87 protein-coding genes, 3 tRNA genes, 1 rRNA gene, 1 other RNA gene and 1 pseudogene are annotated in these 88,629 nt (G+C 71.7%); 54 read left to right on the top strand and 39 right to left on the bottom strand.

Features of this window, described 5'->3' with window-relative positions; all coding sequences use genetic code 11:
- From rrf to ABZ215_RS12390, 4 genes are all read left to right on the top strand, one after another.
- Nucleotides 1–95: ribosomal RNA gene (rrf, locus tag ABZ215_RS12375) — 5S ribosomal RNA — on the top strand; the annotation flags it as partial.
- Between the two features lie 88 nt (nt 96–183).
- Nucleotides 184–927 carry a type 1 glutamine amidotransferase gene (locus tag ABZ215_RS12380; protein ID WP_354949535.1) on the top strand — a complete coding sequence of 248 codons (744 nt, stop codon included), beginning with the start codon at nt 184–186 and terminating at the stop codon, nt 925–927.
- A gap of 39 nt (nt 928–966) precedes the next feature.
- Nucleotides 967–3,945 (top strand): bifunctional [glutamine synthetase] adenylyltransferase/[glutamine synthetase]-adenylyl-L-tyrosine phosphorylase, encoded by a 2,979-nt coding sequence (locus tag ABZ215_RS12385; protein ID WP_354949536.1) that lies wholly within the window; start codon nt 967–969, stop codon nt 3,943–3,945.
- Between the two features lie 52 nt (nt 3,946–3,997).
- Complete coding sequence (locus tag ABZ215_RS12390) at nt 3,998–4,423, top strand: acyl-CoA thioesterase (RefSeq protein ID WP_354949537.1); 426 nt, start codon at nt 3,998–4,000, stop codon at nt 4,421–4,423.
- Between the two features lie 84 nt (nt 4,424–4,507).
- On the opposite strand, the gene glnA is transcribed toward ABZ215_RS12390, so the two are convergent.
- A complete protein-coding gene (gene glnA, locus ABZ215_RS12395) occupies nt 4,508–5,932 on the bottom strand; it encodes a type I glutamate--ammonia ligase (RefSeq protein ID WP_027932281.1) in 1,425 nt (474 codons plus the stop codon).
- A gap of 173 nt (nt 5,933–6,105) precedes the next feature.
- On the opposite strand from glnA, the gene ABZ215_RS12400 reads away from it, so the two are divergent.
- Nucleotides 6,106–6,579: an RDD family protein gene (locus tag ABZ215_RS12400; protein ID WP_354949538.1), complete on the top strand. Its 474-nt coding sequence runs from the start codon at nt 6,106–6,108 to the stop codon at nt 6,577–6,579.
- A gap of 53 nt (nt 6,580–6,632) precedes the next feature.
- On the opposite strand, the gene ABZ215_RS12405 is transcribed toward ABZ215_RS12400, so the two are convergent.
- On the bottom strand, nt 6,633–7,364 hold the full coding sequence (locus ABZ215_RS12405; RefSeq protein ID WP_354949539.1) for a DUF4191 domain-containing protein: 732 nt from the start codon (nt 7,362–7,364) through the stop codon (nt 6,633–6,635).
- 80 nt (nt 7,365–7,444) lie between these two features.
- Between ABZ215_RS12405 and ABZ215_RS12410 the strand changes: the two genes are divergently transcribed.
- From ABZ215_RS12410 to ABZ215_RS12435, 6 genes are all read left to right on the top strand, one after another.
- Nucleotides 7,445–9,508: an ATP-dependent DNA helicase UvrD2 gene (locus tag ABZ215_RS12410; protein ID WP_354949588.1), complete on the top strand. Its 2,064-nt coding sequence runs from the start codon at nt 7,445–7,447 to the stop codon at nt 9,506–9,508.
- A gap of 1,052 nt (nt 9,509–10,560) precedes the next feature.
- Nucleotides 10,561–10,797, top strand: a complete 237-nt coding sequence (locus tag ABZ215_RS12415) for a hypothetical protein (RefSeq protein WP_354949540.1) — start codon at nt 10,561–10,563, stop codon at nt 10,795–10,797.
- 117 nt (nt 10,798–10,914) lie between these two features.
- On the top strand, nt 10,915–11,316 hold the full coding sequence (locus ABZ215_RS12420; protein WP_020417590.1) for a WhiB family transcriptional regulator: 402 nt from the start codon (nt 10,915–10,917) through the stop codon (nt 11,314–11,316).
- Nucleotides 11,317–11,393: 77 nt separating this feature from the next.
- The gene (locus tag ABZ215_RS12425) at nt 11,394–11,567 is read left to right on the top strand and encodes a hypothetical protein (RefSeq protein ID WP_237337538.1); all 174 of its coding nucleotides are present in this window, start codon (nt 11,394–11,396) and stop codon (nt 11,565–11,567) included.
- Nucleotides 11,568–11,842: 275 nt separating this feature from the next.
- Nucleotides 11,843–12,907, top strand: coding sequence for a class I SAM-dependent methyltransferase (locus tag ABZ215_RS12430; protein WP_354949541.1), 1,065 nt, complete (start codon nt 11,843–11,845; stop codon nt 12,905–12,907).
- Nucleotides 12,904–13,083, top strand: coding sequence for a hypothetical protein (locus ABZ215_RS12435; protein WP_084506060.1), 180 nt, complete (start codon nt 12,904–12,906; stop codon nt 13,081–13,083). The genes ABZ215_RS12430 and ABZ215_RS12435 overlap by 4 nt, the downstream gene beginning before the upstream one ends.
- 7 nt (nt 13,084–13,090) lie before the next feature.
- On the opposite strand, the gene ABZ215_RS12440 is transcribed toward ABZ215_RS12435, so the two are convergent.
- From ABZ215_RS12440 to ABZ215_RS12450, 3 genes are all read right to left on the bottom strand, one after another.
- Nucleotides 13,091–14,032: a hypothetical protein gene (locus tag ABZ215_RS12440; protein WP_354949542.1), complete on the bottom strand. Its 942-nt coding sequence runs from the start codon at nt 14,030–14,032 to the stop codon at nt 13,091–13,093.
- 474 nt (nt 14,033–14,506) lie between these two features.
- On the bottom strand, nt 14,507–15,853 hold the full coding sequence (locus ABZ215_RS12445) for an AarF/UbiB family protein (RefSeq protein ID WP_020417593.1): 1,347 nt from the start codon (nt 15,851–15,853) through the stop codon (nt 14,507–14,509).
- A complete protein-coding gene (locus tag ABZ215_RS12450; RefSeq protein ID WP_354949543.1) occupies nt 15,850–16,962 on the bottom strand; it encodes a ThiF family adenylyltransferase in 1,113 nt (370 codons plus the stop codon). The genes ABZ215_RS12445 and ABZ215_RS12450 overlap by 4 nt, the downstream gene beginning before the upstream one ends.
- Before the next feature lie 166 nt (nt 16,963–17,128).
- Here ABZ215_RS12450 and ABZ215_RS12455 point away from each other — a divergent pair, with 166 nt between their 5' ends.
- The gene (locus tag ABZ215_RS12455; RefSeq protein ID WP_027935799.1) at nt 17,129–17,698 is read left to right on the top strand and encodes a M48 family metallopeptidase; all 570 of its coding nucleotides are present in this window, start codon (nt 17,129–17,131) and stop codon (nt 17,696–17,698) included.
- Between the two features lie 744 nt (nt 17,699–18,442).
- On the opposite strand, the gene ABZ215_RS12460 is transcribed toward ABZ215_RS12455, so the two are convergent.
- Entirely contained in the window at nt 18,443–19,774 is a 1,332-nt protein-coding gene (locus ABZ215_RS12460; RefSeq protein ID WP_237337542.1) for a zinc-dependent metalloprotease, read from the bottom strand.
- A 116-nt stretch (nt 19,775–19,890) separates the two neighbouring features.
- Between ABZ215_RS12460 and ABZ215_RS12465 the strand changes: the two genes are divergently transcribed.
- Nucleotides 19,891–21,036 carry a PDZ domain-containing protein gene (locus ABZ215_RS12465; RefSeq protein ID WP_237337543.1) on the top strand — a complete coding sequence of 382 codons (1,146 nt, stop codon included), beginning with the start codon at nt 19,891–19,893 and terminating at the stop codon, nt 21,034–21,036.
- A gap of 402 nt (nt 21,037–21,438) precedes the next feature.
- Here ABZ215_RS12465 and ABZ215_RS12470 read toward each other — a convergent pair whose 3' ends face one another.
- Complete coding sequence (locus tag ABZ215_RS12470) at nt 21,439–21,987, bottom strand: PPA1309 family protein (RefSeq protein WP_237337544.1); 549 nt, start codon at nt 21,985–21,987, stop codon at nt 21,439–21,441.
- A 164-nt stretch (nt 21,988–22,151) separates the two neighbouring features.
- Here ABZ215_RS12470 and ABZ215_RS12475 point away from each other — a divergent pair, with 164 nt between their 5' ends.
- The 9 genes from ABZ215_RS12475 to ABZ215_RS12515 all read left to right on the top strand — a co-directional run bounded on the left by ABZ215_RS12475 (nt 22,152) and on the right by ABZ215_RS12515 (nt 30,706).
- Nucleotides 22,152–25,124: a UPF0182 family protein gene (locus tag ABZ215_RS12475; protein ID WP_020417599.1), complete on the top strand. Its 2,973-nt coding sequence runs from the start codon at nt 22,152–22,154 to the stop codon at nt 25,122–25,124.
- Nucleotides 25,125–25,205: 81 nt separating this feature from the next.
- Nucleotides 25,206–25,279 (top strand) — tRNA-Met (locus ABZ215_RS12480).
- Between the two features lie 423 nt (nt 25,280–25,702).
- Nucleotides 25,703–25,779: transfer RNA gene (locus ABZ215_RS12485), tRNA-Met, on the top strand.
- A gap of 147 nt (nt 25,780–25,926) precedes the next feature.
- Nucleotides 25,927–26,427 carry a PadR family transcriptional regulator gene (locus ABZ215_RS12490; RefSeq protein WP_027935800.1) on the top strand — a complete coding sequence of 167 codons (501 nt, stop codon included), beginning with the start codon at nt 25,927–25,929 and terminating at the stop codon, nt 26,425–26,427.
- A 68-nt stretch (nt 26,428–26,495) separates the two neighbouring features.
- Nucleotides 26,496–27,599 carry a peptide chain release factor 2 gene (gene prfB / locus ABZ215_RS12495; RefSeq protein WP_020417601.1) on the top strand — a complete coding sequence of 368 codons (1,104 nt, stop codon included), beginning with the start codon at nt 26,496–26,498 and terminating at the stop codon, nt 27,597–27,599.
- 64 nt (nt 27,600–27,663) lie between these two features.
- Nucleotides 27,664–28,353, top strand: a complete 690-nt coding sequence (gene ftsE, locus ABZ215_RS12500; protein ID WP_017987098.1) for a cell division ATP-binding protein FtsE — start codon at nt 27,664–27,666, stop codon at nt 28,351–28,353.
- A gap of 48 nt (nt 28,354–28,401) precedes the next feature.
- A complete protein-coding gene (gene ftsX / locus ABZ215_RS12505; RefSeq protein WP_017987099.1) occupies nt 28,402–29,298 on the top strand; it encodes a permease-like cell division protein FtsX in 897 nt (298 codons plus the stop codon).
- Nucleotides 29,299–29,338: 40 nt separating this feature from the next.
- Nucleotides 29,339–29,815 carry an SsrA-binding protein SmpB gene (gene smpB / locus ABZ215_RS12510; RefSeq protein ID WP_026153846.1) on the top strand — a complete coding sequence of 159 codons (477 nt, stop codon included), beginning with the start codon at nt 29,339–29,341 and terminating at the stop codon, nt 29,813–29,815.
- On the top strand, nt 29,816–30,706 hold the full coding sequence (locus tag ABZ215_RS12515) for an amidohydrolase family protein (RefSeq protein ID WP_354949544.1): 891 nt from the start codon (nt 29,816–29,818) through the stop codon (nt 30,704–30,706).
- Here the strand turns inward: ABZ215_RS12515 and ABZ215_RS12520 are convergent.
- From ABZ215_RS12520 to ABZ215_RS12530, 3 genes are all read right to left on the bottom strand, one after another.
- A complete protein-coding gene (locus ABZ215_RS12520; RefSeq protein ID WP_354710804.1) occupies nt 30,696–31,979 on the bottom strand; it encodes an acyltransferase in 1,284 nt (427 codons plus the stop codon). The two genes, ABZ215_RS12515 and ABZ215_RS12520, sit on opposite strands and share 11 nt — an antisense overlap.
- Nucleotides 31,980–32,076: 97 nt before the next feature.
- Nucleotides 32,077–32,295, bottom strand: coding sequence for a hypothetical protein (locus ABZ215_RS12525; RefSeq protein WP_020417604.1), 219 nt, complete (start codon nt 32,293–32,295; stop codon nt 32,077–32,079).
- Between the two features lie 94 nt (nt 32,296–32,389).
- Complete coding sequence (locus tag ABZ215_RS12530) at nt 32,390–32,845, bottom strand: MarR family transcriptional regulator (protein WP_354949545.1); 456 nt, start codon at nt 32,843–32,845, stop codon at nt 32,390–32,392.
- Nucleotides 32,846–32,923: 78 nt separating this feature from the next.
- On the opposite strand from ABZ215_RS12530, the gene ABZ215_RS12535 reads away from it, so the two are divergent.
- Nucleotides 32,924–33,295, top strand: coding sequence for a cupin domain-containing protein (locus tag ABZ215_RS12535; RefSeq protein WP_354949546.1), 372 nt, complete (start codon nt 32,924–32,926; stop codon nt 33,293–33,295).
- Between the two features lie 112 nt (nt 33,296–33,407).
- Here the strand turns inward: ABZ215_RS12535 and ABZ215_RS12540 are convergent.
- The 4 genes and pseudogenes from ABZ215_RS12540 to ABZ215_RS12555 all read right to left on the bottom strand — a co-directional run.
- Nucleotides 33,408–33,518, bottom strand: a pseudogene (locus ABZ215_RS12540) (leucine zipper domain-containing protein); the annotation flags it as partial.
- Between the two features lie 98 nt (nt 33,519–33,616).
- On the bottom strand, nt 33,617–34,261 hold the full coding sequence (locus ABZ215_RS12545) for a response regulator transcription factor (RefSeq protein ID WP_020417607.1): 645 nt from the start codon (nt 34,259–34,261) through the stop codon (nt 33,617–33,619).
- Nucleotides 34,262–34,314: 53 nt separating this feature from the next.
- Nucleotides 34,315–35,454, bottom strand: coding sequence for a sensor domain-containing protein (locus tag ABZ215_RS12550; RefSeq protein WP_354949589.1), 1,140 nt, complete (start codon nt 35,452–35,454; stop codon nt 34,315–34,317).
- Nucleotides 35,454–36,137 (bottom strand): sensor domain-containing protein, encoded by a 684-nt coding sequence (locus tag ABZ215_RS12555; RefSeq protein WP_354949590.1) that lies wholly within the window; start codon nt 36,135–36,137, stop codon nt 35,454–35,456. Before ABZ215_RS12555 ends, ABZ215_RS12550 begins: the two co-directional genes overlap by 1 nt.
- A gap of 155 nt (nt 36,138–36,292) precedes the next feature.
- On the opposite strand from ABZ215_RS12555, the gene ssrA reads away from it, so the two are divergent.
- Nucleotides 36,293–36,665: a transfer-messenger RNA gene (gene ssrA / locus ABZ215_RS12560) on the top strand.
- A 260-nt stretch (nt 36,666–36,925) separates the two neighbouring features.
- Here the strand turns inward: ssrA and ABZ215_RS12565 are convergent.
- Nucleotides 36,926–37,696 carry an IclR family transcriptional regulator gene (locus tag ABZ215_RS12565; protein ID WP_354949547.1) on the bottom strand — a complete coding sequence of 257 codons (771 nt, stop codon included), beginning with the start codon at nt 37,694–37,696 and terminating at the stop codon, nt 36,926–36,928.
- Between the two features lie 72 nt (nt 37,697–37,768).
- On the opposite strand from ABZ215_RS12565, the gene hutH reads away from it, so the two are divergent.
- The 7 genes from hutH (at nt 37,769) to ABZ215_RS12600 (ending at nt 45,935) form a co-directional block, all read left to right on the top strand.
- Nucleotides 37,769–39,280, top strand: coding sequence for a histidine ammonia-lyase (hutH, locus tag ABZ215_RS12570; RefSeq protein ID WP_354949548.1), 1,512 nt, complete (start codon nt 37,769–37,771; stop codon nt 39,278–39,280).
- Complete coding sequence (gene hutU, locus ABZ215_RS12575; protein ID WP_354949549.1) at nt 39,277–40,929, top strand: urocanate hydratase; 1,653 nt, start codon at nt 39,277–39,279, stop codon at nt 40,927–40,929. Before hutH ends, hutU begins: the two co-directional genes overlap by 4 nt.
- Nucleotides 40,926–42,086, top strand: a complete 1,161-nt coding sequence (locus ABZ215_RS12580) for an allantoate amidohydrolase (protein WP_354949550.1) — start codon at nt 40,926–40,928, stop codon at nt 42,084–42,086. The genes hutU and ABZ215_RS12580 overlap by 4 nt, the downstream gene beginning before the upstream one ends.
- Nucleotides 42,083–43,360: a formimidoylglutamate deiminase gene (locus ABZ215_RS12585; RefSeq protein ID WP_354949551.1), complete on the top strand. Its 1,278-nt coding sequence runs from the start codon at nt 42,083–42,085 to the stop codon at nt 43,358–43,360. Before ABZ215_RS12580 ends, ABZ215_RS12585 begins: the two co-directional genes overlap by 4 nt.
- The gene (hutI, locus tag ABZ215_RS12590; protein WP_354949552.1) at nt 43,348–44,493 is read left to right on the top strand and encodes an imidazolonepropionase; all 1,146 of its coding nucleotides are present in this window, start codon (nt 43,348–43,350) and stop codon (nt 44,491–44,493) included. The genes ABZ215_RS12585 and hutI overlap by 13 nt, the downstream gene beginning before the upstream one ends.
- Nucleotides 44,494–44,577: 84 nt before the next feature.
- Nucleotides 44,578–45,699, top strand: coding sequence for an inorganic phosphate transporter (locus tag ABZ215_RS12595; RefSeq protein ID WP_020417616.1), 1,122 nt, complete (start codon nt 44,578–44,580; stop codon nt 45,697–45,699).
- A gap of 11 nt (nt 45,700–45,710) precedes the next feature.
- Entirely contained in the window at nt 45,711–45,935 is a 225-nt protein-coding gene (locus tag ABZ215_RS12600) for a hypothetical protein (RefSeq protein WP_020417617.1), read from the top strand.
- Here ABZ215_RS12600 and ABZ215_RS12605 read toward each other — a convergent pair.
- Genes ABZ215_RS12605 through ABZ215_RS12615 form a run of 3 tightly spaced genes read right to left on the bottom strand, consistent with a single transcriptional unit; the run spans nt 45,914 to nt 47,135 of the window.
- Nucleotides 45,914–46,270 carry a VOC family protein gene (locus ABZ215_RS12605; RefSeq protein ID WP_354949553.1) on the bottom strand — a complete coding sequence of 119 codons (357 nt, stop codon included), beginning with the start codon at nt 46,268–46,270 and terminating at the stop codon, nt 45,914–45,916. The genes ABZ215_RS12600 and ABZ215_RS12605 overlap by 22 nt on opposite strands.
- A gap of 53 nt (nt 46,271–46,323) precedes the next feature.
- On the bottom strand, nt 46,324–46,890 hold the full coding sequence (locus ABZ215_RS12610; RefSeq protein ID WP_354949554.1) for a hypothetical protein: 567 nt from the start codon (nt 46,888–46,890) through the stop codon (nt 46,324–46,326).
- 35 nt (nt 46,891–46,925) lie between these two features.
- Nucleotides 46,926–47,135: a hypothetical protein gene (locus ABZ215_RS12615; RefSeq protein WP_027935804.1), complete on the bottom strand. Its 210-nt coding sequence runs from the start codon at nt 47,133–47,135 to the stop codon at nt 46,926–46,928.
- Nucleotides 47,136–47,162: 27 nt separating this feature from the next.
- Here ABZ215_RS12615 and ABZ215_RS12620 point away from each other — a divergent pair, with 27 nt between their 5' ends.
- The 3 genes from ABZ215_RS12620 to ABZ215_RS12630 are packed head-to-tail and all read left to right on the top strand — an operon-like array spanning nt 47,163 to nt 50,716.
- Nucleotides 47,163–47,885 carry a dienelactone hydrolase family protein gene (locus ABZ215_RS12620; protein ID WP_354949555.1) on the top strand — a complete coding sequence of 241 codons (723 nt, stop codon included), beginning with the start codon at nt 47,163–47,165 and terminating at the stop codon, nt 47,883–47,885.
- A 42-nt stretch (nt 47,886–47,927) separates the two neighbouring features.
- Nucleotides 47,928–50,069 carry a histidine kinase gene (locus ABZ215_RS12625; protein ID WP_354949556.1) on the top strand — a complete coding sequence of 714 codons (2,142 nt, stop codon included), beginning with the start codon at nt 47,928–47,930 and terminating at the stop codon, nt 50,067–50,069.
- Nucleotides 50,066–50,716: a response regulator transcription factor gene (locus ABZ215_RS12630; RefSeq protein WP_354949557.1), complete on the top strand. Its 651-nt coding sequence runs from the start codon at nt 50,066–50,068 to the stop codon at nt 50,714–50,716. Before ABZ215_RS12625 ends, ABZ215_RS12630 begins: the two co-directional genes overlap by 4 nt.
- A 2-nt stretch (nt 50,717–50,718) precedes the next feature.
- Here ABZ215_RS12630 and ABZ215_RS12635 read toward each other — a convergent pair whose 3' ends face one another.
- A complete protein-coding gene (locus ABZ215_RS12635; RefSeq protein WP_354949558.1) occupies nt 50,719–51,477 on the bottom strand; it encodes an ABC transporter permease in 759 nt (252 codons plus the stop codon).
- Nucleotides 51,474–52,388 carry an ABC transporter ATP-binding protein gene (locus ABZ215_RS12640; protein ID WP_354949559.1) on the bottom strand — a complete coding sequence of 305 codons (915 nt, stop codon included), beginning with the start codon at nt 52,386–52,388 and terminating at the stop codon, nt 51,474–51,476. Before ABZ215_RS12640 ends, ABZ215_RS12635 begins: the two co-directional genes overlap by 4 nt.
- 89 nt (nt 52,389–52,477) lie before the next feature.
- Here ABZ215_RS12640 and ABZ215_RS12645 point away from each other — a divergent pair, with 89 nt between their 5' ends.
- Entirely contained in the window at nt 52,478–53,257 is a 780-nt protein-coding gene (locus ABZ215_RS12645; RefSeq protein WP_027935805.1) for a hypothetical protein, read from the top strand.
- Here the strand turns inward: ABZ215_RS12645 and hrpB are convergent.
- Nucleotides 53,245–55,608 (bottom strand): ATP-dependent helicase HrpB, encoded by a 2,364-nt coding sequence (gene hrpB / locus ABZ215_RS12650; RefSeq protein WP_354949560.1) that lies wholly within the window; start codon nt 55,606–55,608, stop codon nt 53,245–53,247. The genes ABZ215_RS12645 and hrpB overlap by 13 nt on opposite strands.
- Before the next feature lie 119 nt (nt 55,609–55,727).
- Between hrpB and ABZ215_RS12655 the strand changes: the two genes are divergently transcribed.
- The 3 genes from ABZ215_RS12655 (at nt 55,728) to ABZ215_RS12665 (ending at nt 57,196) form a co-directional block, all read left to right on the top strand.
- Nucleotides 55,728–56,234: a MauE/DoxX family redox-associated membrane protein gene (locus ABZ215_RS12655; RefSeq protein ID WP_354949561.1), complete on the top strand. Its 507-nt coding sequence runs from the start codon at nt 55,728–55,730 to the stop codon at nt 56,232–56,234.
- A gap of 5 nt (nt 56,235–56,239) precedes the next feature.
- A complete protein-coding gene (locus ABZ215_RS12660) occupies nt 56,240–57,019 on the top strand; it encodes a thioredoxin domain-containing protein (RefSeq protein ID WP_020417630.1) in 780 nt (259 codons plus the stop codon).
- Nucleotides 57,020–57,123: 104 nt separating this feature from the next.
- Nucleotides 57,124–57,196: transfer RNA gene (locus ABZ215_RS12665), tRNA-Ala, on the top strand.
- A 133-nt stretch (nt 57,197–57,329) separates the two neighbouring features.
- On the opposite strand, the gene ABZ215_RS12670 is transcribed toward ABZ215_RS12665, so the two are convergent.
- Both ABZ215_RS12670 and ABZ215_RS12675 read right to left on the bottom strand, forming a co-directional pair.
- The gene (locus tag ABZ215_RS12670) at nt 57,330–57,728 is read right to left on the bottom strand and encodes a hypothetical protein (protein ID WP_354949562.1); all 399 of its coding nucleotides are present in this window, start codon (nt 57,726–57,728) and stop codon (nt 57,330–57,332) included.
- 206 nt (nt 57,729–57,934) lie between these two features.
- Nucleotides 57,935–58,867, bottom strand: a complete 933-nt coding sequence (locus ABZ215_RS12675) for an alpha/beta fold hydrolase (protein WP_354949563.1) — start codon at nt 58,865–58,867, stop codon at nt 57,935–57,937.
- 87 nt (nt 58,868–58,954) lie between these two features.
- On the opposite strand from ABZ215_RS12675, the gene ABZ215_RS12680 reads away from it, so the two are divergent.
- Nucleotides 58,955–59,929 carry a YafY family protein gene (locus ABZ215_RS12680; RefSeq protein ID WP_354949564.1) on the top strand — a complete coding sequence of 325 codons (975 nt, stop codon included), beginning with the start codon at nt 58,955–58,957 and terminating at the stop codon, nt 59,927–59,929.
- 62 nt (nt 59,930–59,991) lie between these two features.
- Here the strand turns inward: ABZ215_RS12680 and ABZ215_RS12685 are convergent, their stop codons facing one another.
- The 4 genes from ABZ215_RS12685 to ABZ215_RS12700 all read right to left on the bottom strand — a co-directional run bounded on the left by ABZ215_RS12685 (nt 59,992) and on the right by ABZ215_RS12700 (nt 66,647).
- Nucleotides 59,992–62,340, bottom strand: coding sequence for a hypothetical protein (locus tag ABZ215_RS12685; RefSeq protein ID WP_354949565.1), 2,349 nt, complete (start codon nt 62,338–62,340; stop codon nt 59,992–59,994).
- A gap of 155 nt (nt 62,341–62,495) precedes the next feature.
- On the bottom strand, nt 62,496–62,642 hold the full coding sequence (locus tag ABZ215_RS12690) for a hypothetical protein (RefSeq protein ID WP_354949566.1): 147 nt from the start codon (nt 62,640–62,642) through the stop codon (nt 62,496–62,498).
- Between the two features lie 440 nt (nt 62,643–63,082).
- On the bottom strand, nt 63,083–63,934 hold the full coding sequence (locus ABZ215_RS12695) for a neutral zinc metallopeptidase (RefSeq protein ID WP_354949567.1): 852 nt from the start codon (nt 63,932–63,934) through the stop codon (nt 63,083–63,085).
- Between the two features lie 70 nt (nt 63,935–64,004).
- A complete protein-coding gene (locus tag ABZ215_RS12700; RefSeq protein WP_354949568.1) occupies nt 64,005–66,647 on the bottom strand; it encodes a BTAD domain-containing putative transcriptional regulator in 2,643 nt (880 codons plus the stop codon).
- A 115-nt stretch (nt 66,648–66,762) separates the two neighbouring features.
- On the opposite strand from ABZ215_RS12700, the gene ABZ215_RS12705 reads away from it, so the two are divergent.
- Nucleotides 66,763–66,933: a hypothetical protein gene (locus ABZ215_RS12705; protein WP_020417638.1), complete on the top strand. Its 171-nt coding sequence runs from the start codon at nt 66,763–66,765 to the stop codon at nt 66,931–66,933.
- Between the two features lie 86 nt (nt 66,934–67,019).
- On the opposite strand, the gene ABZ215_RS12710 is transcribed toward ABZ215_RS12705, so the two are convergent.
- Nucleotides 67,020–67,604 carry a TetR family transcriptional regulator gene (locus tag ABZ215_RS12710; RefSeq protein ID WP_354949569.1) on the bottom strand — a complete coding sequence of 195 codons (585 nt, stop codon included), beginning with the start codon at nt 67,602–67,604 and terminating at the stop codon, nt 67,020–67,022.
- A gap of 107 nt (nt 67,605–67,711) precedes the next feature.
- On the opposite strand from ABZ215_RS12710, the gene ABZ215_RS12715 reads away from it, so the two are divergent.
- Nucleotides 67,712–68,671: an SDR family oxidoreductase gene (locus ABZ215_RS12715; RefSeq protein WP_354949570.1), complete on the top strand. Its 960-nt coding sequence runs from the start codon at nt 67,712–67,714 to the stop codon at nt 68,669–68,671.
- A gap of 192 nt (nt 68,672–68,863) precedes the next feature.
- Here ABZ215_RS12715 and ABZ215_RS12720 read toward each other — a convergent pair whose 3' ends face one another.
- Both ABZ215_RS12720 and ABZ215_RS12725 read right to left on the bottom strand, forming a co-directional pair.
- On the bottom strand, nt 68,864–69,034 hold the full coding sequence (locus tag ABZ215_RS12720; RefSeq protein WP_354949571.1) for a hypothetical protein: 171 nt from the start codon (nt 69,032–69,034) through the stop codon (nt 68,864–68,866).
- A complete protein-coding gene (locus ABZ215_RS12725; protein WP_354949572.1) occupies nt 69,031–69,543 on the bottom strand; it encodes an alpha/beta fold hydrolase in 513 nt (170 codons plus the stop codon). Before ABZ215_RS12725 ends, ABZ215_RS12720 begins: the two co-directional genes overlap by 4 nt.
- A 48-nt stretch (nt 69,544–69,591) precedes the next feature.
- Here ABZ215_RS12725 and ABZ215_RS12730 point away from each other — a divergent pair, with 48 nt between their 5' ends.
- Both ABZ215_RS12730 and ABZ215_RS12735 read left to right on the top strand, forming a co-directional pair.
- Nucleotides 69,592–70,152 carry a TetR/AcrR family transcriptional regulator gene (locus ABZ215_RS12730; protein WP_354949573.1) on the top strand — a complete coding sequence of 187 codons (561 nt, stop codon included), beginning with the start codon at nt 69,592–69,594 and terminating at the stop codon, nt 70,150–70,152.
- Nucleotides 70,153–70,186: 34 nt separating this feature from the next.
- Entirely contained in the window at nt 70,187–71,272 is a 1,086-nt protein-coding gene (locus ABZ215_RS12735; RefSeq protein ID WP_354949574.1) for a winged helix DNA-binding domain-containing protein, read from the top strand.
- 139 nt (nt 71,273–71,411) lie between these two features.
- On the opposite strand, the gene ABZ215_RS12740 is transcribed toward ABZ215_RS12735, so the two are convergent.
- Nucleotides 71,412–72,998, bottom strand: a complete 1,587-nt coding sequence (locus tag ABZ215_RS12740; RefSeq protein ID WP_354949575.1) for a LuxR C-terminal-related transcriptional regulator — start codon at nt 72,996–72,998, stop codon at nt 71,412–71,414.
- Nucleotides 72,999–73,141: 143 nt separating this feature from the next.
- On the opposite strand from ABZ215_RS12740, the gene ABZ215_RS12745 reads away from it, so the two are divergent.
- From ABZ215_RS12745 to ABZ215_RS12755, 3 genes are read left to right on the top strand one after another with little or no spacing between them, the layout of a single operon-like run.
- On the top strand, nt 73,142–73,720 hold the full coding sequence (locus ABZ215_RS12745; protein ID WP_354949576.1) for a LuxR C-terminal-related transcriptional regulator: 579 nt from the start codon (nt 73,142–73,144) through the stop codon (nt 73,718–73,720).
- 56 nt (nt 73,721–73,776) lie between these two features.
- The gene (locus ABZ215_RS12750; protein ID WP_354949577.1) at nt 73,777–74,745 is read left to right on the top strand and encodes a C40 family peptidase; all 969 of its coding nucleotides are present in this window, start codon (nt 73,777–73,779) and stop codon (nt 74,743–74,745) included.
- Between the two features lie 26 nt (nt 74,746–74,771).
- Complete coding sequence (locus ABZ215_RS12755) at nt 74,772–75,482, top strand: response regulator transcription factor (protein ID WP_237337759.1); 711 nt, start codon at nt 74,772–74,774, stop codon at nt 75,480–75,482.
- 5 nt (nt 75,483–75,487) lie between these two features.
- Here the strand turns inward: ABZ215_RS12755 and ABZ215_RS12760 are convergent, their stop codons facing one another.
- The 3 genes from ABZ215_RS12760 to ABZ215_RS12770 form a co-directional block, all read right to left on the bottom strand.
- Nucleotides 75,488–76,138, bottom strand: a complete 651-nt coding sequence (locus ABZ215_RS12760; protein ID WP_020417646.1) for an NAD(P)-binding domain-containing protein — start codon at nt 76,136–76,138, stop codon at nt 75,488–75,490.
- A 113-nt stretch (nt 76,139–76,251) separates the two neighbouring features.
- On the bottom strand, nt 76,252–76,824 hold the full coding sequence (locus tag ABZ215_RS12765) for a sigma-70 family RNA polymerase sigma factor (protein ID WP_020417647.1): 573 nt from the start codon (nt 76,822–76,824) through the stop codon (nt 76,252–76,254).
- Between the two features lie 240 nt (nt 76,825–77,064).
- A complete protein-coding gene (locus tag ABZ215_RS12770; RefSeq protein ID WP_354713552.1) occupies nt 77,065–77,778 on the bottom strand; it encodes a hypothetical protein in 714 nt (237 codons plus the stop codon).
- Between the two features lie 297 nt (nt 77,779–78,075).
- Here ABZ215_RS12770 and ABZ215_RS12775 point away from each other — a divergent pair, with 297 nt between their 5' ends.
- Together ABZ215_RS12775 and ABZ215_RS12780 are read left to right on the top strand one after the other, a co-directional pair.
- Nucleotides 78,076–78,252 carry a hypothetical protein gene (locus ABZ215_RS12775; protein ID WP_020417649.1) on the top strand — a complete coding sequence of 59 codons (177 nt, stop codon included), beginning with the start codon at nt 78,076–78,078 and terminating at the stop codon, nt 78,250–78,252.
- Between the two features lie 459 nt (nt 78,253–78,711).
- Complete coding sequence (locus tag ABZ215_RS12780) at nt 78,712–79,101, top strand: hypothetical protein (RefSeq protein ID WP_354949578.1); 390 nt, start codon at nt 78,712–78,714, stop codon at nt 79,099–79,101.
- Here the strand turns inward: ABZ215_RS12780 and ABZ215_RS12785 are convergent.
- Complete coding sequence (locus ABZ215_RS12785; protein WP_354949579.1) at nt 79,098–79,925, bottom strand: helix-turn-helix transcriptional regulator; 828 nt, start codon at nt 79,923–79,925, stop codon at nt 79,098–79,100. The genes ABZ215_RS12780 and ABZ215_RS12785 overlap by 4 nt on opposite strands.
- A gap of 86 nt (nt 79,926–80,011) precedes the next feature.
- Here ABZ215_RS12785 and ABZ215_RS12790 point away from each other — a divergent pair, with 86 nt between their 5' ends.
- Together ABZ215_RS12790 and ABZ215_RS12795 are read left to right on the top strand one after the other, a co-directional pair.
- Nucleotides 80,012–80,893 (top strand): SDR family NAD(P)-dependent oxidoreductase, encoded by an 882-nt coding sequence (locus ABZ215_RS12790; protein ID WP_354949580.1) that lies wholly within the window; start codon nt 80,012–80,014, stop codon nt 80,891–80,893.
- Between the two features lie 48 nt (nt 80,894–80,941).
- Complete coding sequence (locus ABZ215_RS12795; protein WP_354949581.1) at nt 80,942–81,433, top strand: hypothetical protein; 492 nt, start codon at nt 80,942–80,944, stop codon at nt 81,431–81,433.
- 96 nt (nt 81,434–81,529) lie between these two features.
- Here ABZ215_RS12795 and ABZ215_RS12800 read toward each other — a convergent pair whose 3' ends face one another.
- The gene (locus tag ABZ215_RS12800) at nt 81,530–82,201 is read right to left on the bottom strand and encodes a class I SAM-dependent methyltransferase (protein WP_354949582.1); all 672 of its coding nucleotides are present in this window, start codon (nt 82,199–82,201) and stop codon (nt 81,530–81,532) included.
- A 141-nt stretch (nt 82,202–82,342) separates the two neighbouring features.
- Here ABZ215_RS12800 and ABZ215_RS12805 point away from each other — a divergent pair, with 141 nt between their 5' ends.
- Nucleotides 82,343–82,699, top strand: a complete 357-nt coding sequence (locus ABZ215_RS12805; protein WP_020417656.1) for a peptidase inhibitor family I36 protein — start codon at nt 82,343–82,345, stop codon at nt 82,697–82,699.
- Nucleotides 82,700–82,803: 104 nt separating this feature from the next.
- Entirely contained in the window at nt 82,804–84,348 is a 1,545-nt protein-coding gene (locus tag ABZ215_RS12810) for a substrate-binding domain-containing protein (RefSeq protein ID WP_354713565.1), read from the top strand.
- A 33-nt stretch (nt 84,349–84,381) separates the two neighbouring features.
- Here ABZ215_RS12810 and ABZ215_RS12815 read toward each other — a convergent pair whose 3' ends face one another.
- Both ABZ215_RS12815 and ABZ215_RS12820 read right to left on the bottom strand, forming a co-directional pair.
- Nucleotides 84,382–84,723 (bottom strand): DUF1801 domain-containing protein, encoded by a 342-nt coding sequence (locus tag ABZ215_RS12815; protein ID WP_354949583.1) that lies wholly within the window; start codon nt 84,721–84,723, stop codon nt 84,382–84,384.
- 14 nt (nt 84,724–84,737) lie between these two features.
- Complete coding sequence (locus ABZ215_RS12820) at nt 84,738–85,292, bottom strand: DUF998 domain-containing protein (protein WP_354949584.1); 555 nt, start codon at nt 85,290–85,292, stop codon at nt 84,738–84,740.
- A 79-nt stretch (nt 85,293–85,371) separates the two neighbouring features.
- Here ABZ215_RS12820 and ABZ215_RS12825 point away from each other — a divergent pair, with 79 nt between their 5' ends.
- Both ABZ215_RS12825 and ABZ215_RS12830 read left to right on the top strand, forming a co-directional pair.
- A complete protein-coding gene (locus ABZ215_RS12825) occupies nt 85,372–85,692 on the top strand; it encodes a YciI family protein (protein WP_354949585.1) in 321 nt (106 codons plus the stop codon).
- Nucleotides 85,689–87,635 carry a sigma-70 family RNA polymerase sigma factor gene (locus tag ABZ215_RS12830; protein WP_354949586.1) on the top strand — a complete coding sequence of 649 codons (1,947 nt, stop codon included), beginning with the start codon at nt 85,689–85,691 and terminating at the stop codon, nt 87,633–87,635. The genes ABZ215_RS12825 and ABZ215_RS12830 overlap by 4 nt, the downstream gene beginning before the upstream one ends.
- Nucleotides 87,636–87,665: 30 nt before the next feature.
- Here the strand turns inward: ABZ215_RS12830 and ABZ215_RS12835 are convergent.
- Nucleotides 87,666–88,629, bottom strand: a 964-nt coding sequence (locus ABZ215_RS12835; RefSeq protein ID WP_354949587.1) for a lanthionine synthetase LanC family protein, incomplete at its 5' end; no start/stop codon positions are given.

The raw sequence follows: 88,629 nt of genomic DNA on the forward strand, positions 1-88,629 counted from the left end.
AAACGCCCGGTCCCATTCCGAACCCGGAAGCTAAGCCTGCCAGCGCCGATGGTACTGCACCCCCGCGGGTGTGGGAGAGTAGGACACCGCCGAACACAACTTCACAAATAAGCCCAGGGGCTCGGTCGAGAACAGTACGTTCTCCCGAGCCCCTGGGTGTTTTTGTGCCCTTATCCTGGACGCATGACGCGCCTCCTGGTCCTGCAGCCCGACCCGTCCGATCCGATCGGGCCCCTCGGCGACTGGCTCACCGCCGCCGGCGCGGAACTCGACCTCCGGCGTCTGCCCGAGGACCCGCTCCCCGGCACGCTCGACGGGTACCAGGGCCTCGTTTGCCTCGGCGGCGGCATGAACGCCGAAGACGACACCAAGCACCCCTGGCTCGCCGACGTCCGGGCGCTCCTCGCGACCGCGGCCCGCACGAATCTGCCGACGCTCGCGATCTGCCTCGGCGCTCAGCTTCTCGCGGTCGCCACCGGTGGGCGCGTCCAGCCCGGCGATTCCGGTCCCGAGGTCGGGGCGGCTCTCGTCGCCAAGAAGGACGCGGCCTGGACCGATCCGCTCTTCGCCGACCTCCCGCTCATGCAGGACGTCATGCACTTCCACGAGGACGTCATCACCCAGCTGCCCCACGGCGCCGTCCTGCTCGCATCCGCTCCCAAGTACCCCAACCAGGCCTTCCGGCTGCACCGCAGCGCCTACGGCATCCAATTCCACATCGAGACCACCACCCAGGTCGTCCAGGCCTGGGCCGGCGAGGCGCCCCCGATGGCGGCGACCCGCCCGGCGAGTGCGTTCGACACCGAAACCCTGGATCGCAACCACGCCGACATCGCCGAGACCTGGCAGCCCTTTGCCACCAGGTTCGTCCGGCTGGCTGAAGGTGCCCTCGAGAGCGCCCCACCGGCATCCCTTCCGCTCACTTGATCGACAACGACCGGCCCGACACGGTTACGGTGGACCCTGATGGCAGAGCAGTCACGAGGGGCTGGATCCCCTGCGCGCTACGGCTTCACCGACGACCGCGCCGAGGAGCACCTCCGCGCCGCCGGCTGGTGGACCGACACCGGGCCCGCCCCGGACGCGCTGGACATCCTCGTCGCCCTGTCCCGCAGCGCCGATCCCGACCTGGCGCTGCGCAGCCTCGACCGCATCCGGGAGACCGACGAGCAGGGCTGGCCCGAGCTGACCGCCGCCCTGCGCGACAACCCCACGCTGCGCGGCCGGCTGGTCGGCGTCCTCGGCACGTCGAGCGCGCTCGGTGACTTCCTCGTCGGCCACCCCGGTGAGTGGACGCGTCTCGCCGCCGACAAGTGCACCGACGCCGACTGCTACGCCGACACCATGCTCGATGCCGTCCGTGAGGACGGCGAGATCCGGACGGGCGCCCCGGCGGAGAACGCCCTGCGCACCGCCTACCGCGGCCTGCTCCTCGAAATCGCCGGCACCGACCTCGGACACCTCGTCGAGGGCAAGCTCGACCGGCCCCGCTACGCGGAAGTCGCCCAGCAGCTCACACTCCTCGCCGAAGCGGCGCTGATCACCGGTCTCGAAATCGCGCAGGCCGAGCAGGCGCCCAAGGGACTCGGCGACACCCGCCTGGCGGTCATCGCCATGGGCAAGTGCGGCGGCCGCGAACTCAACTACGTCAGCGACGTCGACGTCATCTTCGTCGGCGAAGGCGACCTGCAGCTCGCCACCCGTCTGGCCAGCACGATGATGCGGATCGTCGGCAAGGCGTGCTTCGAGGTCGACGCCGCTCTCCGCCCCGAGGGCAAGCAGGGCGCCCTCGTCCGCACGCTCGACGGTCACACCGCCTACTACGCGAAGTGGGCACGCACCTGGGAGTTCCAGGCCCTCCTCAAGGCACGCCCGGTGGCCGGCGACGCCGAACTCGGCAACCAGTACGCCGAGATGGTCACCTCCATGGTGTGGTCGGCCGCCGAGCGGGAGAACTTCGTCGCCGACGTCCAGCAGATGCGCAGGCGGGTCGAGGGGCACGTGCCGTCCGAGCTGGCCGAGCGTGAGCTGAAGCTCGGCCGCGGAGGCCTGCGGGACGTCGAGTTCGCGGTCCAGCTGCTCCAGCTCGTCCACGGCCGGGCCGATCCGAGCCTGCGGTCGCCGTCGACCGTCGAGGCACTGACGGCGCTCGGCTCGGGCGGTTACGTCGGCCGCAGCGACGCGGCCGAGCTGGAGATGTCGTACGAGTTCCTACGGACGGTCGAGCACCGGCTGCAGCTGCGCCGCCTGCGCCGCACCCACCTGTTCCCGGACTTCAACGACTCGGACGAACTGCGCGTGCTCGGCCGGGCGATCGGTATCCGTCCCGAGATGGCCCGCGGCGAGGGTGAGATCCTGCTCGTCGAGTTCCGCCGCCACAATCAGCGGATCCGTCGTCTGCACGAGAAGCTGTTCTACCGCCCGCTGCTGCAGTCCGTGGCCAGCGTGTCCACTGAGGACCTCCGCCTCACCACGAAGCAAGCCGCGCAACGTCTCGCGGCTCTCGGCTACGCGGCGCCCGACGGCGCGCTGCAGCACATCCGCGCACTCACCTCCGGCGTTTCACGCCGGGCCGCCATCCAGAAGGCGCTGCTCCCCGTCCTGCTCGACCTGCTCGCCGACACCCCGGACCCGGACGGCGGGCTGCTCGCGTACCGGAAGGTGTCCGAGGCGCTGGAGGACACCCCGTGGTACCTGCGGGTGCTGCGAGACGAGGGCGCGGTCGTCGAACGGCTGGCGTCCCTGCTCGGCACCTCGAAGCTGGTACCGGACCTGCTGGTGCGCGCGCCCGAGGTCCTGCAACTGCTCGGCGACCCCGCCCGGCTGACCGGACGGACGCCCGCCGAGGTGGCGAAGTCGCTGCGGGCGACCGTGCGCCGGCAGCCCGGGCTCAACGCGGCGGTCGCGGCGGCCCGGTCGTTGCGGCGCCACGAGATCCTGCGCGTCGCCGCGGCCGACCTGCTCGGCCTGCTGGACGTGCGCGAGGTGTGCGAGGCGCTGTCCTCGGTGTGGGTCGCCGTGCTGCAGAGCGCGCTGTCCGCGGCGATCCGCAAGCGCTGCGCCGAACTGGGTGGCGAGGCGGCGAAGATCGCCGTGATCGGCATGGGCCGGCTGGGTGGCGCCGAGCTGGGCTACGGCTCGGACGCCGACGTCCTCTTCGTCTGCGAGCCCGCCGAGGGCGTGTCCGACGGCGACGCCGTGCGCTACGCGTCCTCGGTCGCCGAGACGGTGCGCAAGATGCTCGGTGCCCCGAGCGCGGACCCGCCCCTGCAGGTCGACGCCGACCTGCGGCCGGAGGGTCGTGGCGGTCCGCTGGTGCGCACGCTCGACTCGTACCGGGCGTACTACGCGCGCTGGGGCGAGGTCTGGGAGACGCAGGCGCTGCTGCGCGCCCGGTTCGTCGCCGGTGACGCGGAACTGGGGGAGCGGTTCATCGAGATGATCGACCCGATCCGCTATCCCGACGGCGGGCTGGACGCGTCCCGCGCCCGCGAGGTGCGGCGGATGAAGGCGCGGGTGGACACTGAGCGGATGCCGCGCGGAGCCGATCCGACCCTGCACACCAAGCTGGGCCGGGGCGGGCTGGCCGACGTCGAGTGGACGGTGCAGCTCTTCCAGTTGCGGCACGCGTTCGAGGTCCCGGACCTGCGGACCACCTCGACACCGCGAGCGCTGGCCGCGCTGGCCGAGGCGGGCCTGGCCGAACCGGAGGACACCGCCTCCCTCACTGAGGCCTGGCTGCTCGCGACCCGGGTGCGCAACGCGGCGATGCTGGTCCGCGGCAAGGCCGTCGACCAGGTGCCGAGCTCGGGCCGCGACCTGGCCGCGGTCGCGCGCATCCTCGGGCAGAGCGCCGACGACGACCCGGGCGAGTTCCTCGACTCCTATCGCCGCACCACGCGGCGGGCGCACGCCGTCGTCGAGAGGCTCTTCTACGAGGCTTGACGTGGCGAACGTCCCAGCCCGCCGCAGCTTGGTCCCGCTTTACAGTGGATCCGTGACTGAGCGCGAACCGTTCCGGGTGGAGATCAAGGTCAGGCACTACGAGCTGGACACGCTCGGCCACCTCAACCACGCCGTGTACCACTCGTACGGCGAGGTCGCCCGCACCGAAGCGTTCGAGCAGGCCGGGGGCGCGGCGCTGCGCGAGCAGAACCTGGCGCCGGTGCTGCTGGAGTCGCACATCGTCTTCCGCAGGGAGATCCGCGCGGGTGAGACCGTGCACGTGGGCTGCGAGGGTAAGTTCGGCACCGGCAAGACGTTCCAGATGATCAACAACATCCACAAGGCGGACGGCACCCTGTCCGCCGAGATCACCTGCACGCTCGGGCTGATGGACCTGGGGCGCCGCAAGCTGGTCGAGGACCCGCGCGGCCACTGCGAACGCGCCGGCCTGGACATGTCGGTCCTCACCGCCGAATAACCCCGCCCAAAACGAACGCCGACGGCGAGGGCGTTTTCCGCTCCTCGCCGCCGGCGCGCTCAGGGTGTTTCTACCCGGTACGAATCACACGTCGTAGTACAGCGCGAACTCGTACGGGTGCGGACGCAGCCGCAGCGGGTCGATCTCGGTCTCGCGCTTCAGCGAGATCCACGTCTCGATGACGTCGGGGGTGAACACGCCGCCCTCGGTGAGGAAGTCGTGGTCGGCCTCGAGGTTGTTCAGCACCTCGTCGAGGGTCGCCGGGACCTGCTTGACGTCCTTGGCCTCCTCCGGCGGAAGCTCGTACAGGTCCTTGTCGATCGGCTCCGGCGGCTCGATCTTGTTCTTGATGCCGTCCAGGCCGGCCATCATCATCGCGGCGAACGCGAGGTACGGGTTGCCGGACGAGTCCGGGCACCGGAACTCGATGCGCTTGGCCTTGGCGTTGGACCCGGTGATCGGGATCCGGACGCAGGCCGAGCGGTTGCGCTGCGAGTACACCAGGCTGACCGGCGCCTCGAAGCCCGGCACCAGGCGGTGGTAGGAGTTCACCGTCGGGTTGGTGAAGGCCAGCAGCGACGGGGCGTGGGCCAGGATGCCGCCGATGTAGTGGCGTGCCATGTCCGACAGGCCGGCGTAACCGGACTCGTCGTAGAACAGCGGCTGGCCGTCCTTCCACAGCGACTGGTGGCAGTGCATGCCCGAACCGTTGTCACCGAACAGCGGCTTCGGCATGAACGTCGCGGTCTTGCCTGCGTTCCACGCGGTGTTCTTCACGATGTACTTGAACAGCTGCAGGTCGTCCGCAGCGTGCAGCAGCGTGTTGAACTTGTAGTTGATCTCGGCCTGGCCCGCGGTGCCCACCTCGTGGTGCGCGCGCTCGAGAGTGAAGCCGGAGTTGATCAGCTTCTGGCTGATCTCGTCACGCAGGTCGGCGAAGTGGTCAACCGGCGGGACGGGGAAGTAGCCGCCCTTGAAGCGGGTCTTGTAACCGCGGTTGCCGCCCTCTTCGTCGCGGCCGGTGTTCCACCAGCCCTCGACCGAGTCGATCTCGTGGAAGGAGCCGTTCTCACGCGAGTCGAAACGCACCGAGTCGAACACGTAGAACTCGGCCTCGGGGCCGAAGAACACGGTGTCGGCGACGCCGGACTCGGCGATGTACTGCTCGGCCTTGCGCGCGATGTTGCGCGGGTCGCGGCTGTACGCCTCGCGGGTGAACGGGTCGTGCACGAAGAAGTTGATGGAGAGGGTCTTCTCCTTGCGGAACGGGTCGATCCGCGCGGTCTCCGGGTCCGGCAGCAGCAGCATGTCGGACTCGTGGATCGACTGGAAGCCGCGCACCGAGGAGCCGTCGAAGGCCAGGCCCTCTTCGAACGCGTCCGCGTCGAACGCCTTCGCAGGGACGGTGAAGTGCTGCATCACACCCGGCAGATCACAGAACCTGACGTCAACGAACTGCACGTCCTCATCTGCGATGAGACGCTGGATATCGTCTGGAGTAGTGGACACCCTCTGTAACTCCTTCATACGCATTGCCGGGGGCAGTACTCTCTTCGGCTCACGCTAAGAGCGCGGTGTTGCCCGACCGTCACCCGTATGTTTCGCGGAGGTTAACGGGCTGGGCGATATCCCCCAGCAGACCAGGGCGGACGTGGCGCACGCCACCGGCATACCCTGGTCGGGTGGCGAGATGGACCGGTGAGTGGTTGTCCGCACCTCGGCTCGGCGCCGAGGAGCCCCCGCGCTGGCGAGGGGAACGGCTGGGCCTCCCCGAACAGGGGGTCGGCGCCGTGGCCGGCGGCGGCGCGCGCCTGCTCGGCCTGGTCGTCGACCTGGTCGCCGCGTCCCTGCTGACCTCCCTCTTCATGCGCCCCGACCTGCAGGACACCGCCGCGATGCAGTCCTACAACCTGTGGGCGATCGCCGTGTGGGCGATCATCACGATCATCCCGGTCTCGTTCTTCGGGTTCACCCCGGGCATGTTCGTGACCGGCATCCGCGTCGCCCGTCTGGACGGCGCCGGGATGGTCGGGGTGCCCAGGGCGATCGTCCGTGCGGCGCTCACCTTCGTGATCATCCCGGCCGCGATCCGCAACGCCGACGGCCGCAGCTGGCTCGACCGCCTCACCGGGACCGTCGTCATCCGGATGCGCTGACAAAGAGAGAAGGCCCCGACCTGCGTGGTCGGGGCCTTCGTCGTCTCCGGGGGTCAGCGGCGCTTGATGACGCGCTGCACGCTGCGCATCTTCGCGCCCTGCGGCATCGGGCCCTTCGGCATCGCGGCGCCACCGCGGTTGCCGAGCGCGGCGAGCTTCGCCTCCAGCGCGTCGACCTGCGCCGGGCGGAGGTTGCGCGGCAGCTTCATCATGTGGCTCGACAGGCGGCGCAGCGGGACCTGGCCCTCCTCGTTGCCGACGACGACCTCGTAGATCGGGGTGTCGCCGACCAGGCGGGCCACGCGCTTCTTCTCCTGCGTGATCAGGTTCCGCACGCGGTGCGGCGCGCCCTCGCCGACCAGCACGACACCCGGGCCGCCGAGCACGCGGTGCACGGCGTCGAGCTGCGTGGTCGCGGCGACCGTCTGGGTGACCTTCCAGCGGCCGCGCAGGTTGTCCAGCGCCCAGCCCGCGGCTCCGGGCTGGCCCTCGGCCTTCGCGAACACGTTGCGCTGCACCCGGCGGCCGAAGATGATCACCGCGGCGAGCACGCCGAGGACGATGCCCAGCGGCAACAGGACCCACAGCATGTCGAGCAGCAGCCCGACCACGACGAAGACGCCGGCCACGACCAGGAACGCGCCGAGCATCCACGGGATGAGCGCCTTGTCCTCCCGGCGCTGCATCTTGAACGCTTCCCAGATCTGACCGCGCCGGGCCTTGCTCGCGGCGCGCCGTTCCCGCTTGGCCTGCTTGGCAGCCTCTTTGTCCTGCTTTCCCGCCATATGAACCAGGATACGGCCGGGCAGGGCGACGCGATCCTGTCGGTCCCCTCTGCGAGGATGCCGGGGTGGCTAGCGCACCTGTGACCAAGTCCCCGACGGGCCTGTTGGACGGGCTGGACCCCGAGCAGCGTGCCGCCGCGGCAGCCCCGCGCGGGCCGGTCTGCGTCCTGGCCGGCGCGGGCACCGGCAAGACGCGCACCATCACCCACCGCATCGCGCACCTGATCGCGTCCGGGCACGTTTCCGCAGGTCAGGTGCTCGCGGTCACGTTCACCGCACGCGCGGCGGGGGAGATGCGGACGAGGCTGCGCGCGCTGGGCGTCGACGGCGCCCAGGCGCTGACGTTCCACGCGGCGGCGCGGCGGCAGCTGCGGTACTTCTGGCCGCGCGTGGTGGGCGACCGGATGTGGGACCTGCTCGACGGCAAGCTGCGGCTGGTCGCCCAGGCGGCGCAGCGCTCGCGGGTCAGCACCGACACGGAGATCCTGCGGGACATCGCGAGCGAGATCGAGTGGGCGAAGGCGTCGCTGATCAGCCCGGAGGACTACCCGGCGCAGGCCGCGCGGCTGCAGCGGGACACGCCGATGCAGGCCGCGCAGGTGGCCGAGGTGTACCGCAAGTACGAAGAGGTCAAGAACGCCGCGCGGATGCTCGACTTCGACGACCTCCTGCTGCACACGACGGCCGCGCTGGAGGACAACGCGGACGTCGCGCGCGAGTTCCGCGACCGGTACCGGTGCTTCGTCGTCGACGAGTACCAGGACGTCACCCCGTTGCAGCAGCGGCTGCTGGACGCGTGGCTCGGTGGGCGTGACGACATCACGGTGGTCGGGGACGCGAACCAGACCATCTACTCGTTCGGCGGGGCGTCGCCGCGGCCGCTGCTGGACTTCACGCGGCGGTTCCCGGAGGCGACGGTGGTGCGGCTGGAGCGGGACTACCGGTCCACGCCGCAGGTGGTCGAGCTCGCGAACAAGGTGATCGGCGCCGCGCGGGGGCGGCCGGCGGGGTCGCGGCTCAAGCTGATCGGGCAGCGGCCGGATGGCCCGGAGCCGCGGTTCGCGGAGTTCGACGACGAGCCGACAGAGGCGGGCGCGGTCGCCGGGCGGGTGCGGCAGCTGCTGGACGCGGGTGTGCCGGCGAGCGAGATCGCGATCCTGTACCGGGTCAACGCGCAGTCGGAGGTGTACGAGCAGGCGCTGACGGACCTGGAGATCCCATACCTGGTGCGTGGCGGTGAGCGGTTCTTCGAGCGGCGGGAGATCCGGCAGGCGATGGTCTCGCTCCGGACGGCCGCGGCGGATCCGCCCGCGGGTGATCTGGTGACGGCGGTCCGTTCGGTGCTGGCTCGCGTCGGCCTGACGGAGCAGCCGCCGTCGGGCGGGGCGGCGAAGGAGCGGTGGGACGCGCTGCTGGCGCTGGTGGAGCTGGCCGAGGAGCTGGCGGCGTCGGTGGAGGGCGCGTCGATGGGCCGGTACGTCGCGGAGCTGGAGCAGCGCGCGGCCGCGCAGCACCCGCCGACGGTCGAGGGGGTGACGCTGGCGTCGTTGCACGCGGCGAAGGGCCTGGAGTGGGACGCGGTGTTCCTGGTGGGGCTCGCCGAGGGCACGATGCCGATCCAGCGCGCCGACGGCGACGAGGCGGCGATCGAGGAGGAGCGCAGGCTCTTTTATGTCGGGGTGACGCGGGCGCGGGAGCACCTGTGGTTGTCGTGGTCGCTGTCGCGCCACCCGGGCGGGCGACGGCACCGCCGCCGCAGCCGGTTCCTGTACGGCCTGATCCCGGAGGAACACCCGACGGCGCGGGTGCCCCGCCGCGCGGCGACCACGAGGACGAAGCCGACCTGCCGCATGTGCGGCGAGCAGCTGGCGAACACGCTGGAGGTGAAGCTGGGACGCTGCGCCCGCTGCCCGAGCGACCTCGACGAGGGCTTGCTGACGCGGCTGAAGGAGTGGCGAGCCGAGCGAGCGCGCGAGCTGAAGGTGCCGCCGTTCGTCGTCTTCACGGACGCCACGCTGGTCGCGATAGCCGAACAACGCCCCGACGACCAGCGCGGCCTGGTCTCGATCTCCGGCATCGGCCCGACAAAGGTGCAACGCTTCGGCGACGAGGTCCTGTCCCTCCTCCGCGGCGAGCACGCCTGATCGGTTGTCCCGGTGGGCCACCGCTTCTGGTCGGTTGTCTGGTGGGGTGGCTGTTGCCGGTCGGTTGTGAGGTGGGGGACCGCTTCCGGTCGGTTGTCTGGTGGGCTGGCGGTTGCCAGTCGGTTGTCAGGTGGGCCACCGCTTCTGGTCGGTTGTCTGGTGGGGTGGCTGTTGCCGGTCGGTTGTGAGGTGGGGGACCGCATCTGGTGGGCTGGCTGTTGCCAGTCGGTTGTCAGGTGGGCCACCGCTTCTGGTCGGTTGTGCGGCGGCGTTGCCGCTCCTGCCGAACGCGCTCGCCAAGGCGCGACTCCTGCCCCTCGCCTGCTGAGACGGCTCCGTATGGCACTTGCCATGCCGGGCGCCAGTTGCGTGCCGGGCGCCAGTTGCATGCCGGGCGGGAGTTGCGTGTCGCGCGGCGGTTGCGTGTCGGGCGGCGGTTGCGTGTCGGGCGGCGGTTGCGTGCCGGGGCGGCCGGTCGTGCTCGGTTGCCCGGCGGGCGACCCCCGTGCCGGTCTGGCCGAATCCACAGCGGTCACGGGCCGCCACCAGCCCTGTTGATCGCCTCAGCGATCGGCCCGTTAGGGACGTCTAGACCACCGGGTAGCGGATTTCGCTGTTCCGGCCGGTTCCTCGCGGAGCGCGCCGGTTCGTCGCGTCGCCTGGGTTCGCCGGGCAACTGTGGCCTGCCGTTCCGCCGGGCGGCCGTGAGCTCGGTCAGCAGCCTGTGCCGCGCAAAGACCTCGCGCACTCGCCCCGAACTGGCTAACCTGACTCGCCGGAACGATCGCACTGAGTGGTGCTCTCGTCACAGTGATCATCGGTGGTGGTGAGGGCAGACAGGGGCAGGACCGCTTGACCGCGTCGAAGGGCCGCTTCGCGCGGCGGAACCGCTGCTCAGGGACGATCTTCGTCGTCCGGGAAAGTTCTGCGAAAAATGAGTTGCCCCACCTCGGGCAGGGGCAATAGCCTGCATGAGCGGGTGAAGAGCGCCCGCGAAGCGAACGCCCGTCGCCGGCCGGCGATGAGCGAAGGACGAGAGGAGGTGCTGGGACGTGAACATTTCGACGACGGTCACGCAGCCTGGCATCGCTCTGCCCTTCGCCCGTTCGGCGATGGCTTGCGCGAACGGCTGGGGCGTCGGCACTGCCGACGTCGCTCTGCCGATCCTCGCCCGGCTGCGTGACCGCTTCGACGGGACCCGTGTGTCCGCCGCCAAGCCGGCGTACGTCCCGACCGACAAGCAGACCCGACTCCACGTTCCGCTGGCTCCACCGGAGCTCAGACTCTGACCCCAGTCAGGGAGACAGGCTCACGAGGGCCGCGGAACCGAGTTTCGGATCCGCGGCCCTCGTGTTTTTGTACCACCTCACAACCGAAGAACCGTTACTACACAAAGGAGAACGGGAATGTCATCGGCAATCGCCTTCGCGTCAGAGAAGGCGTTACCCGACGAACTCGCCCTTTCGGGATCCGGAATCGGTGAGCTTTTCGATGCCGTGGCCTCGCCGGATGCCGACCTGCCCTGCAGGTCCGGCGACGCCGATCTGTGGTTCGCGGAGTCACCGGCGGATCTGGAGCTGGCCAAGAGCCGGTGCGCCGAATGTCCGATCCGGAGTGCGTGCCTGTCCGGCGCGCTCGCCCGGCGGGAGCCCTGGGGGGTCTGGGGAGGCGAGATCTTCGAGCGCGGTGCCGTGGTCGCGCGCAAGCGGCCGCGGGGACGTCCTCGTAAGAATCCGGTGGAAACGCCCGTCGCGGAGAAGCGCATCGAGCGCCGCAACCGCACTGACCAGCAGAGTGCAGCCGCATGAGTACTGAAGCCCCCTTCGTTCCCGTGTCGTGGACGAAGCATCCGAGCACGCCGCGCCCCCGCGCCGGGGTCGCGCCCATGACCAAGGAGATCACCCGAATGTTGCTCAACGAAGAACTGGCGAGAGCACGAATACAGGACCTGCACGACGACGTCCGCCCGCGATCGGCGCGCACCAACGCGCGCGCCGCCCGCCGGTGGGACCGGGTGGCGCGCTGGGCTTCCCGCCGCGCAGGCCGGTATCGCGCCTAGCCGATCACCGACACCGCTCCTAGCGGTTCGTCACGCCCATCGGCTCCTTGGCCCGGTGGTGTTCGAGGAAGGCTCTCGAACACCACCGGGCCTGACGCCGTTGGGCATCCATCTCAATGACTGCCCAGCGGTGGCTGGAGCTTCGCCGCATCCAGCCACCACTGCGGCGGTGTGCTCCATGCCGCGTCGATGTGCCTCGAAACGCACCAACCATCCGGCAGGCGGCCGATCCGAAACGGCGGCGAGCGACGGTACGCCGGTGTTGAATGACCGGTATGGCCGCACACACGCACGATCACATCGACTGGGCCGAGCGGATCCCGGCGTTGCGCCGTGCCGACGAGCTTCATGCAGCAACCCACGCGGGAATCGCCGCCGGCCTGGTCGATCGCGTCGGCGCGCAGCCGGTGATCGTCGACGTAGGTAGTGGCGCTGGCGGGATGAGTGCGGCCTTTGCCGTGGAGTTGGCCCGCCGCGGCGGAGGCACCCTCGTTCTCGTCGACGCCGTTCCCGAGCTGCTCGAGGTGGCCGAGGCCACCGCCAGGGCGGCCATCGAGCGGGCGAATGCGGAACACCCTGGTCGGGTGGACCTGGAGAGCCCTGCAGCCGGTACGCGACGCGAGCCCTCAGCTGCACAGCAACAGGTCGAACTCGAGCAGGCGCAAGCCGAGCTGGCGGGGAGTGCCGTGGCTGCGACTGTGGGTCGCGCCCACCCCGGACCCGAGGCTGTTTCCAACGCCGCGTTCGCCGGGCATGTCTCGATCGAGAGCATCCGAGCGGACGTCGCGTCGGTGGACCTCGCTCAGCTCCTCCAGCCTGCGGACCTGGTCTGGGCCGCCTCGATGGTGCATCACCTCCCTGATCAGCAAGCCGGAATCGCCGGCCTGGTCACTGCTCTCAAGCCGGGCGGAACGCTCGCCCTGGCTGAGGGGAGCCCGCCCACCTACTGTCTGCCCTGGGATCTGGGCATCGGCGAACCGGGTTTGGAACGCCGTCTGCTGGCAGCCCGCGACCATTCGTTCGGAGAAATGCGTGCCGGAATGCCGGGCTCGGTCCGGATGCCCTACGGCTGGTACACCGCCCTCCGGAAAGCGGGATTGGAGCAAGTCGGCTCTTTCAGTCGTCTTGTCGACCTGCCTGCCCCTCCCAGCGAGGTCGTTCGCAATTACGTGATCGAACACATCGCCTGGCTCGCCTCGGACGGCGACGAGCTGGTGACGCAGGAAGATCGGGACGTCCTGCGCCGTCTCCTGGATCCAGCGGATCCCGAGTTCCTGGGCAACCGCGAGGACATCTACGTGCTCGGAACGCAGACAGTCCACTTCGGATCGCGCCGATGACCGAGCCGGTTTCCTGTTCCCGCTGCGGCACTCGACGGAAGCCCGACGAGGATCCGCTGGAAACACTGGCGTGGGTCAGCGACCGTGAGGGCGGTGCTCTGCGCTGGCTGTGTCCCCGATGTGCTCGTGAGCACGTCCGTGACATCGAGGGGAAGCTTCCACCCGAATACTGGTGACTGCTCGTCATACCGCCACCTCCTTCAGCGCCTGGACCCTCGGCCGCCTGCGGCGAGCTGCTGCGGCGAACGCGCTCGTGAGTTCCCGCGCGACTGCCATCGCGTCACCGCGCAGACGGCTGGGGGTGGTGTGGACCAGCATCACCCCGGCACCGGTGAGCGGCAGGTGACTCGTTGCCGGACGGTCCGGGCAGGTGGCGGCGGGATCAAGGACCCAGCCCAGGGCGACTTCATCCCACCAGGCGTCGACCACGCCAAGGCGGCGTCCGGCCGAGTCGCAGATGGTCACGTTCCAGATCGGCGGCGGTACTGGGACACCGCCCAGCAGTTCCCGTGCCACACCCTGCTGATAGGTGTCGCGGAGAGAACCCAGACTGCGCAGGGTTTGGCGCACCGCGGATGTTCCGCGTTGGTTGCCTGCGTCGACCTCGTCACGCAACTGTTCGGCGCTGCAGAGCCCGTAGTAGACCGGCAGCGTGAGCAGGCGCCTGAGCCTGTCCGGATCGGTCTCGTGCCTGGCGAGATCGACGGTGGCGCGGGCGGGCGGAGCGAACGGCAGCCCGTCCACCATGACCGGCTCGGGGACGCGGGACGTGCGGTCGAGCCAGGTGAACTCGTGCGAGGCGATCCGGCGTCCGATCGGGATCAGGACGTGGACGCGCCGGGACGGTGACAGCGGAATGCCCTGAGCCTGCAACGCATCCGTGCCGCTGATCACCGCGTCCGGACCGGCGTGGTAGATCGCCGCGCGGAGTTGTTGATCCCGGCTGGGTTCTCGGTTGCTCAACAGGATCACACCTGGTAGGAGCCTGCGCCACGGGCCCCCCGGACGGCACCGGGACGAGATGACGTGCTGGCTCAGGCCCGCTCGGCGCAGGCGCAGGCTGGTGGTGACGTCCTCGCCCGGCGCCGACTCACACGCTGGTGTTGCGCTGATGGTTTCGGTCATGGGATCAGCGTCGCGCTGGAAATGAGGCAGGGGAAGACGTTGCGGGGAACTGTGGACAACTCGGTGGTGCGACTGGTCATCTCATGCAGTTATCGAAGAAATTGTGGATAACTGGCACTCCTGACGGCCCACGGAACCCACGTCGGCAGAAGTTTGCGGCATGGTGGGTGTTGTGGCGGGACAAGCAGGACAGGGGACAGGCTGCGCGGAAGCTCGGTCCGCGTGGCGACGGAAACTGCGCCCACTGGCAGGTACACGAAGACGGGGAGGTGACAGCTGACAAAGCGATGTGCGGGCCGAACTAGCGCGCATACCTTGCGCGAGGCACAAAATTGGCAAGAGAGGGCTTGTGTTGTGAGGAAAACACGAGGGCTCAGCGCAATGGACGGGGCGCCGATGTCCGCGACGTCAGGGGCCCGCGCGAGAGCGCTGCACCCCTGACGTCCGAACGAGGAACGAAAGAGGAGGTGGGGCTCAGTCGGCGAAGCCGGGCTGCCAGCGCTCCACGATCGCCCGGGCTGGGATCTCCGCGTCGAGCTGGCACAGGATCCCCGTCGAACCTGCTGTGACGCGGTGAATCAGCAGGTACTCCGGCGGGAGGTTCAGTGACCGGCCGGTGCGGAAATCGCGGCCACGGGTGTCGCCGACCCGCATCGCCTGGCGTTGCATCCAGCGGCGCGTGAAGTGGAAGCGCTCGTTGGCGAGCGGCTCGGTGAACGGGGCCAGGTAGGCGAGAACGTCGTCGGCGCTGAGGTCCGTGCCAGGCCGGATGAAGCCGGCGGAACGCAGCAACTCCATGAGTTCGGTGGAGCGGTGATCGAGGGCAAGACGGGTCATCTCGCCCAACTGGCGAGGGATGCCGTGCGGTAGACGGGCCACTGCGCCGAAGTCGATCACGGCGAGGCGGCCGTCGTCCAGCAACATGAAGTTGCCCGGATGCGGGTCGGAATGCAGCAGCTTCGTCCGGGCCGGTGACGAGAAGTGGAACTCGGCCAGGAGCGCGCCGACGTGGTTGCGGGTTTCCGCGTCCGCGCCGGCGATGATCTTGGCGAGAGGGGTGCCGGTTACCCACTCCGTCACGAGCACCTTCGGCGCGCTCGCGACCACCTTCGGCACCAGCACCTTGTCGTCGCCGTCGAAGGCCTTCGCGAACTCGCGCTGGCTGTCGGCTTCGCCGCGGTAGTCAAGCTCCTCGTCCATCCGCGCGGACAGTTCGGCAAGCAGCGGCTTGACCTCGGTGCCCGGCAGGAGCGCCTGGAAGAGCCTGCTGAACCGCTGCAGCTGCCGCAGGTCGCTGCGCAGCGCCTCGTCGGCGCCGGGGTACTGGACCTTGACCGCCACCTCGCGACCGTCGTGCCACACCCCCCGGTGCACCTGACCGATGCTGGCCGACGCGGTGGGGGCGTCGTCGAACTCCCGGAACCGCGTCTCCCACGACCGGCCCAGTTGCTCGGCCAGGACACGCCGGGTCTGGCGGGCCGGCATCGGCGGCGCGGCGGCCTGGAGGCGGGTCAGCGCGTCCCGGTATGGGGCGGCGAGCTCGTCAGGCACGGCCGCCTCGAAGACGCTCAAGGTCTGGCCGAACTTCATCGCGCCGCCCTTGAGCGTGCCGAGCACCTCGAACAGCTGCTCGGCAGCCTTCGCCGACAGGTTCGCGTTGACTTCTTCCGCGCTCTGACCGGTCAGCCGACGTCCCCAGCCGCCGACCGCCCGCCCCGCGATTCCGAGCGGCAGGCTCGCGAGCTTCGCGGCGCGGGCGGCGGTGCGGCGGGGAATCCCGGGATCGGCACGGTCGTCGGTCTCTTCGGGAAAGTCGGTCACTCCTGCGATTGTGCCTTGTCGACCATGTCTTCCGCAGCCATCGGCGCTTGCGCGTTGCTGACCAGCGGTTCCGGGCGTGCCCCGCAGGTGCAGGCCGGGTTCGGCGGCCACGGGCGGTGGTAGACCGTGCAGTCGTAGGGGTCGATTTCCATCGTCGTGTTCCAGCCGGGCGGAACCCCGTCGGCCGGTCCGAGAGCCCGGAGCACCTGACCGGTCGCCAGGGCGGCGGTCGCCTGCACCGTGGTCAGGTCGGCCTGCTGGGTGCGGCCGGCGAGCTGCCCCGCGACCGTGGGCCAGCGGTCGTCCATCGAGCGGCGGATGAGGTCCGCACACGCCAGGCAGCTGCTCCGCCCGGGTTCGACGAGCGGCCCCACGATCCCGATTCCTTCCCGCACACGCACCGCCAAGTGCGGCACCCGCTCGTGCATCAGCTGCCGGACCAGTTCGGGCGCGGGGACGATGGCGTCGGCGAGCACGGCGAGTTCCGGAAGCCGCCCGTCGCGCAGACGCCGGGTCACGGTCGCGGGGTTCGCCCGCCGCACGGCGTCAGCCGCCGCGGCGGACCGGGACCTGCCGATGTCGGCGTCGGTGTAGCCGCTGCCGGTGTCGTGCTCGGTGACGTTGCCCGCGGCCTCGACGCACACCTGCCCCACTCCCGCCGTGGCGAGCAGCACCGCGATAGCCACCGTCAGCCGCCCCGAGCCGAACAGCACGACCGCGCTGTGACGGCGCCGGGCGACGGTCTCGCTGTGACGGTGCCCGGTCGACAGGGACCACAGGCCGGCCTCGCTGGCGGCGCGGTTGTAGGCGGACGGCGGCCACGCTTCCTCGACGAGTCCGAGCCGGGTCAGGTTCGCGACGATGTCGCGGAGGATTTCGACGTGTTCGCTCTTGGCGAGCGCGAGCAGGCTCTCCAGGCGGAGACTGCCGTCGAGGCGGTGCAGAGCGTCCACCAGGTCGGGCGGCAGGTCCTTGGCGACCATGGCGTGCCTGGGGTCGAGACCGAACTGGACCTCGCCCGGACCGCGGTCGAAGACTTCGAGGCCCGGCCGCAGCCAGGGACGTTCGGGCAGGAAGACCGTGTGCTGACTTGTGCTTGTGTCCGTCATGAAGCACAGAGTGACGGAAGGTGGCTAAGAATCCGCTAACCAAGATCGCGAGTTATCCACAGGTGGGCCATGATGTGGATAACTCGGGCCTTCTCGAAGTCGGCTCTCCCGAGTTGTCGGCCCCTGGCTTTACCGTGGACGGGTGGCGAACGCACGGGTGCCCTCTTTGAGGAACCGGGACAACACCGGGCAGTCATCGAACCCGCAGCTCAAGGTCGAAGTACGGCGTAGTGCACGACGAAGGCGGACGGTCAGCGCGTACCGGGACGGCGACACCCTCGTGGTGCTCATCCCGGCGAGCATGAGCCGAGCCGAGGAAAAACACTGGGTGGCCGAGATGGAGCGCAAGCTCCAGCGCACGGAGACCAAGCGGGCGTCTCCGGCGCGCGAATCGGATGCCGCACTGCTCGCGCGGTGCGCGCAGCTGTCAGCGCGATACCTCGACCGGCAGGCGTTGCCGGCGAGCGTCCGCTGGGTCCCGCCGATGCGCACCAGGTGGGCTTCATGCACGCCGGCGGACCGGACGATCCGAGTGAGTGACAGGTTGCAGAACGTGCCCGCGTGGGTGCTGGATTACGTGCTGGTGCACGAGCTGGCGCACCTGCGGGTGGCGGCGCACAACGCCGAGTTCTGGGAGCTGGTCCGGCGCTACCCGAAGACCGAGCGGGCGATCGGCTACCTCGAGGGCCTGTCCGCGGCGGCCGGCTGGGGGATCAGCGAGCTGGACGAGGACTGAGGAACGCCGCTCGGGGCCCCGCGACTTCGGCGGGGCCCCGAGCCGGCGAGGGAGGTTGGCACGACGGCCTGGTCCCGTCGCCAGCGGTGCCGGGGTGTGGCGTCGAGCTGGGCTCGCGGCGATGGCGGTCTCCACCGCAGTGGGGTTGAAGCTCGCGAGGCCCAACGTGGGGAACACCGGGGCACGAGCGGGATCGTGCCGGGTGCGGCTCAGAGCTTGGCTGGTGGCGGTGGCGGCGCCAGGGTCGTGAGGTTGATGCGCAAGGCGCAAGGTGTGGAAGACCGGCTACGAGCGGGAGGGGGCCGGGTGCGCGCTGAGCTGGGTGGGCGGCGCCCACCGCCGTGGGGTTGAAGCTGGTGAGGCACCAGGTGGGGAAGACCGGGCATGAGCGGGACGGTGCTGGGTGTGGCGCTGAGCTGGGTGGGCGGCGCCCACCGCCGTGGGGTTGAAGCTCGCGAGGCGCAAGGCGGTGAACGCCAGGGCGCGAGCAGACCGTCAGCGGGATTTGAAACGGGGCCAGTGCGGCCGGTTCCGCGATGGTGGCGGCGTCGTGCCTGTGGTCCGGCTGCGGCGTGAATGCGACGGGCCCTGGGCGTTGATCAGCGCGGATGGGCTGCATGGCGACGGTGGCAACGGCAGCCTCGATCGGCGGCGGCCGTGAGCGCCAAGGGGCGCAGCAGGTCGCTCGGCTGGGGCGGGGCTTGCCGCCGCGCCCCAGCCGGCTCGGTTGTGTGACCGCGGGGGTCAGTTGCCGGGCTCGTCGTCCTTGCCGGGGTCGCCCTTGTCCTCCGGCTTGGTGCGCTCCAGCTCCGCCATCGGGTCGTCCAGCTCGCCCGGCTTGCCCAGCCGCTCGGCGAACTCCAACGGGTCGTCCAGGTCCTCAGCCGACGGCATCAGGTCCGGGTGCGACCACAGGCCGTCCCGCTTCTCGGCGCCGTGCCGGTCGCCCACGAGCTTCCACAGCGCGGACGCCGCCCGCATCCGCCGGGGCCGCAGCTCGAGCCCGACCAGCGTCGCGAACGTCTGCTCGGCCGGGCCGCCCGTCGCGCGGCGGCGGCGCAGCGTCTCACGCAGGGCGTCGGCCCCCGGGAGCCTGTCGCCGACCGCGTCGGCGACCACCACGTCCACCCAGCCCTCCACCAGGGCGAGCAGCGTCTCCAACCGGTTCAGCGCCGCCTGCTGCTCGGGCGTCGTCTGGGGCTCCAGCAGCCCCGAAGACAACGCCTCCTCGATGCTCGCCGGGTTCGACGGGTCGACCTGGCCGGCCAGCTGCTCCAGCGCCGAAGTGTCGACCTTGATGCCGTGCGCGAACTCCTCGACCGTCGCAAGCAGGCGCTGCCGCAGCCACGGCACGTGCGAGAACAGGCGCTGGTGCGCCGCCTCCCGCGCGGCCAGGAACACCAGGACCTCGCTGCTCGGCAGCTCCAGCCCCTCGGTGAACTTCTCGATGTTCGCGGGCAGCAGCGCCGACGTCCCCTCCGGACCCAGCGGCAGACCCACCTCGGTCGAGGTCAGCACCTCCGACGCGAGCTGCGCGAGCGCGTTGCCCAGCTGCGAGCCGAACGCCATCCCGCCCATCTGGCCGACCATCGACAGCAGCGGACCGGCGGCCTGCTTCGCCTCGGCGGGGAGCGCCTCCACCCACGCGCCCGACACCTGCTGGGCCACCGGGTCGCACAGGCGCTGCCACGTCGGCAGCGTCTTCTGCACCCAGTCGCGCGGGGACCACGCCGCGGTCACCGACGCGCCCGCGGGCAGGATCGTCGCCGCGTCGAGCCACAGCTCCGCGAGGTGCCCGGCGTCCCGCACGGCGCTGTCGGCGTCGCCGCTCGAGGCGAAACCCATCGTGCCGCCGGCGCTTCCACTGAGCTTCTGCAGTGCGATCTGTTTGGCGAGGTCGTAGTTCACCGGGCCCGACGAACTGCCGGCCTGGCTCAGCATCTGCCCGAGCTGGCTCAGCATCTGGCCGAGCTGGTTGAACGCGTCGGCGCCGGGCTGCTGGCCGCCCTCCGACGGCCCGTTGTCACCGGGCTTGTCGGGATCCGGGGGCCCGAAGCCGAACGGGAGATTGCTCATACCCCCACCGTACGCGGCCGGAGCAGCCGTGACCCCGCCAGAGGTGTCCGATTTCGCTCGGCGCGATCAAGGCCTGGTGATCGAGCGTGCGGGCCGGTCACCGTACGCTGTGGACCGTGAGCGAGTCCCGCGACGACAGCACTGCTCCCGGCGCCGCGACCGGCACCAAACCCGACGACGGCGACCAGGCCCGCAACGGGCACCGCGCGACGCGGCCCCGCGAGCGCGCCGGCATGACCCGGCGCGGCTGGACCGTCGTGACCAGCGGTGTCCTCATCGTGGTGTTCGGGCTCATCGGCGCGTTCGTCCAGGTGCCCTACGTGGCGATCGGCCCCGGCCCGACCTACGACACGCTCGGCCAGGTCAACGGCGTCCAGGTGGTCGAGATCGACGGGCAGCAGACCTACCCGACCGCGGGCGAGCTGCGCATGACCACCGTCTCGCTCAACGACGAGATCAGCCTGTTCGGCGCGCTCGGCCTGTGGGTCAGCGGCCGGTACGCGCTCGCGCCGCGCGAAGAGTACTTCCGCCCCGGCGAGAGCGACGAGCAGGTCCAGCAGGAGAACGTCCAGCAGTTCCAGGACTCGCAGAGCAACGCCGAGGTCGCCGCGCTGCGCCACCTCGGCTTCCCGGTCAAGGTGCTCGCGCAGACGATCGTCGACAACACCCCGGCCAGCCGGGTCCTCGCCGCGGGCGACCGGCTGCTGTCGGTCAACGGCCGCACCATCACCAACGAGGACGACGTCACCGCGGCGCTCGCCGACACCACCCCGGGCCAGACCGTGCCGATCACGTTCCAGCACGGCACCGAGCCTCCCCGCACCGAGCAGATCACGCTCGCCGCGAACCCGGACCCGTCCAAGAAGCAGGGGTTCATGGGCCTGCAGCCCATCGACCGGGCCGACGTGCCCTTCGACGTGAAGATCTCGCTGCAGGACGTCGGCGGCCCCTCGGCCGGCCTGATGTTCGCGCTGGCGATCGTCGACCGGCTCACCCCGGGCGAGATGGTGGCGGGTGAGCACATCGCAGGCACGGGGGAGATCACCGAGAAGGGGCAGGTCGGGCCGATCGGCGGGATCTCGTTCAAGGTCGTCGCCGCGCGCGAGGCAGGCGCCACCGTGTTCCTCACGCCCGAGGCCAACTGCGCGGAGGCCTCCGCCGCGGCGCCGGACGGGCTGAAGCTGGTCAAGGTGACCGACCTGAACAGCGCGCTCTCGGCGCTGGACGCGCTCAAGGCGGGGCAGCCCACGCCGTCCTGCTGACCCGCGCCGGGTGCGTGACGGCCGCGGCTCCGAGTGGGAGTGCCGGGACGCGTGCTTGGGCGTCGAGCGTGGAGACGCGGCGCCGAGCTGAGGGCGCTTGACGGTGGATGTGCGGCTCGGGTGGCGCTCGGTGTGGGCCGCGGCGTGGCCGTGGGTGCGGCCCTGACGCCAGCCATGGGGCACGGCGTGGGCATGTGGCGCTGAGTGGGGAGCGCCCGGACCCGGGCGGTTGTCCGTGGGCACCGAGTGGTGGGACCCGGTACGGGACCGCCCGGATTCACGCGGTTGTCCGTGGGCGCCGCGCGTGGGGACACGGTGCGGGAGCGAGGGGCTCGTCGGACCGGGTGGAGGGACTCAAGACACCCGGCGTGGAGCGCGGCCCCACGCGGCCGGGCGCCGAGGTCAGGGGGCCAGCGTGGCTCGAAGCGCTTCCAGCAGGTTGGGCGCCAGGTCGGGGTGCTCGACGATCTCGTCGGTGGGCTCGGCGTCCTCCGCCTTCGTGTAGCCCCGCAGCCGCATGACGCAGGCTCCTGGGCCGTCCCTCAGCACGGCCGCCACCAGGCGCGCCTCCGTCCGGTCGGGGTGGTCCGCCGCGGCCTGCCGCAGCCGCTCCGCGTCGCCGGAGTCGGACAGCTCCGACTCGGCGCTCGGGGGCAGCACGATGATCTCCTGGGCCAGCGCGCAACCGAGCACGACGTCCGGCCAGGCGATCCGCCCCAGCGCCTCCGCCAGGTCACCCTCGGGCAGCGGCTCCTGCGCCACCGGGGTCAGCGCGCTCGACGGGTCGAGCTGCCCGGCCAGCTCCGGCTGCTCGCGGAGCAGCGACGCGGTCGGGACCAGCGCGAACAGCTGAGGAGCCTGGTCCCACCCGGCGGCGGCCACGAACTCCTCCACCTCACGGGCCAGCGCCGCGATGGCCGGACCGGTGGCGGGGTTGACTTCCGATGCCATCTCCTCATCGTGTCAGGTGCCCGCCGGACGTGTCCGATTCGGGCCGGTCGGGGAACCCGCGGCGGCCCTCCTACAGTTAGGGGTTCAGGGGTGTCCTGCATTACGGGTCGCCCCGCCAGCGGACCAAGACAACAGGAGCGTGCGCAGTGGCCAGTCGGCCCCCAGTGAGCCTGCCGAAACTGTCCCGTCGCAGCCGGGTACTGCTGATCATCGCCGCGGTGATCGTCCTGGCGCTGCTACTCGGCGCGCGCCTGTTGGACACCTACGTCGACTGGTTGTGGTTCGGCGAGGTCGAAGCCCGCCAGGTCTTCAACACGATGGTCGTCACCCGCATCGTGTTGTTCTTCGCGATCGGGCTGCTGGTCGGCGGCTCGCTCGCGCTCAGCCTGTGGATCGCCTACCGCACGCGGCCGGTGTTCGTCCCGGTCTCCGGCGCCGACGACCCGCTGGCCCGCTACCGCTCGGCCGTGGTCGGCCGCATCCGGCTGTTCGGCATCGGCATCCCGCTGGTCACCGGCCTCATCGCGGGCGCGACCGGCGAGGGCGACTGGCAGCGCATCCAGCTGTTCCTGCACGGCACGAGCTTCGGCCAGACCGACCCCGAGTTCGGCAACGACATCGGCTTCTACGCCTTCACGCTGCCCTTCTACCAGTGGCTGCTCGGCTGGCTGTTCGTCGCGGTGACGATCTCGTTCATCGGCGCGCTCATCGCGCAGTACCTGTTCGGCGGCATCCGGCTCGCCGGCCGCGGCGGCCAGCTCGCCGGCTCGGCCCGCGTCCAGCTCGCCGTCACCGCGGGCCTGTTCGTGCTGCTGAAGGCCGTCGAGTACTACTTCGACCGCTACAACCTGCTGTTCTCCGACCGCAACGCCCCGCTGTTCTACGGCGCCACCTACACCGACCTGAACGCGGTGCTGCCCGCGAAGCTGATCCTGCTGTGCATCTCCGCGATCTGCGCCGTGGCATTCTTCGCCGGCGCCTTCCTGCGCAACATCCAGCTGCCCGCGATCGCGCTGGTGCTGCTGATCCTGTCCGGCGTGCTGGTCGGCGTCGCCTGGCCGGCGATCCTCGAGCAGTTCTCGGTCAAGCCGAACGCCAACCAGAAGGAAGCGCTTTCCATCAGTCGCAACATGGAGGCGACGAAGTCCGCGTTCGGGCTCAACAACGTCCAGTACGAGGACTACACCGGCACCGGGCAGGCCACCGCGTCAGAGATCAGCGCGGACACCACGACGGTGCCGAACATCCGCCTGCTCGACCCGAACGTACTGGCGCCCACCTTCACCCAGCGGGTCGGCCGCGAGAACTTCTACGGCTTCCCGCAGAAGCTCGACATCGACCGCTACGAGATCGACGGCAGGCTGCAGGACTACGTGGTCGCTGCCCGTGAGATCAACACCGCCAACCTCACCGGCAACCAGACCAACTGGATCAACAAGCACATGGTCTACACGCACGGCAACGGGTTCGTGGCGGCTCCGGCCAACACGATCGACCGTGCGGTGAGCAGCGCCAACAGCGACGGCGGTTACCCGATCGCGGTCACCAGCGACACGCAGAACCCGACCGGCGCCGGCATCAACCCGGCCAACCCCACCGCGCCGGGCATCGCGGTCACCGAGCCGCGGATCTACTACGGCGAGCTCACCAACGACTACGCCATCGTCGGCGGCCAGGAAGGCCGGGCGCCCGGCGAGTACGACAGCGCCAGCAGCAGCAACTACCGCTACGACGGCACCGGCGGCGTGAACCTCGGCAACTGGTTCAACCGCCTCGCCTTCGCGGCCAAGTACGGCGAGCGGAACATCCTCTTCTCCGACGCCATCAGCGACGGCTCGAAGATCATGTACAACCGCGACCCGCGCCAGCGCGTCAGCAAGGTCGCGCCGTGGCTCACCGTCGACGGCGACCCGTACCCGGCGGTGGTCGACGGCAAGATCGTCTGGATCGTCGACGGCTACACCACGCTGAACAACTACCCGTACTCCCAGCAGACGCCGCTCGGCGCCGCCACCGAGGACACCCTCGCCGGCGTCGCCCGCCAGGCCAACAACAACATCAACTACATCCGCAACTCGGTGAAGGCGACCGTCGACGCGTTCAACGGCACCGTCACCCTCTACTCGGTCGACGACAAGGACCCGGTCCTCAAGGCCTGGGAGCAGGTCTTCCCCGGCCTGGTCAAGCCGGGCAGCGAGGTCAGCCCCGAACTGCGGTCGCACTTCCGGTACCCGGAGGACCTGTTCAAGGTCCAGCGCGAACTCCTGACGAAGTACCACGTCACCGACCCGCAGGAGTTCTACACGACCAACACCTTCTGGAACGTGCCCCAGGACCCGACCCAGGAGGGCGGCACCAACCTGGACGCCTCCGGCCTGGCCAACCAGCCCGGCTACTACGTGCTGGCGCAGGCGCCGGGGCAGAGCGGCACGACGTTCCAGCTGACCAGCCCGCTCACCGCCCTGCAACGGCAGTACCTCGCGGCCTGGATGACCGTGTCCTCCGACCCGGACGACTACGGCGCCATCAAGGTCCTGCGGCTACCCACCACAGCGGCGGGCAACAGCCAGGTCGACGGCCCGGTGCAGGTCCAGAACAGGTTCCAGAGCGACTCCCGGTTCGCCCAGGAACGGACCCTGTTCAGCAACCAGAGCGTCACGGTGATCTTCGGCAATCTGATCACCCTGCCGGTCGGTGGCGGGTTCCTCTACGTCGAACCCGTCTACATCCAGCAACGCAACCAGAACAGCTACCCGCAGCTCGCCCGCGTGCTGGTGTCCTACGGGTCCAAGGTCGGGTTCGCGTCCACGCTGGCCGACGCGCTGAAACAGGTCTTCGGCGACCAGGCAGGCCAGGCGGCGACCTCCCCGACCCAGCAACAACCGACGACCAACACGCCGACACCGAGCACCACGCCGACGAACCCGCCTGCCACCGGCGGCACCGGCAGCAGCCCGGCCCTCGACCAGGCCGTCGCCGACATCCAGTCGGCGCTCGAACGGCTCCGGCAGGCCCAGCAGAGCGGCAACTTCGCCGCACAGGGCGAGGCCCTCGCCGCGCTCGACGCCGCCGCCCGCGCCTACGAGAACGCCAAGGCCGCCCAGACGACCTCGGCGCCTCCCCAGCCGGGCGGATGACCCACCCCACCGGGTGCCGGAGCTGCTTCCGGCACCCGGTGCGCACACCCCCGCAACCGAGGCGTAAACTCATTCTCACAACGCGGGGTGGAGCAGCTCGGTAGCTCGCTGGGCTCATAACCCAGAGGTCGCAGGTTCAAATCCTGTCCCCGCTACGAGAGGCAGGGGCCCCTGTATCCGCGGAAAGCGCGGATCGGGGGCCTCTCTTCGTTGTGTCTTCTGGGGGTCGGACCCCCAGGCCCCCGGCAGGGGGCGAGCCCCCTGCACCCCCGCGCGGTGCCGGATCTGTGGGGACGTCCCGGTGAGTGGGGCGAGTCCCCTGCACCCCCTGCGGTGCCGGATTGGGTGGAGACGTCCCGGTGAGTGGGGCGAGCCCCCTGCACCCCCCGCGCGGTGCCGGATCTGTGGGGACGTTCGGTTGGGTGGGGCGGGGCCGGGTTTGCCCTTCGCGCCTGGCGGCGCTGGGGCAATGGGTCAGCTGGGGTTGGGCGCGGACGCCAGGGGGCTGGGGGTGTCTCGTGTGGACTGGGGGGCCAGGTTTGGGGGTTAGGGTGGGGTGTGTATAGTGGGTCTTACAGCGCGGGGTGGAGCAGCTCGGTAGCTCGCTGGGCTCATAACCCAGAGGTCGCAGGTTCAAATCCTGTCCCCGCTACCAGGGAAAAGGCCCGGTCTTCACGGACCGGGCCTTTTTCGTGCGCTTGGGGCACCCCCGATTGGGCCGGACGGGGGAAGGTAATGACCTTTGTGGACATTGATCGTGACCACTGTGGACAGATCGGCGGAAAAGTGGCACCTTGTAGGGGTGTCTGAACTCAATGCAACAGCAGCGGCATTGCTCGGCCTGCTCCAGGACGGCCCGGCCACCGGGGGGCAGCTGGTTGCGGCGGCGGAGGAGCGGTTCGGGACGTTCTTCAGCGTCACCCGCAGCCAGGTCTACCGTGAGCTGCCCGCCCTCGCCAAGGAAGGGCTCGTCCGGCTCGGCAAGCAAGGTCCGCGCTCCAGCCAGCAGTACGTGATCACCGCCGCCGGGAAGAAGGCCTTCAAGGCCTGGCTGACCTCCGACGCCGGCCCCGACCACCTCCGCAGCCCCCTGATCCTGCGCCTCGTGCACGCCGCCTCGCTCACCGCGAAGCAGCGCGCCGGCCTCATCGAGACGGCCAGGGCCAGCTACCAGGAGGACCTGGACGAGGCCAGGGCCGCCGTCAAGGCAGCGGGCGACCCCTACACCAAGGCCATCGCCGAATTCGGCCAGGCGCACGCCCGCGCGGCGCTGAAGCTGATCGACGCGATCCCGGACGCCTGAGCGGCCACGGGGCCCCAAGCGGCCGGTTCCCGTAACCGGCCGCGCCCCGTGCCGTAACCTTGAAGGTTGTGAGTGGTGACTTCGCAGCCGACCTGAAGGATCTCGCCGGCAAGCTGACGCAGGTCGAGTCCGTCATGGACCTCGACGCCCTGCGTGCCCAGGTGGCTGACCTGGAAGAGCAGGCGTCCAACCCCAACCTGTGGGACGACCCGGAGGCCGCGCAGAAGGTCACCAGTCAGCTGTCCCACCGGCAGGCCGAGCTGCGCCGGGTCACCGACCTGCGCCAGCGGCTCGACGACCTCGAGGTGCTCCACGAGCTCGCCGAGGCCGAGGGCGACAACGCCAGCAAGGCCGAGGCCGAAGGCGAGCTGACCCGCCTCGCGAAGGAAGTGGACGCCCTCGAGGTCCGCACCCTGCTCTCCGGCGAGTACGACGACCGCAACGCGGTGGTCACCATCCGCGCGGAAGCCGGCGGCGTCGACGCGGCCGACTGGGCCGAGATGCTCCTGCGCATGTACCTGCGCTGGGCCGAGCGCCACGGCTACCCGACCGACGTCTACGACATCTCCTACGCCGAAGAGGCCGGCATCAAGTCGGCCACCTTCAAGGTCGCCGCGCCCTACATCTACGGCACCCTGTCCGTCGAACAGGGCACCCACCGGCTCGTCCGGATCTCCCCGTTCGACAACCAGGGCCGCCGCCAGACGTCGTTCGCCCACGTCGAGGTGCTGCCCGAGGTCGAGGAGGTCGACCACGTCGAGATCCCGGAGAAGGACATCCGGGTCGACGTGTTCCGCTCCTCGGGCCCCGGCGGGCAGAGCGTCAACACCACCGACTCCGCGGTGCGCATCACCCACCTGCCCACCGGCATCGTCGTCTCCTGCCAGAACGAGAAGTCGCAGCTGCAGAACAAGGCCGCCGCGCTCAAGGTCCTCCAGGCCAAGCTCCTCCTCAAGAAGAAGGAGGAGGAACGGGCCGAGCTCGACGCGCTCAAGGACTCCGGCAGCAGCTGGGGCAACCAGATGCGCAACTACGTTCTGCACCCGTACCAGATGGTCAAGGACCTCCGCACCGAGCACGAGGTGGGTAACCCCAGCTCCGTGCTCGACGGGGAGATCGACGACTTCCTGGAGGCCGGTATCCGCTGGCGCAAGCAGGCCAACGCTGCGTAACCGCCGCGCCGGACGCAATAGGCCAACCCGGGCTTAACGACGCCCATGGGTAGGATTGCCCACCGTGATTCGGCTCGACAGTGTCTCCAAGGTCTACAAGACGTCGACGCGTCCCGCACTCGAGAACGTGTCGGTCGACGTGGACAAGGGCGAGTTCGTCTTCCTGATCGGGCCCTCCGGGTCCGGCAAGTCGACGTTCCTGCGCCTCCTCCTGCGCGAGGAGGTCCCCACCAAGGGCCGGGTCTTCGTGTCCAACTTCGACGTGGCCAAGATGGCCCGCCGCAGGGTCCCCCGCCTGCGGCAGACCATCGGGTGCGTCTTCCAGGACTTCCGCCTGCTCGGCAACAAGACCGTCGCGGAGAACGTCGCGTTCGCGCTCGAGGTCATCGGCAAGCCGAAGCACACCATCAAGAAGGTGGTGCCGGAGGTCCTCGAGCTGGTCGGGCTGGAAGGGAAGGCCGACCGCATGCCCCACGAGCTCTCCGGTGGTGAGCAGCAGCGGGTGGCGATCGCCCGCGCGTTCGTGAACCGGCCGCTCGTGCTGCTGGCCGACGAGCCCACCGGGAACCTCGACCCCGACACCAGCCAGGACATCATGCTGCTGCTGGAGCGGATCAACCGCACCGGCACCACCGTCCTGATGGCCACCCACGACCACTCCATCGTGGACTCCATGCGACGCCGGGTCGTCGAGCTCCAGCTCGGCAAGGTGATCCGCGACGACGCCCGGGGCGTGTACGGCGTCGGCCGCTGAGTCACCCCGAACCCCCCGCCTGCCCCCGACCTGAGGAACCACCCCCCGATGCGTGCCAGTTTCGTGTTCAGCGAGGTCTTCACCGGCCTGCGCCGCAACATCACGATGACCATCGCGATGATCATCACCACGGCCATCTCGCTCGGCATGCTCGGCGGCGGCCTGCTGATCGTGCGGACCATCGACAAAATGCAGGTCAACTACATGGCCGACGTCGAGGTCTCGCTCTACCTGACCCAGGACGTCAGCGCCAACGACAAGACCTGCACCCAGGACCCGTGCCGCGGGCTGCTGGCCGACCTGAACAGCAACCCGGCCGTCGACTCCGTCGTGTTCGAAAACCGCGACCAGGCCTACGAGCGGTTCAAGAAGCTCTTCCAGGACAACCCGATCCTGGTCCAGTCCGCCCGCCCCGAGGCGCTGCCCGCATCGCTGCAGGTCAAGCTCAAGGACCCGAGCCGCAGCGACGTCATCACCCAGGAGTACGGCACCCGGCCCGGCGTGTCCCGCGTCGACGACCAGAAGCAGTTCCTCGACCGGTTCTTCGGCGTGCTCGGCGGCGTCCGCGACGGCACCTTCGTCATCGCGCTCATCCAGGCACTCGCCGCGCTGCTGCTGATCTCCAACACGGTGCAGATCTCCGCGTTCACGCGGCGCACCGAGGTCGGCATCATGCGGCTCGTCGGCGCCACCCGCTGGTACACACAGCTGCCGTTCCTCCTGGAAGCGGTGGTCACCGGCGTCATCGGCTGGGCGATCGCGGTCGGCGGCCTGATCGCGGCGAAGTTCGCGTTCATCGACCGCATCCTGTCCGTCACCGGCGGCATCATCCCGAACATCCAGGTGCTCGACGTGATCGTGGTGGCGCCGTGGCTGCTGCTCGCGTCGATCATCATCTCGGCCACCACCGGGTACCTGACGCTGCGGCTCTACGTGCGGCATTAACGCCGTGCTCCAGCCGGGACGTGTGGGATAACCTGGAACTATGCCCAAAGAACGAGGCTCCAAGGTGATCGCGTCGAACCGCCGCGCGCGGCACGACTACGCGGTGCTGGACACCTATGAGGCCGGGATCGCGCTGGTGGGCACCGAGGTGAAGAGCCTGCGCGCGGGCCGCGCCTCGCTGGTCGACGCGTTCGCCACGGTCGACGACGGTGAGGTGTGGCTGCGCAACCTCCACATCCCCGAGTACGAGCACGGCACGTGGACCAACCACGAGTCGCGGCGCAAGCGGAAGCTGCTGCTGCACCGCGGCGAGATCGAGAAGCTGATCGGCAAGACCAAGGAGGGCGGGCTCTCGCTCGTCCCGCTGTCCATGTACTTCAAGGACGGCAAGGTCAAGGTCGAGCTCGCCCTCGCCAAGGGCAAGAAGGCCTACGACAAGCGCCAGGACCTGGCCAAGCGCGACGCCCAGCGCGAGATCAGCCGCGCCGTGGGCAGGGCGTTGAAGGGCCGCCGCTAGGTGGGGCCGGAGCGCGACGAGGACATCCGGGACTGGGTGCGCGGCCTCGGCCTGGACGGTCTCGTCGACCTGCACCTGCACTTCCTGCCGGCACGGATGCTGGTCAAGGTCTGGGCCTACTTCGACCGGATCGGTGAGCGCACGGGCTACGAGTGGCCCATCCAGTACCGGGTGGCCGAGGACGAGCGGGTCGCGCTGCTCGAATCGTTCGGTGTGCTGAGGTACGCGCCGCTGGCCTACCCGCACAAGCCCGGCATGGCCGAGTGGCTCAACGGCTGGCTGCGCGAGTTCGCCGAACGCGTCCCGGCCGCGGTGCCCACGGCGACGCTCTACCCGGAACCGTCGGCGGCCACTTACGTCGTCGAAGCGCTGCAGGCCGGCGCCCGCTGCTTCAAGGCGCACGTCCAGGTCGGCGCCTACGACCCGAGGGACGAGCTGCTCGACCCCGCGTGGGGTGCGCTCGCCGAGGCCGGGGTGCCCGTCGTCGTGCACGCCGGGCACGGGCCCGAGCGCGGCCCGCACACCGGGCTCGACGTGTTCGGCGAGGTGCTCGCCCGGCACCCGCGGCTGACCGCGGTGCTCGCGCACGCGGGGATGCCCGAGTACGCCGAGGCGCTCGCGCTGGTCGAGCGGTACCCGCGCGTGCACCTGGACACCACGATGGTCGGCGTCCCGTTCACCGAGGCGCTGATGCCGCTGCCGCCGGACTGGACGAGCCGGCTCGCGGACATCGCCGACCGGGTCGTGCTCGGCACCGACTTCCCGAACATCCCCTACTCCTACGCCACACAGCTGCGGGCGGTCGCCGGCTGGGCTGCCGACGACCGCCTCGGGGACGACTTCCTGCGGGCCGTCCTGCACGACACCCCGGCGAAGCTGCTCAACCTCTGACGGCGACCCGCACCGGCTTCCCCGCCAGCAGCAGCCCGGCCAGCACCAGCGCCACCCACGGCACGGGACCGGCGAGCATCCCGGCGTCCAGCGGCGTGGTGAACCCCTTCGCGGCCAGGCCGAGCAGCCCGGCGGACGCGAGCACGGCAGCGGCGGCGAGCTGTCCGGCCGGGACGCCGCCCGCGGGGCTGGGCCGGGTTTCGAAGCGCCCGAACGCCTTCAGCAGACCGGCCAGCACGACTCCCGCCGCGCCGACCCACAGCGGGGCGACGGCGAACCAGTCCACGCTGCCGGGTTCCGGTGTGGCGTAACCGAAGCCCAGCACGGCGATTCCGGCGACGACGACCAGCGCGGGCATGTGCCACAGGTACATGCTCATGAACCGCGGCCCGCTCCAGCGCAGCACGGCGGCGACGGCGGGGCGCTCGGCGAGCGTGGCCAGCGTGGGCTTGAGCGCCAGCCAGAACCCGGCCTGCCCGACGGCGAGGCTCATCAGCACCGCGGTCGGCGGGCTCATGTTGGACACCGGCGCGCCCGGCATGCCGATCATGCTCGCCGGGTACGGGCCGAACGCGACGGCCAGCGCGGTGACCCCGAACCCGGCCACGGCGAGCGCGGCCGCGCCACGACGGGTCAGCGTGCCGAGCCTGCCCTCGGCGTAGGAGAAGCCGAGCTGGTGCACCGCGAGCCAGACGAACACCGCGTTGGCGTAACCGAGCGGCCCGAACACCTCGAACCGTCCGAAGTCGACGATCACCGCGAGCCCGGTGAGCACCAGCGGCACGCGCAGTCCCCAGCGGCGGTGTGCCGCCAGCATGAGCGGAGTCGCGGCCACGGTGATCAGGTAGACGGCGAGGAACCACAGCAACTGCCCGGCGATCGCGCCGGCGATCTGCACCGGCTGCTCCGGCGCGCCGAGGTCGCGCAGCAGGTCCGGCGCCAGCAGCCACACCGCGAACAGCGGCAGGACCGGGACCAGCAGGCGCTTGAGCCGCGTGGACAGCCAGTCGCGCGTGGACGCGGCGCGGCGCAGCGACATCAGGTTGGCCGCGCCACCGGCGAAGAAGACCATCGGCATGACCTGGGACAGCCAGGTCAGCGCCCACCAGCCCGGGGTGGTCAAGGCGTTGCCGGTCGCGAGACGGCCGTGGTCGTAGCTGAGCACGGGCATCAGCCAGTGCTGCCCGATGACGGCGAGGATCGCGGTCGCGCGGACCACGTCGAGGAAGGTGTCGCGGGCTCCCGCCGGGGCCTGCCGCAGGCTTGTTCGCATGCGTTCAGCCTGGTCGGAACGGGTGCCGGGCACAGCCGGGCAGACCGCCGTCTTCGGGCGGGGGACAGGTGCAGGACCGTGGTGGGGTCCGCCCTACCTACAGCTCGCGAGCCTCGTCGACCTCGGAGGCGGGCAGGCCGCAGAGCCGGTACTCCCAGCCGGCCTCCGGGGAGAACCCGAGCTGGTAGAAGGTCTCGATCTTGGGGCCCTCGTGCAGGTGGACGTGCCGCATGACCGTGCCGCTCACCGGGTCGTCTAGCGTCTGGACCCGGCCGTCGAGTGGGCCACCGAAGAACCGGACGTTCTCTTCGGTCATGGGGCCCTCCTCGTGCGGGGAAACGATGTCAACGTCCGCCCATGGTAGGTGAGCGGCGGACCGGGCGCCGCCGTCAGAACGGGTGAGGAGCGATTCACCACACCGGACGGACGGTGACCCTCCGGTGTCGCGCCATATCGTCCGCGAACGCCGACAACCCTTGGTGCATCCGGGCGAAATCGCCGGCGCCGATCAGGTGCACCCACCGTTCTTCGGCTGCCCGCGAGTGCGCCACCAGCCGGTCGACGCACTGACGGCCGCGCGGCGTCAGGACGACCAGCCTGCTGCGCCGGTCGGTCGGGTGCGGCCGGCGTTCGACGTACCCGCGGGTGATCAGTTCGTCGACGAGCTGCACGGCGGCCTGCTTGGTGATGCCGAGGTGCTCGCCGAGCTCGACGGCCGTGGCGGGGCGGTGCGACAGGAAGTGGAACACGAAGCCGTGCGCCGGGCGGACGTCGTCGAACCCCTCGGCGGCGAGGTGCTCGTGGATCTCGTCCATCAGCGCGCGGAAGGTCAGCGCGAGCAGTCCCGGCATGTCGCCAGCGGTCATGGTCAAGCTCCTTGACTAGATGGTCAAGCTTCTTTACCTTAAAACTGGTAAACCTGCTTGACTACTTGGAGGTCGGAAATGCCTGTCGCGACGTTGGCGGATGCGCCCCGGTTCGAGCGCGGCGGTGCGGTGTTCCGCCCGCTGGCCGTGCCCAGCCGCGGGTCCGCCGAGCTGGCGGTCTGGCTGCTGGAGCTCGAGCCGGAGCTGACCGGCGAGGAGCACTCGGTGAGCCGCGAGGAGGTGTTCGTGCTGCAGTCCGGGGTGCTCGAACTGACGCTCGGCGGCGAAGTCCACCGGCTCGCCCCCGGCGACGCGGTGATCGTGCCCCCGGACACCCTGTTCCGGCTGGACAACCCCGGCACGGAGCCGGCGCGGGCCACGGTGTGCACGTCGGCCGGGATGGTCGGCACGGTGGGCGGCGCGACGATCGTGCCGCCCTGGACGCGCTAGGTGTTGTGACCTGACAGGTTGTGGAGGGTCAGGGCAGTCGGGTGATGGGTGGGTGGCCTGCTAGGGCGGAGTGTGCGCGTCCAGTGTTGTAGTGCTGGACCCACGGGCTGTGATGTGGACGGGAGGAACGGTCAGCCAATCCGGCGTCGCCCTCCTCCCGGTGCCGCGTCAGCCACTTGTAGACCGTGGAACGGGCCACTCCGAGCTGTTCAGCGATCCGCGCCAGGGCTGGTAGTGGATGCGTCGCAACACCCACTCCGCCCGGAGGCCCTCCCCACAATCAACCCGACACGCCGTCCACGACCTCACGAGTCACAACAGCTAGGGGCGGCCGAGGTAGGTGAGGACCGCGCGGACCCGGCGGTGCTCCTCCGCGCTGGCCTCCAGCCCGAGCTTGGCGAAGATGTTGCCGATGTGCTTCTCCACGGCACCGTGCGAGACGACCAGCGACGCGGCGATCGCGGAGTTGGACAGGCCCTGCGCCATCAGCCCGAGCACCTCGGACTCCCGCGCCGTGAGCGCGTCCAGCGGGTTCTTCCGTCCACGGGCCATGACCTGCGCGATCACCTCCGGATCGATGGCCGTGCCGCCCCGTGCGACACGGCGTACCGCGTCGAGGAAGTCGGCCACGTCGGCCACGCGTTCCTTCAGCAGGTAGCCGACGCCGCCTGCCCCGCCGGACAGCAGCTCGACCGCGTAGCTCTCCTCGACGTACTGCGAAAGCACCAGCACCGGCAGGCCCGGCACCGCCTCGCGCGCCGCCAGCGCGGCGCGCAAGCCCTCGTCGGTGAACGTCGGCGGCATCCGGACGTCGACGATCGCCAGGTCCGGCCGGTGCTCGGTGACCGCGCCGACCAGCTCGTCGCCGCGGTCGACCGCGGCGACCGTCTCGATTCCCTCGTCGGCGAGCAACCGCTCGACCCCGGCCCGCAGCAGGACCGCGTCCTCGGCGATCACCACACGCATTCCGCCAACCCCCAGTTCGTGAGTGAATTCGCCCTATTCACTCACGAACCGGGTCACCAGGTACACGGCAGGTCGGCTCGCACCACCGTCGGCCCGCCCTTGGGGCTCACCACCGTCATCACGCCGTCGATGGTGGCGGCCCGGTCGGCCAGCCCGGCCAGCCCGCCGCCGGGGCGCACCTCGGCGCCGCCGTGCCCGTTGTCGGTGATCTCGATGATCACCTTGTCGTCCGTGCGCCAGGCCTTGACCTGCGCTTCCGTCGCGCCGGAGTGCTTGGCGACGTTGGTGAGCGTCTCACCGGCGATGAAGTACGCAGTGGTCTCGACGGCGGCCGGCGGGCGCGGCTCGATGTCGACCGAGACCTCCACCGGGATCGGCGTCTTGGCCGCCAGCGCGGACAACGCCGCGTCGAGGCCGCGGTCGCCGAGCACCGCCGGGTAGATGCCGCGCGCGAGGTCCCGCAGCTCCGACACCGCGAGCTTGGCGTCGGTGTGCGCCTCTTCGATCAGCGCGCGGACCGCGTCCGGTTCCTTGTCCAGCTTGTTCTTGACCCGGCCCAGGTTCAGCGCCACCGCGACGAGCCGCTGCTGCGCGCCGTCGTGCAGGTCCCGCTCGATCCGGCGGCGCTCGGCCTCGGCGGCGTCCACCCCGCGCGCCCGCGACGCCTGCAGTTGCTGCGCCTTCACGCGCAGCCGTTCCGCGCGGTTCGGTCCCAGCAGCGCGATGGCCAGCGAACCGTGCACCCAGCCGATCCACGGCGCGACCCAGATCGCCATCGGCACCAGCACGATCGACGCGAGGCCGACCGCGAACTCGACCACGCTCAGCGGGAACGCGATCAGCAGGTAGGCGAGGTCCCGCCACGTCGTGCTGTCCACCAGGCGCATCCGCCACCGGCGCAGCACCCCGCCCTCGACCGGCGCGCGGTCGGCGGGCGGCAGGGGAGTGCCCAGCATCCGGCGCACCCAGCGGCGCTCCAGGTCACCGAAACCACGCACCATGCTCGTGGTCCACAGAAGGATCGGGATGCCGACCCAGATCACCGTCGTCGCGATCCCCACCAGGCTGAGCGTCACGACCAGCACGAACTGGACCAGGCGCAACGCGATGGAGGAGATCATGTACGCGATCGACTTGGCGGCCCCCGGACGCGGCTGCTCGATCGGCCCGTGCTCACCGGCCACGACGCTCATCATGCCACCGCACCAGGGCGCTCGGTGTCCGATTCGACGAGCCTGCGGGCCCGGGGCCCCGGACCGAGCACGGCCCGGGCGAACAGCGCGTGAGCCGTGCCCATGCCGCGGGTCAGCGCGATCGCGCACGCCAGGACGATCAACCCCAGCGCGGCCCACGGCAGCGCGTCGACCGCCGAGTCGACCGCGATCCACCGCAGGTCACCCGACGGGAAGAAGTACGCGCCCCCGGGCAGGTACTGGCAGTAGAACGGCAGTGCCGTCGCGGCCAGCCCGACCGACCAGAAGATGACCACGATCGTGAACTCGGCGATCCCGAGCGGCAGCAGCAGCACCAGGTAGAGGACGTCCCGCCAGGTCGCGCCGTCGGTCAGCCGCGCTCGCCAGCGGGCCTTCACGCCGAACTCGGGCAGCGGCTTGTAGGGCGTCGCGATGTAGGCGCCCAGCATCCGGTACACCCTGGCACGCTCGAACCGGCCGGCCGCGCGGGCGATCAGCACCCCGACGGCCAGCACCGGCAGCCCCACCCACACGATCGCGGTGCCCAGGCCGACCGTGAACAACGTCACCATCAACGCGAACCCGGCCACACCCAGCGGCAGGTTGCACAGCAGGTACCCCAGCGCGCCGAGCACCGGAGGGCGCGGCCGCGTGCCGTCCAGCGCGGAATACGTCGGCCCCATGATCCGTTCCTCTCTCTGCAACACGGGACCAGCATCGCGAGGTTCCCGCTGGTGAGCCATGGGGCGCGCGGGCGTCACCGGGGTAGGGACAACCCCACCGGTGCGGAACAAACCCGGTTGCCGGGGGCGTTATGCTGGTAACGGAACACCATCAAGGGGGTGAACGGTTTCGACTCTGGACGTTGAGTCAAGGGAAGCGTGCCGGTGCAGGCGAGAGACCACCGTTAAGCGTCGTCGTAACCAAATAAGCGCCAAGACTAATAGTCAGCGCGACTTCGCCCTCGCTGCCTGAGCGAGTGCGAGTCTGTCGGCCCGGGAGCGCCTCCGTCCCGGTAGCCGGCATCAGCTAGGAGGCTCACCTTCCGGACCCGGCCGCGGGGACCGGAAGGGAAAACCACAGCGGCTGGGCCCGTCACACCGGCTTGTTCGCGTGACCGGTGGGGCCGAGTAGAGGCACAGCGAACTGCGCACGGAGAAGCCTAGGCAAGGCGCCAGAGGACCCGGGTTCAATTCCCGGCACCTCCACTCGGCCGAAGGCCGGGGTCTGCTCGCGGAGAACGCTCGCAGGCCTCGGCCTTCGTCGTTTTCTCTGGGGGTCGAACCCCCAGGCCCCCGCCAGGAGGGCTTCGCCCCCTGGACCCCCATCTGCCGCTGGTTGCGTCGGGTGGGTGAGTTCCGGTGGTGCTTCGCTGCTGGCTTCGCCAGGGGCGCTTCGCTGTGGGTGCGTTGGGCGTTCCGAAATTGGGATTGGGTCTGATGAGAAGCGTCGCCTGTTTGGGCGCGCGGTGTCAGGTGGGTGGGGGTTTGCCGCCTACCTGGCGTGTCAGTGCGGCTGCTGTCGCGGCGGCTTCCTGGGCCAGGTCGGGCCAGGTTCGCGTGCACCCGGTTTCACAGACGTGCCGGAACGTCACCGCCACCGACGCCAGTGGGCGCCCGTTGTGGTCGAACACCGCGTGCGCCACCGAGGCGAAATCGGCCGTCACCTGGCCGTCCTCCACCGCCCAGCCGCGTGACCGCACCGCGGCCAGCGCCTGCCGCAGTTCGGCGGGCGACGCCGGGCCCCGGCCGGTCCGCGTGACGAACGAGCGCGGGTACAGCGCCCGGACGTGCGCGTGCGGCAGGTGAGCCAGCAACACCAGGCCGCTCGCCGGCAGGTGCGCCGGCAACCGGACACCCACATCGGTCACCAGCGTCTCCGGCGCGGACGGCCTTTCCTTCACCAGGTACAGCAGCTCGTTCCCGTGCAGCACCCCCAGCTGCGCGGTGTGCCCCACCCGATCGGCCAGCTTCCGCAACAACGGCGCCGCCAGCCGCTCCAGCGGGTCGTGCCGCAGGTACGCCGAACCCAGCTCGAACGCGGCGATCCCCAGCCCGTACCGGCGCTCGGCCGCCAGGTGCACCACGAAACCCGCGGCCTCCAGCTCCGCCAGCAGGTGGTACGTCGTCGACCGCGGCAGGTCCAGCTCCCGCGCGATCGCGGCGGCCGAGATCGGCCCCGGCCGCGCCGCCAGGACCCGCAACACCGCCAGACCACGGCGCAGAGCGGGGACATCCGTCATCTGTCTGGGATACCAGACACAACCACCCCGCGGGGACCACCGGCCACCCCCGCGGCGGAGTGCAATGACGGCATGAGCACAGTGCGGTTGGACTCCGGACCACTCGACCGGCAGCAGGTCGTCGCCGTCGCGCGGCACGGCGGGAAGGTCGAGCTCACCGACGAGGTCCGCAAGACCCTCGGCGAGACCCGCCGCCACATCGACGCCCTCGCCGACGCCGACCAGCCGACCTACGGCATCTCCACCGGCTTCGGCGCACTCGCGATCCGGCACATCCCGCCCGACCGCCGCACCGCCCTGCAACGCTCCCTGATCCGCTCGCACGCCGCCGGCACCGGCCCCGCCGTCGAGGCGGAGGTCGTGCGCGCCCTCATGCTGCTGCGCCTGCGCACCCTCGCCTCCGGGCACACCGGCGTCCGCCCGGCGACCGCGGACGCGCTGGCCGCGATGCTCAACGCCGGCATCGTCCCGGTCGTCCACGAGTACGGCTCGCTCGGCTGCTCGGGCGACCTCGCGCCGCTCGCGGCCGTCGCACTGGCGATGATGGGCGAGGGCGAGGTGCTCGACGGCCGTCCCGCCGCGCAGGCCCTCGCCGAGGCCGGGATCGCGCCCGTGACCCTCGCCGAGAAGGAGGGACTGGCCCTCACCAACGGCACCGACGGGATGCTCGGCATGCTCGTCCTCGCCCTGGACGACCTGAACCGCCTGCTCGACACCGCCGACCTCACGGCCGCGATGAGCGTCGAGGCACTCCTCGGCACCGACCGGGCGTTCGCGGCCGACCTGCAGGAGCTGCGCCCGCACCCCGGGCAGGCCCGCTCCGCGCGCCGGATGTTCGCCGCGCTCGCGGATTCGGAGATCGTCGCCAGCCATCGCGGACCGGAGTGCACCCGCGTGCAGGACGCCTACTCGCTGCGCTGCGCGCCCCAGGTTCACGGAGCGGCCAGGGACACCGTCGCGCACGCCGAACTGGTCGCCGACCGGGAACTCGCCGCCGCCATCGACAACCCGGTCGTCCTCGCCGACGGCCGGGTCGAGTCGAACGGCAACTTCCACGGCGCGCCGCTGGCCTACGTGCTGGACTTCCTCGCCATCCCGCTCGCCGACGTCGCGAGCATCGCCGAGCGCCGCACCGACCGGATGCTCGACGTGTCGCGCTCGCACGGTCTGCCCGCGTTCCTCGCCGACGACCCGGGTGTCGATTCCGGCCACATGATCGCCCAGTACACGCAGGCCGCGATCGTGAGCGAGCTGAAGCGGCTGGCCGTCCCGGCGTCGGTCGACTCGATCCCCAGCAGCGCCATGCAGGAGGACCACGTCTCGATGGGCTGGTCCGCGGCGCGGAAACTGTGCCGCGCGGTCGACGGGCTGACCTCGGTGCTGGCGATCGAACTGCTGACCGCCGCCCGCGCGCTCGACTTCCGCGCGCCCCTGCGCCCCGCGCCGGTCACCGCCGCGGTCCGCGACCTGCTCCGGGAACGCGTCGCCCCGTCGGGACCGGACCGCCACCTCGCCCCGGAAATCGCGGCAGCCGAGGAACTCGTCCGTTCGGGAGCCGCCCTCACCGCACTGGAGGAAGCATGAGCCGCACCGTCCGGGCCGCCCGCGGAACCACGCTGACGGCCAAGAACTGGCAGACCGAAGCCGCGCTGCGGATGCTGCACAACAACCTCGACCCCGAGGTCGCCGAGCGCCCGCAGGACCTGGTCGTCTACGGCGGCACCGGCAAGGCCGCACGCGACTGGGCGAGCTTCGACGCGATCACCCGCTGCCTCACCGGGCTCGAGCAGGACGAGACGCTGCTGGTGCAGTCCGGCAAGCCGGTGGGCGTGTTCCGCACGCACGAGTGGGCGCCCCGCGTGCTGATCGCGAACTCGAACCTGGTCGGGGACTGGGCGACCTGGCCCGAGTTCCGGCGGCTGGAGAAGCTCGGCCTGACGATGTACGGGCAGATGACCGCCGGGTCCTGGATCTACATCGGCACGCAGGGCATCCTGCAGGGCACCTACGAAACATTCGCCGCCGTGGCGGAGAAACGGTTCGGCGGCACGCTGCGCGGCACGCTCACCGTGACCGCCGGGCTGGGCGGCATGGGCGGCGCGCAACCGCTCGCGATCACCATGAACGGTGGCACCGCGCTGGTCGTCGAATGCGACGCGGCCCGAGCCCGCCGCCGCCTGGAGACCCGGTACCTCGACGAGCTCGCGTCCGATGTGGACGCCGCCGTGCGCCGGGTTACCGAGGCGAAGAAGGCCGGGGAGGCCGTGTCGGTCGGCGTGATCGGCAACGCCGCCGAGGTGCTGCCCGAGCTGCTGCGCCGCGGGCTCGAGGTGGACATCGTGACCGACCAGACCTCCGCGCACGACCCCCTCGCCTACCTGCCGAGGGGCGTCGACGTCGCCGACTGGCACGACTACGCGTCCGCGAAGCCCGACGAGTTCACCGACCGCTCCCGCGAGTCGATGGCCGAGCACGTGGGCGCGATGCTCGGTTTCCTGGACGCCGGTGCTGAAGTGTTCGACTACGGCAACTCCTTACGTGGTGAGGCGAAACTCGGCGGTTGTGAGCGGGCCTTCGACTACCCGGGTTTCGTGCCCGCCTACATCCGTCCGTTGTTCTGTGAGGGCAAGGGACCGTTCCGCTGGGCCGCGCTCTCCGGCGACCCGGCCGACATCGCCGCGACCGACCGCGCCGTCCTCGACCTGTTCGGGGACAACGAGACCCTCACGCGGTGGATCCGGCTGGCCGGGGAACGCGTGGCGTACCAAGGGCTTCCGTCGCGCATCTGCTGGCTCGGCTACGGCGAACGGCACCTCGCCGGGCTGCGGTTCAACGAGATGGTGGCCTCCGGTGAGCTGAGCGCGCCGGTGGTGATCGGCCGCGACCACCTCGACGCCGGCAGCGTGGCATCCCCGTACCGCGAGACCGAGGCGATGGCCGACGGCTCGGACGCCATCGCCGACTGGCCACTGCTCAACGCGTTGGTCAACACCGCCTCCGGCGCCAGCTGGGTGTCGTTGCACCACGGCGGGGGCGTCGGCATGGGCCGTTCGATCCACGCGGGGCAGGTGTGCGTGGCCGACGGCACTCCGCTGGCCGCGCAGAAGATCGAACGGGTGCTGACCAACGACCCCGGCATGGGCGTGATCCGGCATGTCGACGCCGGGTACGAGAGGGCAACCGAGGTGGCGCGGGACCGTGGCGTGCGCGTGCCGATGCGGGAGGAGGCGTGAGCCTGCTCGACGATCTCGCGGATGTCGGCCGCGCCCCCGGCGGCGGATACGCCCGCCACGGGTTCGACCGCGCCGAGACCGAGATGCGGGAGTGGTTCCGGGAGCAGGCCGGGCGGCGCGGCCTGGACGTCGAGACCGACCGCAACGGGAACCTGTGGGCGTGGTGGGGTGCGCCGGGACCGGACGCGCTGGTGACCGGCAGCCACCTCGACTCGGTGCCCGGCGGCGGCGCCTTCGACGGACCGCTCGGCGTGGCCAGTGCGCTGGCGGCCGTCTCCCGGTTGCAGGACAACGGTTTTCGCCCCGCACGCCCCTTCGCGGTGGTCGTCTTCGCCGAGGAGGAGGGCGGCCGGTTCGGCGTGCCCTGCCTCGGTTCACGACTGCTGACCGGCGCCCTCGACCCGGATCGCGCACGGGCCCTGCGCGATCCGGACGGGACGACACTCGCCGACGCTGCCGCGAGCGCGGGCGTGGATCCGCGGCACTTCGGGCGTGACGACATCGCACTCGGGCGCATCGGCACGTTCGTCGAACTGCACGTCGAGCAGGGGCGGGCGCTGGACGTGCCGGTGGGCGTCGGCAGCACGGTCCTGGAACACGGGCGGTGGCGGTTCTCGTTCACCGGACAAGGGAACCACGCGGGTACGACAATTCTGCGCGATCGCCGGGACCCGATGTTGCCGGCGGCGGAAACCGTGCTCACCGCCCGTAAACTTGCGTCCACAATGGGCGCAAGGGCCACGGTCGGCCGACTCGTGCCGCACCCGGGCGGGACGAACGTCATCCCGTCCACTGTGGACCTGTGGCTGGACGCACGGGGGAACAGCCGCGATGTGGTGGCGGAGCTGACCGAGGCGGCGCAGCGGGCCGCGGCCGCGGAAGGGTGCGCGGTCACCGTCATCGAAGAGTCCTACGGCGGCACCGTCACGTTCGACACCGCGCTGCGCGACCGCCTGACCGGCCTGCTGAACGCGCCCGAACTGCCCACCGGCGCCGGGCACGACGCCGCGATTCTCGCCGCGCACGCGCCGACAGCCATGCTCTACGTGCGCAACCCGACCGGGATCAGCCACGCGCCGGAGGAGTTCGCCGAGGACGCGGACGTCGAGGAGGGCGTGGTCGCGCTCACCCGGGTACTGGAGGCCTTGTCGACATGACGACCTTGTGGGCCGAGCATGCGTGGCTGCCGGACGGCCTAGCGTCCGCGGTGCGCCTGCAGATCGCCGACGGTGTCTTCACCGAGGTCAGCCCGGGCGCGCCACGCGAGGGAAGCACCCTGCCCGGACTCGTGCTGCCCGGTTTCGCCAACGGGCACTCGCACGCGTTCCACCGGGCGTTGCGTGGCCGGACGCACCACGACCGCGGCACGTTCTGGACCTGGCGTGAGCGGATGTACGCCCTGGCCGAGCGGCTCGACCCGGACTCCTACTACCGGCTCGCCCGCGGCGTCTACGCCGAGATGGCGCTTGCCGGGTACACGGCCGTCGGCGAATTCCACTACCTGCACCACGCGCCGGGCGGGCGGCGCTACGCCGACCCGAACGCGATGGGCCACGCCCTGGTCCAGGCGGCCGAGGACGCGGGCATCCGGCTCACCTTGCTGGACGCCTGCTACCTCACCGGCGGCTTCGGGCGCGAGCTGTCGAGCGTGCAACTGCGGTTCGGTGATGGGGACGTCGACGGCTGGGCAACCCGCGTGGCCGCCCTGAAACCGGACTCGGCGCTGGTGGGGGCGGCCGTGCACTCCGTGCGGGCCGTCCCAGCCGAGCAGCTCCCGTTCTTCGCGGACTGGGACGGCCCGTTGCACGTCCACCTGTCGGAGCAACGCGCGGAGAACGCGGACTGCCGCGCGCACCACGGCTGCACGCCGGCCGAACTGCTCGACCGCGCCGGCGTCCTGGGCCCGCACACCGTCGCGGTGCACGGCACCCACCTGACGGACGCGGACATCGGACTGCTGTCGCAGGTCTGCTTCTGCCCGACCACCGAACGCGACCTCGGCGACGGCATCGGCGAGGCGCGGCGCTTGGCGAACGCGGGCGTGCGGCTGAGCCTGGGCAGCGACAGCCAGGCCGTGATCGACCCGTTCGAGGAGCTGCGGGCACTCGAACTGCACGAACGGCTCGCTTCGGAGGAGCGGGGGCGCTTCGACGTCGCGGAACTGGTGGCCGCGGGCACCCGCCGCTCCGCCCTCGGGCGTGACGGCGGACGGCTGGCCGTGGGGGAGCCCGCCGACCTGGTCGTGGTCGCGCTGGACTCGGTCCGCACGGCGGGAACCGAGCCGGCGGGCGCGGTGTTCGCCGCCTCGGCCGCCGACGTGACGGACGTCCTGGTCGGGGGCCGGTGGATCGTGCGGGACCGGGCGCACCAGCTGGTCGACCGCCCGGCGGCGGTGCTCGCCGAGGAGGTGGCGGCGCTGTGGCAGTCCTGATCACCGGCATCGGCGAGCTGACCACGAATGACGACGAACTCGGCACGCTCACCGGCGCCGCGATCGTCTTCGACGGGCCCGTGATCGCCTGGGTCGGCCCCGCCGCGGCCGCGCCGGATGCCGACGAGCGGATCGACGTCGAGGGCCGCGCCGCGTTGCCCGGCTGGGTCGACAGCCACACGCACCTCGTGTTCGCCGGCGACCGCACCGCCGAGTTCGAGGCCAGGATGGCCGGTCAGCCGTACTCCGCGGGCGGCATCGCGGTCACGGTGGACGCGACCCGCGCGGCGACCGACGCGGAACTGACCGCCAACCTGCGGCGGCACGTGTCCGAGGCCGTGCGCCAGGGCACGACCTGCCTGGAGACCAAGACCGGCTACGGGCTGACCGTGGCCGACGAGGTCCGCGCCGCCCGCATCGCCGCCGCGGTCGCCGACGAGGTCACCTTCCTCGGCGCCCACCTGGTGCCGCCCGGCGCCGACGCGGAGTCCTATGTGGATCTTGTCTGCGGGGAGATGCTGGACGCCGTAGCGGGCTCGGTGCGCTGGGCGGACGTGTTCTGCGAGACGGGCGCGTTCGACGAGGCCCAGTCGGAGCGGGTCCTGCGTGCCGCCGCGCGGCACGGCCTCGGCCTGCGGGTGCACGGCAACCAGCTCGGCCCTGGGCCGGGCGTGCGGCTCGCGGTTCGGATGGGGGCGGCCAGCGTCGACCATTGCTCCCATTTGTCCGACTCAGACGTCGAGGCGCTCGCGTCGTCGGACACCGTCGCGACCCTGCTGCCCGCCTGCGACCTGTCCACCCGTCAACCGCTCGCGCCTGCCCGCAGGCTGCTCGACGCGGGAGTGACGGTGGCGTTGGCCACCAACGCGAATCCGGGCAGTTCGTACACCACGTCGATGGGCTTCTGCGTGGCGACCGCTGTCCTGCAGATGGGCATGTCTGTCGAGGAGGCAGTGCGCGCGGCGACCCTCGGCGGCGCGAAGGCCCTGCGCCGGACCGATGTCGGCGTGCTCCGCCCGGGCGCGCGGGCGGATCTGCACGTGCTCGACGCGCCATCCCGGACACACCTCGCATATCGCCCAGGGGTGCCCTTGACGTGGCGTGTGTGGCACCAGGGAACGCCTGCGCCGTAAGGAGAATCACGTCGTGAACCGTGTTCACCACAAGTTCATCGGCCGAGCGGAGTAGCCCGTCACCCGAAAGGTACCGTGGGAGGTGTGGACCTCTCGCTGATCGTCCTGGTGGTCATCGTCGCCGCACTGGCCTTCGACTTCACCAACGGTTTCCACGACACCGCCAACGCCATGGCCACCTCCATCGCGACCGGCGCCTTGAAACCCAAGGTCGCGGTCACGATCTCCGCCATCCTCAACCTGATCGGCGCGTTCCTCTCCGTCGAGGTGGCCAAGACCATCTCCGGTGGGATCGTCGACGACACGAAGGTCACCCCCGTGGTCGTCTTCGCCGGACTCGTCGGCGCGATCCTGTGGAACCTCGTGACCTGGCTGGTCGGCCTGCCGTCCAGCTCCTCGCACGCCCTGTTCGGCGGCCTGATCGGCGCCACCTGGGTCGCTTCCGGGGCCGACGCGGTGCACTTCGCCCAGGTCGTGCAGAAGGTCCTGATCCCCGCGGTGGCCTCGCCGCTGGTGGCCGGGCTGGTCGCGGTCGTCGGCACCTACCTCGTCTACCGGATCACCGCGAAGGTGCGGCAGGACGTGGTGGGCAAGTCGTTCAAGCGCGCGCAGGTGCTGTCGGCGTCGCTGGTCTCGCTCGCGCACGGCACGAACGACGCGCAGAAGACGATGGGTGTCATCACGCTCACCCTGATCTCCTCCGGCGCGCTGGCCGCCGGGTCCGGGCCGCCGTTGTGGGTCGTGCTCAGCGCCGGGCTGGCGATCGCGCTGGGCACCTACATGGGCGGCTGGCGGATCATCCACACGATGGGCCGCAAGATCACCGACGTGCAGACACCGCAGGGGTTCGCCGCCGAGACCAGCGCGGCCGCCACCATCCTGGCGTCCTCGCACCTCGGGTTCGCGCTGTCCACCACCCACGTCTGCTCGGGCGGCATCATCGGGTCCGGCGTCGGACGACGGCTGGCCGAGGTGCGCTGGAGCGTCGCGGGCCGGATGGCGCTGGCGTGGCTGCTGACCCTGCCCGCCGCGGCCGCGGTCGGCGCGGTCGCGGCGAAGGTCGCGACCCTGGGCACCGTCGGCACGGTGGTCGTCGGCCTGGTGCTGGTCGCCGCGGCGCTGGGCATCTGGCTCTGGTCGCGGCGCAACCCGGTGACGCCGCAGTCCGTGGCCGAGCCCGAGCAAGCCGTTCCCGTGGCCGTCTGAGGAGGCATTCCGTGCACATCGACTGGGCTGCCCTCGGCAGCGTGTTCGTGACGGCGCTGGCGGCGGTGGCCGTGGTGACCGGGCTGTTCGCGGTCGGCGTCCGCGGTGTCGCCGCCCGCGCCGACGCCAGGGAGACGGGGGAGAGCGGCACGGCGGGCGCGGTGACGGCGGGCGTGTGCTTCGCCGCGTGCGCGGCCGTCGTGCTCTACGGCATCTACCTCATCGTCGCGGCGTGAGCGAGCACGTTCACCACTGAGCCGCTCGGATCGGCCACGAAGAAGCGCCGCACGCCCCACGCCTCGTCCGTGAGCGGGTAGACGACGCGCAGGCCCCGGGCGACGGCTTCGGCGTGGGCCGCGTCGACGGCGTCCGGAGATCCCACGTCTACGCCGAACCGCGGTTCGGGTGACCCGGGCCGCTGGACGATGATCTGCGCCGCCGGGTTGCCGGGCGAGCGCAGGTTGAGCACCGGGTCCGCCATGGCCACTTCGAGGCCGAGGACGCCGACGTAGAAGTCCCGCACTCCAGCGGGGTCCGTGGTGGTCAGGTAAGGCACTATTCGCTGGATCATGCCGTCCATGGTGGCGCCCGCGGCGGGCCGCCGGCTTGGACGAATGGGAACGGTCAGCGCAGGTGTTCCGGCAGCGCGGCCAGCCGCTCCGGCGGCAGCAGGTCGCGCACCTTGGCGATCCTCGCCGGGTCGTCGAGCAGCGCGGCGACCTCGGGCAGCGCGGCGTCCGGGATGAACTCCAGGCTGGTCACGATCGTCGCGTCCGGCAGGTGGTCGACGAACCGCGCGATGGTGATCCAGTCCCGCCGCCTGCTCAGCTCGCGCGCGACCGCGACGACCACCCCCGCCGGCAGCTTCGCGATGATCCCGCGCGCCCGCCGCGGGTCCAGCTCGGCGGCCACGTCGGCGAGGAACGCCGGGGACAGCCGCCCGGCGATCTCCGCCCCGCGAGAGGCTTCGACCAGGCCCGCGATGCGCGCGGCGAGCAACGGCCCGAACACCCGCTCGGCCATCTTCGCCAGCACCGGGATGGGCAGCAGCTTGCTCGCGCCTGCCATCCGCTCCAGCACGCCCAGGTTCGCGTCGAACAACACCGTGGTGGCGCGTTCCCGCAGCTCACGGAGGTCCTCGACGGGCACGTCGGCGAGGTAGCCGAGGCGTTCCGCGCTTACTCCGAGCACGCGGGCGAGCTTGCGGATCTCTGCTTCCTGGGGCGTCACAGGCCGACGGCCTTCCGAACGGCGGGCCGCAGCAGGGCGGGCACGAACTTCAGCGCGTCGTTGCCCGCCTTGGCCAGCGCCGCCGCCTGACGGCGTCGGGCGGAGCGCACGGCGTCGGCTAGGTCCTGCTGGTGGGCCGGGTCCAGCGCGGCGACGCCCGCGGGCGGTTCGGCGCCGAGCTGCTCGGCCAGGGTGCGTTCGGCCATGCCGATCATCATGCCTAATGTCGCGGCATGACACAGGACATCGAAACGTCACGGCTCACCGTCAACGGCCTGAACGCCTACCTCGCGCGGCCCGCGGGCGGCAGCGAGTCCGGGATGCTGCTGCTGCCGATGGTCACCGGCATCGGCGAGCAGTTGCGCGAGTGGGCCGACGCGATCGCCGCGATCGGCGTCACGGCGCTGGTGTGGGACCCGTTCCACGGCCCGAGCAGCGACGACACGTCGATGCCGGACCTGCTGGCGAAGATGCCCGAACTCGACGACGCGGTCGCGCTGGACGAGCAGACGCAGCTGCTGGACCACCTCCTCGGCGAGCTGGGCTGCGCCAAGGCGGGCGTCATCGGGTGGTGTCTCGGCGGGCGGTTCGCGTTGATCCTGGGTGGCCGGGATCACCGCGTGGCGAACGTGGTGGCCTACCACCCGACGGTGCCGGGGGAGACGCCGCCGAACCACACGATGGACGCGATCGCGCACGCCGGGCTGATCAAGGCGCCGGTGATGACGATGTACCCGACGGCCGACGAACTGGTCCCGCGGTCGCGCTTCGACGAGCTGCAGTCGGCGTTGCAGGCGCGGGAAACCGGTCCGAGCCTGATACACGTGTACCCGGCCGCCGAGCACGGCTTCGCCAACAAGACGCGGCACGGGGAGCCGGTCAACGCGGAGGCGTTCGCGATCTCGTGGCCGCAGGTCCTCGAATTCATCCGTGTGACGACAAAAACCTGTCTTTAGACAGATACCGTCCCTCCACCTTGGTCGGTACCGTTCCCTCTCGTGGGGAGATTCTGGGGAAGAACAGCGGAAGTACTGGCCGGGGCGCCGGTCGTCGCCTTGCTGCTGTACGAGAGCAGGCACAACGCCCAGCCGTGGGAGCTGATCGGCGGGTTGGTGGCGATCGTGGTCGCGGTCGCCGCCACCCGGCGCAGCCCATGGCTGTCGCTGACCGCCGCGGTGGCGTCGAGTCTCGCCATGATGTTCAGCTTCGGCGGGCGGGTTCCGGTGTGGCCGGTGCTGCTCATGGTGCCGTTCGCCTGCCTCGCCGGGCGGCGGATGGAATCGGTGCGCCCCGCGCTGGCGACGTTCCTGACGATCGGGGGCATCGGCGTCCCGCTGTCGCTGGCCATCGGCAGGCACGCCATGGCCGACTGGGGCGCGGTGATCGGGGTGATGCTGTTCGCCGCGGTGTTGCCCTGGCAGCTCGGCCGGTACATGCGCACACGGGACGACCTGGTGCGGTCCGGGTGGCAGCGCGCGGAGGAACTGGAGCTGCGGCAACGGATCGTCGCGGAGGAGGCCCGGCTGCGCGAGCGGGCCCGCATCGCCAGCGACATGCACGACTCGCTGGGCCACGAACTGAGCCTGATCGCCCTGCGCGCGGCGGCGCTGGAGATGTCGGGAAGCGCGGAAGCCAAGGCACTGCGCGAAAGCGCCGCCGCGGCCACCGAGCGGCTGCGCGAGATAATCGGCCTGCTGCGCGAAGACGCCCCACCGGTCGACCCGGTCCATGGAGGCGTCCCTGCGCTGGTCGAGCGCGCACGAGCGTCCGGAGTGGACATCGAGTTTTCGGAAGAGCCGGCGGTTGCTGGGGTTGCAGGGAAAAACACGGAAGCCCCAGCGCAGGCCGCCGCCCTACCGCAGGCTGTGGCGCGACCGCAGACTGCCGGTCCACGGCCGATTGATGCCACCTTGCCGCGGGCTGTGGCTCCACCATCGGCTGATGCCGCGTCGCGGCGGGCTGTGGCTCCGGGGTCGGCTGATGCCGCTTCGCGGCGGGCTGTCGATCCAGGGTCGGCTGAAGCCACCTCGCGGCGGGCTGTCGATCAACCGTCGGCCGAAGTCACCCCATCGCAGGCTGTCGCTCTACGGCCGATTGATGCCACCTCGCCGCGAGCGGTCACCCCACCGCAGGCTGTCGCTCCACGGCCGGCTGATGCTGCCACCCCATCGCAGACCGGCGCCCCAGCCCGGGCGGTTGCCCCTCCGCACGCCGATGTCGCTTCGATCGCCGACCCGACTCCGGGCACCGGTTCTGTTCCTCCGGCCGCCCCGGGCCAGGCCGGCTCCGGAAACGGTTCTGTTCCGTTCGCCGACCCGATGCCGGATGCCTCGGGTGCGGATGCTCCTCCACCACTCGCACCGGACACCGACAACCCATCACCGGCTCCCAGCGAGCCGTCCTCTTCGGACGGACCAACCTCGGAACCGCCGATGGTCGAACGCGCCGCCTACCGCGTGGTCCAGGAGGCGCTCACCAACGTGACCAAGCACGCCCCCGGCGCCCGGGTCGCCGTCACCATCTCCCGCGGCCACCAGGAGACCGTCGTCCGGGTGTGCAACGGGCCGCCGCCCGCCGGGCCGTTGCCGGGCACCGTGTCCGGGCGCCAGGGGCTCGAAGGGTTGCGGGAGCGCGTCCGGTTGCTCGGCGGCACCCTCCGGGCCGGGCCGCTCGACGGCGGCTTCGACGTGGTGGCCAGGCTCCCGCACGCCGCCGCTCCCGCGCCCGTCCAGCCCGTGCAGTCCGAGTCCGCCCGCCGGCACGTCCAGGCCCGGCGTGAGGTGCGCCGACGGCTGCTCGCCGCGTTGATCGTGCCGCCCTCGATCATGGCGGGGCTGCTCGGTGTGGTGGGCACGGTCTACCTGTACGAGTGGCAGACCTCCGTGCTGGACCCCGCCGACTACGAGCAGCTGCGCCCCGGCCAGGTCCGCGCCGAGATCGCTGCCGTCCTGCCGCAACGGCAACGCGGCCCGCACGTCCGCGCGCCCGAGCCGCCCGGCCTGACGTGTGAGTACTACGGCACCGGCCGCAGCATCACCCAGCTCCGCCTGGACGCCTACCGGCTCTGCTTCGCGGGCGACCGGCTCGTGAGCAAAGAACTCCTGACCGACGACAGTGACCGAGGAGAGGTTCCGACGTGATCCGTGTGCTGCTGGCCGACGACGAGGCCATGATCAGGGCCGGCGTCGCCGCCATCCTGTCCGCGGACGACGACATCGAGGTCGTCGCCGAGGCGGGGGACGGCCGCGAGGCCGTCGAGCAGGCCCGGCGCACCCGGCCGGACGTCGCGCTCGTCGACATCCGCATGCCTCGCCTCGACGGCCTCGCCGCGGCCGAGGAGATCCGCGGCCTGCTGCCCGGCACCGGCGTCATCATGCTGACCACCTTCGGCGAGGACGCCTACATCGAGCGCGCCCTCGCCGGCGGCGCCAGCGGGTTCCTGCTGAAGTCCGGCGACCCCCGCGAGCTGATCGCCGGAGTCCGCGCCGTCGCCGACGGTGCGGCCTTCCTGTCTCCGAAGGTCGCGCAGCGGGTGATCGCCCAGCTGTCCGGCGACCGCATGTCCCGGGCCGCGGTGGCCCGGGACCGCATCACCGTCCTGACCGCACGCGAGCGCGAGGTGCTCGCGCTCGTCGGCGCGGGACTGTCCAATGCGGGCATCGCCGAGCGGCTGTTCGTGGTCGAGGGCACCGTGAAGGCCTACGTCAGCACGATCCTCGGCAGGCTCGACGTCCGCAACCGGGTCCAGGCGGCGATCATCGCCTACGAAGCGGGGCTGGTGACATGAGCTCAGGCATCCCGGCGCCGCAGCACCTCGTGCCCCACGACGAGCGCGGCGGCAGCCCACGCGGCGAGGATCAGCAGACCGGCCCACGACGGGTACGGCGGGACCAGCCCGGAGACCGGGTTCGGCTGCCCGGACGGCACGAGCGCCGCAGCGCCCGCGACACCGGGCATGTAGTTCACGACCCCGAGCCCGAGCGAACCGGCCACCATCGCGGTCATCAGCATCACCAGGAACGCCACCGTGACGCTGCCCGCCACGCTGCGCAGCGCCGTCCCGATCCCGAGGCTGAGCAAACCGGTGAGCGCGAAGAAAGCCCCGTTCGCCACGCACGCCTGGATGATCTCGCCGGTCGACGCGGCACGCCCGAAACCGTCCATCAACGGCGTCGCCACCGCGATCGCCACCGCCGCGACCACCACGCCGAGCACGAACAACACCGGAGCCAGCACCGCGCCCTTCGCGGCGAGGAACCGGCTCCGGACCGGCACCCACTGCAATGTCCCGCGGATGCTGCCCGTCGCGTACTCGCCTGCGATGAACAGGCTCGCCAGCGCGATCACCGCGAACTCGGCGAGGTAGAAACTCCCGCCCGCCACCAGATCCGGCGCCGACTCCTGCGTGCTGCGGTTGTAGGCCACGGAAGTGGCCGACGGCAGCACGAACACCAGCATCAGCACCACCGCACCGGCCAGACCCCAGAAGGTCGAGCGCACGGACCAGAACTTGACCCACTCCGAGCGGATCGCCGCGGTCGTCGTCATCGCACACCAGCCTTCCGCGCGGAGTCCGCGCCGTACTCGACCGCGTCCGCGGTCAGTTCCATGTACGCCTGCTCCAGCGACGCCCGCTCCTCGCTCAACCCGTGCAGCCGGACGCCCAGCTCGAAGGCCAGGTTGCCGATCGACTCCACCGTCACGCCGGTCACGAGCACCGAGTCGCCCTCGACCCGCGCGCCGGGCAGCTGGGCGGCCAGCCGTGCACCGTCGGCCGGTTCCGCACAGCGGGCGCGCACCACCGAACCGCCGGCGAGCAGCTCACCCAGCGGCGCGTCGGCCAGCAGGCGTCCCTTGCCGATGACGAGGAGGTGGTCGGCGGTCAGCTGCATCTCGCTCATCAGGTGGCTGGAGACCAGGATCGTCCGGCCCTCCGCGGCGAGCGAGCGCATCAGCTGCCGCACCCAGCGCACCCCGTCCGGGTCGAGACCGTTCACCGGCTCGTCGAACAACAGCACTCCCGGGTCGCCGAGCAGTGCCCCGGCGATGCCGAGCCGCTGCCCCATGCCGAGCGAGAACTGGCCGGCCCGCTTCCCTGCGACGTCCGACAACCCGACGGTGGCCAGCACCTCCTCGACGCGGCGGTCCGGGATGTCGTTGCTGCGGGCCATGGCCAGCAGGTGCTTGGCCGCCGAGCGGCCCGGGTGGAGTGCTTTGGCGTCCAGCAGCGCGCCCACCGTGCGCAGTGGCCACCGCAGGTCCCCGTACCGCTTGCCGTCCACCAGTGCCTCGCCGGAGGTCGGGCGGTCCAGCCCCAGCACCATGCGCATCGTGGTCGACTTGCCTGCGCCGTTCGGACCGAGGAACCCGGTCACCTTGCCCGGCCGCACCGCGAAGGTGAGCTGGTCGACGGCGGTTTTCCCGCCGAAGCGCTTCGTCAGCGCGCGTACCGTGATCATGGGCTCGACGGTAGGAACCGGACACGCCGGGGCGCATCGGCCGAAGGGCATCCACGCACCTGCACTTTCGGCAGGGCAGAATGCGCCCCATGATTTCCCGGCGCAGGGTGAGCCCGCTCGACGTGGCGATGCTGGCGCTGGCCGTCGTCTCCGTCGGCCTGGTCGTCTACGTCACGTTCTTCCCGCACTCGCCCGAAACGGCGCACCGCATCTTCGTCATCGACACCTCGATCTGCGGGGTGTTCCTGATCGAGTTCCTCTGGCGGTGGTCACGCGCCGGGTGGGACAAGCGCTTTCCGCTGCGCAACTGGTACGAGATCCTCGGCATGATCCCGATCGCGCACCCCGCGCTGCGCAGTTTCCGGCTGCTGCGGATCGTGATCGTGATCGTGCGGCTGGCGCGCACGGCCGACCGCGCGTTCGGCGAACTGTTCACCCAGCGCCTGGTCGAGCGCATGTCCCGGCCGATCGTGCTGGCCATCAAGAAACCGATCACCATCGCGGTGCTCGACGAGGTCGTCAAGGTCATCGAGACCGGCAACTACCCGGAAAACCTGGCCAGGTCACTGGGCGAGAACCGGGAGACGTTGCGCGCCATCATCACCGAGAAGATCAAAGACGACCCGCAGGCGGGCAGACTGTCCAAGCTCCCGTTCCACGACGAGATCCTCCGGTCCCTTGTGGACACGACGATGCGGGTCATGCTCGAGGTGCTGATCGACCCGCGGACGGAAGCGTTCTTCGCCCACGTCGTGCGGGAGAACCGGGAGCAGATCCGGCAAGCGGTGGTGCTCGGCCTGCACGAGGAGGAGAACGAGGAGCTCGAGCGCGATCTGCCTGCCCGGCCGGAGCGGTTCTACGGCGCCTGAGGGTCCGCAGGCCAGGCGTGTTTGGGGTAGCGCCCGCGCAGTTCCGCCCGCACAGCCGGATACCCGTTCGCCCAGAACGACTCGAGATCGCCGGTGACCGCCGCGGGGCGGCCGGCGGGGGAGAGCAGGTGCAGCACGACCGGCACGCGCCCACCGGCGACCTTCGGGGTTTCCCGCCACCCGAACGCGAGCTGCAGCTTCACCGCGAGCACCGGCCGCCCGGACGCGTAGTCGAGCCGCAACCGCGACCCGGAGGGCACCTCGATCCGGTCCGGCGCCAGTTCGTCCAGCCGGCCGGCCTCCCGCCAGGGCAGCAGACGTCGCAACGCCGAGGCGGTGTCGATCCGCGCGAGGTCGGCGCGACGGCGAGCGCGGGACAGCTCCGGCTCCAGCCACTCGTCCACTCTGGACAACAGTGCGGCGTCGTCCACGGCGGGCCACGGGTCGCCGAGGACGTCGTGCAGGAAGGCGATCCGCGCCCGCAGGCGCTCGGCCTCGGTCGACCACGTCAGGACGTTCCCCTCGCGGAGGCCGGTCAGCAGGGCCTCGCGCACGAGAGCGGGGTCCGGGTCCCGCAGCGGCCGGTCACGCAGGACGATCGCGCCCAGCCGCCGGACCCGCCGCGCCACCACGTCGCCGTTCCAGGACACGTCGTCGTGTTCGGTCACCAGGTTCGGGGCAGCCCGCACCGCGAGCTCTTCGTCCGCACGGGCCGCGAGGCGGATCACCCCGTGCGCGCGGCCGGGATCACGCGTCGCCTCGGCCACGGCGAGCCATTCCGCGTCACCGAGGCCGCCGCCCGTGGGCAGTTCCGCGGCGGTGCCACCCGCCATCAGGTAGACCGGCGAATCCGGCCCCCGCCGCCGGGCCAGCCGTTCCGGGTGGGCGAGCGCGACCACCAGCGCCGGGTCTGGAGCTTCCGGGCCACCGGGCACCAGCGGCTCCAGGCGCCGCACCTCGGCGTGCCAGCGTGATCCGCGGTCGTCGCGCAGGCGGCGCAGCTCGGCCTCGACGTCGGTGAGCGTGCCGCCGGCGTCCATCAGCGCCACCACCTCCGCTGCGCAACGGGCGCCGACCTGGGCGGCCCCGTCGAGCAGCGCGCGGGCGAGGCGCGGGTGCAGGCCCAGCTCGGCCATGCGCCGGCCGCGTTCGGTGACCGTGTCGCCGTCCAGCGCGCCGAGCGTGCGGAGCAGGTCCTGGCCGGCGGCGAGTGGGCCGTCCGGTGGCGGATCCCACCAGGACAGGCCCGCGCCGTCGGGTGTCGACCAGCAGGCCAGCTCCAGCGCGAGCCGGGCCAGTTCGGCGGTGCGGATCTCGGGTTCGGGGTAGGCGGGCAGGCCGGCCTGCTCGTGCTGCGGCCAGCAGCGGTACGCCCGGCCGGGCGCCTCCCGGCCGGCCCGGCCCGCCCGCTGCTCGGCCACGGCCGCCGACACCCGGACGGTCGCCAGGCCGGGCAGGCCGCGGCGGTGGTCCACCCGGGGCACCCTGGCCTGCCCGGAGTCGACGACCGCCCGCACACCCGGCACGGTCAGGCTCGACTCGGCCACGGCGGTCGCCAGCACCACGCGGCGGCGGTCTCCTGGGCGCAGCGCCGCGTCCTGCCTGCTCGGGGCGAGCCGGCCGTGCAGGGGCAGCACGTCCACGCCCGGGAGGTCGAGCAACCCGCTGACCCGCGCGATGTCGCCCACGCCGGGCAGGAACGCCAAGACGTCGCCGTCGCCTTCGGCGAGTGCCCTGCGCACCGCCCGGGCGACGCACGCCTCGATCCGTTCGCCGCGGGCGGGTGGGACGTAGGTCGTCTCGACCGGGTAGGTGCGCGCCTGCGCGGTGACCACCGGCGCCCCGCCGAGCAGGTCCGCGAGCCGCCCGGACGCGACGGTGGCCGACGTCGCGAGCAGGCGCAGGTCGTCCCGCAGCCCGGCACGCACGTCCAGTAGGAGGGCGAGCAGCAGATCGGCGTCCAGGTGCCGCTCGTGGCACTCGTCGAGCAGCACGGTCGCGACGCCGGGCAGTTCCGGGTCGTTCTGCACGCGCCGGACCAGCAGGCCGGAGGTGACCACCTCGACGCGCGTGCGCTTCGACACCTTCCGGTCGCCGCGCACGGAGTAGCCGACGGTCTCGCCCACCGGTTCGCCGAGCAGCGCGGCCATCCGGGCGGCCGCCGCACGCGCGGCGAGGCGGCGCGGCTCCGCAACCACGACGCGGCCGGCCGTCCGGGTCATCAGGTCCAGCGGGACGAGCGTCGTCTTGCCGGTCCCGGGCGGTGCGACCAGCACCGCGGTGCCGTGACCGGACAGGGCGTCGGCGAGTTCGCCGAGGACCGCGCGGACGGGGAGATCGGGCAGGTTCATGGCGTGAGCAACCGTAGACGGTGGGCGGTGGCTGAGTCCCGCGTCACCCGGACGTATGGCATTCGCGTGCTGGCCCCGGAACTCACAGGTTTCTCAGGGCAGGCCGCTAGCCTGGGTCCGTGTTCCGCCCGTCCCCCTCCGTGCTCGACGCCGTCGGCACCCTCGTGCGCCTCGGCCTGTCCGCGGTGTGGCTGGTCTCCGGGATCGCCAAGATCAGCGACTCCGGGCAGACGTACCTGGCTGTCAAGGCCTACGACGTCCTGCCCGACGCGCTGCTGCACCCGGTGGCGACCGCGTTGCCGCTGCTGGAGCTGGCCCTCGGCGCCTTCCTGCTGCTCGGGCTCGCCACGCGCTGGGTGGCCGTCGCTTCGGCCGTGCTGCTGGTGGTGTTCATCGCCGGGGTGGCCCAGTCGTGGGCGCGGGGCCTGACCATCGACTGCGGTTGTTTCGGCGGCGGTGGCGAGGTGGCGGCGGGGCAGACCCGGTACCCCCAGGAAATCGCCCGTGACGTGGGCTTCCTGGTCCTGGCCTGCTGGCTGGTCGTGCGCCCGGCGAGCCGGTTCGCGCTGGACGGCTGGCTCCGCGGCGGCGCGCCGCAGGCCGAGCTGGAAGAAGAGAGGATCTGAAGAACGTGGGTGGAGCGGAACGGTCCGCGCGCAAGCGCCGCCAGCAGCAGTCCGCGGCGGCCAGGGCGGTGACCCAGGCCCGCGGTGGTGGCGGCCCCAGCCGGAAGACGATCGTGTCGGTGGTCGCGGTGGTGGTGCTGGCCGCGGTGGTCATCGGCGGGGTGATCTGGACGAACGCGTCGAAGAACGAGACCGAGGGCACGACCATCACGCCCCAGACGGCGGCGGCCGCGCTGGACACCGCGGACGAGCGCCAGGGCGCCACGGTCGTCTCCGGCAAGGCCGACGCCAAGGTCAAGCTGGACATCTGGGCCGACTTCCTGTGCCCCTACTGCGCGCAGCTCCAGCAGAAGTACGGGACGCAGATCGAGGAGCAGATCCAGGCCGGGAACGTGCAGGTCACGTACCACATGATCCCGCTGCTGAACAACCAGTCGGACCCGGCGGGCTACTCGCTGGACTCGGCGAACGCCTCCCTGTGCGCGGCGGACCAGGGCAAGTTCACGCCCTTCCACGACAGCCTGTTCGCCTCCCAGCCGGAGGAGGGCAAGCGTGGCTACGACAAGGCCCAGCTGATCAAACTGGGGCAGGACCTGGGCATCACCGCGCCCGAGTTCGCGACGTGCGTGAACGGCGGCACCTACGACCAGCAGCTCAACGCTGCGCTGGCCGAGGTCTCGAAGGACCCGAACTTCCAGGGCACCCCCACGGTCCTGCACAACGGCCAGGTCATCAACTGGACGCAGGACGGCTGGCTGACGAACTTGGTCAACCAGGCCGGATGAACCGACGCGGGGGGCCGGTCCCGCACGACCGACCCCCCGCGAAACGGCCATCCCGGTGTCATGTAAAGTAGTCGCAGACGAGATGCGGAGTACAACTTCGCTCCGGGGCTATGGCGCAGCTGGTAGCGCACCACACTGGCAGTGTGGGGGTCAGGGGTTCGAGTCCCCTTAGCTCCACAGTCGTCAAGATCGCCCGATCTGCTCACGGTAGCAGGTCGGGCGATTTTCTTTTCGGTGTCTCGCATGGGGTTGGTGTAGGCACGCCACGGCGGGACCCGCGCGCGTGTGTGGGTGCCGTGCTGCGAAGTACCTAACGCGGGCGGTTGAACCAGGCGCCGGCCTGTGCGGTGGCCATCAACGCCAGGATGATGCCGCTACAGGCGAGCCCGATGACCGGCCCGCCCGTGAAGATGAGGCCGAAGCCGTCCGCCAGGCCCAGGCCGCCCACGCAGGCGACGATCATCAGCGATGCGTACACGATCGTGGTGACCCGGACACCGCCACCGCCGGTGGCGAACTTCGTTCCCAGGATGATCGACAGCGCACCCAGGCCCAGCAGCACACCGACGACGGCGACGGCATCGGCGATGCCCCCGCCGTCGTTGGCGACGATGCCGCCTAAGAGGCCGGCGACGAGCACGCCGACGGTGAGCTGCAGGCCACCCATGACGAACAGGAGTACCCGCGCCGCCCTCATCAGTCCGGGCATGTCCGTGCCCGTCGGATGGCCCGGGTAGCCGTAGGAGCTGCTCGGGGCACCGAATCTCATTGGTGGCGTCCTCCTTCGGACCATCCCGAACGGCGCAGTGTACGACGGAGGCAGGGGGAGGGTGGTGCAGTCCTCGAACAGACCGTCCCTCCAGTACGGCCCGGGACGCACCGCCCGCCCACCTGGTCGGCATGACCCTGACGCCGTCAGGTTGTGGCGAGGAACAACTCGATCAAGGCGAGGAGCGCTTCCGGTGCGTCTTCGGGCGGGAAGTGGCCCACGTCGGCGAGTTCGATGACCGGGGCCTGTGGGTAGGCGGCGCGGAAGGCCGGGACGACGTACCGGGGCAGCAGCGCGGTGTCGCGCATTCCTTCGACCAGCATCGCGGGCTTGGCCCGCAGGGTGGCGACCGCGCTCGGGTCCGGGGTGGGCGCCGGGTCGTCCGGGGCGGGGGCGACGAGCTGCTGCGGGAACCGGATCACCCCGCGGCATTCGGCGCGGCTGGTGAAGTGGCCGGAGTAGGCCCGGATCCACGTCGGCGTCACGTTCTCCGGACGGGTGATCGTCTGCAGCGCGAGCATCAGGTGGGTGACGGTGTGCCCGGCGTTGCCGAGCACCTCCTCGAGCCTGCCCTCGGCCTGCGCGGCGCCCGCCCACTGGAACCACGCGCTGTCGGCGAGGTTGCCCGCCATCAGCTCGTCGTAACCGGGCAGCCCGAGCGGCAGGACCGTGTTCGTGGCCACGATCCGCTCGATCCGCTCGGGGTGGCGCAACGCGAACCCGGTGCCGATGGGGCCGCCCCAGTCGTGCAGCACCAGCGTGATCCGGTCCAGGTCCAGCTCACCCACCAGCAGCGCCTCCAGGTTGGCGACGTGCTCGCCGGCGAGGTAGCCGCGGTCGGCGGGGGTGGCGCTCTTGCCGAAACCCATGTGGTCGGGCACCACGACGCGGTGGGTCCGCGACAGCGGGTCGATCAGGTGCCGCCACAGGTAGCCCCAGGTCGGTTCGCCGTGCAGCAGCACGATGGCCGGTCCCGTCCGGGGACCCTCGTCGACGAAGTGCTGGCGGAACCCGGCCGCCTCGGTGTAGCAGGCCCGGAAGGGCCAGGTGCCGTCGAAAGTCTCCTGCTCAGGGATCATCCGCCGTCCTCTCACTCGATCTCGGCGAGGAAGGTAGGCGCGCTCCACTGACACCCACTGTCAGTGGAGTTCAGTAGCCTGCATCACATGCGCGCGAGCCGGCTGGTTTCCACCGTCCTGCTGCTGCAGAACCGGGGACGGATGACAGCGAAGGAGCTGGCGGAGGCGCTCGAGGTGTCGACGCGCACGGTGTACCGCGACATGGAATCGCTCAGCAACGCCGGCATCCCCTTCTACGCCGAGCCCGGCCACGACGGCGGATACGAACTGCTCGACGGCTACCGCACCCGGTTGACCGGGCTGACCGCGGGCGAGGCGGAGTCGCTGTGCCTGACCGGGATGCCCGGCGTCGCCGCCGACCTCGGGCTCGGCGCGGTGCTGACCGCCGCCCAGCTCAAACTCACCGCCGCGCTCCCGGCCGGGCTGCGCGACCGCGCCGGGCGGATTTCCGAACGGTTCCACCTCGACGCGCCGTCCTGGTACCAGGACGGTGACCACACTCCGCACCTGACGCTCGTCGCGGAGGCGGTGTGGAACCAGCGCGAGGTGCGCATGCGCTACGAACGCTGGGCCGCGCCGCACGAAGTGGCCAGAACCGTGCAACCGTACGGCTTGGTGCTCAAGGCGGGCCACTGGTACCTCGTCGCCCGCACCGATGGCAGGCTGCGGACCTACCGGGTCTCGCGCATCCTCCACGCCGAGGTTCAGCCCGCGACCTTCGACCGCGAACCGGGTTTCGACCTCGCCGCTCACTGGCGGGACTACCTGAAGCAATTCGACGCCCGCCGCTACCACGGCACCGCGACTCTCCGGCTGTCTCCCCATGCTGTCGCCCGCCTGCCGGACCTCCTGGAACCGGCGATCGTCGACGCCGCACGCCGGACCGCGACCGAGCCCGGCCCGGACGGGTGGATCGAGGTCACCGTTCCCGCCGAATCCGCCGAGCACACCCTGCCGCAACTCCTCAAACTCGGCGCCGACGCGGAAATCGTCGCACCACGGGAACTTCGCGAGCGCATCGCGCAGATCGCCCGTGACATGGCACGGCTCTACCAGGACTAGGGAGTGTTCGCCTGGCGGTGCCGGGGGTTCCCCTCGCGTGAGGGAAACCCCCGCCGCCGGGATCATGCTTCGTCGTCGTGGATGGTGGCGTAGGCGGTGTTCTTGCCGGTCACTGCGTTGGTGGGGTAGCCGAGCACGACTTCGTACCGGGTGTCGGCACTGGCGTCCACCGTCGAGTTGTCCTTGATCGGGATGGTCACCGTGGCGGTGGTCTGCCCGGCGGGAATCGTGACCTGCTGCGCCGCGGCGGTGATCTGGGTACCCGGACCGGCCATGGCCTGCAGGTGCACGGTCACCGGCAGCCTGCTCGCCTTGGACAGCCGCACGGCGACCGTCGCGTTGCCGGCGTCCTCGTCGGCCGTCGTGTCGCTGACGGACAGTTGCGGCAGCTTGGTCGGCGCACCCGTGCCGACGGACGGCGTGGTGAACGCGAGGTCGGACAGGAGCATCCCGCCGGTGGCGGTCGCCGTCGTGATCCGGATCTGCCGGATGTCGGTCGTGTCCACCCCGGTCATCGCGGCGACCGGCCAGCGGACGGTGCGCAGCCACGTCTTCGGCAGCAGGTCCTGGTTGCCGGCAGGCAGCGGCGAGAGCGCGCCGCTCAGGGCGGAGACGGTGGTGGACTGCGTCCGGCCGGCGCCGTCCACGACGGTGAGCCGCAGATCCGCGGCGGTGTTGCCCGCGTCCGGCGCCGCCCGAAGGGTCAGCGCGCCGTAGCCGCTGACGTCGTACCGGCCCGACGGCAGGGCGGCCGTCATCTGGCCACCGCCGGCCCAGGTCAGGTGCAGCATCGGAGTGGCCGGCACGTTCGCGGTGTGCGTCACCGGGGTGAACGACGGGAAGCGGCTGGTGGCGGTGGAGTTGCTGCACGAGGGCAGGCCGCTCTGCGGGGAGGCGCCGGCGATGCTCGCGCAGTACTGGCCGAGCACCTTGCCGGAGAACGCGACGTTGGCGGCCGGCGCCTGCAGCGGAGCGACGTCGAGCCGTTGCGCGGCGGGCGACTGCGTCGCCTGCAGCACCGTCGCCGCGCCGACCTGGACCGCGCTGCCGGAGCCGGACTGGAACATCGGCAGGAAAGCGCTTTCTCTGCCGAGAGTCATGCGGAAGAAGGCGGCGGTGTAGGCGACGCCTGCCGCCCGCTGCTCGTCCACGGTGAGCCGGGTGTTGCCCGCCGCGGTGCTGCCGCAGGCCGGGTCGGCCGGGTCGACGTAGAGGTCCCAGTCGTCGCCGTACAGCTTTGACCACACGTCGTTGAAGTAGTTGTGGTTCGCGCCCATCACGAGCAACGACGACTTCAGCGCGGAGTCCGTGCCGCTCGTGTACCGCGAGTCCTCGAAGAAGTGCTGGCCTTCCTGGTTCGAGACGTCGCCGTCGCAGTAGGGCAGCAGCACGGCCATCGGCACGTCGGTCAGTGCGGGGCGGGTCCGGTCGATCGGGGCGATCGGGAGCACGCCCCTGATCCCGTACGGGGTGGGGCGGGCGGCGTTGAGCAGTGCGGCGCGGACCACGCCGTCGCCGCCGCGGGAGTGGCCCATCAGGCCGACGTTGCCGAGATCGAGCTTGCCCTTGAGCACGGTGCTCATCCCGGCCGCGGTGCCTGCGTCGGCCTTGGCGAGCAGGTCGAGGTGTGCCATCACCAACTGGCCGCGGGCCAGGCCACCGCGGTCGGGCGACGCCGTGCTCTGGTCGAAGGCGCCGATCGCGTTCGCGCTGATCGACACCACCACGTAACCCTGGCTGGCGAGGGTTTCCGCCGGCCGGGCGTAGCCGAGGTAGCTGGGCACCGGCTCGAGGCCGTTGACGCAGGGCCAGTTCGCGTTGTCGAACGCGCCGGAGTCCGGGTCGTAGCAGGCGTCCGCTCGGCCGTGCAGGAACACCACCACCGGCCGCTTGCCGGACGCTCCGACCGGCACCCACACCGCGGCCCGCTCCTCGACCGGCACGCCGGTCAACCCGGACAGCTGGAGCGCGGTGTCACCGAAGTCGTAGTCGGCGCGGGTGACTCCGTAGCGTCCCGTTGCCTCGGGCGCGGACGTGATCGGCGTCCCGGCGGGCACGTCGGTCGCGGTGGCGGCACTGCGGGTGCTCGTGCCGGGCACCACGCCCTGCCACGCCACCCGCACCGACGACGGGTTCGCCGCGGCGGGATCGGTCGTCACCAGGGTGAGCGTCCGGCCGTCCCGGGACTCCTGCGCCTCACCGAGGGACCGGCCGTCGACCGCGAGTTCCGGCGACGCGTCCCGCGCCGGGAGCCGCTTGTCGAGCGTCAGAGTGATCCGGTAGCCGCCGTCCACCGGCGTCACCGACCAGGAACCGTCGGCCGAAGCCGCCGACGCCGACGGCGTCTGCAGCAAAGCCAGTCCCAGAGCCAGTACCGCGCCGGTGATCGCCGGTCTCCAATGCTTGCGCATCCACACCCTCCCGGGTTTTCGTTGTGACCAAAGGAAAACAGCGTTCAATCTAGGCCCGGGTGCTGGCGTGGTGGTGTCACGAAGATCGTCAGGGCGCGCAGGTCAAGGCGCCGGGTACGGGAGCGCAACCAGGAGAGGTACTGCCAGTCGAGGCGTCAGTTGCCCGCGGGTGGGGTGCCGCCTGCCGGCGGGGCGCCGGCACCCATGCCGCCGGTGGCTTCCTGCTGCGTGGCGCTGTTCGCGTAGTCGTTGGTGGGGTCGCGGTAGATGGTGTGGACGTGGCCCCAGCCGGAGGTGTTCACGCCGTTGACGTCGGCGCCCGCCGAACCCTGCTGACTGGCGAACTCGATGTAGGCGTTCGGCCCGGGTTGAGGAGAAGCTGCTTCTGCTCGTCGGTGAGATCCGCGCCGGAGAGCCCGGTGCCGGTGGGGTAGTCGCAGGTGCTGCCGGGCGCGCAGACCATGGCCGCGACTTCCTCGCCCTGGTAGAGGGCGGCTTTCTGGCCGCGAAGGGCTGCACATCTCCGCCGTCGGCGTTGGTGTAGACGGCGGGTTGCCCGCCCAGGTGGGTGGGGGCGAACGTGCTGCGCCGGCCGTGCCGTCGAGGGTGGCGTTGATGCCGAGGTGGTGACCGCCGGAATTCGAGGACAGCCATGGCGGCGCTGCTCCGGCGGTGAGGTCGTGCAGGTTGAGACCGCCCGTTCGCACCTTCGGGGAACTTCCCAGCGCGCACTGGGAACTAGCTAGCCCACGTCGTCGGCCGGGGCGGTCCACGTGTCGCACTGGGCGGTGGCGTTGGTCCGGTGGCCGCGGTCCGCCCAGTCGGCTTGGCTCAATCGCGAGCCGTGCGTTTCGCTGCTGAGGGTGGTGTGGAAGGTGTCCATCATCTCTTCCGCGGCGGATTTCGTGATCGATCCGCCGCGCGCGGCGTCACCGAGGAACAGGCCGGCGAAGCACGTCGCCTGGAGTTCGACGCGGCGGGTCGTCTCCAGCGCGGCCGCCGAACCGTGGCCTGCGTCGTCCTGCGCCCGCTCGGCCGCCCGGAGCATGCCGCTGAGGTACTGGATGTGGTGCCCGTACTCGTGGGCGAGGATCGGGAGCACCATGGCCCGCTGGTACCGCGCGTCGACGCCGGGGACCAGCACGCGGCTGCGCGGCATGTAGATCGTGGTGTTCGCGGAGCAGTACATCGCGGCCGCCTCGTCCGCGGACGGCCGCCCGCAGAGATTGCGCGGGATGTCGTCCGCCCCGTTGATCGTGACGGGCCGGATCGGCACCCGGAGCGCGGCGAACACCGGCGCCCAGGCCGCTTCCATGCACCCGACCGCGGCCTCGTAGTAGGCCTGCAGCGGTTCGGGCGGGGTGTCGAACGGCGGGAGCTTGCAGGTGACGTCGGCGAGCTTGACGTCGTGGGCGAGCAGCGGGTGCCCGGCGAGCCGGGTCATCCGGGGCGGTGCGCCCACCTCCGGCTGCAGGAGCCGGCTGACCGATCGCGCCTTCGCCACCTCGCCCAGGGGGTTCGCGCCGATGTTGATCCAGTCGAGCCCGGCCAGCCCCGCGGCGAGGACCGCGATGGCCGTCACGAGTGTCCACACGCGTCTTCTGGCGCGCGAGGGGAACCATGCGGACACGAGCACACCCCCTCGGTAGAGCGCCGGACACGATTCACCGCCTTCGTCGCCGACGGCCGCGATCCGTTACGCCGGTATCGCCGAGATCACGTGCGAGACCGCGCTCTGCCCGCTCCCGCTCGCGCCGGTAGCCGACCCGCGTGGCGGTTTCCCGCGCCAGGCCGTAGCACTCGCGCGCGAGCGCTGTCTCGCCGAGCGCGTGGTGCGCGTCGCCCAGGCTGTTGGCCGCCATGGCGAGCAGGAGGGGGTGGTCGAGGTGCATCAGCAGGTCACGGGCGCGTCCGGCGTGCTCGCGGGCTTCGGCGGGCCGGTTCGCGGCGAGCAGGACGTCCGCGAGGTCCGTGCGCGCCCACGCTTCGCCGAACGGGTAGCCGAGCCGCACGGCCCTCGAGACGGCCTCGGACACGGTTCCGACGGCATCGCGCGTCCGTCCCAGCCGGGCGAGGACGTGGGCGTACTGCGCGTCGCTGAGCACCGAGCCGTGCCGGTCGTCGGCGCGTTCGCGCAGGTCACGGGCCTGGGAGATCGAGGTGAGCGCGTCGGCGAAGTCGCCGAGGATCTCCTGCGCGTGGCTGAGGTTGCCCAGCACCAGCGCGGTGAGGCGCTCGTCGGCCGGCACGTCGAGAGCCTGCCGGTAGTACGTGATCGCCGTCCGGTAGTCGCCCCGCATCCCGTGCAGCGTGCCGATCCGGGACAGCGCGCTCGCCTGGGCCGCCGGATCGTCGACGGCCAGCCGGAGACGTCTTCGCGTCGTGGTCATCGCCGCGTCGAGGTCACCGCTGTCCCACTGGGCGTTGGCGAGGTTGTCGAGACTGCGCAGCAACGCCTCGGTGTCCCCGAGACGTTCCGCGGCCGCGAACCCGGCGCGGGCCACGGCGACGAAGTCGTCCCGGTGCCCCCGGACACGCAGGAACTGGGCGGCGTGGTCGGCGATGCGCCACGCGTGGACCTCACACCGCTGCGCGAGCGCGAACTCGGCCACTGCGCGCAGGTTCGGGCGTTCCCGGACGTGCCACTCGGTGTCGCCGCCGTCGCGGTAGTAGCCGAGCAACCGGTCCCGCGCGGCCCTCGCTTCGCCGGGCCGGACGAGGTCGCGGGCGTACTCGGCCAGCAGGTCGTGGAACGTGTACCCGTCCGGGTGCGGGCGGCTCAGCAGGTGGGCGTCGCACAGGTCGTCCAGCAGGCGTTCGGTGTCCGGGAGCCCGGTCAGCGCCGCGGCGGCGTCCGGGGTGACGAGCGGGCCCGGGTGGATGCCGAGGACGCGGAACAGGTACCGCTGGGGTTCGCCGAGGTCGCGATAGGACAGTGCGAACGCCGCCGCGATGTCGCGGTCGGTGGTGCGCAGCTCGCGGAGCCTCGATCGCCGGCCGGCCAGGCGTTCGGCGGCCCGGCCGGGTTGGTGGCGCACGCGGGACGCGGCGATCCGGATCGCCAGGGGGAGCCCGCCGCACAGCCGGGCCACGCCGTGGTCGCGTCGTCCGGAGACCGCGGTGAACAGCGCGGCGGCGTCGGTTTCGGGCAGGACGTCGAGCGGCACCGGCACCGCGCCGTCGACCGCGGTGAGGCGGCGCCGGCTGGTGGCGAGGACCGCGACGGACGCCGACCCCGGGAGCAGCGGCAGGAGGTGGTGCGCCCCGGCGGCGTTGTCGAGCAGGACCAGCAGCGCCCGGCCGGAGGTGCGTGCCCGCCACAACGCCGCGCGGTCGTCGAGGCTGCCCGGGTGCTGCGGCGCCGGGACGCCGACCTGGAGCAGCAGGGACGACAACGCGGCCGCGGGATCCAGTGGGTCCCGGCCCGGCGAGTAGCCGTGGAGGTCGACGAACAACTGGCCGTCGGGGAAGCGGGAAGCGGCCCGGTGCGCGGCGTGCACCGCGAGAGTCGTTTTGCCCACGCCCGCCATCCCGTGGACGAGCACGACGTTCCCGCCGTGCAAGGCGCCGAGCACGAGGTCGAGCTCGCGCCTGCGGCCGGTGAAGTCGGGCGTCCGGTAGGGCAGGTAGCACGCGCTGCCGTCCCGCTGGATCCGCGCGTGCAGGGCGCGCAGGGCCGGTCCGGGTTCGACGCCGAGTTCGGCGGCCAGCCGGTCCCGGGTGCGCCGGTAGGTGAGCAGGGCGTCGGCGGTGCGTCCCTGCCGCCACAACGCCTGGATGAGCAACGCGGCGAGCCCTTCGCGCACCGGGTGCTGGGCGACCGCGGCGGTCAGTTCCGCGATGTCGCCCGCACGGGCCAGGTGCGCTTCCAGGATCGTCAGCCGTTTTTCCTCCAGCCGGGCGACTTCGCCGGCGAGGGCGTGGCTGGTGACGCCCGCCAGTGCCGGGCCGCGCCAGCACGCCAGCGCCTCCCGGTACTCCTCGGCCGCGGCGTGCCGTTCGAAGCGCGCCAGGTCGCTGTCCGGCGGGTTCAGGACGAACCCCGGGCCGGTGGCGGTGAGGACGTCGTCGGGGAACCCGGCCGCGACGAGCGCGCGGCGCAGCGCCGAGGTGACGTTGCGGACCTGGCGCACCGCGGTCGCCGGGGGATCGCCGTCCCAGACCACCTCGACCAGCCGCGACACCGGGACGACGTGGCCGGCGTCGAGGACCAGCGCGGCGAGGACGCGTTCCTGCCGCGGCCCCGACACCCGCACCGGGCGGTCTCCGGCCAGCACCTGGACCGGCCCCAGTACCCGAAAATCCATGGCGCGGTCCAGACAACCACTCGCCGGAGGCGGCCGGGGCGCCCGTGATGCAGATGTGATGCACGGTGGCGGGACGCTGCGCGGGACAGTTACCTCGACTCGTCAGGGGGAAGGCATGCGCATCAAGGGCATCGTCACGGCGGTTCTGGCGGCGGCGGCTTTCGTCGCGGTCGCCGGGCACGACTGGAACGACTCCGTGGTGGCGGGGCACGACTGGAACAACTCCGTCGTCGCCGGGCACCCGTGGAGTAACTCGGTGGTCGCCGGGCACCCGTGGAGTGATTGACCTGGTCGCCGGGCTGGTGCTGCGCAGAGGGAGGCACCAGCCCGGCGCCCTACCCGGCGTCGAGGGCGGGTCGCGCTTGATCGGGGTCAGCTCTCGGCCTGAGCCAGCCCCGACGGGACGGTGAGGGCGCGCAGATCGTCGAACGCCCGCTCCAGGTGCGTGGTCAGACTCTGCGCGGGGTCGTCCATCCAGGCTTGGACCGCGTGTTGGTAGGCGGCCCAGCCCGTGCGGGCGGCCAGGTCGGACAACCCGTCGCCGAGACCCCGCTGCCGCAACGCCTCCGCCACCGCGTCCGTCAGCCACGCGTGCTTGGCCAGCTCTCGTTCGCGCAGGGCCGGCGTCACCGCGATGATCTTCCACCGGGGCTCGGAGAACGAGCGGTTGTTCTCCAGGTTCCGCGCGGATTCCCGGAAGGCGTGCAGCAGCACCTCGAACGGCTCCAGCCCCTCGGGCGCCTCGGCCACCGCTCGCATCAGCGCGGTTCGCAGGTCCGCTTCGCCGTCGAAGAGCACCTCGCGCTTGTCCGGGAAGTGCCGGAAGAAGGTGCGCTCGTTGACCCCGGCCCTGGCGGCGATCTCCGCCGCGGTCGTCTGGTCGAACCCCCGTTCCCGGTACAGCTCCAAGGCCGCCTGTCGCAGGCGGCGACGGGCTTCTGCTCCGCTCCGTGGCACCTCGCGAGGCTACCGCATAACGTCAGTGACTGGCGTCACGTTGCGTCAGTGACTGGCGCTACGCGTACCGTAGTGTCAGTCACTGGCACTATCTGCGGGGTGTTTCCATGCATGTCTTCGTCACCGGCGGTACCGGGCAGACCGGCCCCGCCGTCGTCGCCGAGCTCGTCGCGGCCGGCCACACCGTCACCGGCCTGGCGCGCTCGGATGCCGCGGCGGCCCGGTTGGAGTCTCTGGGTGCCGCACCGCACCGGGGCAGTCTGGACGACCTGGACAGCCTGCGCAGCGGCGCCGAAGCCGCCGACGGCGTCCTGCACATGGCCTTCGGCGGCGACTACGCCGATCCGGACGGCCTGATCCGCCGCGACTGCGCCGCGATCGAAGCGCTCGGTGAGGCGCTGGCCGGGTCCGGCAAACCGTTCGTCAGCACCTCGGGCACGTTGGTGACCAAGGCCGGCCGGGTCAGCACCGAGCAGGACGCGCCGGATCCCGATTCGGTCGCCGCGTTCCGCATCCCGGGTGAGCGGGCCTGCCTGAGCTTCGCTGATCGCGGGGTCAGAGCCGGCGTCGTGCGACTCGCGCCGACCGTGCACGGCCCAGGTGACTACGGGTTCATCCCGGCGCTCATCGCGGCCGCCCGCAGGGCCGGCGTCTCCGCCTACATCGGGGACGGCGCGAACCGCTGGCCGGCCATCCACCGCGCCGACGCCGCCCGCCTGTTCCGGTTGGCACTGGAGAAAGCTCCTGCCGGCAGCGTGCTCCACGGCGCGGGCGAAAACGCCGTCACGATCAAGAGCGTCGCGGAGCAGATCGCGCAGGTTCTCGGGATCCCCACCGCCTCGATGACACTCGAGCAGGCCGCCGAGCATCTCGGGAACCCGTTCCTGGCCACGTTCTTCTCCCTTGACGTGCCGGTCTCCAGCCGGCACACGCAGGCGATACTGGGCTGGGCGCCGACGCACGCGACCCTGCTGGAGGACCTCGAGACCGGCGACTACTTCGATCCCGAGGCCAGTGAGCGCGCGGAGGGGGTCTGGTTGCACCACCACAACCGGAGCCAGGACTGACGCACGCGACACGACGGGAGGATCCGCTGAAACGGCTCAGCCGCGAGCACCTTCGCGACATCGTGCTCGTCGTCGCCACCTGCTGGCTCGTGCCCTTCGGGACAGCGCTCCCCTTCGTGTTCCACGATCCGATCTTCGCGGTGGTCTTCGCGACCATCGGGTGCGCGGTGCTGCTCGGCCTCGGCGCGGCGGTCAGGTCGTGGCACGGATCCGGTCGACGACGAACTCCGGGTCGAGCAGGTCCAGGTCGTGCCCGCCGGGGACGACCTCGACCGTGATCCCGGGTGCGAGAGCGCGCAGCCGGTCCCGCTGGGCGTGTGCGTCGTGCAGTGGGCTGGGGCGCTCGATGACCGTCCCGATCACCTCGCCGCGCGCCGGCCGGACCGCGTCACCGGAGTCACCGCGTTCGACGTCGACCACGAGGCCCCTCGTGTGGTGCGCGAATTGGGCGAGGACAATGGCCCCGCCGAGCACGAGGGTTTGAGCGCGAGCCATCCGCCGCGGGACACGCCGGCGAGGTGCACGCGGTCGTGGCCGAGCCGGTCGAGCACCTCGGCCAGCGAGTCGGCGTTCGCCTGCGCGTCCGGCATCGGCCTGGTCTGCACGCTGCGCCCCGGTTCGCCGAGCGAATCGGGCGCGTAGACGCGGCGGTGGGGCGCCAAGCCGGCGACGCAGGGCCGCCAGGACAGCGACGTGACCATGATGCCGTGGAGGAGCACGACCGGCGGGCCGTCGCCGCACACGTGGACGTGGGTCGTGCCGAAGCTGGTCTCGACCGCCAGCTCGGTCACCGGGACCGGCCAGTCGGACAGCTCCTCGTACACCTCGAGGTAGCGGGATCGGCTTCGTTCGTTGGGAAAACCACTGGTCATCGTCGACCCCCAGGTTTTTATGGTGCACTTGCACTATAATATTCGGGGGTGCCGAAACGGGTCGATCACGAACAGCGCCGCCGGGAGATCACCGAGGCGGTGTGGGACATCGCGGTCGCCGAGGGGCTGCCCGCGGTGACACTGCGCCGGGTGGCCGCACAGGCCGGCGTCTCGATGAACCTGGTGCAGTACTACTTCCGGACGAAGGACGAAATGGTCCGGTACGGGCTGCAGCGGGTCATCGAAGTCGCCGTGGCCCGGATGCGGGAGGCGCTCACGTCCGCGGGCCGGGACCCGGTGGCCGTGGTGCGGGCATGCCTGACGGGGATGCTGCCCCTCGACGACACGAGCCGCCGCACCACCGCGATCTACCACGCGTACCTGTCCTACAGCGCGACGAACCCGGAGATCGCCGCCCTCACCCGGGACATCCCGCGGGATCTGGCGGCGCGCCTGGAGGCGGTGCTGCCCGGCGCACGGCGGGAGCTGGACAGCCTGATCGCGATGACGGCCGGCCTCGCGACGTGGATCCTGGTCGGCAGCTGCACCGCCGAGGAGGCGGTGGCACTGGTGGATTTCCGGCTGGCCGCGCTGACGGAAGCGACCTGAAAAAGGACACAACCTGACCGCTTCCCCTGCGACCATGGGCACTGTGACCACTCTGGACAGCAGGGCCCTCAACCGGGCGGCGTTGGCTCGCCAGTTGCTCCTCGAGCGGGCCGATCTGCCGGTCGTGGACGTGGTCTCCCACCTGTGCGGGTTGCAGGCCCAGGAGCCCCAGGAACCGTTCGTCGGGCTGTGGTCGCGGCTTCGGGGGTTCCAGCCGGCCGCCCTCGACGAGCTGCTGACCGGCAGGCGGGTCGTCCGCACGCACCTCATGCGCCGCACCATTCACCTCGTCACGGCGGACGACGTCCTGGCCTGGCGGAGCCGCCACGAGGCGATGCTGCGCCAGCGGGTGTTCGGCGTCTACCGCCGCGAGCTGGATGGCGTGGACCCCGGCGAGGTGGCCGCGGCGGCGCGGGCGGAGCTGGCCCGTGACGAGCCGCGCACCATGGCCGACATCGGGCGGGCGCTCGCCGGGCGCTGGCCGTCCGCGGGGCCACGCCCGCTGGGCGAACTCGCGATCGCCGCACTCGTGCCGACGGTGCAGGTGCCGCCGCGCGGGCTGTGGCGCGCCAAGGCGGGCGTCCAGAACGTCCGGTTGTCCTCCTGGCTGGGACGCGACGTCGAGCCGCTCCCCGAGGACGGCGCGGATCCCGTCGGGCAGGCGCTCGCGCGCCGCTACCTGGCCGCCTTCGGCCCGGCCACCGTGGCCGACCTGCGCGCCTGGAGCGGCCTCGCCGGGCTGCCCGCCGCGGTGGCCGCCATCCGCGACGAACTGGTCGCCTTCCGCGACGAACACGGCCGCGAACTCCTCGACCTGCCCGACGCGCCACGCCCCGACCCCGGCACACCCGCCCCCGTCCGGTTCCTGCCCGCGTTCGACAACGCGATCCTCGGCTACCAGGACCGCAGCCGCATCATCGATGACGCCCACCGCAACCTCTCGGTGGCCGGTGAGCGCGTCGTGCTGGTCGACGGCCGCGTCGCCGCCACCTGGACCGTCGAGGCGGACACCGTGACCGTCACCCCGCTGCGCCGCTTCACCCGCGCCGAGCGGACCGCCGTCGACGAGGAGGCCCGGCACCTCACCGCGTTCCTCACCGGCGACGGCCGAACTCCCTGACCCGCCGCGTCATGTCCGCGGCCCCTGCCCGGTCTGAGTGGTGCGGGGGGCCGCGAAGCTCGCCGGCGGACGCCGTCCGGCTCTGGGGTCGAAGGGGGTGGGACGGGCGGTGTTCCCGGCGAGTGTGCGCCACCCCGGCTCAGAGCAGGCCCAGCTCGTACGTGCGCATGATCGCCTCGTCCCGGTTCGAGGCGCCCAGCTTCCGGTAGACGCTCTGCAACTGGGAGCGGACCGTCGCCACGGAGACGACCAGGCTGCGGGCGATCTCCTGCGGCGAGTGGCCCTGCGCCAGCTCGGTCAGGACCCGGTGCTCGCGGTTGGTCAGCGCCACCAGGTCGATCCGCTCCGGGAAAACCGGGCGCGCGTGGTCCAGGCGCGCGGCCGCGGTCTTCGTCAGCTCGATCTCGCCGAGGAGTTCCGCGCGTTCGGCCGCGGGCAGCGTCACCAGCGACGCCACCTCGTCCGGCTCGCGGACCGAGGACAGCATCCGGACGGCGCCGCGGGCGGCTTCCCGGTCACCCATCCGGAGCGCGGCCACGGCGTGCACGAGCAGCAGCTGCGCCTTGTCGCGGCGCGGCGTGCCCGCGTCCCACACGCTGCGCGCGGCGATCGCCCTGGCCTGCCGGTGGTCGCCCGCCAGCAGGTGCAGCCGGGCCGACGGGACCGCCAGCCATGCCGGCACCGCGGCCGTTTCGCGCCGGAGCATCCGCAGCGCGCGGTTTCCCTGTCCGGCGGCGATCAGCAGGTCGGCCCTGGCGCGGTCCAGCACCTGCTGCGCGATGCCCGGCCCGGCGGTGGCCTGCCTGCTGATCCGGATCCGCTCGAGCTGGTCGAGCCCGTCCGCCGGATCACCGAAGTGCAGCGCGGCCGCGCCGACCAGGGCCGCGACGAACGGCCACACCTCGATCGGTTTGGTGCCGTCGCCGGTCACCGCGAGCGCGGCCGCCACGCCGTCCCGGTCGTGCCGGTCGAGCGCGAGCCAGCCCTCGGCGATCGTCGCCCCGACGGTGCCGAGGAAGGCGACCGACGGCATCGGTGGCGGGTACGACCGCATCGTCTTGATCCAGCGGGCGGCCGCCTCCTGCTGGCCCTGGTGCGCGAACACCATGGCCAGGTTCGCCGCGGCGTTGATCCCGGCGAAGTGCGTGAGCGGCTCGGCCCGCGCCTGCTCGTGCGCCAGCTGGTAGAGGGTGGTGGCGCCGTCCAGGTCACCGGCCAGCGACCGGGTCAGACCTCGTTGCAGCGCAAGCCATCCGGGCCGCAAGGTCGACCGTTCCCGCGGCAGCGGGCGGAGTTCGTCCACCCGCCGCGCGAGCTGCTCGCCGAGCTCGTCCGCCTCGTCCAGGCTGCCCTGCCCCCGCAACTGGACGAGCTTCGCGGTGCCCAGCGCGATCAGCGTGGCGGGCGGGACGTCCGCGGTCAGGTCGAACTCGTTGGCCATCCGCGCACCCACTTCCATGTAGCGCCGGAGGAACGCGCGCAGTTCCGCGTCCGCGGGGCCGGCCAGCGCGTGGGCGTTGGTGAGCCACGCGATCACCAGCCGCGGCCTGCCGTGCAGGACTTCGGGCGGGATCGACCCGAGCGCGGCGACGAGCGTCGCGGCCAGGTCCGCGGGCAACGCCAGCCAGTGCCGGTCGCAAAAGTCCTCCAGCTCGTCCCAGTCCTGCGCGCCGACGATCCGGCGCAGTTCTGCGGGGAACTCGTCGAGCGAGCTGCCGTCGTGCACTTCTCGGATAGTAACCACCGCGGAAGAGCGTTCGTCTGGAAGCGCTTACTGCTACTGACAGTGTCCTTGCGGTTCACCCGCTCGGTGCGCACAAGATCAACTAGTCTCGGGTCACCGGTTTGAAGACACACAGGAGTTGGTGGATGCCCGCGGCCGCCCTCGTCGCGATGTACGTCGGGGAGGACCCGGCTCGCGCGCGGGCGCTGCGGTCGGCCCAGCCGGGAGGCCCGGCGCCGCGGTGGGAGATCGCGAACACGAGTGTCGCGGGTCTCCGCGCGCTGCGACAGTCCGATCCGGACATCGTGATCGTCGACGGCGAAGTGGACGACGTGCCCGCGCTGTGCCGCGAGATCCGCGCGGCGGCGCCGTCCGCGGTCGTGCTGCTGCTGGCCGAGGACGCACCACCGCCGCCCGGCGTGGACGGCGTCATCAGCTGGGCGTTGCTCCGCAACGGTTTGCCGGGCAACGTGCTCGGCGCGCTCGCCGAGGTCGCCGCGGTGGCCCGGACGCCCGGCAACCGGGTGACCGGCCTGACGGCGCAGGAGATCGCGGTCCTGGAGTGCGCCGCGCGCGGGATGACGGCGGAGGAGACCGCGGCCGAACTCGGTCTCACCCCTGCCGCCGCCCGATCCGCCGTGCGCACGGCGAAGACGAAGTTGCGGGCGTCGTCGCGGGCGCACGCGGTGGCGCTCGCGATCCGGGCCGGTCTTTTCCCGCCCTGATCCGCCGCTGCGCGTCAGGATCCGCCGCGCCGGCCGGTCTGTTCGGTGTGGTCAGGATGACGCTGCTGGTCGTGGTGTGGCTGACGGCCGTGCTCGGGGCCGCGCCGGCACTGGCCGCACCGCGACTCGACGTGGACAGTGCGTACCAGGAACTCCGGCGCGCCCAGGACGAACTCGCCGCCGTGCAGAGCGAAGTGAGCGGCAAGGAAGCCGAACTCGCCGCGGCTGAGCTGAACCTGTCGGCCGCGCGGGCAGGCAACGGGTCCACCGGCGAGGCGTTGCGCGTGGCACGGTCCGCTGCCGTGGCGGCCCGCTCGCGCGTGGCCGGTTTCTACTCCGGGGTCTCCGCGGAGTTCCGCCGTGGCCGGGAGTTCGCGGTGCTGGACAACCGCGCGCCGCTGGACTACCGGGCCGCCCTGCCCCTGCTCGATTTCGTCGCCGCCGATCAGTTCGCCGAGGTACGGGCGGCCGACGAATCCGTGCGCCAGGCCGAGTCCGCGGTCACCACGTCCGCGGATGCCCTGGCACAGGCCGAAGCCGCCCGCACCGCGGCGGCCGATGCGCTCGCGGCCGCCGGAGCACGGCGCGACGCCGCCCTTCGCGGCGTTCAGGACGCCCAGAACCGGGTGGACGAACAGCGCCGGGTGGACGCGCTGCCGCCGGTCGCGGAGGGCGATGGCGGGAACGTGGTGCGGTTCGCGTTGGCACAGCTCGGCAAACCGTACGTGTGGGGCGCCGAGGGGCCCGGCAGCTACGACTGTTCGGGCCTCGTGCTGGCCGCGTTCCGGTCCGCCGGCCTGGCCGTGCCGCGCACGAGCGCAGCGCAGGCGGAGGTGGGTGTCCCCGTGCCGCGGGACCAGGTGCGCCCCGGCGATCTCGTCTTCTACTACCAGCCCGTCAGCCACGTCGCCGTCGCGATCGACGGGTCGCGTGCGGTGCACGCGTCCCGCCCCGGTGAGCCGGTCCGGATCGCGGACATCGACGCGATCGGCCCGGTCACCGGGATCCGGCGGCTGCTGCGCTGACAACCGCAACCAGAGGAGGAACAACCTTGTCCACGACTTCCGCCGTCCACGGCAGAGCCGGCATCCGGGTCGCGGTGGCGGACTCGCTTCCGCTCTTCCGCGAGGGGCTCTTCGCGCTGGTCCGGCGCAGCACCACGATGCGCTGGGCCGGGCACGCGGGCACCGCGCCGGACCTGCTCCGCCTGGTCGAGCACGCGCACCCCGACGTCGTCCTGCTCGGGGCGGGCGTGAACCGCCAGCCACAGCTCATCCCGCTGCTGACCGGGGTGCGGAACACGGTCGCGGTGGTGGTGCTGCTGGAACCCGGCCAGTTGAACCGCGCCCACCTCGGCGAGTTGCTGCGCGCGGGGGCGCGCGGGGTGGTCGCGCGCGCGGCCGACCCGTTGCGCATCACCGAGGCGATCTCCGCAGCGACCCGGCAGATCCACGTCGACGGGCAGCTGCGGGGATTGCTGTTGCCGCGGGAGATCGCGGGGGAGGAGCCACCTCCGGTCGCGCCGCGACCCGCCCTGAGCGGGCGCGAGTACCAGGTGCTGCAGCTCATCGCCGAAGGGCTCAGCACCACGCAGATCGCGGCGAGCCTGCTGCTGTCGGTGGAGACGATCCGGACCCACGTCCGCGGGGTGCTGCGCAAGCTCGCCGCGCGGGACCGCACCCACGCCGTCGCCCTGGCGTTCCGGGCGGGGTTGCTCGTCGTGCCCGGGCAGCCCGACGCCGAGCGGCGGCAGGCGTCCTAGCGCCGTCAGGCGTGCAGGACCCCGAGGTTGAAGTTGGTGTGCCCGAGGGACCTGCTCAGCCGCTGCCGCAGCGGGAACAGCATCTCCATCGACCGGGCGCCGGTGATGTCGCCGAGGTCGACGATCGCGTCCGCGGGCCAGCCGAACTCACGCAGCAGGCCGGTCACCATCGTCTTGGCCTGCCTGCTGTCGCCGGCGAGGAACGCGACGTGCCCGCCGGGCACGCGCTTGGGGTTCACCATCACCGACGGGCTCACCGTGTTCAGCGCCTTGACCACCCTGGTCTGCGGGAACAACGCCTGGATCTCCTCGCCGAGGCTGCGCTCGCCGGTCCGCATCGGGGGCGGGTCCGCCGCCGGGTCGCTGACCGGGTTCGCCACGTCGATCAGCACCTTGCCGGCGAGTTCGGCCTCGCCTGCCGCGCGCAGAGCGTCCACAGTGGCCGTTCCGGCGGTGGCGTTGACCACGATCGACGCTGATCGCGCCGCCTCCGCGTAGGTGCCGGCCCGTGCCAGTTCGCCCGCCGCGCGGACCCATCTGGTGATGTGCGGCTGCCCGGGGTCGCGGCTCCCGATCACGACGCGGTGCCGGAGCTCGACCAGCCGCGCGGCCAGGGTGCGACCGACGATCCCGCTGCCCAGCACCGAAATCCGCACCGGGTTGGTCCTCCGTGGCCGTCGACGGGAATACGCTTTCTCTTCCGGTATACCTGCGCCGGTGAGTCCGGACAATGCGGACGGTTGATGAAACGCGTGATGAAATCCGGCGGTCACGAATCGCGGGACGCGAGGAGTTCGTATTGCCGCCGCAGCGCCGTCCGCGCCCGCCACAGCAGCGAGCACGCGGCGGCGGGCGCGATGCCGAGCTCGACGGCCACGTCCTGGGGGCGGTGCCCGAGCACCTCGACCATCCAGAGGACGCGGCGCCAGCGGGCGGGCAGGGCCGCGAACGCGTCCGCCAGGTTCCGGTCGCCCTCCAGTTGCTCGTCCAGGGGCGGCGTCCTCGGCTCGACGACGACCGGGGACAGGCCCGCCGCGACGGCGCGCCCGTTCCGCGCGCCGAGGTCGATGGCCAGGCGGCGGACCGTGGTCCGCAGGTAGGCGGGGAAGTTGGTGGCCGGGCCGCCGCCGCCCTCCAGCGCCAGCATCGTCCGCACCAGCGCGTCGGCGGTCAGGTCCTGCGCGTCCGCCGGACAGCGGGCGACCGAGCACGCGTATCTCAGGACCGCGGCCTGGTGTCTGTGCACCAGGACCGCGAACGCCTCGCGATCACCCCCACGAGCTTCGCCGAGCAGATCGTCGTCCGACATGCCGGCCAGCTCCCGCGTCGCGGTGTCACCCATCAGCCCCTCCTCCAATGCACTTCCAGGTGAAGAATGCAACTACAGGTTTGGCGAACCGATTGGGTGAATTCGGACTACTGAGAGCGGATAATTTCGCGTTCTGTCCGCTCAACGGGTGATTGGCGGGTTTTACGGATAACGGCTGTGCTGGGCGAGCCGATACGGCACGACCGCGGGCGGGCGCTTATCACGAAACGGTAACGCTACTCCATTTTTGCGCGCGGGACCTCGGCGAGTTGCTCAGATGAGCGGTTCGTCCACCAGGGACGGGAAGAGGTCGAGCAGCCATTCGGCCCGCCGCGCGGGATCGGCGCCCCGTGGCCACCCGGCGATCGACACCGTGAGCGTCGGCGTTCCCGGCAGGCCGCGGAGGAGTTCGCCCAGCTGCTCGGCCCGCTCCGGGCTCGTCACCAGCACCGCGATGTCGCACGGGCCGACGGATCCGGCGGATTCACGGGGGCCGAGGTGCGGCCGGAGGTGGTCGGCGATCGTGGTCCGCACCGACATCGCGGACCAGGGCGCCTTCGCCGGTTCCCACCGCGCCACCACGACGTGCGGGTCCACGTCGCCGTAGCCGGGCGAGGTCAGGTCGTGCACGAAGGCGGAGCGGGTCCGCAACCCGGTCACGGGATCGGTGCCGTGCGCGAGGAGTGCGTCGCGGGCGACGATCTCCCGCACCGCGCGGGCGGCGGCCGCCACCAGGTCCGCGGGGGCGGGCCCCAGCGTGGCCCCGGGCAGGCACGAAGCGAGTGCGTCGACGTCGCGCTCGAAGTCACTGTCCGTGGCGGCCGAGCCGAGGCGCTGGTCGGCCAGTTCGCGCAGCGCGGGGAGCAGGCCGCTGCCGGTCAGGCAGGCCTCGACGACGGCGGGCGCCGCGTCGGTCTCCCAGTCGAGGTCCGCGGGCCAGCCGAGTTCGTGTGAGCGCGCCCGCCAGCGGGTCAGGAGGGTCGTCACCGCCGCGGACACCGCGTCTCCCGCCGGTTGTGTGGTCCGTTCACGTTCCTCGTCGCCGTGACGGTGCGCCGGCGGGCTCTCCACTACCGAACCACCCCTCGCGCGATCCACCCCGCATCGAGGGTGATGCTACTCACGGTGTGCGTGGGCTGTCGAGGTGAGCCGGGACCGCGGTCAACGCTGGTTCCACAGGGAGCAGGCCCAGCGCGTGCGGCGCTGCACGCGGGCACCGCGATCGTCGGTGACACGATCAGTTGATCAACGTTTTGGGAAGGCCCTGCGGACGATCATCATCGGGTGGGTGGGAACGACGCGTTGCGCGCCTTCTTCGCGCGGTGCCGTGAGTACGGCATCGACGTGCAGGAAGCCCGGCGTGCGCTGGCCCGCGCCCGGACGGACGTGCGCGCCGGGCGGGTCCTCGAGGTCGACCCCTACAAGCTGGCGTGGCGGCGGCTGCGGCGCCGCCACACCTGACCGCGCCGGGCTGTGACCCCGATCGCATCCGAACGTGTCGGTTCGTTTGGCGACATGCCGAGCGAGGGTGCGCCGTCTCCACACCGGAGCGACGAACACGAGGGGGCACGGATGATCTGGCGCGGCAGGGTACGGGTGGCGAACGGATCCGCTGTGCTCCGGTGCTACCGCCGCACGGTGTGCGCGTGCGGGCGCAAGCAGCGCAGGCTCCAGGTGTTCGGCACGCCCCTGCGCGACGAGGCCGGCGCCGTCCGTTCGCCGCGCAGTCTCCGGCGTGCCCTGCGTGCCGCGGCGAAGGCGTGGCAACCGGATCGGACGTGCGACGCGTGCGCCCGCCGGTCACGAGCCGCTGTTCCGGACCGGAGCAACGTGACCGTGCGCTGACCCGCCCGGCGCGGCGGAACCGGGCGCGGTGGCGGCACGTCCATGCGAGGACAGCCCGCCCGCGGAAGGACTTCCATGGCCCAGCCCTATCCCGCCCCGCCGTCGCGTCGCCAGTGGCCGCTCGTCGTGACCGCCCTCGTGGTGGGGCTAGTGGTCGGCGCGGGAGTCGTCGGGCTGGTCTGGATCGGCTCCGCGCCGGGCGCTGCCGCGTCGGACGCCGAGGCGGCCTGCGCGGCAGTGGAACGCACCACGTCGCTCGATCCCGGCACCCAGTACGCCGGTTTCCAGCGGTGGGGCGCGGCGTCGCAGCTCGCGGCGGCGGCAGCCGAGCAGGATCCGCGCTACCAGGCCCTCGCCGACGCGTTGAAGGCGCCGCTCGAGATCGTCACGCGGACTTTCGAGGCGTCCGGACCGGAGTTCGACGCGGCGATGAACCGAGCCAGGGCCGCCTGCGACGACCTCTAGGACGTGGTCAGCGGACGCCCGCCGGTGACCCGCAGCAGGTCCAGCTTGCCGGCGTCCGCGCTGCCCGCCGCCGTCGTGTAGGTGACCACCCGCAGGTCCGCGCCCGGCACCAGCAGCACGTCGCAGTCGAACAGGATGTCGCCGACCTCGGGGTGCGTGACCGTCTTGCGTTCGGACTCGTGCACGGCCGCCGTGGTCTGCGTGTCCCAGTACCGGGCGAAGGCGCCCGAGGTCCGGCGCAGCTCCCGCACCAGGCGGTCGAGCTGGGCGTCGGCCGGGTAGCGGGACACGGCGTCCTTCAGGTCGGCCACGAGCGACATCGCGAACGCCTCCGCGCCGCGCTCCGGCCGCACCGGCGGGTTGGCGCCGGTGAAGACCGCTCGCACGAGGTTCCGGTCGGTGCCCGGTTCACCGAACAGGGCGGACCAGGTCGCGTTCCACCAGACCAGCGTCCAGTCCGCGGCGAACACGCCGATCGGCACGTCGCCGAGGCGCGCGACGAGACGCTGGACGCCCGCGGGCACGTGCACGTTCACCGTCCCGTCCTGCGGGGGCAGGAGGCCGGCCGCGCGGTAGAGCTGGTCGCGTTCGGACCGGGACAGCTGCAGCGCCCGCGCCAGCGCGCCGACCACCTGCGCCGACGGGTTCTTCGCGCGGCCCTGCTCCAGGCGCAGCACGTAGTCCACCGACAGCCCGGCCAGCTGGGCGAGCTCCTCGCGGCGCAGGCCGGGAGCGCGGCGGCCGGTCGTGACGGGCAGGCCGGCGTCGGCCGGGGACAGGCGGTCGCGCCAGGCGCGCAGCAGGCTGCCGAAACCGGTGTGCACGGGTCCATTCTGTCCGTTCCCCGCCGGATCAGCGTGGGTACTGCTGGTCCCTGGCTGATCTCCGCGGCGGGCGGGACGGTGGTCACATGAGCCACACGATCCTCATGACCGGCGCCAGCCGCGGCATCGGGCGCGTCGCCCTGGAAGAGATCCGTCGGCGGGACCCCGATGCGCACGTGGTCGTCGTCGCGCGAACGGACCTCGGCGACGGCACGGTGACCGCGGACCTGAGTTCGCTGCGCAGTGTCCGGGACGCCGCCAGCGCGATCCGCGACCGGCTGGACCGCGGTGACCTGCCGCCGCTGCGCGCGTTCGTGGGGAACGCGGGCGTCCAGCACACGAACGCGCTCACGACGGGACCGGACGGGTACGAGTCGACCTTCACGGTCAACGTGCTCGCCAACCACGTGTTCGTCCGCGTGCTGCAGGACCGTTTCACCACCCCAGGGCGGGTCGTGATCACCACCAGCGACACCCACTTCGGCGACTTCCGCCACAACCTGGGGCTTGTGCCCGGTCCGGTCTGGCAGTCCCCGGACGTGCTCGCGCGGCCCGGCGCCTTCCCGGACCCGTCGAGCGCGGCCGCGGGGCGCACCGCGTACTCGACGAGCAAACTGGCCACCATCCACCTGGTGCACGAGTACGCGCGGCGCCTGCCGCCAGGGGTCGCTGCCGTGGCGTACAACCCGGCGTTCGTGCCCGGCACCGGACTCACCCGCGACGCCAATCCGGTCGTCCGGTTCGCGGTGCGCCGGATCCTGCCCGCGATGACCTGGACGCCGTGGGCGACCAGCCCCGCCACCGCGGGCCGATTCCTCGCCGACGTCGTCCTCGGTGCGATCGACGCGCCGAGCGGGTCCTATGTGGACCGAGGCGCGGTCGTCCCGTCGTCCCCGGAGTCCTACGACCCGCGGCGCGAGCGAGAGCTCTGGGATGCGGCCGAGCGGTTCGCCGCGGTCCGGGTGTAACCTATTTGACTGCTCGGAAAGCCTTGCGGCGCAAGCTAAACTGCGCGCATGGGAGTGAAGGCGAAGATCGGGACCGCCGGGGCGGCGCTGGTGGTGGCGGCGGGTGTGGCGTGGACGCTGGGCCCCGGGTTGAACGGGTTGAGCGACGACGCGCCGGCGATCGCGCTCGGGATCGGCGCCCGGCCGCCCGCGGTCGCGCCGCCGGCCAAGACTCCTGTCGTCCCGCCCGCTCCGGAGGTCACCCGGCCCGCGCCGGTCCAGGTCGGCGGGGTCCTGCCGGTGAACCGGCCGGGCAGGGCGACCCCGCCGGTTCCGGTGCCGTCGGTGCCGGCGCCCGGGCTCCCGGTGCCGGGCGCGCCGACGCCCGAGGTGCCACCGGGTGCGCCGTCCGCGCCCGCGGAACCCACCTCACCGGCGACCCCCACCCCGCCGTCCTCGTCGCCCGCGCCGGACCCGATGCAGCCCCAGCCGGCGAGCGGCTGTGTGTCGGACACGCGGCTGGGTTCGCTGATCTGCGGGATCGCGGGCGCGCTCAGCTGATCGCCCTCCCGCCGGCGGCCGTTGATCGGTAGGTTGGCGAAAACACCTGGGCGACTTCCTCGCCGCCTGCTGCCGACGAATCAACGACTCGGGGCACTAGTCGCGACCACCAGGCGGTAGCCGACGTCCAGTGAATCCCGGTCCAGGAGGTCGTGGTGGCCGCGCTGCCACTTGCCGGAGCTGAGGTCTTCGGCCAGTTTCCGCACTGCGGGTCGCACCACGTCCGACGGCAGCGCCGCCACGCCGGACATGCCCGCCCGCACGTCGTCGTCCAGGTAGCTGTGGGCGTCGCCAGTAGGCGGCCAGGAAGCCGTCGCTGCAGTCCCACGGGACGGGCACCGGCTTGACCACCACCCGCCGGTCCGGGCCGCTCAGCCCGCGCACCACCGCGTCCAGGTTCGCCAGGCCGCGCTCCCGCTCGGCGATCTCCGGCAGGTACTCGCCGACGAGCCAGTACCGCGCCATCACCTCGACGTCCCACGTGAACACCACCTGCCGCCGGGACACGCGGCGCAGCTCGGCGAGCCCGGTCGCCGGGTCGCGCCAGTGGTGCACCGTCAGCACGGCGAGCGCGGCGTCGAACCGGTGGTCGGCGCACGGCAGGTGCTCGGCGACCGCGCACACGGCCGGGGCCGAACCGGGCGGCCGCTGGCACAGCATCGTCGCCGACGGTTCGACCGCCAGCACGTCCCGGCCGTCCGGCTCGTACGATCCGGCGCCAGCGCCGACGTTCAGCACTGTCGCGGCCGCACCGAGCGCGGCGTGCACCTAGCGGGCGATCCGCGGATCCGGCCGCCGCACCGACGAGTAGCCGCGTCCGAACGAGCCGTAGGGGTCTGCCATTCCCGGCACCCTAGCTCGATGCGGTGATGAGCGCGTTGATCCGGGTGATGCGGGTATCGCGGAGCCATGCGTGCATCGGTGTTCCTCGCCGTACTGGCGATCGCGTTCGTGCCGGCCACCGCTGCGGCACAAGAGGTTTCCACGTTCGACGGCCGCGACTGCCCGCAGGGCAGCCTGTGCCTGTACCGGGACCACGGCTTCACCGGCGGCGGTCTGGCCCTGCGACCGGGGGACCGGGTCGGGGACCTCGCCACCTACGACCTCGCCGACCGGATCTCGTCCTGGACCAACGACACCGGCGTCACCTGCACCTGGTACGAGAGCCCGGACTTCTACGGCAGGGCGCACGAAATGCTCCACGGCTACCGCGTCGACCTGCCCGGGCCGGAGGACGACACCCCCTCGTCGGTCGAATGCGGCTGACGCCCGGGTGAACAACTGCCGAACAGCTCGGGGAGAAGTGATCTTCCGGCTCGCGCTCGCACAAGATGGATGTCTCGTCCTGTGTCCCCAGCGCGGAGGCCCGGTTGTCCAACTTTCCCTGGGAAATCGTCCTGGCGGTGCTGGCGCTCGTGGTGCCGGTGTTCGCGTTTCTGTGGGAGTTCGTGTTCGTCGGGCGCAAACGGCTCGGCTACCGCGTGCAGGTCGACACCACCGCGCGGCAGGAGGTCGCGGCTGAGAACGCGGGCGCGCTGCAACGCCTGGACGACAAGGACGGCAAGGCGCTGACCGACCCGTCGTTCGTGCTGGTGCGCATCGAGAACACCGGCACGACGAACATCGACAGCCAGGACTACGCCGTCCTCAGCAACGTCCAGGCGGGCGTGAAGATCAACTTCCCGGACCGCCGCGTCGCCGGCATGGTCGTGACCGAGCTGAGCGACGACTTCCTGCGTGAGAACTTCGGCGAGAACTCCGGTCTCGGCGTGGACAACATCGTCGACAGCGACGGTCGCAACGTCGGCGTCATCCAGCTGCCGAAGGTGCCGCTGAACCAGGGCCAGCACTACAAGGTCCTCGCGGTGCTCGACCGCGCCGGGCCGAAGGTGAAGAAGTGCCCGGATCCGGTGGTGATCGCCGGCATCAAGGGCGGCGTGCGCAACGGCGCGATCCGGGAGACCAAGAGTCGCACCGGAATCCCGCGCTGGCTGACCGTGCTGGTGTACCTGCTGGTGTCGGTCGCGCTGGCCGAACCGTTCGTGATCGGGCTGGCCACGCAGGACCCGCCGCCGCTGGACTGCGCTTCCGGATCGCTCACCGTCACCGGCTCCACCGCGTTCGCCCCCGTCGTGCGGGAAGCCACCGGCTCCTACAGCCGCACCTGCCCGGGCGCGAAATTCACCATCGAGATGAGCGGCAGCACCGACGGCCTGGAACGGCTCAACGCGGCCAAGAGCGGTGACGTGCTGGCGTTTTCCGACGGGGTGAAGGGCGACCGGTCACCGCAGTTGCTGCCGCGGCCGATCGCGTTCCTGCTGTTCACGATCGTCATCCACCCGGACGCCGGGGTGCAGGACCTGACCGCGGCGCAGGTGCGTGACGTGTTCGCCGGGCGCGTCCGGAACTGGAAGGAGCTGGGCGGCGCGGACCAGGAGGTGCGGATCGTGGACCGGGAAGCGCTTTCCGGCACACGCACGACGTTCGAGCAGCAGGTGCTCGACGCGATCGAGCCGGGGGAGAACTCCAACGACTGCGTCGAGCCGCGACGCCCGGGCACGGCCGCCGACGTGATCCGCTGCCGCCGCAACGACACCGAGTCGCTGCTCGACGCCGTGGCCGCCACCCCGGGCGCGATCGGTTACAGCGAACTGGGCGCCGCGGAGAAGCGGGCGGACGTGCGCACCGTCTGGATCGACGGCCAGAAGGCGAGCGTGCAGGGCGCCGACCACGGCGTGTACCCGTTCTGGCAGACCGAGTACGCCTACACCTACGGCGAACCGAAGGCCGACTCGCTCGCGGCGAGCTTCCTGCGGTACCTGACGAACCAGGTGGGCGCCGACATCGTCCGCTCGCACGGCGACCGGCCCTGCGCCGAGCTGGCGAACCCGGTGCTGTGCCGGCCGGAGACGTGACGGAGCGCCGGGCGGGATCGCCCGGCGCTCCGCTCAGAGTTCGGCAGCCTGCTTGAGCCAGCTGGCGAACAGTTCTTCGTCGATCTCGCCGGGCTCCCGCAGCTTCACGCTCGCCATCCCGCGCGCTCCCGGCTGCAGGCGGCCGGACGGGTCCGCGATCTCCTGGCCGCGCCAGAAGCCGAACGTGACGTGCTTGGGGTAGGCCTTGACCAGGCACACCGCCTGCTTGCCGGGCGCGGGGCCGAGGCTCCACACCGGGTGTCCGTGCCACACGGAGCCGGTTCCGGGCAGGGCGGTCTCGATCAGGCCGACCAGGCGTTCGGCGATTTCGCGCTGGGCGGCGGGCAGCTTCTCGAGGTATTCGGTGACAGTCATGGCAGGACTGCCTTTCAGCGGAGACGGGCGGCGACGACGGAGATCCACAGCATGGCGGCGATGGCGCCGACGGCGAGCGTGAGCGAACCGGCCGGACCGCCGGCCATCGCCCAGCCGTCGCCGACGAGCAGGGCCGTGCCGGCGAGGTGCGACAAAACCGCGTCGCGACCGGAGAACCGGCGTCCCAGCACGTGGCAGGCGGCGATCAGCGACGCGAAGGTCACGGTGCCGGCGATCATGTGCCCGACGCCGTGCCAGGACAACCCGACGGCGTCCATCGGGAAGACCCCGGCGGCGACCAGGCCCACGCCGGCCGTCAGCACGAGCCGGGGCGCCCACTTGCCGGGCAATTCCTTCGCGCCGGCGACGGTGAGGACGCCGGCCACCACGAAGTTGGCGATCTGCAGCCAGCCCAGCGAGCCGGTGCTCAACAAGCTGAGCGGTTGCCGGGTGAGGTCGAAGCCGTCGCGGGTGGCCGCCTGGGCGAGGGAGACGGTGGCCCACAGCGGGCCGGCGACGGCCAGCGCGGTCAGACGGGACGCGGCGGGCCGGAGGGCGGTGGTGGTCATCTCGGGGGTTCCTTTCTTGGAGGGTCATCCACACGTCGTCCGGGTGATGTGACAGGGAATGCGCCGCTAAGCTGGGCTGATGCGATTCCTGATGATGCAGATGGCCACCGATCAAGCGCCCGACGAGAAGCTGTTCGCCGAGATGGGCAAGTTCATCGAGGAGATGACGGCCTCCGGCGTGCTGCTGGCGACCGGCGGGCTCGACCCGGCCGGCACGCGCGTGACCTCGGCGGGCGACGAGATCACCGTGACCGACGGCCCGTTCACCGAGGCCAAGGAGTCGGTGGGCGGCTTCGCGCTGGTCGAGGTGAGCTCCAAGGAGGAGGCCGTCGAGCTGGCCCGCCGCTTCCGCCGGATCGTGGGGGACGGTGAGAGCCGCATCCACCAGGTCTTCGGGTGACCGACGTCCGCGGCACGGTCGACGCGGTCTGGAAGCGGGAGTCGGCGAACCTGATCGGCGGGCTGACGCGGCTGGTGCGGGACGTCGGTCTCGCTGAGGAGCTGGCCCAGGACGCGCTGGTCGCGGCGCTGGAGCAGTGGCCGTCGTCGGGCGTGCCGGAAAACCCGGCCGCCTGGCTGATGACCACCGCGAAGCGTCGCGCGATCGACCACCAGCGGCGGACCGAGCGGCTGGAGCGCAGGCACGAGCAGCTCGCGCGCGAGCTGGCGCAGCCGCGGGACGTTCAGCACGACGACGTCCTGCGGTTGATGTTCCTGTCCTGCCACCCGGTGCTGCCGACCGAGCAGCGGGTGGCGCTCACGCTGCGGGTGGTCGGCGGTCTGTCGGCGGCGGAGATCGCGCGCGCGTTCCTGACCACCGAGCAGCAGGTCGCGCAGCGCATCGCGGCGGCGAAGCAAACGCTTGCGGGCGTGCCGATCGAGCTGCCCGAAGGCGCCGCGTTGGCCGAGCGGCTGTCGTCGGTGCTCGGGGTCGTGTACCTGATCTTCAACGAGGGCTACTCCGCCACCGCCGGGGACGACCTGATGCGGCCCGGCCTGTGCCAGGAGGCGCTGCGGCTGGGCCGTCTGCTGGCCGAGCTCGCGCCGGACGAGGCCGAGGTGCACGGGCTGGTCGCGTTGATGGAGATCCAGGCGTCCCGGTCGGCCGCGCGCACCGGGCCGCGCGGGGAACCGGTGCAGCTGCACGAGCAGGACCGGGACCGCTGGGACCCGTTGCTGATCCGGCGCGGGTTCACCGCGATGCTGCGGGCGCGCGATCTCGGCGGCCCGCCGGGGCCGTACGTGCTGCAGGCGGCGATCGCGGTGTGCCACGCGCAGGCCCGCACCGCGGCGGACACCGACTGGCGGCAGATCGCGGTGCTCTACGACGCGCTGGTCCGGTTGCTGCCCACGCCAGTCGTGCGGCTGAACCGTGCGGTCGCGGTGGGTCGCGCCCACGGCCCGGCGGCCGGGCTCGCGCTGGCCGACGAGCTGCTCGCCGATCGCACGCTGCGGGACTATCACCTGCTGCCCAGCGTGCGTGGCGATCTGCTGGCGGAGCTGGGCCGGAGCGCCGAGGCGCGGGTGGAGTTCGCGCGGGCCGCGGCGCTGGCGAAGAACACGGCCGAGCGCGACTTCCTGTTGCGGCGCGCGGACGAGCTGGGGCCCGCGGAGCCGGTCGCGACGCTGGGGCGGGCGGCGGCGGACTTCCTGGCGCGGGACGACCTGGACGCCTCGACGCTGCGGTCGTACGGCCAGACCCTGCGCCGGTTGTGCCTGGCGCTGGGCGACCGGCGGCCGCTGGAGTCGCTGACCGGGGACGACATCACCGGCGTCTTCGAGGTCGCGTGGGGCGACGCGGCGGCGAAGACGTGGAACCGGCACCGGTCGGCGGTCCGGTCGTTCGGGGCGTGGGCCGGGCGGCCGGAGCTGGCTGACGGCTTGGAGCGGCGCGCGGAGAGCCGGTCACGCGTACCGGGTCTGACTGACGACCTGCTGCGTCGCTTGTGGACGGTGGAAGCGCCCGTGCGGGAGCGGACGTTGTGGCGGTTGCTGCACGAGTCGGCCGCCGGGGTGCGGCCGGTGCTGTCGCTGAACGTGGAGGACCTGGACCTGGCGGACCGGCGGGCGCGCGTGGGTTCGCGGTGGGTGACGTGGCGTTCGGGCACGGCGCGTCTGCTGCCTGAACTGCTCGGCGGGCGCACGCGCGGGCCGGTGTTCCTGGCGGACCGCCGCCCCGGCCCGGCCCGCATGCGGCGCGCCGCGGACCTCTGCCCGGACACGGGCCGCGGGCGGCTGTCCTACGAGCGCGCGGAGTACCTGTTCAAGCAGGCGACGCGCCCCCTGGACCCCTCGGGACGCGGCTTCACGCTGCGACAGTTGTGGTCGCGGCGGGGTGCGTAGCGGTGGTCCGTGGGGCCGCGGCAATTGAAATCACGCCAGGGCCAGCAGGCGCAACCAGTCCCGATTCGCGCCCTCGACCGTGAGCAGTGCGCCCAGCACTCCGGTGGCTCCCGTGAGCAGGCTCAGGTCCGTCATCACGAGCACCTCGGGCAGCCGTGCGTGCAGGAACCGGAGCAGGCGGTCCCGCAAGGGGCCGCCGACGGGGGAGTTTCTCGCGAACGCGTCGGCGATCAGCAGGACCCCCGCGGCGCCGTGGCAGAGGCTCAGCGGGTGGTCGCTCAGGTGGACCTCCTCGTCGTACGCCGCGCACAGTGTGTCCATCGCCCGCAGGCCGGCATCCGCGAACGCGCCGCCCGCCGTCCACAGTGCCCACGCGATCCCGGGCGTGCCGTAGCACCACGCCTGCCGCCGCACCACCGCACGCCGCGGGCCGTCCGGGCGGGAGCGCCACGACACCACGCCCAGCTCGTCTGTCTCCTGGTGATCGACCAGCCACGACGCCAGATCCGGCGACCCGCCCGGCCCCAGCACGGCCAGCGGGCCCGCCACCCCGTGCGCCAACCCAGTCACGACCCCGCCCCGCGCCCACGCCGGGGCGGCCCCGCCGATGCGGAACCCGCCGGGCACATCCAGCGCGGCCAGGTGCTCCCGTGCTGCCGCGGCCTCGGGCAGCACCGCCAGCAGCCCGGCCGGTCCGGAAACCAGGTCGTAGTCGGCGAAACCGACCTCGCGCGACCGCCAGCCGCCGCCCGGCGCCAGCCGTGCCGCGGTCCGGTCGGCGAGTGGCCCCAACGCGGGATCGACCCGCGCGGCCAGGCGCAGCCCGGCCAGGACCCCGGTGAACCCGCCGTGCAAACCAGAGCCCGAGCAGCGCGGGATCGCCCGCAACCAGGCCCGCAGCGCCGCCCGGCTCGCCGGGTGGTCGCCGAGCAGCGTGGCGCCCACTTCAGCGAGGGCCCCGACGAGGTGCGGAAGGCGTTCGCCGGGGCGGGGT

This window comes from Amycolatopsis sp. NPDC006131, assembly GCF_040614175.1.
Classification (GTDB): Bacteria; Actinomycetota; Actinomycetes; order Mycobacteriales; family Pseudonocardiaceae; genus Amycolatopsis_E; species Amycolatopsis_E tucumanensis.

Excerpts from the sequence above, each read along its gene's own strand:
- ABZ215_RS12380 (WP_354949535.1), top strand. The coding sequence starts at position 184 with ATGACGCGCCTCCTGGTCCTGCAGCCCGACCCGTCCGATCCGATCGGG.
- ABZ215_RS12385 (WP_354949536.1), top strand. The coding sequence starts at position 967 with ATGGCAGAGCAGTCACGAGGGGCTGGATCCCCTGCGCGCTACGGCTTC.
- ABZ215_RS12405 (WP_354949539.1), bottom strand. The coding sequence starts at position 7,364 with ATGGCGGGAAAGCAGGACAAAGAGGCTGCCAAGCAGGCCAAGCGGGAA.
- ABZ215_RS12420 (WP_020417590.1), top strand. The coding sequence starts at position 10,915 with ATGTCATCGGCAATCGCCTTCGCGTCAGAGAAGGCGTTACCCGACGAA.
- ABZ215_RS12425 (WP_237337538.1), top strand. The coding sequence starts at position 11,394 with ATGACCAAGGAGATCACCCGAATGTTGCTCAACGAAGAACTGGCGAGA.
- ABZ215_RS12430 (WP_354949541.1), top strand. The coding sequence starts at position 11,843 with ATGGCCGCACACACGCACGATCACATCGACTGGGCCGAGCGGATCCCG.
- ABZ215_RS12435 (WP_084506060.1), top strand. The coding sequence starts at position 12,904 with ATGACCGAGCCGGTTTCCTGTTCCCGCTGCGGCACTCGACGGAAGCCC.
- ABZ215_RS12440 (WP_354949542.1), bottom strand. The coding sequence starts at position 14,032 with ATGACCGAAACCATCAGCGCAACACCAGCGTGTGAGTCGGCGCCGGGC.
- ABZ215_RS12450 (WP_354949543.1), bottom strand. The coding sequence starts at position 16,962 with ATGACGGACACAAGCACAAGTCAGCACACGGTCTTCCTGCCCGAACGT.
- ABZ215_RS12460 (WP_237337542.1), bottom strand. The coding sequence starts at position 19,774 with ATGAGCAATCTCCCGTTCGGCTTCGGGCCCCCGGATCCCGACAAGCCC.
- ABZ215_RS12470 (WP_237337544.1), bottom strand. The coding sequence starts at position 21,987 with ATGGCATCGGAAGTCAACCCCGCCACCGGTCCGGCCATCGCGGCGCTG.
- ftsX (WP_017987099.1), top strand. The coding sequence starts at position 28,402 with ATGCGTGCCAGTTTCGTGTTCAGCGAGGTCTTCACCGGCCTGCGCCGC.
- smpB (WP_026153846.1), top strand. The coding sequence starts at position 29,339 with ATGCCCAAAGAACGAGGCTCCAAGGTGATCGCGTCGAACCGCCGCGCG.
- ABZ215_RS12520 (WP_354710804.1), bottom strand. The coding sequence starts at position 31,979 with ATGCGAACAAGCCTGCGGCAGGCCCCGGCGGGAGCCCGCGACACCTTC.
- ABZ215_RS12525 (WP_020417604.1), bottom strand. The coding sequence starts at position 32,295 with ATGACCGAAGAGAACGTCCGGTTCTTCGGTGGCCCACTCGACGGCCGG.
- ABZ215_RS12530 (WP_354949545.1), bottom strand. The coding sequence starts at position 32,845 with ATGACCGCTGGCGACATGCCGGGACTGCTCGCGCTGACCTTCCGCGCG.
- ABZ215_RS12535 (WP_354949546.1), top strand. The coding sequence starts at position 32,924 with ATGCCTGTCGCGACGTTGGCGGATGCGCCCCGGTTCGAGCGCGGCGGT.
- ABZ215_RS12545 (WP_020417607.1), bottom strand. The coding sequence starts at position 34,261 with ATGCGTGTGGTGATCGCCGAGGACGCGGTCCTGCTGCGGGCCGGGGTC.
- ABZ215_RS12550 (WP_354949589.1), bottom strand. The coding sequence starts at position 35,454 with ATGAGCGTCGTGGCCGGTGAGCACGGGCCGATCGAGCAGCCGCGTCCG.
- ABZ215_RS12555 (WP_354949590.1), bottom strand. The coding sequence starts at position 36,137 with ATGGGGCCGACGTATTCCGCGCTGGACGGCACGCGGCCGCGCCCTCCG.
- ABZ215_RS12565 (WP_354949547.1), bottom strand. The coding sequence starts at position 37,696 with ATGACGGATGTCCCCGCTCTGCGCCGTGGTCTGGCGGTGTTGCGGGTC.
- hutH (WP_354949548.1), top strand. The coding sequence starts at position 37,769 with ATGAGCACAGTGCGGTTGGACTCCGGACCACTCGACCGGCAGCAGGTC.
- hutU (WP_354949549.1), top strand. The coding sequence starts at position 39,277 with ATGAGCCGCACCGTCCGGGCCGCCCGCGGAACCACGCTGACGGCCAAG.
- ABZ215_RS12585 (WP_354949551.1), top strand. The coding sequence starts at position 42,083 with ATGACGACCTTGTGGGCCGAGCATGCGTGGCTGCCGGACGGCCTAGCG.
- ABZ215_RS12605 (WP_354949553.1), bottom strand. The coding sequence starts at position 46,270 with ATGATCCAGCGAATAGTGCCTTACCTGACCACCACGGACCCCGCTGGA.
- ABZ215_RS12615 (WP_027935804.1), bottom strand. The coding sequence starts at position 47,135 with ATGGCCGAACGCACCCTGGCCGAGCAGCTCGGCGCCGAACCGCCCGCG.
- ABZ215_RS12620 (WP_354949555.1), top strand. The coding sequence starts at position 47,163 with ATGACACAGGACATCGAAACGTCACGGCTCACCGTCAACGGCCTGAAC.
- ABZ215_RS12635 (WP_354949558.1), bottom strand. The coding sequence starts at position 51,477 with ATGACGACGACCGCGGCGATCCGCTCGGAGTGGGTCAAGTTCTGGTCC.
- ABZ215_RS12640 (WP_354949559.1), bottom strand. The coding sequence starts at position 52,388 with ATGATCACGGTACGCGCGCTGACGAAGCGCTTCGGCGGGAAAACCGCC.
- ABZ215_RS12645 (WP_027935805.1), top strand. The coding sequence starts at position 52,478 with ATGATTTCCCGGCGCAGGGTGAGCCCGCTCGACGTGGCGATGCTGGCG.
- hrpB (WP_354949560.1), bottom strand. The coding sequence starts at position 55,608 with ATGAACCTGCCCGATCTCCCCGTCCGCGCGGTCCTCGGCGAACTCGCC.
- ABZ215_RS12670 (WP_354949562.1), bottom strand. The coding sequence starts at position 57,728 with ATGCCCGGACTGATGAGGGCGGCGCGGGTACTCCTGTTCGTCATGGGT.
- ABZ215_RS12675 (WP_354949563.1), bottom strand. The coding sequence starts at position 58,867 with ATGATCCCTGAGCAGGAGACTTTCGACGGCACCTGGCCCTTCCGGGCC.
- ABZ215_RS12680 (WP_354949564.1), top strand. The coding sequence starts at position 58,955 with ATGCGCGCGAGCCGGCTGGTTTCCACCGTCCTGCTGCTGCAGAACCGG.
- ABZ215_RS12685 (WP_354949565.1), bottom strand. The coding sequence starts at position 62,340 with ATGCGCAAGCATTGGAGACCGGCGATCACCGGCGCGGTACTGGCTCTG.
- ABZ215_RS12700 (WP_354949568.1), bottom strand. The coding sequence starts at position 66,647 with ATGGATTTTCGGGTACTGGGGCCGGTCCAGGTGCTGGCCGGAGACCGC.
- ABZ215_RS12705 (WP_020417638.1), top strand. The coding sequence starts at position 66,763 with ATGCGCATCAAGGGCATCGTCACGGCGGTTCTGGCGGCGGCGGCTTTC.
- ABZ215_RS12715 (WP_354949570.1), top strand. The coding sequence starts at position 67,712 with ATGCATGTCTTCGTCACCGGCGGTACCGGGCAGACCGGCCCCGCCGTC.
- ABZ215_RS12725 (WP_354949572.1), bottom strand. The coding sequence starts at position 69,543 with ATGACCAGTGGTTTTCCCAACGAACGAAGCCGATCCCGCTACCTCGAG.
- ABZ215_RS12735 (WP_354949574.1), top strand. The coding sequence starts at position 70,187 with ATGGGCACTGTGACCACTCTGGACAGCAGGGCCCTCAACCGGGCGGCG.
- ABZ215_RS12745 (WP_354949576.1), top strand. The coding sequence starts at position 73,142 with ATGCCCGCGGCCGCCCTCGTCGCGATGTACGTCGGGGAGGACCCGGCT.
- ABZ215_RS12750 (WP_354949577.1), top strand. The coding sequence starts at position 73,777 with ATGACGCTGCTGGTCGTGGTGTGGCTGACGGCCGTGCTCGGGGCCGCG.
- ABZ215_RS12765 (WP_020417647.1), bottom strand. The coding sequence starts at position 76,824 with ATGGGTGACACCGCGACGCGGGAGCTGGCCGGCATGTCGGACGACGAT.
- ABZ215_RS12780 (WP_354949578.1), top strand. The coding sequence starts at position 78,712 with ATGGCCCAGCCCTATCCCGCCCCGCCGTCGCGTCGCCAGTGGCCGCTC.
- ABZ215_RS12790 (WP_354949580.1), top strand. The coding sequence starts at position 80,012 with ATGAGCCACACGATCCTCATGACCGGCGCCAGCCGCGGCATCGGGCGC.
- ABZ215_RS12795 (WP_354949581.1), top strand. The coding sequence starts at position 80,942 with ATGGGAGTGAAGGCGAAGATCGGGACCGCCGGGGCGGCGCTGGTGGTG.
- ABZ215_RS12805 (WP_020417656.1), top strand. The coding sequence starts at position 82,343 with ATGCGTGCATCGGTGTTCCTCGCCGTACTGGCGATCGCGTTCGTGCCG.
- ABZ215_RS12815 (WP_354949583.1), bottom strand. The coding sequence starts at position 84,723 with ATGACTGTCACCGAATACCTCGAGAAGCTGCCCGCCGCCCAGCGCGAA.
- ABZ215_RS12820 (WP_354949584.1), bottom strand. The coding sequence starts at position 85,292 with ATGACCACCACCGCCCTCCGGCCCGCCGCGTCCCGTCTGACCGCGCTG.
- ABZ215_RS12825 (WP_354949585.1), top strand. The coding sequence starts at position 85,372 with ATGCGATTCCTGATGATGCAGATGGCCACCGATCAAGCGCCCGACGAG.